Raw genomic sequence first — 115343 nt, forward strand, 5'->3', positions numbered from 1 at the left:
TATGGTATGCATATCTTTCAATCACCACAATTGCTCTTTAGAGAAAAGAAACAAGCTCGCTTAAAATTGACTTCGCATAAGCTTAGCTTAATAGAGATGTGGCGGTACCTCTCATATATCAAATTATATTTCTATATGCTACAGTAATTGTTGATGCTGTGTATAAAAAAGATCCTTAAAAGGTAATTGTAATTGAACTAGAGAAAACGGATGATGGTTGGAAAATTAGCAAATCATAATAAAAAAGTACAGGCCTTTAATTGATTAAGGACCTGTACTTTTTTTCATATTTGATATATTTTATTTCTCGTTTTCTTGCTTCTCAATAATAAATTTTGAAACTAATTCTGATAAAGCTTCTACTTTTTCTTTTATTTTGTTAGATTGATTCGATATCTCTTCAATTGAGGCTGTTTGTGATTGGATTGACTGTACAGTTTGAGTTGTTTCCTTTGCTACTTGCGTTGCAGTTTCAGAAACTATTGACAGAGAGGCATTCACTTCTTCTGTTCCAGCCGACATTTCTTCTGTTGCTGCAGATACTTCTTGAATTTGGCTGGTGATTTTATTAATATCTACCATAATAGATGAGAATGCTTGATCTGCTTTATAAGCAGCTTCTTTTCCCTCTGCAGCCTTTTGTTGGCCTTTTTGCATGACATCAACTGTATCTTGTTGAATAGATTTTATTAAATTATTGATTTCATTTGCGGATGCTTTAGACTGCTCAGCTAAATCCCTCACTTCTGCTGCCACCACTGCAAAACCTTTTCCATTTTCTCCAGCACGTGCAGCTTCAATCGCAGCGTTTAAGGCAAGAAGGTTTGTTTGTTCAGCAATATTAGTGATAGCATCTAGGGCTTTATCAATTTGCTGTGTACGTGTAACAAGCCTGTCTATTACTTTGGATGTTTCTTCAACAACATCATGAACACTATTCATTTGAAGTATAGATTGTTTTATTACTTCACTACCAGAATTGACTTGTTCTGTTGTTGTGACAGCTACTTCAGTAACCATTGCTGAAGATTCAGCTACTGTTTGAACTCCAGTCGCAATTTCTTCCATTGATGATGAACTTTCTTTAATGCTAGTAACTTGTCCTTCTATTTTTTTATCTACCTCAGAAATAGTTTGAACAACCTCACTTGATATATGAGATGCTCGTTTTGTATCTTGCAACATACCATCGGTAGAAGAAATAACCTCTTGTGTTGTGATTTTCACTTCTCCAATTAATTGTTGTAAGTTATCCAACATACTATTAAAAGACTGTACAATACTTCCCAATTCATTATTTGATTTATAAGAAGTTCGTATCGTTAAATCACCTGCAGATACTCGCTCCATATCCCTTTGTAATAATACAATTGGTTGATTAATAGCACTTTTAATGATATATCCAATAAAAATAACGATTACAATTGCTATAACGGAGATACTAACAAACAGTATCATTGTGTTTGTTGCACTGTTGATATTAGTTTTCTGTAATTGTTCTGCATTATTATTATTATTATTATGTATGATAAGTTCACGAAGTACCTGAATTTCCTTTTTCATATTAGGGTCAACCTCTTTTAGATAATAAGCATATGCTTCTTCATTGTTAGATTGTCCTAAACCTTGTACTTTCTTCATCTGTATTCTTAATTCATTAAATATTTCATGAAATGTTGTAAACAATTCTTTTTCTTTATTAGAACTAACTCTAGCCTCAAACTGCTTTAATAACTGATCAGTTTCTGTACGAGCTTTATCTATTTCTGTCATAAGCTCTTTCATTCTTTTTTCATCTTTTGATATCATAATTTCCATTACATTCATATTAACATGATAAAAATTAGACTCTACAGTTCCTATCCACTGAATTGGTAATAAACTATCTTCATACATAGTTGAAGAAGCATACTCACTTTTCTTAAGGCCACTAAATCCTAGTATAGATAATAGTATACAAGCGATACTTGATATAACTACCAATACGTTTAATGTTGTGCCAATTTTACTGTTTTTTAAAAACGACAATTAAATCCATATAATTGTTATATATTGATTAAGTAATAAATTATATAACAATGACTGACAAAATGCGACATTTAGTTATTTGTATTTATTAAAAAAGTTATATATAGTTTGCTAAAATAACATAACTATTTATTTTATGTTCGATAAATGCTTTAAATTTAATCAATTGCTGTAGTGATAATTTATTCGTTAATTGAGAATTTAACGAACACTTTAGATTTTTTAGTTCATCCTCTCTCCCCCTCTGTAGAAAGACATGAAAGTGGATACTTTTTAGACACGAAAGTAGATACTTCTTGAATATCTTTCGCTACTAATATAAATTCCAAATGAATTTTCAGTTCACATTTAATTAGGTTTTGCTGAAATGCAAAAAAAGAGAGCAAAACTCTCTTTTTCATTTAATCAATACTATTTTTTAAATTTATATAATAAAAAATAGCCAGTTAAAATAGTGTGTTGTTATATGTTTTGCTAAACACGCTCTTACAAATATTTAAACCCTGCATTAATTTCTTATTCCATTCATTTAACTAATAAATAATTTTTTATATTCGGTTATCATGCCAGAAGTTTATTGGAAAATGATTATTCTGGTTATAAGCTTCAAGTTCATAACCTTTTTCTTTTAACCCTTTTATAATTTGTGGAGCTGCTACCATCCTGCACTTGCATTCATACCAGAACCCATAAAAGTAATAAATAACGGCCATAATAACGGCCATAACGTAAGAAGTATATTTACAAGTATAAGTATACTATATACCCCAGGGAAATTATGATTTTTACAATTTACCAATACTAAAATCATTAATAATATTATGGGTATTAAATATAAAAATAGCATTATAAACCAATACCATGTCATTAAAGTAAGGCTCAATGGTCCTAATATCATGTGTACAACTCCGAATGATATTCCTAATGCTCCAAAACTAAAGGTTGTAATTATTGTTTTTAGAAGCACTTTAGCCAATTTTGAGTCGTACGATTTTCTACTATATAGACCTATCACGATATACAACGATAGATATGCCATTAATACACCTATCCAAGTCAATAGCCAGTCTGCATCTAACATAAAGATGTCAAACAGCGCCCAACACACCCCTACTATTGAAAAAACAAGGGAAATAATTATATATTTTAAAACTGGTTTCATATTCATTTCACGTCCTTTAAAAACTTAAGAATACATTATTAGCTTGTATTCTTCTTTTTCTACCGCTTTACTATAGTCTGTTGTATATTCAATAACAGTAATCTCTTTACTTCTAAGTAGATTCTTTTTCCACGTTTTCGCATCAGTTGACAGTATGAGTTATTCTCTCCTAATTTAGATGGATCACTGGAATTGGCTTTAATATGAATCTGCTACCTCAAACCGCTTCATCTCAAGTAAAACTATATCTAAATGATGAGGTTTTACTTGAGATCCAGGTGATAGCGATAAAATACATCACCATTTGCTAGTATTCTTCCATTACTTCTTTTTGAATTATACTCCCTCCTGTTCTCCATACAATATACCTACCTAGATTCAATTTATGTTTTAAATTTTTATTTTTTATCCACCTCAATCAAGCTAGCAAAACTAAATATCATTTTACTTTTTTATTATATAGACTATACTAATTTCTCTTCCCACTTATAGGTTTCGTTTAAGCTAAAAAATATAGCCTCAAGAACGGGATCCTGAGACTCTATTTTTATTTTAGAAAGGACAGCATAATTTTCTCTGTTTCTTCTTTACTTAAATCACCTGCAAGAATTATGACTTGATAAGCGCTATTCTTTCCTTTTGCAGGAACAATCATTTGCATGAATTTATAGTGTTCCTCTGTATCGAGACTTTCTTTTAAGCTTATTTTTGCACCTTCTAATTCATAATTTGTTACCTTTTCATTATACTCCGCTACTTTGTTCGACAAATTTTCTCCCTGATCAGTATCTGCAGTTTGGTACACTAAATACACATTATCTTCATTTTGATATTGAGAAACAATAGTGGGATTCATTTTTTCAGTAGTCATCGGTGTTTGAACATCTTGTCCAGTTAATTTATACCCTTTTACCACATAACTTGGGGTCTTAATTGGAAAATCAAGATATTTCTGTGCTTCCTTTTTAGTTAATCTAAAATGCGAATAAATTTTATCTCTAAATGGTCCAATTTCTTCACTGTTTTTCTCATATTTTTTTTCCTCTTCTGGGTCTAACTTTTCTTTTCTACCTAAAGTAGATGCCACTGTTTCTAAATCAATAAATCGTTCAAATTCTTCTTTCGTAAACAGATTTCGTGCCACCCCAAGTTCTGTAAGTAAAGTATTATAATCTCCCTCTGAAATAAAAAATTCTGCTTCTGCTTGTTCTTTTGTACCAATCATTTTTTCTACAATTTGCTGTATAGGAATATCGGATTGTGATTTTAATTCCTTTATATTATTTTTCACTTCTATTTGTTGTTTCTCAGGGCTAGTCGGCTTATCAGCACGGGCGTTTAATAAGGATACAGATGAAACGACAATAATTGCCACAGCCCCTATCGCAGACCAACGATATGATTTTTTTTGGAATTTTTTAATCATTAGAATTCTCCTTTTTAACGCTCTCTTGTTTTTACTGAAATTTGCCATACTTGGTACTTGATAATAACTTGAGTAGTGTTCCAATAGACTAATAATAGTATGTCCATACGCAATTTGTTCCTCTGCATCTATACATGTAAGAGCTAATGCATCGCATGCTAGTTCTTGATCTTCCCGCATACATGAGTAGGCATACCATAGAATTGGATTAAACCAATTTAAAATGAGTAAGCCATGCATAAGCCAGTTCACACCAACATCTCTTCGCTTGATATGAGCCAATTCATGATAAAAAATATATCGTAACTGTTGCTCATCTAATATTTTCATATGTACAGTTGACAATAGCAACTTGGGACGAATAAATCCAAACACTGTTGGACTGGAAACCTTTCCAGATACAAATAGAGGGATATTCCGTTGAATAGACATAGATTGCTTACACTTTTCAAAAATCTGGACAATCTTCTCGTCTGTAATAACAGGTTGTTTTTTTATGTAAAGTAATACACGCCTGTTCATTATAAAAGTAGCAACACTTAGAAGGATAACGCCAGTAAGCCAAATGCATATAAAGACTGTATAAAACGAAATCGTCTCATCAGCATGCTTTTCATTATTGTGTGTTTGTGTCTTGTTTGCCTGATTAGTTTTTGTTGAACTTGAGGTATAAGTACCTTCTTTTGTGAGAATCTTTGTATCGTCTTTACCTTTCAATTCTTGCATGCGTTCTTTTGAAAGAAAACTAGCTACAGGGTTTTGGCTAGAAATGAATGCATCATCACTCTTGTAAGTAAGAACAGAATAGATACTATAGGAACTATCTGGCGACCAAGGTAATACAAGTCTTATAATTAATATGATCCACAGCATATATTGCCAACGTGGAGTTAACTTATTTCTAAACAAGACCTTAATACATAAGATTAGGCCCACTAATATACTAGCCATAATAGTGGTCTCAATCATCCAATCAAAAAAAGCAGGTAGATAGATATTTATAAATTTTTCTATCACTATAATCTATCCTTCCTCTGATTTTCCTCAGTTTTCTCATCCAGAATACGTTTAAGTTCGTTAATATCTTCTGAAGACAGCTTTTCTTCTTTTAAGAAATTTACAAGTAAAGGTTTAAATGCTGCACCATAGAAACGTTTAAGTAAAGATTTCGTTTCTACTTGTAAATAACTATCTTGCGATACTAAAGGATAATAAGAGTACAAACGCCCTTTATCTTGATGGTAAGCTACTGCTTCTTTGTGAACTAATCGATTAATCAGCGTTCGAATCGTTTTGGGTTTCCAATCCATTTTCACCTCTAACGCTACAATCACCTCATTTGCCGTTTGTGGAGATTTTGACCATAATACTTTCATAACTTCTAACTCAGCTTCTGAAATTTTTGGTAATTCATTCATTGTTTATAATTACACCTCTTTGTATTACATTTGTAATCCACAACTGAATATTACACTTGTAATCTCGTGTTGTCAATTTTATTATAATTAAGCCTATATTAATACGTCAACATTATATTAATTTTTATTTAATAAAATTAATATATACTTATTATTTATGTAAATTTCAAGCATTTATGTAAATGTTATTCATTGACACTTGTGCATACAAGTAACTATAATCGTTACACCGAATTGAATAGATGTCTATTTAATATCAGCATCATCACAAACATATAAATATAAAAATAAAAAATCTCAATTTGGTAATACAATAGATTGGTAGAGGTGTATATTTTTATGAAGCGCAAATTAATCACAACAGGTCTTCTCGCAGGGGCTATATTATCCTATTCTTCTAGTATTTTTGCGGATACTCGAAAGTTTCCTGATGTTCCAAAGTGGGCAGAGCAATCTGTCAATTACTTAGTGGATAAACAAGTCTTAATTGGTTATCCAGATGGCACTTTTGGCTCAAACGTTACGTTAGATCGAGCTTCCGCTGCAACAATTATAACAAAAGCTTTAGGAATAGAAATTGAACCAAAAGCCAAACCTTCTTTTACAGACTCTCAAGACCACTGGGGCGCTCCGTATATTGCTGCAGCTGAAAAAGCTGGCATTATTAAAGGAGAAGGGAATGGCCTCTTCAATCCATCTGGTAAAGTAACTCGCGCTGCCATAGCAACGATGCTTGTAAATGCTTATAAACTACAAAGTACAACAAATGATAATGGCCAAAGTAAATTTGAGGATTTAAAGGGGCATTGGGGAGAAAAGTATGCCAATATTTTAATTGACTTAAAAATTTCAAATGGTACTGATAACGGCTGGCAACCAAATAGATTCATCACACGAGCTGAAGCCGCTCAACTTACTGCTAAAACCGATATACTGTCTAGAGAGTTGAATAGTGAATTAAAAGAAAAAGACTATACCAATACTAATATTCTTCTAAATCAGCATCAAAAACGTTCAGGTAAAGTAATTGAAAAAACAGAAGAAGGTTTAGTGGTTTCTGATGAAAACTCAAGTGTATACGCTATCGTTTCTTCCCCTGAGATCCTTAGAGACATTCAGATTGGGGATACCGTTACCATTTATGCTCCTATGTTTATAGGCTCAATACCAGGTGATCCAGCTACCGCTAAATATGCTATTGTTCAAAAAGAAAATGAAGAAAACGTTTTAAAAAAGCAATATAAAATGCACACTGGAAGTGTAATCAATAAAACAAAGGACACTATTGAAATTTCTAGTGAAGGTTCGACGGTTAGCGCTACCGTTTCTTCTGAAGTCTTACAAAATATAAATATTGGAGATACAGTTACTATTTATGGGGCATCTTTTATGAGTAATATGGCAACTGGTGAATTATCTGCTAAAGCTCCAATCATTGAAAAGTTGGCAAAATAAATATTAGGTTTCCAATGGGAAAATCCCTATACTAATAAGTATATAGATCCTAGTTCTCTAATATCTATGGTTGTGTTAGTTATTTAAAATTGATATAAATTTGCTTTGTCTAAAGCAAAAAACAAGAGGCTTCTTACAATTAAGAAGCTTCTTGTCTTTTTTATAAATCTATTTATTTAGAATACTTTCATGGATATTTTATTATAAGCTAAGTAGTTTAAGGTTTCTTGTCCCTAGTTCAAAAAGTTTAGACTTTCATGTCTCTTTTCTGGGACATGAAAGTACCTACAAAATTCATAAAAGTAGCTACTTCACCCTGCTTGTTAATGCGATTTTAGTTTAGAGATTCATGTCCTTCTACAACAAGGACATGAACATGGATACTTTTTAGACAAGAAAGTGGATACTTCTGTTTTTATTATTGTTTTTGGACAAGAAAACAAGTATTAAACGAATCTTCTTTATTGGTAATTAGATATTTTACGTTATTAATTAGTATCCAGTTTCATTTCCTTCTGCATAAAAACATGTTTTACGATAAAGAAAAAGAATCCATTTTGAAAAAAGATTAATCAAAATAGATTCTCGTGTTAGTCATATAAAATTATTTATTATACAAGGGTTTAATCTAAGACTCCCCCAAAAACGTCTTAAATCAATATTTCATTAAATTTAACGAAGGTTTTTAATTTAAACTTCATTTTAAAGCTATAACTATATTTGTGGCCACCCTTATAGTACTATTCTATTGTAATGCTCCAATCTCCATCTGCTTTTACTCCAAAACTATACATCCCTGAATCTTTGAAAACGTGAGAAGAAGAACCTTCATAAGAACCAATTTTATTCACTAATAAATTCTGATCATTCACTTTAATAATAAAGTTTCTTGAACCTGTATGCTTTAACTTAACAATATGATTTCCGCTTGGGATATTAATGAATACTACATCATCACCATGCCCGTTAATTGTCCCTGGAACCGATTCTGATACAAGTGGTGTTTCTTGCGTTATTGCTACATTCCAATCGCCACTCGATTTCACTTCTAAATAATATTCTCCACTAGCCGGAATTGTAGTTGATACTTTTCCTTTATAGCTACCAATTGTATTTACTAATAATCCAGCGTCATTGCCACTAGCATTTTTTAAATGTACAATAAAGTTTCTTGAACCTGTATTATTAAAATCAAAAAATGCCAAACCTGACTTTAGATTGACTTTATTTGTGACAGAATCACCAGATCCTTCTAATTTTTGTTTGTTATTTTCGTATGCTTCTTTTAGTTTTTTATCAGCTTCTTCTTTAGCAATTCTTTTTTCTTCGTTCATTCTATTTTCTTCTTCTTTAATGAAATTTCCTAAAGAAGCTTCGTCAGTTAATGTTTCTACTTTAGTAACTTCTTTTGCATTTAATACCACTACTACAATTTGCCCATCTTTAGTATCAAATGAGTATAATCCGGCTGGATTGTAATTGTTATAGTTTCGAACTTTTATCTTACTGTCTTCTTTTTTTTCTTCAAATTCCTTTATACTCATCCCGATAGTAAACATTGATTTAATTTCTTCCGTACTATACTGTTTGTGAGTAGGTTCTCTAGATTCTTCTTTTGTATCTACTTTCCCCACATCTACAGCAGGTTTCTTTTGACTTGTAACATTTCTATCGCTACTTTCAACACTTGTACTATATGGAATTACAATGTCTAGTATGGTATATGTGGTAAATGCAATAAGAACCACAATGAAAGTTTTTAATTTTCCCGACTGTTTTTTTACAAATTGTATAATTAGTTTTACTGTAGCGCATGCTCCAATAATAAACGTTATTGCGGCAAATCCACCTCTTACTCCAATAGAAAATCCAGATACCATTAAAGCAAGACCGAATGGTATAGCAGCAATTTTAAGCCATATGATAGCTGGTTTTTTTCTTAGTTTCTGTATTAGTGAGTATACTAATAAACCGATTGAAGCAAATACTAAAATTGTTATTAAAATGTCCATACTATTAAATTCTCTCCCTACAATAATTAACTTAGTAAATATTAATACTCCATTTATTATAATAATCTTATATACCGTAATAAGGAAGTCGTGATATTTTTTTATGAAATAAAAATAGGAATTCTATTTAGATAAATATATTTTTAACAATAAAAGAAATAACTGTACAAGAACATGAAAATTGATACTTTTTAGACAAAAAAGTATATCCTTCATGATCGTCTTTTGTTACTTATGTAGAATTAAATTTTAGTTGAACTTCACATTTAATTAGGTTTTTCTGAGAACCAAAAAAGAGAGCATGGCTCTCTTTTTATACTATTTACTATTTAGTTTTGTTTCAAATTCAGTTAAATGAGTTGAAGCGTTATTAAACTTTTGTTCGGAAATTTTAATGGATTTTCTTGCTTCTTTCATTCTGTCTTCCATTGGAGCTAAACCTCGTATTCCTTCCAATATAGCATTTGCTGCATTTCCTCTATAATTTGCCGCAGCACCAAACTCTTCTCTAAATTTATTTATTTTCTCTTTTAAAGTTGGGTCATTTATTTTATCAGAGGAATTAAAGTTAATATTCTTATTTGACAATTCCCTGTATTTAGTAGATACAAGCTCCATCTGTTCTTGTAAAGTATTTTGGTTTATAGTTGCCAAAGTTTCCCCCTCTTTGTTGAAAATTGATTTTACTTCTTGATTCCATATATCATTAAACTCTTTTATCATGGAATCAATTTTAGGTTTAATTTCATTTTTGTATGTAACATCATCCGTATTTGAAGAAGTTTGAGGCTGTTCTTGTTTAGTTGTAGTTCCTCCATAATGTTGATCTATATTGAATCGAATTTTATATTTTTGTGTCTTCGCAATTGTTATTTCAGGACTTTGTTTATTTATTTCAAAAGTGAAATCAACCCATTGTATAGATTCTAAATCTTTTGTTCCGTAATCATTAAATACAATTTTATTATCCTGTGTATCATCTATTTTTTTAGTAGGATTTATAAAATTTTGTTTAATAAATGTGGATGGTTCAAATAGTTCGCCCTGATCAGTAGTAGCACGCATCCTATTAAAGCTAAAAGAGAAAGTAGAATTTGTTGTATTTTCAATTGTAAATGCAATTCGGAGGGAACCCACGTCTTTTCCATTTGAAGTCCTTTCTTTATTAGTTAAAGATAGTTGGTTCATATAAACTTTAAGCCCATCAAAGTTATCTTCGAATTTCGCATTATCATAAATTATGAAATGCTCATTATTTGTACCATTAGGACTATATTTATATGGACCTGCATTAATAGTTGTATATATTTCTTTTACTGGTACATCTTCTTTTGTATCTTTTTTCTGTTTATCATTTGTTTTTTGTGTGTTCTCTTGCTTTAATTTTTCCGCTTTGCTAGCAGTATCATTAGATTCACACGCTGTCATCCCCATAAATAAAGTACTACATGTTAAAGCTACTAATAATTTCTTATTCAAAATTCAATTCCTCCAAATATTCAAATGTAATGTTTATTATAACAAATTTAGTTACCTGTATTGCTATTTTTAAAAAGTATTCACTTTGGTGTCTTAGTTTAAAAAAGTACCCATTTTCTTGTCTTGATGTGAGGACAAGAAAATGGGTACTAAATGAACTGTATCCGTTAATAATTCAGCATTTTATACTATAAAATTAGTTGCTACTTTCATGTCTTTTTACAATTATGCAACTAGTATTTTCCCATACATTTTGTAATTCGTAAAACTTTATTAAACCAAATATCATAGTTTAAGCTCGAAATCCCCTGTATCTTTATTAAGAATAGTAAACCCGTTTTTTTCATAAAGCGCCATTAATCTGGAAGGACACATATTCGGATCAGAAATATTTAAAGGTCTTGCAGCACCAGATATTTTTTTTACTTGTAAGTCGTTTCCCAATTCTAAAATAAAACGAAGTATCCAAGTACCAATCCCCATATTTCGCTTACTATTTTCTAGTATTTCAATAGTACAAATGCGGAGCTCTTCTGAATCCCCATAATATCCAATCATAAACTCTGCTATCTTCTCGTTCTTAGTATGTATTTCATACCTTAAATAAGTAAGTAAGTCATAGGATCCATTTTGTTCAATTAATACTTCTCTTATTTTCCCTTTAAATAAATCTTGTGTCTTTAATGGAATTTCAGAGGATTCTACCTTTTTTTGTAGTGAATTAGTAAATTTAGCTAAGGAATGCATGCTCTCTAATTTCGCTAATGATTCATTGCTTGCTAATAGCCAGTATTTCGTATTATTAATAATCCCTTTTTTAATAGTTGTATAAATGCACTTAGATTCATCTAGATGAATCTTGTTTTCTTTTAATCCATTTAATTCAGAAGTTAAAGACAAAGTTTCTTTTTCAAGATTTTTAGTTCGGTTTATTTTATTAAAAAAGATGTCTATCCCTCCTTTTTTATTAAACTCAAATGAAGCAAGCCTATATCTCGATGAAGAAATAATTTTAGGATATGTTTACTTTATGGTAAGCACATATAAACCTTATAAATCGTTTATTTTATAATCCATTTCTTTTATTTCTTTATTAATATCTTTCGGCACAGTAGTAAAACATACTGATATATTTCTATTTCCTATAATTTTGTTAGCATAAGGCAAGAGTTTTTGTGTTTTTGCGTAATTTTCTAGACTACGTTTCTCCCCTCTTTTATCATTATCCCTAAAACTGAGAAAATAAATTTTTTCATGTTCATTATCTTTGCTTGTAGGATATGAGTATGAGCAAGCCCTTCTATCCAGGTTGTCTTGACTAGCTTTTGTTGGTATGGCAGCATTTAAGGCTTTAAAAAAGTGCCATGGATGAAAATCCCCATGTTTTGACTGTTCAATTTCTAAAAAAATTTTAAGTTCATTGTACAAATTATTATCAAGTTTTAGTGGCAATTCAAATGATTCAAATTTCTCCGTTTTTTTATGTTTTAGTGGTAATTCTATATACTCTCTGGTCCCTTTCTTAAATAATCCTAATATATATTCTTTGTCTGAGGATTCATTGTACTTCTTTTTCTTTAAATCTATGTAATCATATTTAAATATGGCGCATATTTGCAGATCATTTTTGTACTGAATTCCATTTATAACTTGGTAATCAAGCTGCTGTTTTAACATTGAATGTGACAATGAAAAAAGTCTCGTTAGGTTAATTGTTTTTGACATATAATAAGCCCCTTTAATTACTTACATTTCACATTTGGTTAGTATATTGCTAATCCATTTGGTAGTAAATTATTTATTGATGGAATGCTTGACCTATATTCTTCTGCTGCTGAAAGTTTTTTTACATTTTCTAATTCTTCTAAACTCTCAACCCCTAATAATTTTTTTATTTCATTAAAGTGCTCTCTTGATTTTAATCTTTGAAGTATAGGTAATATAGGATCTGAAAACTGGAAATAAGCATATGTTACAGGGTACCACCGTTTACTATATTCTTGCTTCTTTCCTAATAATCGTTGAATATCTTTTATGCAATATAATATACAGTCGGCTTCTATTAGATTCTCCCATGAGTATCCAGAAGAAAAAGATTGCTCTTTGATTAAATCAGCATGTACACTTGTGCGGTTTAATTTCAGTCTACTATTTCGAGTGTCTATTAGGCTATGTAAATAAAAATAGAAAAAGCCATAACTACCATCTAGTAATTCATCGTAATTATTATTTTTTACAAAATATCTATGCTTACAAATTGCATTAAGCTTGTCATACATTTTTCTAGAAATTAATATTGTTGTAGTATATAGAAACAGCTCATGGATAAAATATCTATAATGTTCAAATTCAACAGGTCCTGTTGTTCCATATGGACCAGCATAAACATACAGAATTTCAAAAAAATCGGTTAGTACCTTAGTATCAAATAATGTATGATCGCTACATAATAACTCTACAAATTTTATATAGTTGTTTCTCAAGGGAATCATTTCATGAATTAGATTATAAATTTGCTCATCATATGGTGCTGTTAATTCCATTATTCTATATGTTTCTAAATCCTCTAAAAAAGCTCTTTTATAGTCATGAGATAAGGATGCTATTCTTCCAGGTCGGTGAATAATAGCATCCTGCATAGAGGATAAAATTCCATCTACCCTAAATCTCGTTTTTTTTTCCTCAAATAAATAGCTTGGGGCCGTTCCTAATTCTGGTTTTCGTAATAGTGGCTTGTTATATAATAAACGAAGTAATTCTTCAAATCCCTTTTCAAAATTCCTATCTAAATCAATATAAATTAAACCATTCATGTGAACAGGTATATACTCTGTATCTAATTCTTCTCTTTCTAGAATGATAGGAATAAACTTTTCTTGTCGCACTTTATTATATATATGAGGTCCTATTATTTGTGTTTCTGTACCGACCCCGCCAGTATAAGCAGCAGCTTTATCAGCATATATTTTGTTGCATAAGACTAATACTTTATCAATTGTAGGATCTGTTACCATACTTTCCATAAAAGCAAATAGACTATTACCAGGATTTAAATCCCAAAAATCTGCCACAACATCAATACCACTTTCCCTTAGACGCTGTGCAAATTTAAAGACCTTTTCTTGATAATCTTCGGATGTCCAAGCATATGATATAAATATTTTTGGTGTTCTTGGATTAGAACGTATCTTATTTTCCATATGGATATTCACTCCTTAATTTAATGTATTTATACGTAATTCACACATACCCCCTCTTCAAATCGTAACACATTTAGATATTCATATTAATAAATTTGAACGTCGTTAATTGAAATTTCGAAAACATATAATCAATAGCTTTAAGATTACAAGTCGAACTACACTTAATTTTTTGGGAATTATTTAAAAACCTGAAAATATGTGCCTTAAATAAGAGTGTATTCCCAGGTTTTCACTTTAAATGATATACGACTATTATTTTTAGTGGGTAATGCTTAATCTGCCGTCTTCGAAAATCAAAATTGATTGGTATGATTCTATGAATCCTTCAGTTTCTGGGTCTCCAGCGTCTATAAGACGTGTATTATGCTTTTCCATATAATTTTGCATTTCATTAAATTTCTTCTTATCTACGATATACATGTAGGAATATACTTGTTCACCATCTATCCTGAAAGGTTCAGAAAGTTGGAATGCATCTCCATACTTTTCTTTAAAATAATTTCTTGCTTCTTCGTGGCTTTTAAAATCAGGAATTTCTGCTTCTTCTTCACGACTAATCCATAGCTTTAATGGCATTTTATTCACCTCAGTCTAGTTATTTTTAGAAATTTATCTAATGTATCGCATAGTATCATTATAGGTTATTGTTCTAGTAATTCCTATAATGATTATGAATATTCTGTTTTTTGTTAATTGTAATTTTATATAAATCGTTTTTTTCTCGAACAACACCTGCAGATACAAACTACATAACTATTACTATATTTCTGCTTATGTATATGCTGTACTCTTCAAGCAAAGATAAAAGCCCTCCTAATTAAAGAAGGGCTTTCGTCTTTCATATAAGTGAATCCGATTTTATGATTTAAAGAATGAATGTCGTCTGTTATACCCCTATAACGCTGACTGTTCAGAGCATGATCTGACTTTATTATGTTTAATTTCATTCTTCTAATATCTTACTAGCTGTGCTTAGTGTCTTCATTGTGATAATCCCTCCAGTTGTCGTTTCATCTCATCAGCGTTCTCTTCATTGCGCTTCTGAAGTTCCTTCCGTTCCTTTTCTTGTTTATGATTGTCGAGACGTTCCTGGCGGTTCTTATACTTTAGAGCATCTTCTTCAGTTTTCTTCTTGTCATCTACTTTCTTCTGTTCTTGCTTCTTTAGAAACTTCTCCCGGCGTTCTTCCCGTTGTTTGTTAAGTTCTTTCAACTCTTCAGAGTTTAAGTCCTTCTCAAGAATTTTTTTAGCCTTCTCATAGCTATCTGCTTGCTTTTCGGTCATTTCCTCTTTCGTGATAGCTCCATGCTGATAATCTACATAAATGCTTCTCTCCTTGTAAGGTACTTTTGAGTAATCCATTTTAGAATTCATTGATACTTTCGGATCAACTTCCTTTTCTTTCGGGATTCCGCAAGCTCCTACTCCTATTGATAAGGCTAGGGTAAAAGCGATAGTTTTCTTGTTGAGTTTCATTGTGATTTTCTCCTTAGATAGTCAATTTTTAAAGGTAATAATACCATTATATTATGAATAAGCAATAAAGATAAATACATATCGTGCCTTCCGGAACCACACCTGCAGGTACATAATACATAACTATTACTACATTTCCGCTCATGAATATGCTGTACTCTTCAAGCAAAGATAAAAGCCCTCCTAATTAAAGAAGGGCTTTTATCTTTCATATAAGTGAATCCGATTTTATGATTTTAAAAATGAACGTCGTCTGTTATACCCCTATAACGCTGACATTATTATTATACTAATGTATATAATGGAAATCAATATTATAGTAATTGGTAGATTCCCCCTGCTGCCCTTCTTTTTAATAACAACAATATCATAAAAATTATATTTAAATATATATAGTTTTAAAGTTTTAATTATTATATACTTATACAAATGATTTAGCTCTTTCTAAAAGTTGAAATTATATTATATATAAGGAGTGGTTTGAATGAAAAACAAATTTATGCGTATGATCATGTTAATGGTGGTAATGACATTATCAATTTCAGCACTTGCAGCATGTGGAGATAATCGTGATCCTGAAGAAGTTGCTACAGCTTATTTTGAAGATGCAAAAGATGGAAATGCAAAAGATTTTGGAGAGTTATTTACTCCAGAAGCAAAAAAAATAGTTGGTTTTATTGGCGGAAATGCAGAATTAATGAAATCAATTAATGAAGATCTTAAAAGCTATAAGATTAGAAAAGTTAAAGAGAAAAATGAAATCGCTACAGTAACTGTTGATGCTGTGTATAAAAAAGATTCTAAAAACGATTATAAAAAAGTAATCGAAATTGAATTAGAGAAAACTGACGAAGGTTGGAAAATTAGTAAATCATAAAAAAACGGTCTAGAATTCTAGGCCGTTTTTTAGTACTCTCAATCTTCTTCATCTTCGAAATCACGTAGACTAGCAAGCAATTCTGTAAATGTTGAGCAAACAGGATATATTGCTTCCTCTATGTTTTCCTCCTCATGCTCCCAAAATACTACTGTTGGTGATTCAGGATTGCTACGGTAATCAAAACACAGATGATTCCCAAATGAATCCTTACCAAAGGGATATACTTTATTTGCTAATCTATCTTTTATATCATCATAAACTTGAATGATTGAATTTCTACTTTCTAAATCAAAAGTTAAAAGCTTACTAAATACATTCTCATCCTGTCCAGGTACATCAAATATTTTTGGTCTTGGATAACCACTATCATATTTTTTTACACATTCTACAAAATCCATAGGGAACTTAATATTGAAATATTGTTCTACTTTCTGAATGTTTTCATCTGTAATTTCTTTTTTATTTACTCCAATCCAAGTAACGTTGCTCATATATACTCCTCCTTACTTATCGCTGTCTTTTCCCCCAATTTTATATCCACCAGTGTGACCTGTTTTCCTATACGTTTCATAGTCAACAAGTTGCATTCGTCCTGCTTCTTGATGATGATGCCATGTATAATTTTCTGGTACCTCGCCTAGCTTAAATAACTCTATTTCTTCTTCTGTGAATTTTGCAGCTAACTTAGGGTCCTTCATTATTTGTTCGTATAATGCTTTACTACATATTCTATCATGTGTTGGTCTAGATTTTTTAAAATCAGCTTCTTTTAATTTAACTTCAGAAACAGCTTTAAAAATAGGGAAACCATCTAAATCATACCGAATGCCTGTAACAGGATGTTTGTCCCCCGCTAACTCACCCATTCTTAACCGTATTGTTTTCGGGCCATTTGGACCTTCATAAGTATATGGAGCTGCTTTCCGCAAATACTTTTGAATACTTCCGACTCCCTCATATTTCCAAACGTTGACCAAAAAATAAAAATATGGTATGTTTACTTTAGATTAGTTATATATTGAATGCATATTCAGTATATATAAAGTATAGTACTTAACTGAATTGCATAAACTAAAAAAGACGAGATGCTGTCAACATCCCGTCTCATAACTGCTACTGTCAAGGTGGCTGTTATTATGCATTATCTTTTTCTTTTAGACCCACGCTTGTACTTTGGTCGGTGAAGCGCGGGTTTTTTGTTGTCTTTTTTTTCGAATTGCTTTTTCAGTGCGTATGCTGAAACCTCACGCACAATTGCTCTTGCAATTTCTTTTAAAAGTTCAAACAAAAATTCCATGTTATATCATCCCCTTTCCTTCCAAATGGAAAGAAGGGATAATAACAAGCCCACCTTCACACGATATACAGTTATACTTCTATTTTACCATACTTCAACACCCTAAAATAGAAAATCTGTCCAATTTTAGTTTGTATATAATCTTTTAGTTAAAGAGTTTTATAAGATTTTAGTTTACTATAATCTAAATATGTATACTATATTTCTTGGATTTTTCATAATTGATCTTAGTTTCATATGCTATTTTTTGAGAATATAAATTTGAAATAAAACTAATATATTTTTTGATGTATTCCGCGATGTATATCTGCCCAAATTCTCTAGCTTACTCATAGGCCCAATAAGTTCCATATGAAGTCTTTATATTTATTATCCTGGTATCATTACCTCTCATATCTTTCTTTTCACTTTTTTCATTTTAAATAAAACGCCCTTGTAATTATTAATTGCCCTTTCCTCTATTTTCTAATTTATATATATTAACCCTTTTTTTGTAATTACAGTGATTTTTTAAGGAATGCACCCGAAAAACGACCCCTCAAAATCGTCTGTAATCGTTTTTCGGTCATTAGGTAATGCAATTACACTTGAAAGTTAAAAGTTTAATTAAAAATAAAGATAGACCCCTTATAACGTTTTTTCGTTTTTTAGGGATCTATTCTCTCTGGGATTTCTATTCTTCTATGTCTTCTTTTACTTCTGCAGATAAAATGTCTTCAGCAAACTTCTTGTAGCCATTATATCCTTTCTTTTCAGCCTTTTTCTTTATTGCTTCTAACACCTTTTCATCAAGGTATAGACTTAAATGCTGCTTTTTTTCTTTCGATTCCTCTTTTGATTTGTTTTCAATTCTTTCTTTGAAAATTTCCAAATCCTTTTTTAAGTACAACCGTTCAGTAGATTTCCCTTTAGCAATCTCTTTAAAAGGCAATATCCCATCTTTAGCTGCATTATGAACGTATGTCTTAGATTTATTTAGAAATTCAGCAGCTTCTTTTAATGTTAAACAATCTTTGTATAATTCCTCTAGCTTTTTTACATCCTCCTTCTCAAAGCAATATCCCCCATCTGCTTTCCAGGTATCTAGATTGATAGGTTCGATGTGTTTATACTTAATTAAATAACCTAATTGATTTTTTGTTAAACCTACCCGATCGCATACCTCTTCTAAAGATAAATAGTCCATTTCTCACCTCATCCGAAACTTTCATTCTAGCTGTTCTTTAAATTTTCTTAGTTGATATTTTGTTAAACCTGTTTCTTTTACTACATCTGTGATTGAGTACTCCTTATACTGAAGATACTTAAATGGATTTTCCATATAACGTTCTCGTACCTTATTAAATGTACTCTTTTTCGACAAAGAATTCAATTCCTCTCCTTTCTCTCGGATGGAATCGAAAATGGGACAACCTTTACAATGTTTGTAGTTTCTCTGTTTTGCCTGTTCTTGCTCATCTGTACAATTCACTGATAGGTTGTTCAGAGGGCAAATTGAACAATGGGTATCTTCTAAATTATGGATTTCTTGTAAAATTTTCAGACGAAGATGAGTCAAAAAAATCTCCTCCTACCGCATTTGGATTGAAATGTACAAAAAAATCAATTAAACATTTCCATTATACATCATCTAAACAGAAACGTTAAATTATAAAGAAAATAAATCTATTTAATCATTTCATTCTATACCACAATAAATAATCTTTTATTTATTGTGGTATAATTAGAATCATAAAAACTTATTTAAAAATATTTGTTTAATATTTCATTCTACAAAAGGTTGTGTTTATATTTGAATATTATAAATTACGAACATAATAACCAAATTGTAAAATCAAAATCAGATTTTTTTGATAGCAGTCATTTTGAAAACATTATGGGTTTTGGTATCCGTAATATTGACTACTCCCAATTAAGTGAAGAATCATTGGTTTATTTATTTTTACACGATGAGCCTTCTTTAACGAAAAAAAGAAGTGAGCGAACCAAACAACAGTATCTGCACGATCTTTCTCATTTTCTTCGTTACATAAAAGAAACAATTGGCACCATTCAAGAGTTATCTCATAATGAGATGGAAATCTATTTCTATGAATTAAGCAAAAAATATGCTTCCACTACATTACGTAAAAAGAAAACAGTAGTTCAGCAGTTTTTAAAATATGTGTATGATAACAACGGACTCTCAGACAACTTTAGTAGTCGCCTTAAAAAAGTATCCGTAAAAAAAGAAGAGCTAGTCAATCGTGACCTTTATCCAGAAGAAGTTACACAGATACTAGATGAACTGAAAAAATCCAACTATTTTGTTTACACTGCATTTTTCCTGTTAACTACAACAGGACTACGAATCGAAGAAATCGCAACTGCAAAATGGGCAGACTTGGTCTTTCATTCATCTTTAAATGCCTATCTACTTCGTGTTGTTGGTAAAGGAAATAAAATTAGGGAAGTTCGTATCTTTGAAGATACATTGGATGCGATATGTCATGTTCGACGTTTACGTAAACAAACAACAGAACTGGATGCATCGAGTTCCTCTGCCTTTCTCCCTAAAGCTGATGGATCAAATTATCGAGCGGACTATCTATCTTCTCTCGTAGCAAAAAAAATAGAAGAAACAAATTTAGCTTTTCTGCGTTACCGACAGGATAGAATTACTCCTCACACCTGTAGGCATTTCATGGCTAATTACTTAATGGAAAAGGGTGTTGAACTTAAAAAAATAAGGGACTATTTAGGGCATGAATCTATCATGACTACAGAACGTTATTTAAGAGAACGTACAAGACGTCAAAACTTGGCCACAATAGATATAGGAAATTCATTATTTTAGTAAGTATATATAATAGGAAGAAACTCGATTGATGTATCGTTTGACTTCCTATTTTTCTGCTCATAGAACGCTAAATATTTCTCTTTCATCATAACATTTAAACTAATTATTACAAGTTTTTTTAAATTATGACTTATTATTAGTCATAGGGACACAATTTTCCTTTTCTGTTTTAAACTAACGTTATAAATCAGAAAGGAATAGATAAAGATATGTCCCATTTAAGCAAACGACTTGCTGAATTGCGAAAAAAACGAGGATATACGCAAGCCGATATATCACATTGCCTAAACATCGCCCGTACTACTTATGCAAATTGGGAATATGGAAAAGCTGATCCTGATGCAGATTCGATAATGAGGATTGCAGAGCTACACAATATCTCCATAGATGAATTGTTCGGAAGAAATAATCCTCTAGAAAGTAAATTAGAATCCATTAAAGTAGCATTAGCAGATATACCTGCTGAAAAGCAACAAGAAGCGCTAGATGTTCTTATTGATTATACATATTTCATTAAGAAGCACTTTCTATCATAAGGTAAAAAAATTAAGTTTGAAATTCATGAAAAGGTATGTGTTTGGATTATCCATCCATACCTTTTTGATATTTGTGAATAATAAACTCTACATTACGATCTAAATACTCTGAATTGTTAAAACTAAATACATCAGTAGCAACTAATGTCTTATTTAATGCATCAAACTTATTATACTAACAAGCCTATATAGTATAATTACATCTTTATAATGCCAAAGATCTTTTTCTTCTTTTGTCTGCATAACTCATATTAACAATTAATTTTGTATTGCTTGGAAAAATAAACAGCCATACAGTGCATTAAACTCAAAAACAAGAACGTTTGTTCTTATTATATTCCTACTTAACTTAAATAATCAAGTCGTTTCACGAAAATACGTTCGTTTTCTAAAATGGAATTATGTATTTTTCTTGAATTTATATTTATATATAGGGAATAATGGATGTTTTTGTGCTAAAATGAATGTGATATGAAATATTGCTGATATTTTTGCCATTGTAAAAGTAGTGTTTTTAGAATCATGTTGGTTTAAGTCAAAGAAGAATATTCTTATTTAACTAATTGTTGCTGGATTTCCTTAATTAAAAGTTCAGCCCCTTCTGGACTAAGAACAATTTTACCATGTGCTAATGATATATTTTTTTCTGAAATATCACCAGTTATTGCACAAGCATCATAAGATTTATATTTTTGTAAAATAATCTTCTCATCTTCTACAAATATTTCTATAGGATCTTTTTCTGCAATTCCTAACGTTGTTCTTAACTCTTTCGGAAGAACAATTCGCCCTAATTCATCTACTTTTCTTGTAACACCTGTTGATTTCATGTTTATACCACCTTTTATTTTTAATATTTCTAGCTACTTTCTGCATTTCTTACCACAATTATATATCTAAATTCCTTTAGCGTCTTTTACCTCGTTTCCCCTTTTAAAGGATAATATGTAACTGATTAGGAATAATAGAGAAACCAATGGGACTGTTCCTTTGATATTACTAGTGCTTGCACTCATTTTTTAGTTATAATCCATAAAAATAAATAACCTTATATAAAGATTGTATAATCATAATAAAAGTCGCACAATAATAAACTCCATGAGGTTTATTGTTGTTCAAGTGAACTACTCACCACTTAACGTCCTTACGGACTGTTTGAAGTGGGGGCTTCTTGGGAAGTAGATACTTTTATTAGCTATCTATATTTACCAAGCTATAAGGGTAGTACCTACCCCTAAAGAAAATACCAATTACATGGCTAATTTTAGTAAGTTTATACTTGCGTTTACATCTCTATCATGATGGCTATTGCATTCAGGGCAAGTCCACTCTCTAAGGCTTAGATTCTTGACTTCCTTATTTTTATAACCACAGCAAGAACACAATTGGCTACTCGCATAATTCTTAGGTGCGATTATCAAATCGCGACCTTTCCATATTGCTTTATAGTCAAGGTGCTCTCTGAATTTAGTCCAAGATACTTCACTGATTGCTTTTGCTAATTTGTGATTCTTTTGCATGTTCTTCACTTTCAAGTCCTCAATCACAATTACTTGGTTTTCGTTTGTGATTTCATTGCTTATCTTGTGAAGAAAATCATTGCGTTGATTCGCAATCTTCTCATGTAGTCTTGCAACTTGTAACCTGGCCTTGTTTCTATTGTTTGAACCTTTCTTTTTACGCGACAAAGAGCGCTGCAGAAGAACTAATCTTCTTTCGGCTTTTCTTAACCATTTAGGGTTCTCATATTTCTTGCCATTAGACAATATTGCAAAGTCTTTTAGCCCAACATCAATACCAACTTTTGCATCAACTTTAGGAAACAATTGCTCATTTTCTTCTACTAAAATCGATACAAAGTATTTACCAGTAGGTGTTTGAGACACTGTAGTAGATTTAATTAATCCAAAGAATTGTCTGTGCTGTTTAATCTTTACCAAGGTCTTTAGTTTGGGCAGTTTGATATAACCACTCTCAATGTAAACCGTGCCTTTTTGGTTATTTGTTGTATAACTACGATGGTTATCTTTCTTACTTTTGAATTTTGGAAACCCAACAGATTTATCACGGAAAAAGTTAGCGTATGCTTTATTTAAATTCATTTGAGCATTCGCCAACGCAAGACTATCAACTTCCTTTAGGAATGGAAATTCAGCCTTATATTGTGCAGGCGTAGGATATTTAACAGATTTATCAAGTTTATCCTGTGATTCTTGATAAGATTTGATTCTATCTGCAAGCATCTTGTTGTATACAAATCGAACACACCCAAATGTTTTTGAGAAAAACATTTGTTGTTCTTTATTTGGATAGATACGATATTTGTATGATTTTAACATTTCCTACACCTCACTTTTCCCTTGATTTTCAATATATTTCTTTACTACATCTATCGGTGAACCACCCGTAGTAATCAAGCAAAAGCTTCTTGACCAAAACATTTCTTTCCAAAGTGTTTTTCTCACATGGGGAAAGTCTCTCTTGATTAGTCGAGAACTTGCACTTTTATAAGCATTAATGAACTTTGTCATTTCTGTATTCGGATGTGCCTTGAATAAGATATGCACATGGTCTACATCATGATTCCATTCAACTAATGTGATGTTATAGCTTTCAGATAGTCGGACAAACATGTCTTTTGCATAGTCCGACATATCATCATCAAATACATTTCTTCTGTATTTCACGACCAATACAAGGTGACAATACAACAAGAACACTGAATGATTATTGGTATCTAACTTCATTGATATACCAATCTTAACCCTTTATAGAACTGATTATATCGGAGGTGAAAATAAAAGACAAAGCCTTTTGGCTGCGCCAAACGGAAATTCATCTCCCACCTATGGTTAGGCTATGCCCTTCACACGCTTGAGGAAGGAGAATTCTTTCGGGGAATTTGTTAAATTGCTAGAAATTCCATAGCAATGCTATTATATATCTATGAATAAGTAAAAGGATATTCAATATGACTAGGTGTAGCTACTTCCATTTTAATTGAAATTTCAACTATATACAGTAACACTTTTAATATAAGTAAGGGAGCGATTACTGTTGAAAATGACAAAAGGTGATGCAATACTCCGTTTGCTGACAGAAATTAAATTAGAGCTGAAGGAAACAAAAGAGGCTATTGAAAAATTAGATGAGAGATTAGATAAAATAGAAAAGCAAACACTTTCTACAAATTCATCTAAACCTACTCTAAATAATCGAAAAGAAAAAGATTGAAAATATCCTTCTAAGATGAAATGAATTAGAGGGATATTTTTTATTTTAGAATATGTGGAAACAAGTAGAACATCTAGAATAAGTACCTTTCATCATTTAATATAGATGTTACAATATAGATTGTACGATGAACATGATTTTCTTTCTTACTACCACACAGAAATTGTCACCTAGCTCTTGCTAGGGCTTTTTCTATGCACAATATTAATTGCATCATAAGTATACACACGTTATAATAGTCACCTAATTACATATGAAGAGGTGCAAAAAATGAATAAGACAGAATTAACAAAAGTAATAGCAGAAAAAGCAGAACTTACACAAAAAGATGCAGCTGCAGCAACACAAGCTGTTTTAGATACAATAACAACTGCGCTAGCAAATGGGGAGAAAGTACAGATTCTTGGATTTGGTACATTTGAAGTACGCGAAAGATCTGCACGTACAGGACGTAACCCACAAACAGGTGAAGAAATGCAAATCGCCGCTTCAAAGGCACCTGCTTTTAAAGCTGGAAAAGAATTAAAAGAAGCAGTGAAATAATTATATATAGTCAAAAGGGTTTGATATTTATCTCAAACCCTTTTTTAATAGATTTTTTTCATAAAACAAAAAAAATCATCCAAAGTTTATATAAATAATATAGATTCCCCAAAGAATGTAACTAACTTGTGTTATGATATACATTGTAAATTCGAAACCAGTGAGCTTTCTTTCTCTTTTTATTTTTCGTAAATACAGATAAAAACAAAAAGTAGATAAAAGCATTAAGAATACAGAAACATTAAATATATTCTCTATACTAGTAATAACCGATCAACTCCTTACCTGAAAATTAGTTAGTATAGAATAAGCATATCATATGAAAGTTTAACTTACTTCAAATCTACTTTTTTTCAACAGAATATACTTAATATTTTCATATTTAACAGAAATACTTGTTTAAAAAGATAAAAGAATCTCTTTTGCATCAATAGATTCACAAAAGAGATTCTAATTTTAGTTCATTTACTTATAAGATATCAGGCTTATTATTCATGAGGGTTAGGTGCAATATAAGCTGGAGCTGGCCCGCAAGTTACTGGAAAAGCAAATAACAACGCAGGCTTATATGGTAGCCCAAGCAACGAAAGCATTCCTAATGCTCCCCAGTAATCCTCTTTCTTAAGATACGATTTTATTTGATTAAAATATGATTTACTAATACCTAATGCATCCTGCCAACATCTTTCCCAAACGTTACTAGAGTACATATTAGATGGAATTTCTTCATCATTCATTACATAAACACCAGCTATAATAGCTGCTTTTTCTTCATTGTTATATGAAGATTTCGCTAATTCTTCTTTATTAAGAACATATTTACCTGTTTTATCATCCTTTACCATAAGTACCGAAAAAATATATTCTAATTCTTTAACTTGAGCTTCTAATTCCTCCTGTGTTGCGTTGTATTTCTTTCCATCCTCTATAGTTGCAGCTGAAGCGAGAGTTGGTACAAAAACTAGAGTAAGAGCCATTAACATAAACATCATTTTCTTTAACATAGTGAATTAACCCCATGCCCATCAACTTAAGAACATAGGCAAAATGAACTTTCGTTCATTAGGACTAAAAAATTCTTAAAGTAGAGGTACACTCTTAAAAATGTGCATGCCAAATAAACCTAGATAGGCATTATTTTCAAAAAATTATGCAGCTTTCTTTTGTCTTCTCAAACCACTATACTCATATACAATGCCCAGAATATCAAAGACTGTCTTCTTCTCATACCGGTGGGATTTCCGTCCGTTTTTTTGTAAGAGATTAAAAAGATGGAGAAAAACCTTTGTTATTTCTTGAGTACTTTTTTGTAGAGCTTCATATGCCAAATACAGATGATCTTGAATCATGTAAATAGCTTTATATTCACTTAATTCTTTTTTCTTTTTTTGTAGTAGCAGTTGTCTCATTTTGAACATAGTTGAAGAACAAAGTAAAATAGCGATTAATTGGCCATAAAGATGACATTCTAGACGTTCCCGCTTAACATTATGACAACGATTGATACCAAAAAGAGATTTCCATGTTTTAAATACAATCTCTATTTGCCAACGTAGCGAGTAGATATCGTGAATATGTTCCATCGGAACAACTTCCCATGGGATGTTGGTAATATAAACATTGATTTCTGTTAAACGTTTACTTTTTTCAGAGTATGTAACTCCTTTTTTCTTCTCAACATAAGTTTGTTGTTTCCTACGTTTATGAATTTGAGTTGATGTGAGTCTATATATTACAACTCGTGAGGGTAATTTTTGTTGCCCAATATAGGCATTCTGAATTTCATAAGTATCTTCTGGTTTTATCTGATGCATAATATCTTCAAGGTTAAGCAAAACATATAAAGATTGCTTTTTTACTGTCCCATTCCGAAAGAATTCTGGAGATTCATTTTTTACATATACTCTATTATTTAATTTCAAACGTGAAACATAGAATACTCCCCGTTGATCCGTCTGGTCTAAATCTTTTAGAGAAAAATATCCTAAATCTCGAATACATAAATCTCCTGGGCGTAAGGTATCTAAACACTGTGTACCAAAGGTTTTATCATTATTTTTACCTGGTTCCATTTGAAAGTTGAGGAATTTCCCACTATGTAAATCATACTCTAGCTGAATCTTAATACCGGCTGTTTGTGCACATCCTCCTGAACCAGGATAAATAGGAGCCAAATGATTGGGTACTTGAAAAATAGTAGCATCTAAAATACGTATACGTTGAAAATAAGAGGTGTATTGGTTTGAGATTTGAGACGAATCGTTTAGTTTGCTTTTGATTAAAAGGGAAAATACACGCTGTAGAAATAAAACAGCGCATCGGTTAAAACGTTGATTAAGTCCTTCTGGACTCATAAGTGTAGCTGTATTTGCATAAAGCTGACTACATAATCGAGTTAGAGAATCGCTTGCTACCTGTTGACTAATCCAGATACATAAAGCAGCCAAATCTCGTGCACCATACTTACTTTTACGTTTTACAAAACCTGTCTCTTGTGCAAGTTGTTGAAGAATATGTGGAGATAGATATCGCTGTAGTTCTTTAGCGAACAAATGAAACTCATCCTGAATCGATAGATTCATACAAAACGCCATCCTTTCTGTATATTTCTACAAAAAGAATAACGTCTATTTTACATAATGGATAGTGTAAAACTTTAGCTTTATGGCGATGCGTCAGCACTCCATAACCATCTATTTAACCGATAGATGGTTAATTTATTTCTACGTTCGAAATTATATGATTTTATTATCTCTACACATCAACACATATTACTTTTTGTGTTTATCTCGCCAAATGAACTAATTTTTATATTTTTCTATTATGATATTTAGTACAATATCAATAGGAGTGATAAATTGTGAAGTTTAAAAAAACAAAGATAATTCTAGGGGTCTTATTACTACTGATTCTCTCTACATTCTTAATGACGAAAGAGTCAAAAATTAAAGATTTTCCTGTGTTTATTTTTTCTAACCATGTTGAAGATGATAAGCCAGCAGATTATCAATATACTTTTGGATATTTACCTTTAATGTCTATAAGAGCTAAAGGGTGGAAAAAAACGCATGAAGAAGGAGCTACTACTGTATTTGAAAAGGAAAATAGAAAAGTTATTGTTATAAAGTTTCCTGGAGAAGACAATTTTTACTTATATGAACCGAAAAATAAATATTAATCAAAAGACCTTCAGGTTTACTGAAGGTTTTTTGATTAATGTTTATTAGGGGTACCGCCACATCGCTATCAAGCTAATATTTTAGAGTATCCCCAAAACGAAAATTGTATCTCTCCATAGTTGTTTATGAAAATTCAGTTCATTTTTTTCATTTTGGGGAACAATTAGTCTCTTAAGTTGATGGGCATGTGAATTAACCCCCAGAATTTAATTTTTTCTTTTTCTTTTCTTCTCCCAAAACTATAAACTTACTATTTGAAGTTCTGATCTTCATCTAAAACATTTACATTTAACACCCTCTTTTTCCAATATTTATAATAATGGTAATATAACCAACTATAAATGTATATATTTTACAAACAATTCACCTATTACGATCATTTGAATTTCAATATATAACTATAAAAAAAGCTATCATTCTACATAATAGCTTCTTTTCACCAATCTACTAACATAGTTCTAAATATAGAAAAATATCCTAATAATATTTGAGGAAATTAAATTCATATAATTTTATTTTTATATATTAAAATTATATATTAATGTTATACTAAGATGAATCAAGAAGCATCCAAGATTCCTTGATTAATCACTACATTTTCCTTAAAGCGAACTCAACAAGAAAAGACACTGTATAGTGTCTTTTCTTGTTGAGTTTGCACCTTTAATCAATAGTAAGAGGATATATATCTATGCCCTCTTATTGTTGATTGGTGTTAGAATTGCTGCTCCCACAAACAGAATATCTGAAAGACACTCATATAAGAGTGTCTTTTCTTTATGCAAAAAATTATTTTTAAACAAAAACTCTTTATAAAAGAACGCAAGTTCGTATATAATAAGAACAAACGTTCTTATTATATACGAAGGAATAACAGTGTATGACTATTCTATCTTACCGAATAGAATCATCTTATGTGTTGATTTACGTAGCTTTTACGCTTCAGTAAGTTGCATCAAAATGGGGTTAGATCTTATGTATACAAAATTGGCAGTAGTCGGTGATGTAAGTAGAAACGGTTCAATCGTTCTAGCTGCCACGCCACCATTAAAAGCATTGGGTGTAAAGAAGATGGCCAGATTATACGAGATTCCTCGCAGAAAAGACATTCTTGTTGTAAATCCGATTATGGGAACTTACATAAAATGCTCTAATTACATAACAAAGCTAGCTTTGCAGTACGTTCCTATTGAGGATTTTCACCAATACAGCATCGATGAATTTTTTATGGATATTACGGATAGTATTCATTTATTTGCTAACGATCCCTATGAATTTGCGTTGAAATTTAAACGTGAAATTTATACGAAAACACGGATTGAATGCACAATAGGAATTGGCCCTAACCCTTTAATGAGCAAAGTGGCTTTAGATGTGGAAGCGAAGAAAACTAAAGATTGTATAGCATACTGGAAGTACGAAGATGTACCCATAAAATTATGGCCAATACGACCACTTAGTAAGTTTTGGGGGATTTCAGGTAAGACAGAAGCGAAGTTAAACCGAAAGGGAATTCATTCAATTGGAGATTTAGCACAATATCCCCTTAAATACTTAAAACAAAGCTTCGGCGTTATTGGCGAAGAATTACACTTACATAGCAACGGCATTGATTTTAGCCGTATATCAGAAAAATACGTTCCAACAACGACTTCTATTGGTAAAAGCCAAATACTTATGCGTGATTACACTATAGAAGAGTTTCCAATTATTCTACTGGAGCATATAGAAGAAGTTTGTTATCGAATGCGAAGGCAAAACAAACTAGCTCAAACTGTCCATTTTTCCATTGGTTATAGCAAAAGTTCCGCTGGTGGCTTCAGAAAAACTCACACTATGAACCGACCGACCAATTTAACAATGGATATATATAAGATTTGTACATATTTTTTACACGAGTTTTACACTGGAGAACCCATTAGATCCATAAATGTTTCTTTAACTAACTTAATCAATGCAGGCGAAGAACAAATCTCACTATTCGATAATGTAATACAACGAGAAAAAGAAATGAAACTAACGAAAGTAATGGACGAAATACGCACTAAATTTGGTAAGAACAGCATATTAAGAGGAATTTCGTATACAAATAGCGCCACAGCTAGATACAGAAATACACTAATAGGAGGACACAAATTATGAACAACGCTAATATGCCAAAAGGGCGCGGAATGGTGAAATGGGCTCCATTCGCAGCATTAACACCCCAATTTGATGGGATACGTGAAATCATTAGGGAACAACACAAAGTCACCCGTCCGATTTTAACAACTGACGAAAAAGAACGAATTGAAAATATGCTATTATGTTCCTTAGTATCAGAAGAAGAAATAATGATTACATATTATGAGGACGGTTATTTACTCACTAATTATATGACCGTTGTTGAAATTGATCCTTCAAATAGCGCTGTTATATGTACGGATGCTTTTTATAATAAGATGAAACTACAATTTTCTAATATAATAGATGTTAAATAGAATGAATTAATGTAATCACGTTTGGATTATTAAAAAGGAGTGTAAAAATGCAAGGAAATCAGTTAAGAAAGAACGCCGCAGGAGCAATTATTCATAATAATATTAATAGCTATCCCATTCTAAATATACCTATGATTATTAATAAGGAAGATGGGATCATTTATGAGGTGTTAAACACTGGTTTTCAAGCTAATGATGCAGTAGCAATGATAACAACGGATGGTTTTGCTACAACCAGGGTAAATGCACCGATCTTAACAGCAAAAAACAACGATGGTAGTCTTCAAATATACCGCTTACCGTTAGAATTGGAATATTGGGTGCTTTCTTGTATGCATGCTGCTTCAGAAGGAAAAAATCCATTCCCCTGTAAAGTCGCTTTTGGAATTATAGACACAAAATTTTTGGTTCTGGTGCAAATAAAGGATACATACCATGGAAAAATGAGGATTCCTGCCAGAATCGTTCTTTACACTGTTAATCCAAATAATTGGTGAATGAATTGTTTTTGATTTTGAACAGACTGATCCCGTAAATCAACCTGTTCTTTTTTGATCATATGCATAGCTTCTACTCCTGCAAGAATAGATATAGCTGTATGAGTCCTAACATAGAGCGTATACGTTTTTTATAATAAAACGATGGTCCTGCTCTACGATGTTATTTCAATATTTTACCCTTCGGATTTTGGTGCGTATTGGTATCCTTTTTTCTTTCTTCAACTGTTCGATAGCAATTGGATAAGCAGGATTCTTATCGACTGTTATAACACGAGGCTTTGAAACATGAAAAAACTGCAAAGCTTTCTTGAAAAAGTGCTTTGCAGTCTTATGATTTCTAGATTTACTCAAATAAAAGTCAATCGTGTTTCCTTCAGAATCAACGGCACGATATAAATACATCCATTGTCCTTTTACTTTTATATATGTTTCGTCCACCCTCCATGAGTTATTCGTTTATTTGAGATGACGTCGAATTCGGTTATCAAACTCCGGTCCATATTGATGTACCTATCGCATAATAGTTGTATGAGCCAGAAATAATCCTCGTTCCTCCATCATTTCCACCAAATCACGAAAGCTTAAGTTGTACCGTAGGTACCAACGTACAGTTAACAAGATGATGTCTGGTTGATAATGTTTCCACTTAAATAAATTCTCTTTTTCCATACTAATCACACACCTTTTATAGAGTAGTACTATCAGTATGTCCAAGATTTATAGACTCGTTGCAATTTGCTTGGAGTTTTTGCACCAGAACCATATATAATCACTTCTGTTATTATTCCATTTACCAGATGCTTATTTACGGTTCTCCACTATTTCTATTACGGTTAATGGAATGTCTTGACCCTCGTGTTTAAGGACTTACGCACATAAAAGTGAGCAAGGACATTTAATCTCTGCTTTAACAGTGTTTTGTGTTCTTTGTAGAATATGTTATCTCTGTAACACATAAAAATATTGAATTTAGGAAATAATAATTCTTGTTATTAGCACATGGCCCGAAGGACATCTGATCCATCTGAATATGCGCGAAGTAATACATTGGAAAAGGAGGAAAAATATGAGAATCCGAAAAAATGTTCGTTCACTTAGCTCCGAAGAAAAAAAAGCGTTTGTAGAAGCATTGTTGTCTCTTAAAAAGAATGGGAGGTACGACGAATATGTCCACTGGCACCACGCAGTTATGGACCCAGCAGTACTGCCAAACGAACCTAGGGATGCACGATACAGAAATGGGGCACACCGTGGACCAGCGTTCTTACCTTGGCATCGTGAATTCTTAATGCAAGTTGAAGCGGACTTGCAAAAAATTGATTCGGCAATAACAATACCCTATTGGAATTGGACAGAGGACGCTGAACTTCCTGATCCAACCAAAGCACCTATATGGTCTGATGATTTTATGGGCGGTAATGGAGTAGAATCCGAGGGTTGGAGAGTTCAAAGTGGTCCATTTGCATTCAAAAATGGTAACTGGCCTATTCCTGAAGGTCATGATGGTCCGGCACTTATGCGTCAGTTCGGTGGTGGAATCCAAAACTTTAATCTTCCCACTAAAGAGGATTTATCCAAGGCTTTGAATGAAGTCTTCTATGACACTCCGCCCTATAACGTCAGTCCATTTACATTAGGCTTTCGTAATCGTATAGAAGGCTGGGTAACAAAGCGTGGGGATAATCAAGTGAAGACGGATGGGACACAGTTACATAATCGTGTTCATGTCTGGGTAGGAGGATCAATGGTTCCAATGACTTCACCTAATGACCCTGTTTTTCTTCTACATCATTGTTTCGTGGACAAGGTTTGGGCTGATTGGCAGGAACTGCGTGCGAAAGACGGAATGTCACCTAAACCAAATTACGCTCCTGAAAAAGATGGTCCATCGGGTCATAACCTGGATGATGAAATGAAGCCATGGAATCGAAAAATCCGAGATGTTCTTGATATTTCCAAGTTAGGCTATTCGTACGAACAACCAGTGGCTGAACCAGAAATTAGCCGTCCTTTTTCTCCATTCGAAGCTATATAACTTCACAGGGTATACCTTTGCCTTGTATCCGGATCTGCGCAATTCGGTGAACTTAGTAGGCTCTAGAAAAGAAGTTGTGGTATTAATATATAAGGGGGAGGCGTTACTATATTTAGTCCTTACTCGGTGATACAGTCCCTCCTTCTTACTTAACTTTAATTACTAATAAGAATATAAATTATATTTTTATTGTTATTGTGATTCTTGTACAGCTTTAAGAGCGTTAATGCGATCGTAACCATGAAATTCTCTTTAGGAAAGCTACCTCGGTTAAACGGGGAACAACAAGAACAACTAAAGCAAGTCATTATCACTCATGTGCCTCATGAGGTAGGATTTACAGCGAAATTTAATTGGACTTTGGAAATCATTGCAGCCTATATTCAACGTGAATACGACTATTCCTACTCTCTTCGTGGAGTATCTAAAAGATGCTCTTAAACCTGTTGCAAGTGATACAAGTTGGGAAGATGCAAGACTTATGGCTGGTGTAGGAGATCACCTCTATATTGTTAGAGGAGAGGACTTAATTAGGATGAGAGAAAGTGACCTTAGACCTGACCTACATTTTCCAGGTCAATCAGGTTGGCGGAATGCTACACTGTTAGCAGGTACTGGGTGAAGGATCTATCTTGCCCAGAACGGTAAATTAATCAGTGTGAAAGGAAATACTCTTGAACGTGCTACAAGTGAACCAGGTTGGCAGGATACGACTCTGTTGTCCACTTTTATAAATTACATCTATCATGTTGGCATAACTTCAGAATAAAGATTTATTAAAAAGTTTCCTTTAATCGGTATTTAACGGCAAATGCAAAAAAACATTTAATACCAAGAATACCTTATTATTATCAAGTTACTATCCATATTGCTCATATTACTTCAAAATTTAAATAATACTAAAATAACACCATTACACAAAGATTTATGTGTAGTGTTGTTATTTTGTTTTACTTTTGCTATTTCCATTGTTACCAGATTAATAAAATTTTATACATGCCCCCCTTCCCTACCTCATATATATAAATTAAGTCTAGGACACTAGGACACTAGGACACTAGGACACGCATTAGATGTCACAAAATCAAAAGCTACAGCATTGCTATTAGAAGTATGTGTGCAACATACGAATGTAGTAAATGAATATATCAAAACATACCTACAAAATCATTTAGATAAAAATAGAATGAAAGAATTAAAGAAAATAATTCGCTATATCAATGTCCATAATCCATATGAAGAAGAATTTTCTTTTACCGAATTAATGGCATATTTATTTGATGAAATTAAGGGTAATAGTAAAAATATCAAGACAAGAATTACGGAATGGATAGACCAGTATAAATAATGGATTATTAATTACTTGTAAAAATATTATGTTCACTAAAAACTAGTTAATAAATTAATTTGTTAATCATTTGATTATTTGAATTGAATAGATAATAAATCATAGATAGAACTTCTATAGAATGGAGTGAAATTATGAAATTGTGCTTAATATGTAATGAACAAATAGAGTTTGTTAATCAGATTCAACTAAAAAAGAAGCTTCCTTCCTCAAAAATGTGAAGGGGTGAATCACCAATTTTAGGTGGGAGATGAATGTCGGTAGGCGAAAGCCTACGTTTTTTAGTTGCTTATTAGTTTCGGTGTACAAGGTAGAACAACCCCAAATAACAGCAAATAAAAAAGAATTGAGTCAAAGAGCTTCCAACGTTCTAACTTTAAAGCTTAACTTCTTTAAGATTCATTCAAGAAGGGAGGATAATATTAAAAAGAAAAGTGCCCTAATTACCTTTTGATAAAGAATTACAACGACTTAAAAATAATAATGCTATTGCAAATGGGCCACTCACAAACATAAAATATCAGGGACAGTACTGTTCCCACTTTAAAGTGCATGTTGCACTACCGGCTGAGGCAATTTCCTGTCGAGTCCATCGTCCCCCTTTATACCAAGAGGCGTTTTGCATGGAATCATCCTTCCCAATCCACCATATTTCCATGCTCCCTGGGATTCTTGATAAAGCTGTGATACTTCCTAAGAGAAAACTGTATACACCAGCATAAATGGGTCCTTCCGTTGAAAAGCATTTCCCGGTGTGTTCTATATGACGGAAGATAATTATAATAATACATAAAATCGAATCTTTCTAAGACGTTTACAACAATTTAATTAACTTTATCAAATTTTATTTCTTACTAGTATATTTTGATATACTCACTTTAGATGATTATCTCTGCATAATTGGGTGAGTGTCTAAGATGCATAGCTTCGGTTATAATCCTTAACAATGTTTATTTTTGGAGGCGTCTTGGTCAAACAAAGTTATTAACTAACCTTGAAAGACGATTTATTATTATCTCCCAATCAGATGATTAAGTAAAAAAACATCTAGCCTGTAATTTGACTAGGCGAATATCCGAATAACGTATTAATTAAGGAAATAAAGCGGTTGTTGCAATAGAAGCGACTTATAAACTTAACGTAAACATTCACCTGTAGAATTATCTGTTGTTAAGCATTGCGTAGCGAATCTTAAGAAAATAGCGGACCATTTATCTTCATGTTTAAAATGAATTATCAATGCTCCATCTTGAAACACACCATTATCTTCTATCCACTCTTCTGTGCCAGTGTTCCCTTGATTCATATGAACATCATGCATCCCTTTAAGCCCGTTTCTGTCTAAAAACTCCAGTTTGATCCTTCTTTCTTCTTCATTGGAAATATTTCTTGGATATCTAAAATTTCTGGGTATCGTGGATATGCATCTCCAAAAAAATATATATCAGCATCGCTTTTTTTGGCCTTTCTAATTCGATCATGTATGTACTCATTTAAATCATTGTATTCCCCTTAAATACACCATATATGGGAAGTGACCTATACCCATCCACCTTCTTTTCTTTAATAATATTTACTGTCCCATTCCGTAATTAATCTAATTTTATAAAATAATACATATTTTCCATTTAAACTTTCAGATTAATACTATTTTCTAGTATATATGAAGAACGACACTAACCTTAGTCAATATTTAATGAATAAGGTTAGTGAGCTTCACACATACACGCTATGCTTTGTAAGAAGCAACTTGATTTCCTTAAATTTTCAAAAATTATATATGTTTCTAAGTTACTTGTGAACAGGAACCTCAGTAAAGAGTTCAATCCCGAGGGCCTCTTCAACATCACTAAAATGATTGGCGAAAGTTCTTGACCCATCTATAGTTCCACCAAACAATAATCCTATGACGCGATTTTGCTCATCGACAATGACTGAACCTGAGTCCCCTCGATCAGAAAATGTAGGATTTCTGGTAGTATCCGGTTCAATGGTAATTTGATTTGTTAATGTCACTACACCAATACTTGGCCCATAAGGAATTGGAACAGTACGATCAAGTCCAGTTACAGTTCCAAAGGTCAATTCAGTCGTACGGCCTTGCTTACGAACAGCTGTACCGAGAGCTGGCAAGGTTTTCCCTTTTACCTTACCAATATTTAGAATTTCTGGTGACACTGACCTGTTTTCAATAGTAGAAATAGCGGCATCAACTTGCTTGTTTTGACAATTGAATTTATTACTAAGACATGCTTTATCTAATTTGCCAATTAAATCATTTGAACATCTGCCACCGTCAGGTCTACCTGGTTGTGTCATTTCATCCCCTCGGGAAAATGAACTGTCAACGCACATGACGTGGAAATTACTTAATGCGTAAAACTTATTATCTTCTTTCTGAACAATAGCTCCAAGTGTACCGACATAGGTAACTTGATTGCCTTCTGCATTAGTAAAGGTTCTACAAGGACCTACGCTAGTTCCGCCGATTAAAGGTTCAAACCTGTCTCTTTCAACTTCAAGAACGGGTGTATCCACTGGAACCTCTAACACTTGTAATACTACCTCTTTCTCTTCAATAACATCTGTTTTTATCCCATCAATTGTACGAGGAACTTCATCTACTGGATTCACGTTTTCCTTCTTTTTTACAAATGTACGTATGGCAATCTCATCAGTTCGCTTTCCCTCCACATATTTAAATCCTACATCGACACCTATGACATTGGGCTTGCTTAGTAGTACATTTTCGTTAGCTCTTTTAATATCTATAAGTTTTTTTATCTTTTGATCCATATAATTCTTTCCTTTGTAAGAGATTTTAGAAAACACAGCCTTATTAAGAGTAGTGAGATCTAATTATGCCTATCATTTGTTATACAACAAGCTAATATAAGTGCTAGTTCTTACCACAATGATTATGTATAAAAAATGCAAGTAACAAAAAAATTAATTTTTTAAATTATAAATTTGTAAGTTGTTTTACTACACTATTGTAAAATTATTGGCCCTAAGCATACTTAAGATTGACTTGGGTTACTCAAATATATCTAGTTCCTCTTTGATCAAGTCAGTCCCAATTGAGGAACTGCACCTTCATTGTATAATGAGTAGGTGACGAGGTAGAAGGCTGTAATAATTAAGAAAGAGAAGAATCCCCGATTGTGAGGATTTTTCTTTTTTATAAAATAATGAGGTGCGCAATTTTGAGCAAAAAGGAGTATATAAACATGTCTCACACTAAGCTCATTGATGAATATTCTTTATATATGAGTGGATTGGGCCGAAAACAATCTACTATCACTACCTACTGTTATGAACTTGCTCTATTTTTAAAATGGCTAGAGAAACACCAGGATGTCGCATCTGAAAGCCTAAATGCATTAACTAGCAATGACATACAAAAATATTTAGAATCCCTTACAAGTAAATCTAAATATGCTGCTTCTTCTTTAAAACAAAAATACATATGTATTAAGAGTTTTCTTAAATACTTTAATGCTCAGATAGATATAAATAAAAAAATAGGCTCAAAATTGAAAGAAAGTAACTTTCCTATAGACCAGGATATTAAATGCCTATTATCAACTATGCGAAGCTTAGAAGGGCTTTCTACAAACGATATAGTAACCCTTTCAATGAATGATATTAACTTTGATACTGGTATCATTAGACCTGGTAAAGAAACTGCCATTCCACGACAAGTAGAACTATCTAAAGAAGACCAAAAGCTCTTACTTGATTATTATAAGGAAATTCCTAAAGTGCTAAGACCAAGGCAGTACACTAACGATGCTTTATTTGTAGCTTTTGACTTTGCACGTTTAACATTCCATTGGGACTATAAAACAAATTCCCTCAGCCTTTAAGCAAGCAATCTATTCAAGAAATGCTTAAAAAAGAATCTAAAAGGACTAATATTAATGTTACTCCCTCTAAACTTCGAAATCGCTTTATACTTAATTCTTTACGTGATGGCATCCAACCGCAAGAAATTAATTCAATGTTAGGGCTAAAAAGCACTAAGACTTTATACCCTATCAAAAACAGTATATAAGAGAGTACACATTAAGAGATAAAAGTACAAAATCTATTACTGTTCAGCCCTGGAGGTCTTTTAAAGAAGAAATGTGGGTTATAGACACAAGATACTCTGACATTTTTCAAGTATAGTTAGTAGAAAAACGAGAGCAAAATTCTTGATGATAATAGGAAAATTAAAAAATTGACCCAATAATCGCTCATAGGAATTGATATGAGTCAGGTTTAATATTCTTTCTTCTATTTTCGTTATATAGGTAAAGACACAATTGTATATAGACAATCTACAAGAACATAAAATTTCAAATACAATCATAGTAATGAAGAATAAGATAAGGAGGGATAGGCTTGTTTTATCGTCAATATTCTATAAATCCCTATTATTATCCTATAAATCCAAATCCTCGCCCTATGAGACCATATTATTATTTTTTTAATCCTTACCGTCCATGCCCCATAGCTCCTCCTCCCTGCCAATATTACAAGGATGATGAAGGTTATTGTATATTATGGTGTCCAGAGTAACTATAGGTGGCTTAGCTTGATTATGTGTAATTAGAATAAATTTGTTTAATTTTAAAATCCTGATCATGCATTAAACCGTTCCAATTTTTGAGCAGTTTTTAAATTACTAAGCAACAGTGGGGAGGGAATGACGACGATGGCAGTCTTCTTTTTAAACAATAGCGGTTTACACGTAAAAGTTGCCTTTGGTCATCCGGATGACAACTGTGGGATGAATGGATGGAGAGTGCTTGGCTGGCGTTTCGTACCACGGTTTACACGAGTGCAATTGTGGGAACATTCGGCTAAAAATAGAGGTTTCGTTTATTACGCTGAGGTGCCAAATACTAATACAAATTGGGGTGGAACAGATACATCCAACTACATCCCGTCTAGTGACTTTAATCGGTGTTGGAGTGAAACTCCTGGTCCAGATGATAGACGTGTAGGGTTTAAATTCCTTACAAGCAGAGAGGATGACTTTGAAATAAAAATAGAATAAAGCAATGGTAAATTGCTATCCTTTTAGTCAAGTTGACTGGGGTAAGCGTTGTTATAGATAATGTCTAAGAGACGGAAGAAATTCAGCAAATTTTGTGATTTATGCTAACCAACATGTTTAGAGAAAAAAAGTAAGAAATCTATCTTTTATCAAAGTGAATGTCAAGTAACTTATATACATGTAAGGTTAACATAACGGCCTGTTATTGGTATAAAAAAGGATCTTCGATTGGAAGATCCTTTTAGTTGAATTAAAAAAAAGACTGTCGTAACATTCTTTTATCTTAAATTAAATTGTCTATAGTTTAAGTAGACATTTTCAAAAAAATTCTACAATTAACCACAAATATTAGTAGCTCTACTAATTAAGCTCCAAATCCGTGGAATAATTTCGTTTGTTATCTTATTATAATCTGGACCAGTAACAACTACAATTTCGTAAAATCGATATTGATCAATTCTTAAATGCATAATAACAACTGTATGATCATCATTGGTTGTGCAGACAACTGCGCGGCTATGCTTAATTACATTTGAATAGTAATACCTTAACTCATTTGCTATGCACTCCTTGTGTCGTTCAATGTCTGAATAACTGTTTATAAGTGCTCTATAATTGATCGATGGATGAGCCAATAATTTTCCTCCTCAGAAATATTTTTTAGATTACTAAGATTGTATTGAATTGTTTATGTTTGTGTATATTGTCTATACATAATTGTGCTATTACCTATAAAAAATGACACTAAAATACAGCCCTTTTGGAGCTGTTAGTTTTAATATAAGATATCGATGATATAGGAAGTTAAATGAACTTTTCCTCTTTTTAGTACACTATATAATTTAATAAAATTGTATCATGCATAATAAATGATTCATTATAAAAAATAGATTTACAGAATACTTATGGTAGGATTACATAAATCGTAATATACATTTTAAAAAAGTAATAAAATAAATATTTAATTAGCTCTTCTTATTAGTAGAAAGTACGTGTAATTTATGAAAATGATTGGTCAAAAGAAGGATTATTTAAGTAATGGTTGGGATCAATATTATTAGTGAAGTTACTAATATCTGGGCTGATATAATGGAAGGGCTTTTCTAAATGTTGCATACGGTTCTGTTGTAAAGTTTTCTACATGAAGCTACACTCTAGAAAATAGGATCTAGGAGAATCAGGCATGAGATATTTTAAAGGAAAACAATGTAAGAAAGAGATTATTTTAGTAGTTGTCGGCTACTACTGCCGTTTTTCTTTAAGTTATCGCGAGGTCTCTGAAATCCTAAAGGAACGTGGTATTTCAGTTCACCCAACACCCATCATGCGATGGGTTCATGAATATGGCAATCTCATCTATCAAATTTGGAAAGTGAAAAATAAATCTGCACGATTATCTGGGCATTTGGATGAGACTTATATCAAAATTTAGGGCAAGTGGTGTTATCTCTATCCTGCAATTGATAAAGATGGCCATACATTGGATATTCAACTTCCTAAAAAACGGGATCATCAAGCTGCTTATGCCTTCATGAAAAGATTAGTAAAACATTTTGGATAACCAACGGTTCTCACTACAGACAAAGCACCAGCATTACTTTGTGCATTTAACAAAGTAAGAAAACAAGGATTTTATCAAAAGACAATCCATTGTATAATCAAACATTTAAACAATCTTATTGAACAGAATCATAGGCATGTAAAGAGACGTTTTGCCAAATCCGCAGGATTTCAAAATCTTCGTCATGCTTCACGTACGATAAAAGGTATCGAGATTATTCATGCCCTATGTAAACAAAGGCGAAGTCTTCAAAGAGACTCCGCCTTTTCAACGTACAATGAACTTCAACAATTACTAGCTACTTTCTAAACATTGTACCTCATTTACCAACCTGTTTATACTTTTTTCAAACTTTGCAACAGAACCGTTTCAACCACAAATCTATCGCTCTAAACGAGCTGCGGTTATTATTGCTCATGCCTATTGTGCATTTCTTATTATCTCTTAACACGAAAAGAAATGTACGTAAACTTAGGTGAAGATTACTTCGATAAACAGAGAGAACAATTCATTGTTCGACATTCTTTACGAAGACTTGAAAGCTTAGGCGACATCGTTTCGTTGTTAGAAACCGAAGCTTTTTGCTCCAGCCTAAATTAATGCTTTCTAATGGCCTATGAATTAGGCGCTCTCCTCAGCATTTTTATTAACTAAGATAAATGTATGAATATTATTTTCACATGTCCCCCTGATATATCAGGTTTTCTAATTGGGGATTTTATAGCTAATACTATAAAGTTCTTGCACATCACCAGCACTAGACCAATTTATTTCTCCTGACTCAAAAACTCCATCATGTATTTGTAATTTCCCCCTATTCTTCAATGTTGCTTCTTGCCTCAAAAATTTTTTTTATTGCTAATGCGTGAGATGTAGCTAATCCTTCAATGAAAGTATCATCCTGAAGTAATTCCGAGTCTTTTGGGTGATCAATAAATAGATTTTCTGTTAGCATTGCTAATGACCCGAATTCTCTAAGAACAACTAATTTATCGCTTTTTCTTACTCCCCTATCTCTTAACCCAACTTGTTTAATAAACTTTACAAATTCTTGATGATAAACATCATACAAATAATGGAATCTTTTTAAACCTGAATTAATCCAATATTCATATCCACTAGCTTTTTCTGGTCCTTCGACCGAATTAATATGTACAGACAAAAAAAGTCTGCAAAATGATCTATTGCAAATCTTGCTCTATCTTTTTTTCGATTTCAATATCTTCTCTTCTAGTCTGATAGTCTTAATATCAGATGAAATTTTTTTAGTTGCTTCTCGATTTCTAATGCTATTTTTAAAGTAAGATCTTTCTCAATCAATGTTAAAGTTTCTGTACCCTTATCTTACCCACCGTGACCGGCATCAATTATTAGTACTCACTTTACCATAAAGAATAATCCTCCAGTTTCATTTTCTATTTGCCAATTATCAATCCGAAAAATTAACCATTAATTGGATAATGCAATACATCGTTCTATATTTTTAACACTAGAATCAGTCTTTCTTTATCTTAATAGTTCATTTAAAAACGCACTACCATGTTCAAATTTTGGTTCTGATAGTGATGTAAGGCGAAAAGTATTCTCTTTATCAATAAGTATATAATTTAAAAATTGACATAAGTGAATAGCGTGTAATCTTTGCGTATTATATCTTTTTCAAAATCTAATATATTTTTTTATGTATTTTTGAATTAGCTAAAAAAGAAAAGAAACACGTGATGTATCTAAGAAAAAAAGAGATAGCCTAATTCAATACAATATGGTTTGTGGTGAATTCATTAGTGGGCATAAAGAGAATAAAAAGGTTATTATAGTTGAATACTTAATGTGAAAATTGCAAATGATACTTTATGTTATGTCAAAATTAATAAATGAGGTGTAAAAAATAATGGTTCAAGATGAAAAATCTAAAATCGTAGATAAAACAGGAGAAGCAAGTGCCGAAAGCTATTCAACTGAAGGAAGCATTGGAGGTCTAAATTCGCAAACTAATTCAAATTCAACATATGTAGAAAATAGTAGAATAACGAATTGGGATGAGATAGTTGATTTACCTACCATTGAAGAGGTTGAGGGTATGATGTTAAGTAATAATTCTGGTATAAGTGAGAAATTACCTACTATTGAGGCTCTTGAGAACCTGATACCAGAAACCACTTGTGGTGCAGATGAGCGTTCGCAAGCACTAAATACAAAAATATACCCATGGAGAGCTGTATGTGACTTAATTATTACACTTGAAGATGGGCGCCGAGCGCGAGGGACTGGTTGGTTAAATGGAAGGGGTACCGTTATAACTGCGGGACATTGTGTATTTAGTCCAACATTAAAGAAATGGCATAAGTCTATTACTGTTATACCAGGTAGAAATGGTAATGAAAAACCTTATGGAGAAATAACTAGTACACAATTGTCTTCTGTGAAAGGGTGGACAGAAAATCAAGATCAAAATTATGACTATGGAGCGATAATATTACCAAGTCATATTGGAGACACTACAGGATACCTAGGTATTAAGGTTTATCAAGATTCTGAGTTAAATGGTGTAAAGGCTAACATATCTGGTTATCCAGGAGATAAACCTCATACACAATGGTTTATGTATGATAAAATCACAAATGTTGATGAAAGAAAAATTTATTATAATATTGATACTGAGCCTGGACATAGTGGTAGCCCGCTTTGGATAGATGAACCAAATGGAAAATATTTTGCTGTAGGGGTTCATGCATATGGTGGCTGTCCAAATTCAGCAACTCGCATTAATCACGCAGTTTATAATAATTTATTAACTTGGAAACAGCGAGGCGATCAATAATTTTTAAGTTAGAGAAAGGATATCTTATTGAATCTTAGAGATTTAAGATATCCTTTTTTATGCAAAAATGTGCGTAGACATTGAATTTAGGTAAAAGGTCTGATTATTTTGTTAACAAAACTAAAAGGTGTTGAATTTAAATTGAATTCAAAAGATAAATCAAAAATTATAAATAAATTTGAAGAGAAAAGTATAGATAATGATTATCTAAAGGAAGAATCTTTGCGACCAGTTCCAAGTTACATTAATAAAGAAAAAGGTAAGGTTATGAAATCAGAAGAATTTTCTAGATTAAATACTTTTAAGCATCCCGGTAATGCGTTGTGGGAAACTGTTTGTGGTACCGATGAACGTTCACAGGTCTTAAACACAGAATTATATCCATGGGGAGCTGTATGTCAATTAATTATTACAAGTGATGATGGAAGGAAATCTCTTTCAACTGGTTGGTTAAATGGAAAGGGTACTGTTATAACTGCAGGACATTGTGTTTACAGTCCGACATTAAAGAAATGGAGTAAGTCTATTACTGTTATACCAGGTAGAAATGGTAATGGAAAACCCTATGGAGAAATAACTAGTGAGAATTTTTCCTCTGTTAAAGGATGGATAGAAAATCAAGACCATAATTATAATTATGGTGCAATAATATTACCGGATCAGATTGGAGATATAACAGGATATTTTGGTTTTAAGGTTTATCAAGATTCTGATTTAATAGGTGTAAAAGCTAACGTATCTGGTTATCCAGGAGAAAAATATCATACACAATGGTTTATGTATGATAATATAACAACTGTTGATGAGAGAAGAATTTATCATAATATTGACACTACAGCCGGACAAAGCGGTAGTCCACTTTGGATAGATACATCTAATAATCAATATTATGTTATAGGAATTCAATCAAGTGGAGGTTGTCCAAATTCAACAATTAGAATTAATGAATATGTTTATAATAATTTGTTGACATGGAGGCGACGTGGTAATAAATATACGATATAAAATTATAAGATAAAAGCTACTTTATAAAATGTTATTTGTGAACTATTCACGGAGGATTAACGAACTATTTACGGACGAAATTTGGTTTTAGGCATGTTATATTTGTATTGTGAGAAGTAGCGGAAAACACAACTCACAAGGATAACTTTATTATTTTAAACGGTTCCATATCGACGGCACATTAAAAAATCCAGTACTCGACCATCATTTAAAATGTGATGATATTGAAAATAAAACACAATCTGATTATGCCCAAGTTGTTGCAACTATAGAATTCAAAGAAAATATAAAATAAAGAAAATGAGCCGAATTTTTCTTAAAGTAAGAATGAAAAGTAATACGTTTTATAAATGAGTTAAGGAATATGAATATACCTTACAAAAAAGTACCCATTCTTAAAAATGGGTACTTTTCTTATTCCCCCTTTTCGAGGGGGTGGGCAAAAACACCCAACAATTGGATACAACACAGAGAATCCCTTGTTGGTGTGTTTATAATTTTTTGTATACAGTCTGGTACATGAAATTATATAAACTAAATTATTCCTTTTCATATAAAATTATTATAGCATTCTATATAAATCTTATGGTATTATATAGATAGAAAATTTGTTTCCATTGTTTATACTCTATTGTACGTAGCGTGAAGGACAAACCTTACGCCCAGTTAACTCGGGCGAGGTTTGTCCTTTTTTACTTTAAGGAGGAATTTACTATGAAAAAATTCTACAAAATCGGAGCAGTTCTTACAACTTTATGCGTTGCTTGTATCGCGATCTTTACTTTAACTAAAAATGAATCAGTCAACACAGAAACTATAACACCAGAAAAAACAATTGTATCTGCTGCAGATGTAAAAGGATTACCTGAAAATATAAAAGATATTTCAAAAGAAGAATTAAAGGAAAAAATACAATCCCATGAAGAGTTCATTGCGTATTACTATCAACCTACCTGTCATTTTTGTAAAAAAGCTGCACCAGATATCAATCGTATGTCAAAAAAGCATGATAGAACCATTTATCGAATTGATATCTCTACACCAGAAAATCAAAGTGCCTTCCAAGAGTTCGACATTCCAGGTACTCCAGTTGTTTTAGCTTATAACAGAGGTGAGGAAGTTGAACGTTTAGAAGGAGCTGTTTCAGCTGCTACATATGATGGATTCTTTGCAAGACGTAATTCGAGTGCTAACTAGTATAGTGCTCGTTTTTCTTTGTAAGAAAGGAGAATTAACATGCAACAAAACGCCCGTATTCATTCTTTAGACATAATAAGAGGTATCGCCATACTATGTATCCTATTTGCGAATCTACCCACTATGACGGGACTAGATCCCTTTAATCAGGCAGGTTACACCAGTACAGATAAAACGATTCGTTTTTTAGTAGATTTGTTTATACAAGCAAAGTTCTACACTATTTTCGCATTCTTATTTGGAGTAGGATTTTATATCTTTATGAAAAATACAGAAGCAAAAGGATATCATATGTATAAACTATTTACCCGGAGACTATGTATTTTACTAGTCTTCGGTTTACTCCACTTCACCTTTCTATGGTATGGAGATATTCTACATGCGTATGCTATAGCTGGATTTATTCTATTGTTCTTTTATAAGCGATCTACTAAGCTTATTTTTATAGCTGGTTGTAGTTTCCTAACGGTTAGCTATGTATTACATATTATTGTATTTTTACGAGCAAGTTCTTCTATTCCTGAAGTACCAAATTACTATCAATATATGTTTACAGGTAACACTACCAATCACACTGTAAATCTATTTATACATTATTCTCATCAAGTAAAAGCACGTTTTTTCTTTCTAATGACTCAGGAATTCCAGCAACTACTAATAGGAATTCCGGAATATATAGGCTTATTTTTAATAGGGTTATGGGCTGGTAAGAAAAATATTTTTAAAAGGGTACCGGAATTAATACAGAAAATTAGATTTTTACAGTGGAGTTCGTTATGTATCTCATGTCTTCTCTCTTATCCTATTATCTACTACTTTATAAAAACAGATGTCTATTACTCTCAGGATGTACAACTATGGATTCTATTTGGAGGGAAAACGCTAGCTATATTCTATATTTGTACTCTACTGAGAGTTTGTGAGAATAAAAAATATATAGAATGTCTGCACCCCTTTATGAACGTTGGTCAGTATGCTTTAACGAATTACATCACTCAAAGCATACTTACGCTTGTCATTCTTTCGTGGTGCTTTAAAGATGTCTCACACGTATATTACTGGCAACTATGTATCTTCGGGCTTTTAATTATTTTTGTACAAATTATATTCAGCAAGATTTGGAGTAAATATTTCCGTTATGGTCCTATTGAGTGGGTATGGAGAAAAGGAGTTTACAAGAAATAGGGGCACTATATCATTCTGATCCTATTAAACATTAAAAAAAAGTGCAAAATCTATCAACAGATTTCGCACCAAAAACAGATAAAAGATACAGTCACTAGAAACATAGGAGAGTGTTTCATCACATATTATAAACCATATCTTTACATTTTTGTGTTGTAATTTAAAAATATGTAAAGATTCATCATTTTGTTTTTGAATTTTCTTTTTATTTAAGTTATACGAAACTACAAAGAAACAAATCTCCTTTAGGCCGTCAATAATTATGCTAACAACACACACCAAAAAACCAATTCCCGTGTAATGGAATTGGTTTTTTTTGGTGCAATTCAGTCAATACAGCAACTTGAACCCACATTTTCAAATGTAGTCTTATTAATCTTACCATAATTTTAGAATTCATAAACATCAAAAAACTAAATCACTAGTAAGATGCGCGAATCCGCTGCTTTTTCATCAAGAAATCTGGAGTATAACAACAATTAAGTTCATACTAGCATGAACAACAAATGATACTAGTAACCTATTAGTACGCACATATACTACAGCAAGTACAAGCCCAATTAGAAAATATCCAATTATAAATGGAAAGTCAAAATGCATAATAGAAAAGAACAATGAGCTTATTAGTATGCTCCAAGTTTGCTTAAACTTGGACATTAAAATGTTTATGGCCGCATAACGAAAAACAAACTCTTCTACTAACGGTGCAAGAAAAACAATTGAAACAAGTGCCACAGGAGATATTGCAGCAGCAGCGACTGTACTAGACGTATTTGCTGATTGCGTAGTTAGCTGGAATACAATCTTATCTAACACACTACCAACCATCTGAGCAAGAAATACGAATATGATCCCAACTAAAGTCCATATGAATGAATTTCTTGATAATTTAATCGATAACTTTGGATCATTTATTATTTCTTTACTATATATAAGAAAAATGATTATCAGCATAAGTGAAAACCCAATTAGTTCCCAATGCACAAGAAGTTGTTGGATTGCTTGCTGTTGGTTTCCCTGAATATCATACCAGCCCGTCTTCGCTAGCAATTGTACACCTATAATCCCAACAAATTGAGTCATTACAAAATAAATGAGTATGATATAACCTGATTTATGTATATTACTATTATTCATGTTAATTTATTCGCCTTTCACTTTTTTATTTAATTAACGATTTTGTTTTTAATAACGAACTTTCATTGGATCCAGTGATGTTTATCGTTCGTCTTTTTTATAAAATTTTCATGTTATTTTTGTAAGGCCATTTCATTTTCTTTTTTAATACGTTTTCTATTACACCAGTAGCAAAGATTGGGACCTTTATGATTCATTGATGGTCTATATAAAGTTTTAACTGGCTTGCTGCATTTTGGGCACTTTTGTTTATCATATTTCATGATTTCATTCCCCTCTCAAATAAAAATTTTGTTTAATTCTTGCAGTCAGCTTTTTGCTAACTTCCTTTTTATTTACGATCGAAGAAAGATAAAAATTCGCTGTAGCTAAAAAGTTCAAATTCTCCCGTGTCACTTTTAACAGCTATACCTACATCCTCTGGTGTTCTAAACATCTTGAAATCTTCATAGTTAAACCAATATTCTTTATCAATACTGAATCCTCTTAAATTGGCTTTTGGTACGACGTACATCCAATCTCTAAGATTTATTAGTAAATCAATTGAATCCTGTAAAAGATCTAGAGTATCATCCATATATATTCCCCTTTTCTCTTAAATAATTATTTTGTTTTATTTCATCGATTTTAAATATCAGATAAATTATAAATTGAAGCATCTATATGCTTAATAATAAAAATTTCTTTTTTAGAGTAACTACTATGGTTGCTAAAGCTATGAACCTCAAGAGAAGGAAAACGCTCTGTAAGCATCTTTATAAGTAATGAACGATTTTGATGATTGTCGATTAAATCCAATTTTTCACTCCGTCCTTTTTCAAAGTCGGCAAATTCAAATCCCATTTTACGTAAATATTGAATGTGTTCCTCTCGGCTCCTTTTATCTGTTACAGGAGTTTTACTGAAAGAACGACAATGCTCTAACATAAAGCTAAGTTTCACTCTCATTCCACCATAGGGATAATAGTTCGTATCATGCACATGATTAAAACCTTCTGTATTCCACCATTCACTAACAACTTCAGAAAGATGTTTCAACTGTTCTTTTAAACCGTCAACTGGTTTATCGGAACCTAATATACCCTGTAATTCATGTATCTTTTGATTCGCCTTTTTAATCTCCGCATAACGTTTTTCTTTTTCTTCCAACAGATATGATTCGTAATTTAGTACTTTTGCTGCTTCACTAAAATAGCTTTCTATCAATGATGGAAGTGTTTTTGACATTTCGATTGAAAGTAAATCTTTACTCACCCATTCACGTAATTGAGCATTAGCAAAGTGCATATCCTTTAACACCTTCAGTAATACAGACTTTTGATCTTCATTCAATTCCAATTTCTTTTCGTCCATTTCCCCAGCTCCTTTATTTTCAAACAACGCTTTGGTTAATTATGATAATGATTCTTTTGCTATTCGATTCACATCTTTAACAATGGCATTATCTACTCCATTTGTTATTCCTTTTATTAGTTTTAACGATTCTTGGTATTTTTCGTTACGCATTTTGTACTCTTTATATGCCTTTGATGTTTGCTCTAAATTCCACAAAGCATTTAAACGATAATTATTAATGTCATAAGCCAAGCTCAGTAATTCATTTAATTCAGATAAACTAACCTCTACCACGGTCTTACCATTCTCAAAACGAGATTTTCCATTAGAGAGTTTATTTTTAATTGAATCAATCTTTTCTTTCATAAACCCACCTACTTCTCTACAAAATTCATATTTTATTTCATTAAGTAATTACAAATAAAGACTAAAAATTATATATATTAATTATATAATTATGTACCCATACAGTTATCTCAGACTACCTACTAAAATCAAGCCGCTTGCAGATGCTTTAATCCCATTTCAAGCGCACCAGTTCCACCAAATCCCGGATTAAATAATAGTGGGACATCATACTTCTTTGCGTACTCTTTTGCTACATCAATAGATACATGGCCACATGCACCTTTTTGAATGACAATAACATCGCATTTTTTTATAACACTACGAAACGTTTTCTTTACGCCTCCGTGATTTTCCCCATCATGGAAAATAACCTGGCAGTCTCTTTTTTTGGCCAACTTCTCTAACGTTCTTCCATTTGATCCACCTAAAACTAGAATTGTACTCATTCCCACTCATTCTCCTTATCTTTCTTCTTTATATATGTACTTGGTGATGTTAATAACACAAGTGTACAAGCAACAATATTCATCAAAACAAAACAAACTATTATTAAAATAATAAAAATCGGTGACAACAAGATGAGAATAAAGCCACTTACTACCAAACAGATAAAAATAAAGCCATTACTCATGTCTTCGTAACCATCTAATCCTCGTACAATATTCAAACTATGCATCCATGCTGTGATGCTATCCCAATTTTCTATTAACAGATAGCCACCACCCAACAAAAAAGCCCATCCAAACAACGTTCCTAATAACCCAGAATTTCTTCCTATATAATATCCCGAAACAAAATTCGCAGCTGTTCCAATTAACATTCTCATTTGTATTCCTCCATATCCATCTCATTTTAGCGTTATATACAAATTTCTTTTAACCATGGTTTTATTATATCAGAAAATTATGAATATTCAATAAATAATTTCAGGTACTCTTTATTTTTTTATAAAAGGGTTGTGTTTTTTCTTCCACAACCCTCATTTCCTTCTTAATCCACAGGTACTTCTTCTTGTCCATGTGGAATTTGTGCAATTGGTGTTACAATTTGTGCATATTTGTTTACCTGCACTTTAAATTGTCGTGGTTCTAAGAAGTTTACCTGTTGAATTAAAACTTCAATATGAAACGTATCTACTTTTTTCCCACGGTCAATTTTGGTAATTCGCGCATTGTAAAACTTATCCCCATTTAGGAAATATCGTTGTACAGCTTCTGTAGCAAGCATACGTTCATTACTTGTCATTTTCATTGGTTCAATACCAAATCCAGCCTTTGTAAACAAATACGGGACATCATAACTACTATTAGAAATTTTTCGTAGTAAATCCTCTACTGTTTTTGTCTTTGCGATATATTCTTCCTCTTTTGTATCAAATCCCTTTGGCTTATCACCAAGCATCTCGATTTCATCTTGATTTACCTGCTCTTCCTCTTGTACTTGAGATTTCATCATGTAACGATGAATCGTATTATAGGTAGCAACGCCTACTACTAACACAATAATCCCCAATATAACTAAGTACTTACGAGGCAGATTCGCTAACACATTCATGACTTTCTTCATTTCTTCACATCCCAAATCAGTCTATAACATTACGAATTTGCGTCATATGTTGACCTCTTGCCGTATAGTTTAGACCTGTAATTTGTACACCTTTATTATCACCAATATGAATCATTCTTTGATTCCCCATATAAATTGCAACGTGCCCTGGGTTTTCATAGAAAATAAGATCCCCTGGCTGTGCATGATTGATATCTGGTACTTGTTTACCTTGTCCGACTTGAGCACCTGTCCAATCTCCAAGTTGTACACCTATGCTTGTTCTAAAGACATACTGCGTAAATCCTGAGCAATCTGAAGAGCCACCTGGTGGATTACGGTCTCCTAATACATATCTGACTTTTCCTTGCCCTAGCCATTTTTTCGCTTTTTCCAGTACCTTTTGTCGTTTAGCATTTGTCATGGTAGGAGAACCACCAGATGATAACCCTGGATCATCATTTTTCTTAAAGAACTTCATTGGATCCGTCGGTTGATCGTTTATACGAATTTGGAAATCTAAATGGACAGCGTATCCAAGCATGTTCAGAACACCACCAACATAGTTAGAACCACCCATTTCCCCTATAATTTGTCCTTTTGTTACCATAGTTCCTGGTGTAACTGAAATCTTACTCAAATGTAAATAACGGGATACAATGCCATTTCCATGGTCAATATAGACACCTAGACTACCATAGTTTACATATCCTGTTTGAGCTGTAACTATTCCTGCTTCCATCGACCATACAGGGTCTCCTGGTTTTCCAGCGGTCATGGCTCCAATATCTACAGCATTATGCGGTTTGTTATTATGAATTTCATCAAATGTACCTGTAATACGCCCTGATTTCGTTGGCCATTTCCAACCTTTATCAGAAATCCATTCTCCATCTCCATTTGCTACACAACCTAAATCTTTGTAATATTTTAAAACTTTGGAAACATATGTAAAATCCCCATAACACGCATTTACCTTGGTTCGGAAGTTATTCGGATCGGAGCAACCATCTGGATTTAAATGATTCTTACTTCTTGAGAACTCAATAGCTGTTTCTTCTGAATAGCCACCCTTTGCTAAAGCATAACTAATAAAACCCTCACCAAAATTGTAAGACTGCAAGGCGAGAGCAATGTCACCATTGGCCTTTCCTAGTACATCTTTAAATTCCCGTACACCTGCTTCTATAGAAATATTGGGATCTTTAATACACCCTACACGAGCATTTCCCTTTACACCAATACAAGATGAGCTCATGTCTCCATATTGCCCCTCTGAAGCCTGCATCGGGTCATTTCCTGCTCCACCTGATTCCTGCATCATTTGGGCAGCCAAAATACCAACATATTGAGCAACACCATGTTTTTCTGCCATTTCTTTAATCTTTGGAAGATATCCTGTAACTTTTGCATTAAGATTGACAGGCTCCCCGCCAGGACTCACATTACCTACACACATACCACCAACAAAATTACTAGAAGGTGCTAGATGTCCATACATACCTTCTAACATCCCGGCCTCTAATATCTCACGCGCACGCTCTTTTTGACTTTTACTAAACTTTGCGAGTTCCATAGCTTTCTCTAGCCCATGAGAAGATGTTGTCACTTTTTTGCTTCCACTTGCATTAATCTCATCTATTTTTTTCTTAAAATCTGTATCTCCTAATATCTTTTTTACATCTGGTCCGGAGTAACTTTCAGATTTTGTTTTTTGCATCTCTTTTTTCTTTTTTTCACAAGGACCATTCGGTCCCGCCTCACATACCTCTTTTTCCGTATATTCTTCATATTGGATATCCAAGAAATATGATATAGCATCATGCGGATCTTTACCAGTTAAATCATTATCATATCGCGCCATGTCAAAGGCGACAACCTCTTTCCAATCCACATTCAGAGCCATTGAGACTTCCATATATTTTTTTACTTGTTCCTCTGTCTTACCTTCATCATCGGTAAAAGGTACAAAAGAGACTAAAATCACACACACAGCAATAATTACTCCCATAATTAAAGCGGCAGGTACTCCAACCGCTGCTATAACAGCACCCACAATTTTTAGTATACCTGCTTTTAGCATTTTGGCAGCAGCTTTCGCTGCCGCCTTTCCTGCTTTTCCTGCCAACTTTGCCATCTTCCCGCGCGCTTGCATCCCTTTTTTCTTAATAAAGTGGGAAGCTACATCTTTTAAAGGATTACTTTTTTTCTGCTCATTTGGATCGTTAGGATTTTGACTCATAGACTTATCACACCATATTTTCCATTTTGAGAATTTCTTCCTCTTCGCTGCGCTAAGCGAGGATTTGGCGCAAATGGAATCAGATTTTGTGGGTCATGTTCTGATAAATTCAAATGCGTCTCTGTACGGACTACTTCGTCCTGTGTTTGTGTTACTAAGATTTCTTCTCTTGGCTTAATACTACTGTCTTTCACTTCACAAGCTCTTTCAATCCTTTGGTTTGCTTGTAAACGCGTATCTCCTTTTCCGAATGGCGAAATACGTGACACTGTACCGTCTGTTGTTGTCGCAACCATGTAACTACGATCTCTTTCTACCACCATTTGTACATTCTTATAGCCACCTTGGTCTAAATCAGACATATAGAAGTGACCATTGTCTACCTTGTGATTGACTGTAAGTGGTGGTTCATTAAATACCGGTTTCTGTTGTAACGGTCTTTGACTTTGGTTTCCTACTAATTGATTTGGATTTACATTAATCGAGCGATTGATATTGATTTTGCCACCACTTGAATCTTGTATATAGGCTGGAGATGCTTTCGCACCATTACGATACTGCGTTAATTGTCCATCTGAAATATTTAAGTCCTGATATACGACTTGTCCAGAACGTATACTGCTATCCCCACTACCATAGCGAGATACAACTTGCGTCATACCACTAGCGTCTTTTGCTTCAATCCAGGATTTATTATTTGTCGTCACAAGACGTACTGCACCTTTTACAACCGATTGCGCGCCTGTATGATCTGTTGTTGTCGGTACCATCTGTTGAATTTCCTGAATCTCTTTTGCTTCTGTACGAACTGCACTGTTATACGGATTATGTTTACTTACCATACGTGCAGTTGCTTGATAAGCACCCGCACCACCAATCACACCTGCGGCGTAACTTAAGCCTTTTGTCACATTATAGTGGCGCTCTGCTGCATTCCCACCTAATGATGTATTAACTGCAGCAGTAGTCCCACTTATCACTCTTTGTACTGCATTCCCTCCGGATTGTTGAACAGCACTCGCTGCACTAAAGTATGCATTTGATACCGTATCAATGCGATCCGCAAGCATAAGGTGTTTCGCACCTTCCATTACACTCATGCCAAGTTTTGTACTTTGCTGTGTCATACGTCCCACTGCAGAAGTTGGGATAGACATTTTACCAGCACTTTGTGCAATATTTGCTACACTTGTTGATGCATCTGCATAAGAGCGTTCAATTTCCGCAACAGAAAGATCTCCTGCACGTGCGATACTCGCTTGCGTTTGTGTCGCAGCATATACAGCTTTATTGATTGCGCCACCTGTTGCAACGCCATGTGAACGAACACCTTGAATCGCACTAGTAATTCCAGAACCGACTTGTTGACTCACCGTTCCAAGACTTGCATGGCTTTGTAATCCTTTCGTTAATTGCGAAGCAAAGGCATCTTTATTAATATACGATTGATTATGTAGACTCTTACCACTCGTACCTTTCGCCAGTACGGGCATCGCTCCCGCTTGTACTGCCGCTTGTTGTGCCACTGCTTTAAATTCATTTCCTTTTTCATTCAAGTGCGACTGCCAAGCTTGCTCTTTTTGTGGTTGAGACATTGTTGGAGACAAGTTCTTCATAAAGCTTGCCTGTTGTTCTGCTGCATAGCCCTGTTTAAAGGATTCTGTAGAGGCTTGTACCAGGTTCCCAACATTACTTACTTGTTTCGCTTTCTGGCTTCCTGTTCCACTTGTCAAACCGTGCGTTTTCACACCGTTTACAGCCTTCTGAATGCCTGCTGCGCTAGATACACCCATCGCATTTAAGCCAGGATTTTTTTGTAACTGTTGTGATAAATGAGAAGCGAAAGCTTCTTTATTCGCATAGTTTGTACCGTCTTTTTGCTGTACAATACCAGCTGATTCTGCCGCTTTTTGCGCATGATTTTGAAATCCTTGTACTTTTTGATCCAAATGCTTATTCCATGCTGCTTCTTTTTCTTGTTGCGGCATATCTGCAGGGAATTGTTTCATGAATCCAGCCTTATGATCTGCACTATACGCTTTCTTAAATGCAGCAGTAGAAGCACCGACAAGAGCACCTACTTGTCCCATATTTTGATGGCCACTTTCTAACGTTTCTCCTTTTACATCCTCGACTGCTTTTCCGACTTTTCCTAATGCAAGTCGAGAAGCAAACGCATCTTTATTCACATAGGACTTATCAAACAGATTATTTCCTTGCTTATCCTTCGCATCAACCGGCATGGCTCCTGCTTTTGTTGCCGCCTGTTCTGCGTGGTTTCTAAATCCTTGTACTTTTGTGTTCAGATGGTCGTTCCAGTGTTTCTCTTTCTCTTCCGCTGACATATTTTCTGGTAACTGACTCATAAACGTATCTTTATGGTCTGCCTCATACCCCTTTTGGAATGCATTCGTTGCAGCGTTTACTAAATCTCTAGCATTTCCATATGGTGTAGCGGTTTTCTTCATATTTTGTAAATCTTGTTTCCGCTGATTTGAGAAACGAGACATTTGATCACTATTTGTTTTCGCTACTTTTTTAGCAATCTCTGCATCAGATGCACCAGGGAATGCTTGTTTTAAACGACTTGCGACTGCAGAATCCGGATTATCCGCTTTCCAATTTTCAAAGTCTTTTGTAGCTAAATCCTGTGCGATATCTTCATCGGTTAGTTCCGGATACGATTCGCCATTTAGATTTGAATACGTGTCCGCGCCCTTCTTTACACTGGAACCAATATGTTTTCCTAAAGCTACAGCTCCTTCGCCGACTGCAGCAACACTTCTACCAGCTACTGCACCAGGAGCACTACCTAATGCACTTCCAACTTGCGAGCCTGCTACCATCGCTCCCGGTCCAAGACCAGCTCCCGCTGCCATACCGGCAAGTCCTGTTGCTGCTTTACCAATTGAACTTCCAATTTGACCAGCTTTTAACATACGAGCTGCACGAGATGTTGTACCAACATCTGTCCCTAAATTCGCTCCTAATGCATCTTTCGGGTTATCTGCATCTTCTTTATTATCTTTCTCTCCATCTTTCTTTTCTTTCCCTTTATCTTTTGCACTACGGTAGTCGTCACGAACACCTTTAACCAGTCCAGCCACACTCGCTAAAGCACCCATTCCAAGCATCGTACCCGCTCTATGAATACCCGCGGATGCATTCGTGCTAAGGCCAATAAAACTTTTCACAATTTCACCAACTGGGATAAACATCGCAAGCAATATTAATTTTATGATAGGATTTTGCGCACCCCCAATAAGTGTAATAACTAACCATAGGGTAATTGCGTGAATCGCTTGAATTAATACGGCTCCCATAAACTCACGAATCCAATATAACGTCTGTTGTTTCTTTTGTGGGAACAACCACATTCCTACCATTACAGGGCCTAGTAACATTAATACGTATAGTGTCACAGCACGCATTAAATAATAAAAGTTTGCCCAAATCATTAATCCAGCTTCAATAAATAGGCCAAATATGATAAACATATAATCATTTTTATGGTCTTTCATTGAAAGTTCTGTAATCGTCTTATTGTCAGACAGTCCATTCTTCAATAGAGGTATTTGCTGATCTGGGTTAAAATTCCCTAACGCCTCTTTAAACTCTAATATTATCCAAGAATTTAGATCAAAAATAAAATTATAAAAGAAATCTAAATGCCAGAGGCAAATCGAGATAATCATTAAGTCTTTTGCATATTCAATTAATGCCGTGCGATTATTTGGATTCAGAGTCGTTGCTGAATATTTTGCTGCTGTAATCACTACACTGACGAGGACACAAAAAGCAACAAACTTAAACATGACAGGCATACCGGTATCTAATACATTCGTAACTGCATTCTTCGCATATAAAAAATCTAGATTAGATTTATCTCCACCAAAGACTATAACTGGAATAGTATCCATAAATCCATAAATAGGCGCTAGTAGGGCCTTTACCATATGGATAATAAGGCCACCGACCCAATCTATTATTTTCTCAAGCATAATTTCACCTTCCTTTATAAAGGTACGCTACTATCCTGCGTACCCTTGTACTTTCTTCATATTGTTTAGAAGCTCTTGAAGTACCGCTTCATTCGATTCAATAAACATCATTTCTTTATCTGATGGATCTGTTTGAATCCAAACCGAACTATCTCCGACACGGAAAATCCCTTCTCCTTTTCCTGGATTGTTGAGAATAATATCAAGCTCCCCAGCAGTTAAGTTAAAGTTCTCTTGAATTTTTTTCTTATCAATCTTATTTTGTTCTAAGAAGAAATAAGAGAAAGTAGATTGCAAGATACCACGAGCTTTTACATTTTCTAAAATACGAACGAAGTCCTGACTCGCCCAACACATACCAGCATTTCTTTTACGTGAACGACGTGCTACTTTCTCCAAGAAGTTAACCGTTTGTTCATAGTCGATAAACTGCCACATCTCATCCACATATAATACTTTTCGCTTGATAGCGTGTTCTGGACTCTTAATCCAATGCTCCCAAATATAGTTCAAGATAACGTGGAAAGCGATTGGTTTTAAGAATCCTTCTTCTAAATGACTAATATTAAAATTAACAACACGAGATTCATTTAACTGTGTTTCTACACCACGGCCAAAATGACTTTGTCCATCAAATAATGGTTTTGAACCATCGCGTAAGAATGGACGAATCGCAGCAATTAACTCTTCTGCTTTCACATCGTCTCCATGATGCTCTACTATGACATCGTAGATTTCTTTTAATTCTGGTTCTGGCTTTCTCACTTGAGACTGAATTAATTGTCCATCCACCTTCTTCACTTCATCTGTATATAAAGATGAAGGGTGTGAGGTAATATCATGTTTATCAAACACTTCACGAATTGCATCTTCTAGCATTGTACGTTGGAATACATTTAATCCTGGTTGATCAAAGTCTTGTCCGCGAATAATAATGTCAAAGAATCCGAGTATTTCATTGATTTTCTCTAAAATGGGTACAAATCTTACATACTTCACGCCATCACGTTCTACGAGTTCTTTCTTATCGTATTGTTCTAGCGCTTCTAGTTCTTCATCTTTATCCGTAATCTGAAGCTCTGTTACAGCAATTGCACAAGGGTTAATAATGATATTACTTTCAGGTGAAATGTTTAAATTAATACCACCTAAACGTTTTGTAATTTTTACGAATTCACCTTCTGGATCGATAATCATTGCATGCGTATCTGCAAGTGACGTTTCACGAGCTAACTTCATCTTTAAAAGTAAACTTTTTCCAGAACCCGAGATCCCTGTTACCCCAATGTTATAGTTTGGCGGGCGATAATCTGCATTCCCGAATGAATTTAAAAATTCTACTTGCCCAGTTATTTTGTTCTTTCCTATTGGTATCCCACCATTAAACCTTCCGGAACCTGACACAAAAGGTGCAAATGTACATAACGCACGTCTATCGATATTTCGATAGGTATCTTGCAGTGTATTTGGTGCCCCTAGTGGCATAGTAGCTTTCAAACCACTTTTCACACGGTTCCAAGTACTTGCAATCTTAAAGTGAGATGCTTGCATTTCATCTTCAATATACTCACATAAAACGTCCAATTCTTTCTTTGATTCTGCGTAAGCAACACCCATTGTACTCACCATATACGAGTCATTTTCATTGAACTGGATTTCATCCATTAAATTGTTTGTATCTTGAATTTTTGCATCTAAGTCTTTTTCTTGGTCAATGTTTCCTCGTGTACGTTGGAAAGAAAGATTGGAACGTAACATCGTCAGCTGCATATCTAATGATCGCATTGCCTTAGCTTTTGGTTCTTTATGAATATCGATCATGACATCCACTTCCCCAGCCGAAGTTAACATGTTGAGCCAATTGGTTTGCATCATACGCGGGTACCCATCACGTGGAATATAAAACGGACGGAAGAACGTATTACTTCCTAAAGATTGTTTAATTACTCCATAATCTTCTGCATCAATTTTCATTCCTTCTGGAGCAATAACATCAAACACTGTTGTTTGATTGTCTAATTGCGTCGGTACTTCCTCTTCTTCCGACTCTTCCTCCTCTAGCTCCAATTCATCCTTCTCTTCTGCTTCTATTTTTTTCTTTTCTTTTTTCTTTTCCTTTTTCTTTTTTCCGAATAACCTCATGTTTACGCCACCCCGTTATTTGATTTTTCTGCTTTTTCTCCCGCTAACACTTTCTTCATTAACTCTAGTTTTCTTTCATTTGTTTCCCCTGTTGAATAGAGGGAGAAATTCTCATTTTCAATTAAGTCCTGGAAACGAGCTTTTACAGCTTTACGACGGTTAAATGCTACATATAAAAGTTCTATTAATTTATCTTTCGTTAACATTTCTACATTAATTTTTGCTTTCGATAGTAGATTTCGAGAAGCATTATAACGGCGATATAATTCGTTAAACGCCTTATCCACAATCTTTTCTTCCAACTCTTCCTCTGTATCAGCAGTAATCGTACTAATATCAACCTTGTATGGGTAAATTAAATAACGTTTTTGTTCATATCGAGGTTGCGAACGTTGCCAGTACTCTAAGTTATCGATAACTTCTTGCCCATATAGAACTGTCTCTGGTGTAAGGTCCTTCGCACCTTTCATTGTTTCTGTCATTTTTCGTACAGGATCTGTTAAATCTACAAACTTACTTTGAATATATACTTTCGTATTAAACTCTAATGTGGTTAACCATGATTCAATTTTTATATCAATCGCTTCTTGTTCCATGTTGGAAAGTAAGTAATAGTTAACTGGATGTGCTTCCGCAATCAGGACAAATGTGTCATCATGATACCGAATCATATGATTATCGATTTCCTTAATGTCTTCTACAAAAGCACGAAAGAAGTCAACATTATCCTCATCAATTTCCGATTCAGCAGACATATTTTTTTTATTTTTCTTTTCAGCTTTTTCAGTAGTGTGTTTCTCTACTCCACCTTGCTTTTTCCCTTTTTTCTTAGAACCAAACAGCGGTTTTCCATTCATTTTCCGATAAAAGAAAAATCCTACAATGGCTATCGCCGCAAAATATATCATTTCTAACATTTACAGATTCTCCTTTGCCCATGTAGTTGGCTCGTACCCTTTTCTCCACTTACCTTTTTCAGAGCGGCTACGCATTTTAATAAGTAAATACTTATCTAGATACATGTGTTGTTTTTCTTTATATATAAACGCAAAGGCTATTACACTTACTACCGTTGGTAGTGCTAAAATTAAGCAAATAAAAAATGCTACTACCGCATCAATAGGTGCAAATAACCGCCATAAGAATGGTACATATAAATAAAGGGATGCTCCGCCACCCAATAGATAAATCAATTGGCGTTTGCTCAGCACACCTAATAGTGTTTTTTGCTCCGAAGTCATATCAACAGGAACAGTTACTTTTCTCATTCTTTTTCCTCCCTTATATAAGAGAAGCTCTCCCCAAATCGAGGAGAGCTTGTACAAACTCTTATGTTAGATTGTTGTAACCCAAGCAGCGATGTCGTACGCTTTGATCATGACAAAGCCTCCAATTGCCGCACAAGCTAAACCAATCATAGCTTGTGTACGGTTTTCAGGGTTCTTCCCTTGAGCACCAGAAAGTTTAATACTTGCGAATACAACACAAGCGACTACCCAAATACCACCAAAACCAATTAATGTTTTTACAAGGGTATTCATACTATTTTGGACGGTTTGGGCATTTGCACCACTACCTTTCCCAATACCACTGGTAAAACTACTTTTTGCCAGTAGAAAATCTCCTACCGATGTTGTCATAAGTTTTGCAGACAACCAATTCAACATAATTCCTGCACCTCCGGGTGTTTTTGCTCGCAAAACGCAAAAAGACCCCAATACACGCACACGTCCCCTAAGGACATGGCGCATATTGAGGTCTTCTCTTATATGCGAACTGATTAATTTTATATTTTATTGTAAAATCTAATTACCTTTATATTATATCAATACGATTTTTAAAAAACAAGTCCTTGTTTACACCTTTATTTCTTTGTATCCTCTTTGTTAGGATCGTACCATACTCTTTGAATTTTAAAAATATCACTGTCTTTAAGACCTAAAACATTCTTAAACAGACTATAATTAGAAGCGGATACTATGTCCAATATTAGGGCATAAATCCGCTTTTTTCTTACATGATATATTCCATAATTAGAGGTTGAAAGTATGGTCTATTATGTATACAATAATAAAGGAACTTACGTTCGCTTTTGTATTAGGGAACATAGCCCACAACGTGAGGCGTAGCAAGGTCGAGAGACCGATCGTACAAAGGAGTTGCTTCATTCTCTAATTCTCTAGCTGTTGGCGTGCGCTGTAGCCATTTATAATAAGCAGCACGAGATACACCGGCAATTTCACATAAAAGGATTACTGCCAAATTTTCATTCGCATGTAAATCTTGAATCGCTCTATATTTATTTTGTAGACGAACGCTTGTTAACGACGCCTCCTTTCGAGTTCTTCTAACTTTTTTAAAAAAGCATTTTCTGCACGTAATCGTTCATTTTCTCGTTCTAAACGTTTCATTTCCAGTTTAAACTTTTCTTCAGCTGTTAATTCATATTCTTCTTTCTTTCGACCGCGTTTATCTTGTAGTGCTTCTTCACCATTCGCTTCAAACTTCTTGACCCATTGATATACTTGTTGATAAGAAACTTCATAACTTTCGGCAGTGAGCTGATAGTTTTTCTGATGTTGTATACAGTAATTCACAATTTGAATTCGTTCTTCTAACGTTGTTTTTCTTCTACTTGTCATAGAGTTTGTCATTCCTTTACTGGTATCATTTAGTTCTCTATGACTATTATACTTTTTAATCCATTTTCTCAAAACCGCAGTACTGGATATATTGTATTTTTGGATAATCTTGTTTAACGAATCGTGTCCTGATAGATAATCATTGACGGCTGCTAACTTTAGCTCTTTTGAGTAACGCTTCCAAGAAAGTGCTTCTTCTAGGCCGTCTTCACCATTCACTTCATACCTTCTTTTCCAATCTCTAATCGTCCCAGGATCAACAGAAAACTTTGCCGTAATGTCAGCTATTGAATGATGACAATCTTTATAAAGAGCTAAAATCGCCAATTTTTCAGCTTTAGAATATTTCATTCTAGCCATAAAAAATACTCCCCTTAGATAACAGATTTTTATTTTTTATCTGTCTACCTAATAGGGAGCATATCAAGAATTGATCAAAACGGATTCTTCTCTTGTGAATTAGTATAGATCTTTTATAAAAAAATTTGATTATTTTATGCCTGTGATCTTCCACAATCGCGCCCTTTAATGGAATAACTAAAATATTTATCAAATCCTATACTCATTAGTCATACTCTAATGAAAGTTTCCTTGTTCTCTTCTTCAATACAAAAGGCGTTAAATGCACAGCGAACTTGATATTCGATACGTTCGTTCTAATATACATTTCCTCTCCCTTCACAACTGCAAAGGTGGGTGATGATTTCCCCTTTCAAAACCTTCAACAAGTTTTTGAAATGCTGGTATTGGAGAGTATTTTTATCCTTAAAATTGGTTATTCTTCATAAAATTTCTATTTAAATAGAAAGAATATCTGATAAAAATAAGTGCAAGTATACCGAATAATCCTCCAATCCAGCTTAAATTCACTATATTTGTATACTGAATAATGATTCCTCCTAATGCAGAACCTAGCATCATTCCAACATTCATTAAGGCGGTATTAAAACTGAGTACTGTTTCAGAGGATTGTGGTTTTAGTGAAATCAGATAAAACTGCTTTGCTGGTGTCGTTGTCCAAGTTGCTACTCCCCAACAAGCTAGTGTGACAAATACACCGACTGCCCTATACTGTGTAAATGTTAGTACAAATAAAGAGATGATATGAACACATAAACTTAATGAAATCGTTCGATTAGGTCCCCATCTGTCTACCGCATATCCTCCAAAGCGTGAGCCAATAAAAGCAAAAGTGCCTAAAACAAATAAAGCGATACTTGTCATTTCTATAGAAAAACCAGCAGTATGACTTAATAATGGAGCAATGTAGGCGAACACCATCGTATATCCTAAAATCCAAAAGATCGTTGTCATTAAACCAGTAAGGACTCGTTTATCTTTCATAATTTGTAGCTGTTGTGTAAATGGCAGCGGTTGGTTTCCTTTTATTGATGGTAATAATTTGTAAAGTCCTATTATTAAAAAAACTGTACCAAGCGCAATAATTAAGAAAATATAGTGCCAATCAAAATGTCCAGCTAAAAATGTTCCGATAGGTACTCCAAGTACTAATGAAACAGTGAAACCTGTAATGACTGTTGCCATAGCACTACCTCTTTTTTCTGGAACTGCAATTTGCGCAGCATAATTGGTGGCAACAACAATGTATAACCCTCCACTCATCGCCATAATGACTCTAGATAACATAAGAAAGACAAAATTATAGCTAAAAAATGCAACTAGATTCCCTAGAATAAATATAGAGATAGCATATAAAAGTACTTTTTTACGATCCAATTTAGACGTTAGCATGACCAAGATCAAAGCTCCAATAGCATAAGATAAAGAATAAATCGTAATCAACTGACCAGCCATTGAAATTGAAATATCTAATTCAAAAGAAATCAGTTCTAAAATTCCAGAAACAACAAACTCTGCTGTTCCTGTTACAAAAGCCCCTAAAGCTAAAAGTATGATGATTAGTTGATTCATATTATTTTTCAATTTGTACATCTCCTTATATTTGAACTACTGTTTTTATTTTATGTTCCATGTTAACATAAGTAAAATTGATGTTTTTAATAAAGGAGATGAGTAATTACTCATGACTATTGTGCGCTACGAAATCATTGCAAAAGTGGTTGAGCTAGGAAGCTTTACAGAAACTGCTGAAACATTAAATATGACCCAATCTGCCGTGAGTCATGCAGTTGCGAGTTTAGAATCTGAATGGGGAGTTTCTTTATTAATTCGTGATCGAAAAAAAGGAATAACACTTACAGATATAGGACAAAAAATTCTGCCGCATATTAGAGAAATATTGAAAAGAGTGGAAGTCATTAATCAAGAAATTGCGCTTATGACAAGCTTGGAAACAGGTATTATTCGTATGGGCACTTTTGCAAGTGCTTCTTCCTGCTTATTGCCTAAATTACTTGCAAAATTCCGGAAAAAGCATCCTAAAATAGAATTTAAATTTTACGAAGGAACCTATGAAGAGATTACGGAATGGTTAGGTTCAGGCATTATTGACATTGGATTTGTAGTAAAAGGAAAATCAAACCCAAATTTCGATTTGGTTCCTTTGATTAAAGACAAGATGGTAGTCGCTTATCACCCTGATCATCAATTTCATTCTAAAGAAATAGTAGAAATGAATGATTTAATGTATGAATCCTTTATTATGCCAACAGGGATGTACCAATCACATGTTGAGGAATTATTTGCAGAAGCGCAAATTAAACCATCTATTCTTTTTGAAGTACACGACTGTACAACCATCGCTAATATGGTACAGGAAGGACTTGGCGTTACGATAGGTCCAGAATTATTTTTAAAGACACAGCAAAACATAAAAATCAGCAAACTAAATATTGAAAACAGCCGTGAAGTAGCACTTGCCTGTCAATCAATTGCAAATGCTTCTCCTGCGGTTAAGGAATTTCTTCATGTAGCAAAAAATAGAAATTATTAATAAAACACTAAACTACTCCCCATAGTAAGCCAATCCTATTCATGGTTTGCGAGGCTTTGAACGCCCAAACCATGGCAGGACTGGCCCTTTAGTCTAATAAGATATCCTACAATTCTTAAAAAATAGAAAACGAGAATACTGAGTACTAAAAAGATTTGAATGATAATTCCCACCACACTACAAATTAAACCGGAAGTAGCTAATCCACTACCACTTTGGTTTTTTTCTACAATTTCTTTTGTCGCTTTTCTAGCAACTACAATCCTAAACCACCAATAAAAACCGATAAATGGTATTAGGATCTAAATAATACCAAGGTTTAAAGAAATTACCGAATTACTGTTTGTTTGAGCATTTTCAACCATTTAGATTTCCCCCTTTACAACCCTTTAGTTTAAGGGGAAATCTTCACAATTTTTTTGCTCCATAATTATTTTCATTAAAGTGTTACTCAAGAAAATGGCCCGTTTGTGGAACAAGAAAAAACCCTGCATATCAACACAGGATTTTTAATCAAACTTTATTATAAATTATCGATCTTTATTATAAATAATCAGACTTTTTTCAAAAGCTACATGGTTTAAGTTATTGTGGAGCAGTAGTTTAAAAAGAAATAAGAGGTAAGTACATATTAAACATGACTAATATGTACTTACCTTTATTTTTTAAGGATTTTTAACTTTTTGGTCTTGATAAACATTCATTTCTTCTTTCAATGAGCGCGATGGTTTTATTTTTATTGATTTTGTACTTTTGTCTCTCAGTGTATACACATGTACATAATAACCTTCTTTTTTATTATGCATAATAACAATACCTCTTAACGTCTTTATAAATAATATTACGTCCCTTAAATATATAAAAATTACATATTAAGTATATGATTATTCTTTTTCTTCAAAAAATGAATCTAATGCATCCAACGAAACAACTTCAATTTTTTTTCGCTCTTCTTAATGCTGCCTCTCTAGGGTTAATTATAATTTCATTACTATTTAAAATAGATTGCAACACATCGTATATTTTATGCAATTCACTTTCATTTACCTTGTCTATCATTTCATGTAGCGTATCTCTAGTTACCTTCATATTTATTTCCTCTTCCTTCGCATATATTCTCTTAATTTCATTGTAGCTTATTAAATTTTTGATCACACATCGTTTTTTCTGAATGGTACAATGTAGAAAAAGGAGATTTATTCATGGGTGACTTAATTGGCGATATATTGGGAGGACTCCTTATGTCCATTCCTTCAAAAAAAGAAAAATTGACTCATAAAAACTTTAAACTATTGGAAAAAGAAGCATGGTTTAAAGAAATTGAACAAAGATACGGTAGATTAATGGTATTTAACCATTCCATTAGAGAATTTATTGAAAAAGATAATCTTGAGACAATCTTAAAGGATGTTGAGAAGACTAATAAATTTCGTTATGAATTAGAGGAAATCCTAAAGCAAGAAAAAATATAGTTGTAATCACAAAATGGGCATCAATCAAAAATAAAAAAACAGGTAATTGTTTGTAATCACAATTACCTGTTTTATATCATTTATATTTGCTCTTTATTTTTTAGAATTTCATTAACCTCTTCCACACTTAATTCAGTGGCTTCCGCTATCTTCTCTATAGGTACACCTACTTTAACTAAATTATGAATCATTTCTATTCTAGCTTCTTTTGCTGCTTTTTCTTCTGCTGTCTCTATTTCTGATATTCTATCTTTTATTGCCTTCTCTCTCGCTTCATATAAGCGTAAAAAGTCTTTATCACTACTTAAACGCTCCCAATCCTCTATTGCCTTTTTCAAAACTGGATCTTTTTCCATCGCGATTCCCTCCAGGATTGTAGTTAATTTCTCATCTTCATATGCAGGAAATAATAATAGCCAACGTGCTAATATATCCTCCCATGGATCCATTCGATCTTCTTGCCATTCTCGAATTACTTTTGGAATCTCAAGAAAGTGCAATTGCATATTCTCTGAAATTATGTGCTCCGATTTTTTGTTCATGACTACACCGACATTATGAAAGTCCTCTTCTCCTGGAAACAGAATGAAATCCACTATATTAATACAAATGGTTGGTCTTAATTCTGTATACTTCATCCCCTGAGTCATTTGAGAATAATACATGCCAGCCCAATAGAACAAAGATCGCTCGATCATGTCTTTTTTGTCGCGAACCTGTATCTCTATATTTAATTTTATACCACTATTAAGGGTAGCTCGCAAATCTAAAATAGACAATTTATCATCCTTTTGTTCCCTTGGAAGATGTGGATCATCTAAATGCAAAGAAATAATTTCCTCATCTAAAGAGGATTGTAATACCGCATTAAGAAAACCAATGAGTATATCCTCGTTTCCTTCTACCCCAAACAAGCGCTTGAAAGCAAAATCAACTCGTAAATTTACTAGATTTTTTTTCATAGATGTATTCATATTCTCTTCTACCTTTCTTTTAGTGAATTTAAATCCTCTGTAGTAATTGAATATAAGAAAAAGATAGAATTACAAACTCTATCTTTTTCAATCTACCTTTAGAAAGTTTACTTTTTTCTGCACGCTTAACCACTTCTAACACTCAATCATGATGCACAATCATTGCAAGATCATCTTTCTTAAAAAGACAATCTACATCTGCAGTTTTTACATGATAGCTGTGTAGAATGGGCATCCATTTCTAGAAAATCACGGATTGCAGTAAAGCGATAACTTTTCCCTCTAAAGCATCTCTCCAATAAAAAAGGAAATCTCGTATACATCCATTGAAATAGACATGATACAAATAGATTCCCCCTTTTTTATTTGTATACCTAAATCTAAAGACCTTTTTACAAATGATTCCTAACTTGAAGACAATACAAAAAGGGCTTCTTCAAGTCGATTAAAAATGTGCATAGCAAAATAAGCTATATATACACTAATCGGCTCAAAGAAGCCCTTTCATAAATGAAACAAGACGCAACTTGCTTCTACAACTCAACCACAAAACAATAAGGTGTGGGAATAAACGGAATCAATTAAACAATAAATATAATTCCATATTAATGAATTCATACAAAAATTTCAATAATTTTATGTTTTCTTAAGATATCCCGCTCATTTTTTTTAAAATTCATATGCTTTATCACTACCTTGTTTTCTTCATCAAATGATATAACTCCCTCCACAATAATATTTAATTTAATATTGAAATTCTCTAAAACTCGATGTATTATATTTTTGTGTTTTTCTCAGTTCCCAAGCCGAGAATACATCATCACTTCTGAAAGGACCCGAACTCCAGCGGGTTCTTTTTATTTACTTGAACTCATTTTCGAATTATTATATTATATTTTCGGGTCTTGCTCCATAAATCATTATCAGGAGAATCTGCAGGTTTGCAGGTTCTTTTTTTGTAAAATAAAAAAGCAGCTGTTAGGTTACTTAAAGTTTGTCTTATCACCAAATAAAATGATATATATATTCTCCCGTTATACTTTCATCAACTCCTGCAACTCTAGCAAATCTCACTATGTCCGCCCCATGAATGAAATACATTGTTAGCATGACTAGCACCCGCGACCACATAACACGATAAAGCTCATTCACTCTTTGCCTAGTCGTAACAATTAAATCATTTGCAGGTCCATTAATCCATGCAGTTGTTCTAACTGAAGTAAACGGAAGATCTATCCCATTAACAACTATTCTTGCAATACTTTGCGTTATATCCACATCGATCCCCTCATTCCAAGAATTAAATATGTTTCCCATATTTACATAAGTATTCTTAGTTATAAGAAATGTTTAAAGTGAATTCTTTATAAAATAAAAAAGAGTGCTATTAAGATATGCACTCCTTCAAAAGACTTTACCAATCTCGATGTTCACCATGATCATGATCACGATTGCGGTCATGATCACGTCTACGACGACACTCATCACAATCGCAATCGCGTCTACAATGACAGTCGTTAAAATCGTTTCTTCTACGTCTACGACCGCATCCGCAAAATACTAAATCATCCCAAAATCTATTACAATCTCGAGAATGTCCAAAATTATTATTCCATCCCATAGATATGATTCCCTCCTCTAAAAATAGAATTCATCATATTCTATGATTAAAAGGTGAAAACAGCTTGTTTATTAGTCTATATTTTATGTTTTAGACTAATAATATTTCAATTTGCAAGTCTATTTCATCCCTTATCTTTCCTTAACAACAAACAAGACGCTACCCAGATCACGGCAGCGCCTACGATAATTGCTATTGGTTTAATCATTAACAAGTATATCTGGTCCCTTCTTCAACATGTACGAGAAACCCGAAATAAATACAACACTAAATATAATAATAGAAGACCACATATTAAATTGATATTCTTTACCTGCAACTAAATTATATATGTTATGTACCAAGAAATTAGCACCTATGATAATCCCACCTAAAAATGCACTTATTAATATGCTCATTAAATAAAATTTAAGTTTCTGAAACATTTTTCCTCTACCCCTTTTCTAAAATAAACTTTATTTGAGTTTATTTAGAAAATTATACCATTTATTTTTCAGGTATTATTAAATCCATAGTTAAATTAAGGTTATTTTAAGGATATGTTTTCTATTCAAATGTCCATTTTGTTCAATAAAAAAAGAACACTATAAAGTGCCCTAAGCTTCTGAGTATAAAATATACGACAATGCCTTGCCCGTTCTAATGGCGCAACCTAAAAGAGCTTTATAGCGGAATATATATAGCTCTCGGAAAAGGAATAAGTTGGTTGGCATTGACTCAATATTGTATGATGAAAGCCTCCTTATGTGCAAGCGAAAGAGAGCACTCCCCCAATAAGTGCTCTCGCTTAAAAAAATATAGGGGAACATGTTAGACACCGTTCAGTATCATTATATGATCTCATTCCCAACTATGCCTAAGTCATGTATTAAAGGGGCTAATGTGTAATTTCTATATAACAAAGAAAAAAGCACCCGCATGGATGCTTAAATTAAACTTATTCATTATCAATATCTCTACTTTCATCATTAACTGATTTCGGGTCTAACATGATTCCTATATCCGGCGGCAAAATTAACTCTATACCAGCTACTGGTTGATTGTCCTTATTAAAATAATACTTCTTTATCTTATTCAATTCTTCATTTTTCTTATTTTCACTCATATTATCCCGCCTTTTATGTATGATATTAAAAACTTTTCCTAATATGTACATTGAGAAAGATAATATACTATTTTTCAACTCTCACACAACTTTTGAACTACCCCCACTTTCACTTCGTTTAGAAGTGAGGGATTCCTAAGTAAAGAGTTCTACTGAACTCTAATTGATTAGGCTAACCCCGCAGTCCTTGCGGTTAGAAGCCTTATCGCTTCATTCTTTAGATTGATACTTGCGTTAATATCCCTATCATGGTGTGTACGACAAGAAGGACAGTCCCATTCACGTAGGCTTAGATTTTTAACGTCTTTATTTTGATATCCACAACAAGAACATAATTGGCTGGAAGCAAATGTTTTCGATACGACAATGACTTGTTTGCCATACCATTTTGCTTTATATTCCAACATTGTTCGAAACTGTGACCAAGATACCTCACTAATTGCTTTTGCTAACTTATGATTCTTTAACATATTCGATACTTGCAAATCCTCTATACCGATAACATCGTGGTTTTTGATGATTTCAGTTGAGATTTTGTCCAAGTAATCTTTTCTAGCATTTGAGATGTATTCATGAATTCTAGATACCTTGACTCGTTGTTTATTCCAGCGAGAAGATCCTTTCATTCTTCTAGAAAGAACATGCTGTGCTTTCGCTAACTTATCTTCTAATGCTCGGAAAAACTTCGGATTTTTATAAGGTGTTCCATCTGACAAAATGGCGAAATCTTTTAGTCCTACATCTATTCCAATGTAAGAATGTGTTTTCGGAAATTCTTGTACTTCTGTTTCAACTAATAGTGACACAAAATATCTGCCAGAAGGGTTCCGTCTAACTGTAGCATTTACAATACGTCCCTCTACTTCACGACTTTTGGCAAATCGAACAAGGCCTAATTTCGGCAACTTTATTTTGTTCCCTACAACGGCAATGTTTTCATTTGTTTGTTTTGTGGTATAAGATTGTACGTTGTTCTTCTTAGATTTAAAGCGCGGTGCGCTGTTTTGTTTTTTAAAATAGCGCGTATAAGCATCGGCAAGGTTGCGAACAGACGACTGAATCGCAATACTATCCACTTCTTTTAGCCAAACAAACTCTTTCTTCATGGCAGGGAGTTTGGCAGAGCATGTACCATAGGTCAAGCCTTTTCCTGTCTCTTTGTATGCGTGATCCCATAAGGATAGGAAATGATTGAATACAAAGCGAGAACAACCAATCGTTTTGTTAATTAGAATTGCTTGTGCTTGATTTGGATAGACACGAAACTTATAGGCTTTATTAATCATCATTTGATTCACCTCCATTTCGGTATATGACTATTATACACAAAACGTATGTTCTATAGATAGTAGAGTAACACTTTCTGTATGCCGAACAATTAAGATGGTTTCCTGCCATCCCATGTTCGAAGCCAATCCATCTCCCACCTACTCACTAAGCTTTGGTCCTTCACGCTCCTTGAGGAAGAAGTCTTCTTGGCTAAAATGTTAAAATGTTTACATAATAAAAGAACACCCATAATTGATAGGTGCTCTGATATATAAATTGGTTTCCATCCAAACATTCCAATATATGCTCGTCCATCTCGAAAGATGCAAACAAAAAAGCACCTAAATAGGTGCCTTTTCGAAACGTATTAACGCGAGTAGCGAACACAATGAATTCTTCTCGGTGTCATTACCATCTTATGTCCGAGATTCTTAAATATGCCTAATCGTTAAAACCTTTATTATGAATTCACTACCTATCCACCCTTTATTTTTTTACTAGTTTTAACAATAGAAACTTTTTTTGCTGGTATGAAAGGATTTTCTAAAATAAATAATTGGGTTGCGATGCTTAGAAACATAGCAACCGTTCTACTAATACTTTTATTATCAGTGTTTTTAACACTAACTTTGACCGTTGGCTATGCATTAAGTTAAACGTAATTCTTCACGAATAAAAACCAATATTCTGTCAATACTGTAGACAACCCATTTCGAACCATATTCCATTACCTGAGCAGTTAGCTTTTGCTAGCTGCTCTTTATTTGTACAAGTTACTCAATTGACTGCGCACATATAATATTCTGAGTTCATTTCTTTATAAAATAGTCGTTATAAAATGAAGCTCGTCACGAGAGCACATTACTAAGTACTCTTTTTATATTCCAACTTAATACAAATTGAAATTTTTGTGATGTTTCTCTACAATCCAATACACTTTTTCCTATCTACTATCCTTAGTGAAAAACTTAAACCTCACTAACTATATTTGAAAGTGTTATAATTTAAACATTTCCAACATTTCGATTACGGAGGATTAGAGAATGAAAATTTCAATAGTCTGTTTCGATAACTTCACTGATATAGATGTTTTTTTACCATGGGATTTATTAAATCGTGTACGTCTAGTTGGTGGTATTTCTGATTGGGAGGTCCAACTATTAGGAACAGAAAAGACTCATGTATCCATGTCTGGTTTACGTATACCCATGACAGGAAGCATATCCGATATCCCTTCTGCTGACGCTGTAATATTTGCAAGTGGTAAGGGTGTACAAGATTTATATAAAAATCAACAATATCTTAATAAAATCCATGCAGATCCTCAAAGACAATTAATAGGCTCTATGTATTCTGGTTCACTACTACTAGGAGCTAAAAAATTGTTAACTGGCAAAAAAGCAACTACATATCCATCCGTAGTTGAACAACTTAAAGAGTTTGATGTAGACGTTATTGAAAAAAGTTTCGTAAACGAAGGCAATATTTCGACCGCTGCAGGTTGCTTTGCTGCACAAGACCTCTCAGCTTGGATTATAAGAACATTAATTAATGACGAAATGGTTGATACTGTGCTAGAAACTGTTCAGCCAGTAGGCAAAGGTTTATATTTTTAATTTCAAATCAAATCAGATATTTATTTCTGACTTGATTTTTTTATAAAATAGCGTTTTTCTTGCATTTTTATTGAGTTCACTTTGACCTTTTGTTGATTTTTTCTTCACATTTAAAGGAAACAAACATACGCTTTTGTATGTAGTCTCTCCGCTCATAGAGATCTACCTTTCTTATCGAAGAGCATACTTACATGTATGCTCTTTTTGCTTACTACGAGATAACGGTTTTGTCTAAACCTACACATATCTAAAAGACATACAATGGAATCCTGAGCATCTTTATCAATATAGTTATTGGCCATAAAGCGCCTTAAAAGCGCTCTTTTTGTTGAAAAACTACACAAAGAGAAAAAACACATACAATGTAAAATGTACCCTATAGAATAGACTTTTTTCGAGTGTCAATTCTATAGGGTACATTTTATTATTTTCTATCTTTTTTATTTACCTTAAAGTAATCCATTCATAGCTTGCCCACTCTTTTGGTTTCTTATCGTACTTAATACGACCAGTCGTACAAAATGAAGCAATCATCCATTGTATAAGGTTCATCTTGGCGTATGGATCAACACACTCCTCAATTTTTTTCAATTGATAACCGGTACTATTTTTCTGCCAAATTGTATATAAACGAAAATGAGTTGTCGTAACAAGTCTAGCTTTTGTTGTAACTTGCCATTTAGAAATTTTCGTTAAATCCTCTTTGACTTTTCTCTCATACTCTTGTTTTATCACTTTATAAGTCTTATCTTTTTTAATTAATCCATTAGAGATTGTAAAAGGCATTTGATGCACCTCATAAACTGTTCCTTCTTCATCTCCTAAAATATTTGATTCTACTAGAAACATATTTTTTAGTTTTAACTGTTCTGTTAATTCTTTTCCGCTCCGATAAAATGGCTTCTTTATCTTCTGCAACAAGATAACCTGCACAATTAATCCTATTAGTAAAGGATATGCTAATACAAACAATATATTAATAAACATGTTTAAAATAATAACGCCTATTAGAGCAAAAATTGTAAAGTAAATATAGGTTTCTCTTTGATGAATGATTCTACTGTTCAAGCCAAGATACCTCCATTTTGATAAATAGTGAAAGCAATATACACAATTGCTCCTAATAAAATAGAACAAGCCCCTGGAAAGCTCTGTATCAGCTGTATTTCTTTCTTTGGTAGTTTTGCCCCAAATATAGAAGCAGCATGCTCCAATTGGTCTTTAATCGCTCCTACAAACCCTAGAATTTTAATTAAACGATACACGCTAGCAATCCAAAAGAATAGTAAATGGAAAGCTGTTAATGTAATAGCGGTAAGCATAGCCGATTCTTCTACTACATTGCTAACATATAAACCTACCACCACAAGCATTTTCGTATCACCGGGTGAAGAAAATTTAAATGTCTCTAACAATAAGCCACATACTAAGGCCATAGTTAGTACAATTACAATCTCTTTTCCCGTTCGTATTCCAGCAAAATACGTGATACCTAAACCTACTATTAAAAAAATGAAATGCCATATATTTTTTGTTTTTCTATACTTTAAGTCGGTAAATACATTAAGTACCATATAACTTAGAAATAATCCCATGATATACAGGCTCATTTTCTTTACTCCCCTCTTAATTTCATATAAAAATACTGTGTAAAAAAGGGAACCACTTTTAGAGTAGCCCCCTCGTTTATTTTTATATTTATTTTTTGTTCCAAGAATCAACATCTGCATTGCTTGATGCTTTTGTGAATCGAGCTAGAATCGTATCATAACCACCTTGGATTGCTTTCCATACGAACGGGCCAATTACTAATACAATAATCACTGCTAACGCGATTAACATACCGTTTTCTGATGATAATTGTGAGTCTTCGTTTTTTAACCAACTTTTCATTTTTGCTAACATTTCATTTCGTCTCCTTTATATATCAATTTTAAGTATCTACTAAAATTAGAACTTATCTATTTAAATCTTTAATTACTTATTCCAAGAATTTACGTCTGCATTACTTGATGCTTTTGTGAATCTTGCCAGGATCGTATCATAACCACCTTGGATTGCTTTCCATACAAACGGGCCAATTACTAATACGATAATCACCGCCAAGGCAATTAACATACCGTTTTCTGATGATAACTGTGAATCCTCATTTTTTAACCAATTTTTCATTTTTGCTAACATGATTGAATCTCCCTTATCCATTTATTTGAGCTATACGTAAAAAACATCATTAATTTAAAACTTCTATTACTTGTTCCAAGAATTCACATCTGCATTGCTTGATGCTTTTGTGAATCGAGCTAGAATCGTATCATAAACACCTTGGATTGCTTTCCATACAAACGGGCCAATCACTAATACGATAATGACTGCCAAGGCGATTAACATACCGTTTTCTGATGATAATTGTGAGTCTTCGTTTTTTAACCAATTCTTCATTTTTGTTAACATGTGTATTACTCCTTTTCCTACTCCATTTTTAATAATGTCTTCTATAAACTTGCAAATCCTTGCATTAAAGATTGAATAACAATCACCATCGGATAAATCACAATACAACCAATAACAGCCACGTTAAATTTATTCATTTCCATTGGCTTATTTTGAATGAGACGGTTATAGTTCTCATGTTTTAACTCGCGCATCATTTTAATTTGTGCGTCCATAATGCGAAGACTCTGTACCTTGTCCGTTTTTTGCGCTTGTTGCAATGCAATCGTAAAGGTATTTACTTCTGGACTATTTAAAGCAGCAGCAAAGTTTCGAAATGGTTGATCCGATCCTGCATACATTTCTAATTCCGCAGTAAGTGTAGATACATACGGACGAAGATGTCTTCCGGCATATATTTGCGCCTTTTTTACTGCTTCTAATGTTGTATGTGTTTTTAACAACTGCAGCATAGGAATTAGATACTCTGGTAATTCGAACTTCCTAGCTTCTATCGCCTGCTTGATTCTTCTCTTTAATAGATAATCAGGATAGAAATAAAGCAGCGGTGAAATTAAAACACCCACTTTAAATAAGTAGTAATCATGGAACACCGTACATATCAAGAAAACAGAGGTAAAAATGATGGGATATGCAACCTTCATTTTTAAATATTCTTCTGGTTTCGTATCCAGGCCAGCTTCTTCTAATTTTTTCTGAATCTGCTCTTTCTTTTCTTCTGTCAGATACTTATGTGATAACGACTGGAAGGGAGCGAGCATCATTTGATTTAAATTCTTCTTTTCAATTCGTTTTGCATTTTCTACATAGTTCGTAAGTAAGCTACCGCTGTCTTTTTTACTTTGTAGAAAGGTCGAGAATATCCAATACATGACAACGAATACCACTACAGCTAAAATCGTAGCCACCTTATTCCCCTCTTTCTGTTGGGTTATAATTTGCAATCTTTTCTACACGGGTTGCTAAGAAAAAGACAATTAACATATTTACCGATAACGCGATTTTCCCCATCATAGAACCTGCTAAAAATCCATATGCTTCTTTTGACATCAGCATAATAACAATCGGCATAGCGATGACGATTAAGCAGTTCTGTACAAAAGCACGTTGTGCTTGCGACAAACTAGAACGCAATCTTGCCAGGTATAGTTTTTGTTTTTCAAAATCTTCTGCAATATCTAGTAAGACTTGTACTGAATTTGTTCCACCTTCTCGACTGCACACTTCCAACATTTCATGGAAGAAAACCAATTCTCTAAAGTTAAACGTTTCATTGAATTCTCTAAATGCACGATGCATTGTGGTTCCACCTTCTAATAAAAGAGAAACTTTTTCTATTTCTTCTTGAATGCTTTCATGCATCATTGGTTTCACCTGAACTAACACCCGTTTTGCATTGTTACTAATTTGAAGTGCATTTGCTACTGCCTTCATGTAAATAGAAAGACGGTCAATGACAATCAAGTAGTAACGTTTTTTTCTTCGATAAAGAAGAAACCTTGGAACTAAAAATCCAGATAAAACAGTAATCAGTGTAAAAGGATCTCTACCAAAGGAAAAATAGAATACTGCTGCAATACTCATTCCGGAAAGAATCGTATATACCCAGTACATACTTTTTGTCAATTTCCACTCGTACTTTTGGGCTTCTTGGATAACGGATTGTGGCAAATACATCCGTATCCCTTTAATATTCCTTAATTCCAAGCGCCTTTCTTCTTTCTCGTTTTCTTGTACAAATTGAGAGAGAGCAGAACCCTTAGATTTTGCAAAAAGTAAAACGAGCAATACTACACTAATAAATATCAAGAATATGCATCCATAGGCTAATAAACTACGCATATTGCACCTCCTGTTTTGAAAGGAATGGTGCATAAAGAGCTGGATTTACAGTAGAAGAACGGAATTTCTTCTCCATATCAGCTGATATTCTTCCTGTAATAATATGTTGGCCATGAATTTTCCCTATTCTTTCATTCATTTCATCTTGTTTCTCATATGTTGGCATAAACTGAGACAATGGATTAAACTGTATATCTTCCTGATAATCCAATAGTTCAATCATCTCTGTAATATAACGATTTCCATCATCTTTCTTTTCCAAAAAGACAATTACATCAAATGTCTGTGAAATCAATTCATATAAATACTGGGCATCAATATTCGCACCACTTTGCAGACACATAAGCATTAAACGCCTAACTGCTTCTTTTGCACTTCTTGCATGGACAGAGGTGAAACCAGGATGTCCTGTTTGGAAAAAGTTAATCATTTTTAACGCTTCTTTCCCCCTCGATTCCCCTACAATTAATCGCTTGGGCCCTTGACGTAAAGCATTTGTTAACAATCTATCAAAGTCGATTGCATTTTCTTCTACTTCCGATGCCCTACACTGCATCGGAACAAAATGATGTTCTGGAAAAATGCGATGCAAATATAATTCAGGGTTATCTTCTACTACAAGAGTACGTTCTTTTTTCTTTCCTTTCGGAATGTGAGAAGCAAGATATTTCATAAACTCTGATTTCCCTGTACCCGTAGCTCCAGCAACTAAAATATTCATTTTGGCTTTCACAGCTGCAGCCAAAAAGTTCAACATTTCTTTCGATGCTTGATTGGTAGATAACATCCGCTCTTCAGAAGCACGAAGGTGATCCGCATTCTTACGAATCGTTATCGTTGTTCCGAGTCCCCCAAGTTCATCTAACGCAATATTGATACGTATATACGGAAATACGCAGTCAACATATGGCTTTGCTGTATTTAATGACTCTGATGTACTGTTTACCATCTTATAAGCTAGGGCTTTCACTTCTTCTTCTGTCTCAAATCGGTAAGGAAATGTACATTCTCCCTCTCCGATTTTTTCGTAAATGATTTCTTTTGTGCCATTGATATAAATATCAGTTACATCCTTATCTTCTTTTAAAGGTTCTATAATCCCAAATCCAACAATTTCATCACACACCATATTTAGTAACTGTTCTGAAGGTACATCTGAAACGACGACTTGATTGCTTAGTAAAAAGCCTTTAATAATTTGCTCCACAGCTGTTCTCTTCTCTTTATTCATAAAGGATTCGCTTAAGATATCACGATGTTCTTTTACTAAAAATGCACGAATTTCATCTGTAATATCTTTAATTTGTTGAGCTGTAGTTGTTCCTAACTTTCGCACCGATTTAGAACGAATCCTATAACCAAAGTGATATAAATCTACTCGATTTCGCTTTAAGGATACTTGTTTTCCCTGTAAATAGCCCCACATACTACTTGCCACCTTTTTAATTTCGTAAACCAAAGAGACCCTTTTTCATAGAGGAGTGCTGGGATGGGATATTAAGACCAGCTGCTTCCATAATATGATGGACCTTTGCATTAATTTGCGGGGAACCAAATTGCATCCCCCATTCATAACTCGTACGATCTCTGTCATACGGAATTGTCACTGCAATGTTTTGGGAAGAAAGCTTTTCAATATCTTCTACATAGTCCTCGTCTCCCATATTCAAAACATGAATCATACGAGGCAATGTTAGCTTTGCTTCTTCTATTAGTTGTAATTCTCTTTTAATTGCTAACGCACCACGAGGGTTGCCATTTAGCACATGAACAACAAGGTCTGATTGGTATAGAATTGGGTAACTAAGCACCTCGGATAATTCAGTTGGTACCGATAGAATGATGTAGTCATATTCTGTATCTACAAGTGATTCGATAAATGTCGTTACAAACAATTCTTTGTTTTGAATCTCTGGGAATTGATTTAAGCTATAACCTGATGGAAACACCAGAAAATCCATCTTATCGTGTAATTTTTGCGTCAGCCTTGGATTCACTTTTTTTCTAGTAAATCTTGCTTGGTACAAATATATTGCAAGAGATTGTATTCATTTTCTTTTCTTACAAGCCCTAGCATGTTTTTACTCTCATGGCTAAGACCTGTTCCAACCGCGAAGTTTGGTCTTACTTGGTCCGCTTCTACATAAAGCACCTTTTTCCCTAAATGAGCTAACTCATTTGCCATCGCAATACTTAACGTACTTTTTCCTACGTTTTCGTTTGTCGCATAAAAGGCAACCATTCTTACTTGCCGGTCCATCTTAAAAGCCCCTTCCTTATTTGGATTCGTTCAGATACTGTGCAACATATTCTTTTACACTTTTAGATATGGGATTGGTTGAATGCTTCTCTACATAGTCTAAAATATTTTTCTGGTCAGATATTTGCGAGAATCCTTCTGCTGGTTCTAATTCTTTCCCTGTTTGTTCTACCTTTTGTCCAACTGCAACAGGAATTACATCTCCAAGTGTTTTCGCACGGTTTAGATATTGAAGTTGTTCTGGTGAAACAGCCAATGTATATAATCGCGTTACCTTTGGCTTTTGTTTTCCTTCTTGTTCCTCTTTTGATTCTTTCTTTTCTAGTAGAAATGCATCTTCTGTATTGCTATCCTTTGCAGCCGTAACACGTACACCTTGGAAAAGACCACCGAATACTACCTTCTCATTGTCCCCGTCCTTCACAACCTGCTTGAAATACAAGTCCACATAAGTGTTAGGGATGATACTATTACCTGAACTTGTTTCCAAATCAACGAGTAACGGGAATGCAACTTCTCCATCTTTCAAATTTAAAATTGCAGAGTCAGGTAACTCCTCTTTCTTTACTACTTTATTTTTAAAAAGATAGCTATTTTCGGTGATGGGGTGTCCATCATTTGTCCACTTACCTATAACCTCTTTTTTACTTACGCGTAATGCATTTGGAGGAATCCCATCACCAGGTAATGTTCGTTCCACTAGCATTTCTTCTTTAATCTCTGTATGCGCAGGTATATCCTTTGCAGCTACAACAACTTTTGTTGGTTTTACTGCATTTTCTACTGCAAAATGATTGTATCCATAGATACCCGCTACTGTTATAGCAGCTAAACCTACCGCTGTAATCTGCTTCTTTTGAAACTTAGACGGCTTCAATGTTTATATTCCTCCTTATGTAGCCTTTAAACGCAAAAAAGGACACACCTATGGCGTAAAACGCCTTAGGTGTGTCCTTTTAGCTAATCTAAAGTCTATATGAAAATGTTGGATTTATTTTCTTTAATATTACAATCTCAATATTATGATATATATAGTTTCATGTCAATCATTTCTAAAAAATATCTGTTTTTTCTATTTAAAAACATGTAATCGATAATTAACTTCGCTCCAAAAACCCTGTTATAACAAGGTTTCTAACCTATTAAGCATCCCAAAAATATGTTGTAATTAATCTAACACAACTGAATATTCCAAGGTGGTCGGTTGCTATCCTTTCTCTTTCATTTTATAGAGAAAAGAAGAGATCGCATGGAAATACTGTTTACAATAGTTGATGCAAGAAACAAAATTATTATTAAAACGAAATCAATTTTGTTCCTGTTTCAAAATACTTTGCAGGAGCATAACTTTTCCCATTCCGATCCTGAAATTCACTTCCAATATATAACGATGCAATCATTACGATAATTCCAATGAAAATTACACGTTTCATACGTTGTTTTTTCTTTTTATCCATCCAATATTCCCCTTTCTACAAAAAAAGACACATCCCATTACGGGATGTGCCTTTGGTTTATCCATTCAGCTACTAGTTTAAGAAGGATATCTTATTGTGTCGATTCATCTAATTATACTATATTTTATTCTCATTTCCTATTTCTCATGTAATACCAATCTGTTAATTTATAAAGTACGTCTTCCTTACCAACCCAATTCCAACCAACTCCACTTCCTCCAGGGAATGGATCGTCAGGAAATACTCTTCTTTTTATGAAATCATCATACGCAACACCTTTAATCTCTACTTGCTCAATTAAACATAGACTCATTTCATTGATACCTGCTGGAGCTGTTTCTATATTAAAGGTATATACACCATCTTTTGTCTTCATTGGGGTATACCATTTTTGCCCACCATCAATGATTTTCTCTTGTCCATCCCAGTATAAAGACTTCGTTGGTCTTTTATTATCGAAGACATGGCCCGTTTTCTCTGATAGATACATATTTTTTGGAGAAAAACTTGATATGGAACCTGTATTTTTCTTAGATTCTAAATCTTGTTTAGATTTTAATCCCTCATCAGCAAACGGATATTGTGCCGTTGCTTTTGCAAATACACCAGGATAATTTTCATTCCACTGATTTTTATATGTTCCGTTTACTTCATACGAAAACCCATAGCCAGAATGAAGCTTAGATGGTGCCAAATTATTTATACTACCACTTAAAATTTCATAGAACATTTCTCCCACCGTATCCTCTTTCGACACACGTTCACCTACTGTCTCTACTACACCTTTCACGCTCGTTACACCACACATTGCCTTTTCTTTTGAAGGCTCATAGATAGCGGTTTTAATAGGATTATTTTTATACGTAGTTTCCTCTATGTCTATACGATTACCATCTGGGTTAATTTCTGCCTGAATTGTTCCTTTCTCCCTCAGTTAATCTTACCTTTTGTGATGATACTTGTTGTCCGTTATGTTTTAACACAACTACTGTTTCAGAATTCATGTATTTTTCTTCTAATACATCTAACTTTTTAATTTTATTCTTCTCTTTTTCTAGTTTCTGTCTTTCATTATCTAGCTTACTTGCTGCACTATCTAATTTATTTTCTTCCCAAGAGCAGTCTCTATCATAATAGTGATCCTTTCCCTCGGCATCTACTTCATGAATTGGATTGCGACGACAATAACTTAAACTGGACTGCGCACTATCTCTATCAGATTCAGCGCTGTTTATTTCTTGTTGAGACTTATTAATATTGTTGTTTACCTTTTCTCTATATTGATTACGCTCTAGTTTAAATGTATCACGTGATACATCTACTCTTGTTTTGATATTCTTTCCTTCTCTTGCTGTTTCTCCTTCAATTCGATCAGCAGAAAAATCAATTTTATACTTAAAATCATCTTCATCTCCTGGATCTGGGTTAGGTGTTACTTCAGTACCACAGTTACCATCTATGGTGAAATCAACAGTTTTCTCGTTTGATTCCCTCTGAACAGCATCAAGGACTTTAATTTTCGCAGTATATCGGCCACACATTTGTGGCTGCCACTTTAGTTCTTCTGACTTAAATTGCCCTGCATCTCCTTCATTTGGTTTTTGGTTATCTTTTTGTGGAGTTGAACGTAAGTAATTTTCTTGATGATGAACAGTTTCGCCATCTTTTATAATATCAAGAATCCACTTGACTCGATTACGTTCACCTGCAGCTCTTTGATAAGGATTTACTGTTGTTCCATTGGGATCTCGATCGTTATATCCTTTATTTTTACTTACATATTCAAAACCGTTGAATATAAATTTAACAGGTACATCTTTTTTGCTACTAGAGGCTTTAATGTCTTTTATTTCAGGCTTACTTGTACGTACAAACCACAAATTATATTTATTAGCGTTTCCTCCGGATCCAGCATACCCTCCGGATAAATAGGCAATATCACGAATCCAGTAAAAATCGCCATATACTTTACTTCCTTGATACTGCGAAAGTCTATACTTCAGTATTTCTGCTAAAACAAATTCAGGATTCCCCCAATACTTACTAGCTATTATGTCATCATTAATTCTTTGTACTTCGGTTACCATACGATCTCCTGCAGGAACTGAATTGTTTAGGTATCCTTCATTAGCAATACGAACAAAAGGTTCTGAGAGTTCTTCATTTTGTACTTTGTTTTCATTTGAATTATCCCAACTAAAAGAACCATTATATACAGCTGGATAATGTAAGTCACTTAAATATAGTGATTCCTTTGCAGCATACCCACTTCCTGGACGATAAAACCTTCCTGGCATTTGCAGTTCTTTTGCTTTCATAAATTTTTCTTCATCCCCATCAAAGAAGGGTACATCACTATTCTTTGCATGTGCCAATGTAGGTAATAACAACAATGCAGACGTACAACTAATTAATAATTTCCTTTTTAATTTCATATCTTATCCCCCTAAAAAACAAAAAAGGACACACCTGTACCTTTAGTAGGTACGTAAGGTGTGTCCTTTACGTTATTATCGCAAAATTATTTTATTGTTATATTACGTGTATAATGATATCAAATTTCTCTGATAATAACAACTTTATTTCTTTTCCACTTCAACATACATCATATGTTCCGCAGTTGAGTGTGCAATACGGATTTTAAAATTATCTTTCTCAAATACTTTTGTTTTTTGTGTATCAATTGCTTCCTGTAACTCATTATCTAAGTTCAAACCACTTAATAATTTCGTCCACTCTTTAGTTAAAGATACTGTAGCTTTGTTGTTATCTAAAAATATAATTTTATAATTTCCTTCATTATCTGATTGCACAACAAATTGCGCTCCAATAGTACCTGCAGGAAGATACATATTTTTATCGAGTAAAGATACATCGTTACTAATTTCACTATACTTTAAATTTGTACCGAATCTTCCATTAACCTCTTTTATTATTCTTTGTGCTTCATTCGAAACTTGTTGCTTTACAACTGGCATTTTTTCAACTGCTTCAGGGTAATATTCAATATTCTCTGTGACTAGATTAGAATCCATACCTGCAGGCAATTGAACTTCAGGTTTCGGGTCTGGCTTCACTTCTGGTTTTTCCTCTGGTTTTGTTTCAGGCTTTGGATCTGGTTTCACTTCTGGTTTTGTTTCAGGCTTTGGATCTGGCTTCACTTCTGGTTTTGTTTCTTTTTCAACTGCATTAATAGAGTTATATAAGAATTGACTATACGCTTCACGTGTTACAAACATTTTTGGAGAATACATATTATCTCCTGTACCAATTGTAACCCCATTTTCCTCTAATGCACTAATTGCACCATAAGACCAAGAATTTTTATCAATATCTGCAAATTTTGTTGTTTTCGTTGCCTTAAATTTAAAAGCATTTGTAAGCACTTGTGCCATTTGTTCACGAGTTAAAATATCATCTGGACCATACTTCCCATCACCAAATCCATTTACAAGTCCTGCTTTAGCAAGTGCTAAGATTTCTTTTTCAAACAAATGTCCTTTAATATCAGTAAAAGGATTTTTGAAGCTAGCATCTGCATCTGCTGGTTTTACGTACATATAAATCATACGAGCAACTTGCCCACGAGTTACATTGTCACCAAAGCCAAAGATATTATTTCCGTACCCTTGCACTACTTTACGATTTGTTAAATTATAAATTGCTTTTGTAGACCAGTGATTTGCTGGAACATCATTGAATTTTAATGAGTCTGTGTTATCAGCCTTAGCAGTAAATGCTCCTGCTCCTAGTAATGATGTACCCATAATTGTTAGTGCTGTTGCTGTTTTTAAAAATTTGTTAGCCATTGATTGTTCCTCCAAATATATTAATTTTTCATAGATTCTTTTATTGTACCTAATTTAAACATAAAATCCAGATAATTTAACATACAAATTAATTAATTAACATTTTTTATAACTTCTGTTCTATATAGGTATATTTTCCTGGCAAAAAACTATACTTTTCAGCATAGTCTTTTATAGTACAAATCTTAGAATTTTCATTATTTAAAATATACTTGTCCCAATCCCTCTTTACTCGCCCATATCGGAGCTTTTATGTCATCTACACCAATCAGCTTAAATATGAAGAAATGGTGTTCTGCTTTCACCTTAAAAGAAAGGGATTGATTATGATCGATGCGTCCCTTTGTATACTCATACTTCCATCCATCCATCTTTTCTTCTTTCATTCTTTTCTCTATCCCAGGGACTAAATCCACCCTTTTTCCATTGTAATCATATTGAAATCCACCCTTATTTTCTGCGATTTCTACTATATCAGCAGCAAAGTTATGTGCTTTCACTAACTGTATTCCATACAAAACGCCTTCGGGTAAAAGGCTAATTAATAATAAAGAAAAGGTAAGGAATAGAGCCGTAGTTACTGTATTTTGCATTTTTAATGCACCTACTCTTTTTCTTTATTTTACGTTTCCACCTAATTGTTTTTCTTTTCCATTCGCATCATAAATAATAATACTTCTCGCTTTACTCTTTATCGTTTCTTTTTTTTCATCAAATTGCTTAAAATAACTAGCAGCTTCTGCATCACCTTCGACAGTAATCATTGCTGGTTTTTCCTGTACATCATGTACAGTGAAGTTACGTTTTGAAGCGGGATCTTTAAAATCCGCATTACCGTTATACGCCTTTTCAAACTCTTGTTTCGCTTTTTCTGGATCAATAGCTATTTCTTCTTCTGCACGCAGAGTACCTACTTTTACAGACTTAGCCACAGCTATCTCGCCTCCCCTTTCTAAAGACGATTTATTATCAGTATGTGTTGTATCTCCAATCACCATATCAGTTACAAAGAATAGACAACCTACAAATAACAGCAACATACTTGCTGCAACAATAAACTTTTGCATTCCTCTTCAGCCTCCTTAACTTTCAGACTTTCGAAATCGAAATCCACTTAAAATGGAACTTTTTTTGGAATTCAACAATTGATTTGGTAGCAATAACTCTGCTATTTCCTTCATTATTCCTTCTAACTCTTTATAATAGTTGCGACTTGATAGTAACGTACTACTATTCAATTGTGACTCGAACACATCTTCTATTTCATATGGTGGTAAAGCAGTTAATACCTTATCTCCAAAGCATTCTTCTACTATTTCATGCTTTAAAAGTACAGGAGAAAACTTATTCCCAATGATCCTCACTTTCTCTAAACCTAAGTAAGAAACGAGCTTTCTCTCTTTTTGTGTAAGAGGATGCGCTATCTTTAGCAATTGATGCAGATCTGGTTCCGCTACAAAGAATATGTAATCCGCCATTTCACATATCTCATGGTATAAATCTTTATCCCAATCGCTCCCTGCATCAATAATAGATATAGGTGCTTCTTGGTTGGCCAATAAAACCTTAATAAAATGGTCGAAGTCCTGCTCTGTTTCGTTTTGAAGCTCTTGGTCAACTATAGGATTCTTTACAATATAATTTATTCTTCCTTGCTTCCATTTTGGAATTAATAATATATCAGATTCCTTCTGTAGCATCTCTTTATATCTCTGCAACATAAATTCACTACGATAGTTTTCTGGCGCTTCTGTATATCCCTTTAATAACGGATACGTATAACCATCATCATATAGATTCTCTATATAATTCACATCAATCTGTAGTTCATTTAAGTAAGCGGCTAAAAGATGTGAAACAAAAGTGGCACCACTTCTCCTATTCATGTTGGCCACAACAATTGTTCTTCTTGGAATAGCAATACCAATTTGTTTCTCATATACTGGCTCAAAAGCCAATTTATACTGTTTTTTTATAATTGGAGCTTTTGGCGTTTCTTCCTGAATAGACTTACGCTTTTGTTTGTTTTTAAATAATTTTAAATTAGAGTGTGATTCACTGTTGTTACCTTCCTCTAATTCACTTGATACTTTCGCTTCTTCCTCATCAAAAGGCACTTCAGGCAATTTCGTATGTTGCGGTGCTTGACTTGCTCCTACAATTTCCACCACATTTTTAATATCCGATTCCTGTAGCAGCTGCGGGATGACTTTATTATCAATATCAATTTTACGAGAGTTAAAAATGTCATAGATACCTAGATAAATCAGCTTCGCTAAAAATTCATCATTATTTTCACGCTCTGTAAATACTACAATGCGAATATCCCGCTGAAAGCGAATGTCTCTTAACTTCTGTAAAATAATTAATTCTCGCTTATCTTCGTGTCCCGCATCAATATTTAATCGTTTGTCATTAATACATAGAATATCAGGTTGCTCCGTATTTAGAATTTCATCTAAATACTTTATGTGCATAACATCACTATCAGCTACTTCAAATCCTGCACCAACAAAATCCTCACGTAAATATGCCGTATATACAGTATCACTAATAGCTAATACAATCTTTTTCATTATGAAAAACTCCTCTTTGATAGAAAATCACTTTAAAGTAATAGCATGTTTTCAAAAGGCACTTTTGTTGCGTTTTGTATTTTTGTTAATAGTTCGGTGAGAAGTGATTCTATTTCAAATCCATCCAAATTACATGGCATATTATCAATAAGGTTATATTTGACTCTAACCTCTAAACGATCCTCTATTTCTTCTAACGGTATCGCACTAAATAAACTTTGTTCATATATAAATCCATCCCGAAGATTTTTTTGTATTTCTGTCTTGTCTTTGTAAACAATGGTTACTTGTGCTAATTCAATAAAAGGATTATCTAAAGTTAATTTTGTATTCCAGTTTAGACTCCAGATTTCACAGCGGCCGTCTGCATGCACAACATTAGCAGCTACAGATGGAGTAATTGTAAATAAACGATCTACTGGAACATTTGTAAAAGTAGTTGTTTTTCCTTCTACTACTTTCAGTCCTCTTTCCTCACGTTCATGCTCAAGCGAAATTTCCGCACCAAACAATGCAATTTCACAAAATACTTGCTCCATTATGGGTTTAATGCCTTCATACGTTCGAACAGCAAATACACTAAATTCTTGTGTTTCATCCGTTCGAACTAATTCATAAATGCTAAATTCCGCTGCATTTACAATTGCAAAAGGAATATCTTGTGCAAAATTAGGATTTATAAATAGGGAATCCGGAATCACTGTCTCTGGATGTTTGAAAAACTCTAAACCAAGCTGATATCCTTTTAGAAATGCATTCTTAGCAGCAGCTGGGAATAATGTTTCAAATCTTTTGAGACTGCTTTTAAATTGCTTCTCTTCGACCTCGTTATTAAATTCTCTATCTTGTAAAATGTTTACACGATCAGCAAGCAGTAAAAAATAGTAGTTAATAAGAGAATTAATTCTCTCCTCAAAAACTTGATTATCTTTACAATATTTATCAAATCTTCTTTTACTTTCACTAATAATTTCATTCATTCTTTAATACTCTCCTTATCATTTTCTAGTTATTAAATAAAAAAAGACACACCAATGGCAGGTATATGCCCTCGGTGTGTCCGTTTAGCAAGAATTAAACATCTCTCGATTCGTATATTAATTTTAAACAATAAAACTTATGTATAAGATTATCTATATAATATCTAAATGTCAATACTACTTCGCAATTATTAATTAAACTTACAAAAATAATGCTTCTAATTGATTAACCTTTTTCTTTTTTGCATATGTCATTTAATGACCTAATTCATGTAATACTATTGGTATATTTAAGTAAAGGATTTTCATACCAAAATTTCGATTTTTTATTTACAACTGAATTTCAAAAGTAAAAAACATTCATTTAATATATTCCATACCTTAGGGAACTTTAGATACAAAACAATCTTTATAGTACTCATAGCATAACTAACAGCAAACGACTAAAACATATTAATGTTATGTAAACAATCAAGTGACACAAACTCGTTCATTTGATATTAACATATCAACTGACATTGACATGAAATTTCATATTGAGGGATGAATACAAGTTAAACTAACCATCCAGTTCATACCTAAGCCAATTTATTAATTACATATTTTGCAAACAAAGATTATAAAATAGCTTTTAAGTTCCTATTTTAGTTATTAGACAAAAAAGCACGCTAATAATGAATATACATCCATAACATATTTTTCTCGTAACAATTAAAATGATTTTTAGTTTGCATATACTTACATTTGAATGATGCACAAAATCATTTCTTCTACTCAAATACTATAAAAACTACAATCTATAATTATAGATTGTAAAGATATTAACTGCACTTTTTTATCATAGAAAAGAATTCATACTTATAGTATGCCCAAATAAATAAGTCTTATACCTAAGCATTACAACTGCTATTTATAACTAAAATTCCCAATATGCTACACCGTTCTTTTTATAAACCTCCTTGGTCAAGAAGATTTCAAAGAAAGTCTATCTCCATTTGATTTTTAACACAATTTGAAGTGCACAACTCCAATTTGTTAATGTTATATAAACAATTAACCAACACTAATACCCTCGATTGAAATTGACATATTAATTAACATTGATATGAAATAAAACAAAAATGTGTAGATGTTAATTTCATATTGATATTTTACGTGTTATATCAATCCGATGATACTCAGATATAAATAACGTAAAACCATTTAGTAGATCTACATTTATCATCATTAGTTAATGGAATGTAACAACTAACAAACCAGCGTAAGTTATATTTTATTACTAATTATTTTCATTAACTTTTTAAGGGGGATTTAAGTCATAAACATCCATTAGAATAACTAGTATCTCTAAGTGTAAATGGTATTTTCTATCTCTGATCAACATGACATTGACAATTAGGATGATTCGTCCTTTGTTTGAATGGTTTTTGTTAATGTTATATTAATCTCATAACAATTCCTCATTTCATGTCAATGTTATCTTTATGGATATTCGAAGTATACTTATCTAATTTTCATTAACATATCAATCTCATCATCTTATTTATGATCTTATTAATATATGCAAACATACACTAGAGATCGGATATCTACAAAAATACATCACTTGGATTATTCTAGTATTCTAAGTCGAACCTTAGTATCTTAAAAACTTCCTCAAAATTATCTATAAAATCCTTCGTTTATGGTTCACATTTCATGTTAAAAGGTAATCTTTTTAAATCAACATGTATACAAAGGGTCGATCTATATCTATTATAGTCAACAAAACATTAACAATAGGTGTTCGTATGTTATTAGTAGGTGGTTGTAGTGTTGATTTCATGTCAATGTCATGTTTCATGTTAATGTCAACTCGCAGGCTCAATCTGTTCTTTAATGCTGATAAAGATCATTTTGTTGATACTGACTACATAAATTTCTATCATGACATGCAATATACAACTTAAATTGTACATCCTATACTAAATTAATATACATAAGTAGATCCTAACTTGTATGTAGCAAGTAAATAGGGAGTAGGACGAACCTCTTCGAAGTATTATGATTGTGCCCCCATATCCTTAAATACCGTTTTGTTTATTGAACAATACTAACTCTACATTAATATTATTTACTTTTTACTAGTTTTTATACGTGATAATTAGATTTCGGGCGTTACTTTGTGTATTTTTCCGTTATATACCCGGATTATATCCTTATAACTTATTTACAAAATAGCTTTATTTCCTTATCATTAATATTAAGTAGCCTAATTTGTTAATCTCATAGCAACTATCAGTAGCGCTACTACAATAATATATATATTCCCATTAACAAAACGTTACCAATTCGAAATATATAATTGGTAATAAACTTACTGATTCACCGAATTCTATACTAAACGTTAATGTTTTGTTAACAAGTATATGTTTACATGTTAATTCTATATTTCATGTAATCCACTGGATTGGTAGGGATTTTTACAAATATTATCGAAATACTAGCTAACATGTTAATCTCAGCTCACATGTTAATTATAATTAGTTATTTATGAGTTGATTTTTGAGGAGGTAGTTACAATGATTGAGCAAAAAAATGAAAAACAAGACCATCAAATTAACGATGATGATATATTAGATGATAATGTTTTCGAAAAAGCATGGCGGATAACAGAATTCTCAAAACTAGTAGGACGTCATCATAATACAGTTTATAATTGGTTCAATATCCTAGAAGAAAAGGGACTTCATGAAACTTTAAGAACTCAAAATACAAATGAAAAACTCTATAATGCTTTAGATCTTGAAATTGCTCTATTTATAAAGCAGAAAAGGGATGAGAAATGGTCTCTAGATGCAATTATTGACCTTTTACCACACCAATTTGATTTAAGACCAGTTTCACCAGAACATCAAACAAATGAGGTATCCACTGAATTAAACCTTCAAGCTACTGCTGAAATTATTGAAAAAATGGTAACTAAACAGTTAGAAGAAAAAATAAAACATATTGAATCTCATTATGAAGAGAGGGTAGAAAGTATATTAAAGCAGTTACCACAACCAGAAGATGTAGAAACGCTAAAATTACGCCAACGCCAAGATAGGCTTGATAACTTTATTATTGAGCATAGGGCACGTCAGGAATTAAGAAAACAAGCAGAGAGCTTATGGAATAATAAACCTGAGGAAGAGCGCACTAGAAAAGCAGGCTGGTTTAAAAAAGAGGAAGACTTGAGTAAAAAACAACTCTTCATAGAGCAGTACATACAAGATAATATTATTGAGTATATAAAATCTCTTATGGATTCAGTGGAATAATAAAAAAGTCTGGAACTTAGTCCAGACTTTTTTATTATTTTGTAGTACCAAACATCTTATCTGGATCTAGAAAATCTGCTAGATCTTCATCTTCATTTGCTCCAGCATTATTATTTTCTTCGTCACTACCCATATCAATAAAATCTCCAAATGCAAAACCTAAATCCTCATCCTCATCTATACTTTCAATCGTACTAATTTGAGACTTTTTATACTGAATTTGGCTTTGTCTTTCTTTAAATTCATTAAATTCTTCAACTAAACCTTTAGATAATCTCGATGGTAATGCATCGGTTTTATAGAAGGTATATACAGTTCCTAAGAAATCATTCTTACTTACCAAATATCCATTAAAAACTGTACCATTTATAGGTAAATTATTTGAAACTTCTACCTTAGCGTCATCCATAAAGGAATCATTAATATTCTTTTGCTCATCTAGGATAGCAAGCATACCAAAATGATGTACTTTTGATGCTTCAACAGAACCATCATCGTTCTTCTTCATCAAATCAATCGGGGGATGGAAAGAGCTTCCTCTCAATGATTCTTGGAACATTTCTATAATTGCATGGCTATTTTCTATTTGATTCATATTACGTGAAACCTTATTAATTACTAAACAGCCCGTTTTCTCAAGTAAAATACGTTTAAAATCTTGAGAATCCAGTATTACAGATGTACCAGATCCATTAGCAGCGGTATTTAACTCATGAATAATTTCACTAATACGTTGATTTGCATAATCTCGTGAATTAGCGATACCTTTTTTCTCATTTTCATTCAATTCCTTAAATTCATCGTAAAAATGCTGGTTATCAGCAAACACAACAAATGCTACACCTTTTGATTTATCATTTGCTAATTTCCAAATTTCCTGTGAAAATTTATTTACTTGTCGTAATACATCAGGCCCATCTGCTCGGACGGGAAGAGTTACAACAATCCCCATTTTAATAAAGTCTTTGCGCTCAATAGCATTTTCAAAGGCTATTCTCGCAAACTTCGCTTGATTCGCCTTGATTTCAGACATTGGATATAGCTGCGCAACTTTTTGTAATTCTTGTCTGATTACTGGCTTGTTATGAAAAGCCGAAAATTCTTCAATAGCCTTAATGATTGTAGAAGTTCCAGTTCCTCCACCTAAACCTGCAAAAAATAAAACAAGTTCATCCGAAGGTCTTACTCGTTCAGTAATAAATTCTTTTAGCTTTTCTTTTGCTTCCTCATTTGAATCAAGGACTTTTACTGCACGCTCAGGATTCTTACCTAAACCACCTAATTTCAGTGAAACTTGATTACTTTTGGGTACATTTTTTAATTCAGCTAGATCTCCATCATTACTATTTAGTGCTAAGCAATTATATACTGCTGTACCATCTGTATGTGTATATTCCGCAAATTTATCTACCATTCTAGTACCAGCTTGACCAAAACCGACCATCGTCATTTTAACTGCCACTTCATTCTTCAAGAAGTTTTTTGCCATTATTTTATCTCTCCTTATTTATCTTTTTTCTTTTCCCTAACTCAATCAGTACTTGTTGCCCTCTATAAGTTGAGATCAAAAATTTATATGGGTGCATGGTTTTTTCATAGATTAAAGACATTGATGATAGTGTACTCACACTTATTTCAGCTGAACGTCTAGATATATTCGTACGTTCAACCTCTAAAGAATAGGATTTCCCCTTTTTTTTCTTTACTCTCCTATCAATAACTACATTTTCCACTATTTCATTAATAGATATGCCCCTCATGTACTTCGTCTCTTGAAATTGTTTATTTACTATGTTTCCTATGTATAGAAATACACTATAGAGTATCTCATCTTGTTCAAGTATATCAGCAAACATGCTTACTACTTCATCTGCAAACTTGATTGTTTGATATTTTTCACTTAAAACTTCGTTCAAGTCGTCCCCCCCTTAAAACACTGGTTAATTATTCCTAGAAACATAGTACATCATTACACGTTGTATATCAAGTCATTATAAATAAAACTTATATACAGGACTTGTATATAAGACTTATAAAATTAAAAATAGAATTAATATATATATTATAAGGGTTTATGTATACGCCTTATATATAATGCGTATACATGTTATATCAATCTTAAATTTCATGTGATTGACATTTCAAAAAAGATTATTAAAAAAACCAAATTAAAATTCTAAAAAACAGATTAAAAACCACCAATTTTTTCAACATAAAAATCCCAGAAGTAATTATACGTTTTATATATAAGCTTTATATATAAAACGTATAAAATAACGCTTTTATATCTTAGTTAAATTAAAAAACAAATTATCTAGTTTACATACAAGTTTTATATAAGTCTCTTATATAAAACTTGTATGTAAACCGTATTTGTAAAGCTTATATAATTCAACTAAACTTTTTTAATATTCCAACAATAAATATTGTTCGAGTGTATTTATATTACTAGGGAGATTTCAAGACATTCTTATAGCAATTCACACTAAGGTTTTCTTTGTTACCTAGCTGTTTTAACGGGATTTATCACTTATAAGACCGCTCATTGTTAATGTTATGTTAATGTACTGTTCTTCACTTAGTACTTGTTAGTTCACATTATTATATATGTTATAAGAAAAATCATCCTCTTTTCCTCATTTGAATTCAATTCCTTGTCAATTTCATTCATTCCTCAAAAGCCAGTAGAAGAGGTTGTTAATTTCATATGAACAGCATCAATACCCTCAATATTCAACATATTAAAAAGGGAGTACTAGGATAAATCAACTTTGATATTCTAAAAGTAGTAGGCTAACAATCACATCTCTACTATAAAAAAGAAACATTTGTTCAAACTAGATTATTAAAAGGGAAATCTCATCTTATTAACATCAAAGTGATACTTACATGACAATAAAATTTTTTGTAATGCAGGAGGAATGATGATAGCAATTACATCCTCACATAAAATTAACAACTGTTCAATTTTATTATTTCAGTTAAGATAACTCCTTGTTTAACGAAGAAAAAGTGAAGGGAATTCAAGTGACTAAAACCAATATGTTAAGTATCTATAGACATATTGTTAACTTATTTATGATTTGGTAGAAACAATTAATATTATTTGTCTAAGTGAATTTATGATTCTATAAAAGAAAAAACATAAAAGAAAAAGTTGGAATTTTACATTGAGCAAATAGCAGAAGTTGAAAAGAGCGTTTCATCACAAATAAAAAGTTGAATTTCGAATTAAGGATAGAAAAAATTACTCTTTATTATCAATAAACCTTTTTATAAATCTTGAATAATTTTAATCAATTAAAATAGTAGTTTGGCTATCTAATAAATGTTAGGACGTCATAACATTATTTTATAAATAGAATTTCATTATAACTATTGTTAGGTGTCTAGTAGTAGCTCGTCCTAACAAAACAAACGATTTAATAGAGCCTTATAAATCAATAATTTATAAGAGATTTATAAGAGTAGTTTTCATCTCAACTTCAACGTACAAAATGAAGTACCTCTAAAAATTAAAATGTCTTATTTATTTTTTCAGGTTTTACAACCACCACATCAATGTAATAGTATATTAAAAATAATAAGTATTTAATTTAGTTGAATTCAATATAAGAGGTGTATGCATTGTCCGAAAAAGTGTATAAATATAGAAGATCAGGTACCCAAAAACATTTTCACTTAAAAGAAGCTGACATATTTGTCTTTACAGTTTTATATTACAAAAGAGCACTTACAACAAGGCAAATCACGCAGTTATATAGTGCATTTGAGGGAAGAGAATGTTCTGAAGCTAGCATATTTACAAAGCTTGACCGGTACTCACAATATGGAGCTATGTTAACTAAAAGAATAGATAAAAGGGCTGACAGTATTACGAAACGCGCTTTATTTTCCTTAAAAGAAAAGACAATTGAATTCTTATTGGAAATAGGAAGAATTCCCAAAAAAAGTTCAAAAAGACGGTACTCAAGAACAACTTCTCTTCACACTATGTGTTCACGTGAAGTCATGATCCGTACTCTTTTAGCGACTACAAAGAAGACACAAACCAATGAAGTATTATATGAATTGGATATTCGTTCTTTTTACCAGAAAAAAAATATAAAAATTGAGGACAACCAATTGGCCTTGATTCCTGATGAACATATTTCATACCAAGATAAAAATATCCATATTGAGATGGACATGTGCAAAGAGACAAATTCTATCTTAGTTGAAAAAGTAGAGAAGTACATAGAATATGCAAAAAAAACAAATGAGGATGTAACGGTTGTCTTTGTTATGTATGACAAATCAATGTTCCTTGCTGAAGATGCAGAACCGCCATACATACGTATGAAAAATCTATTATTTTCTATGCGGAAGCATCATGAATTATTAATGAATATACCAAATCTAAATGTACACATTTGCTCATTGAAAGATGCTGGGGATGTTATTTCAGATATCATTCTAGGAACAAATGATAATCAAAACTTGGAACAAGATATTCTTTTTCCTTTATCTCAACGTACAGTAGGAGATGTCAATTGGCGTTACACTTTTGTCGAAAAAATTCAAACGTTTAAAGAATCAATAGATGGTGGCCTTCGACGCACATACAAGAGAGATAAAGCTTCTATTCAAGATTTCTTTTTTATTTTTGGAAATGAAAATGATTACCGAATGATTGCAAGATTAGATGATGTCGTGTTTTCAAGAAGGGATGGAGATGAAGGCGTTCCGCTTGTAGTTATCTATCCTAAACGTGAAAATCCTAGAGATATTCTACTGATGGACACTTATGATAATGTACTACTTCTATCCATTCAAAATACAAATATAGCAACCGATGAACAGATCATGGTACATGCTGCAAATAACGTTAATCCGAAAAGACGTAAACTTGTAGAATTATATTAATCGTTTATTTTTTATATACTTTTATATAACTTTATTGATTTTTATTATTTAAGGTGATAGAATAACGTTTGAACTAAACACTCAAAACTACAATCAAATCAGAACATATGAAATTAAGGCAAGCGACACACGCTGTTTTTACAGTGGGTGTCGCTTGCCTTTTTTTGTATGGAGAAAGGTGGAAGTGGAAAATGACAATGAACTTACAATTTGCAACAACTACTGGGGGAGTGCTCTCAGCAAGAGAAGCATTTAAAACTCCAGAACTAGTCCTTAAACATATTACAGAAGGGGGAGCTAAATTTTGCGTTTCCCTACAAGATATCAAAATTCCAGGGAAACCTAATTATTATTGGTACGATGTAATAATTGAAACTGCGGCGAATAACAAACTAGAGATAAATATTGCAGTACTTTCTCAAGAAGAATATAACCAATTGTGTGAAGGAGATAGTATTGACTTATATTTAAAACAAACTGAAGATGCAGCGAAGTTCTTTCTAAAAAAATCAAAGGAACAATTCAAGCCAGAACTTCATAATCGTTTTACATTACACCATAAAGCTCAACTATGTCTTTAAAAAGTAGGTGAACCCTTATGGAGACATCTAAGCAAAGATTACCATTATACACTACAATCGCCTTAATTAGCGGATTTATCCTTTCATTTGGATTTGGTGTAGCAAACTACATCCAGTTACTCTACTATGCATTTGAACCACCGTCTTATCCTATAGAAATTACATATGTACCACTATTTTTAATGTTCTTCTCTTTGCTATTAGGAGAATTTAGTTTTAGGTTCTACAGCCGTATCCCAGCTTTACAATTTCAAAATGGCAAGTTATTAATTTTAATTGCTTCTCATATTGCAGTAGATATTCAGTTTTTATGGTTTGCAACTACTTCTATCCATGCGAAAGTTATTCCTTATCTTATGAATAAAGCAAAACATGTTAATTTTGGTGAATATCAAGCAATAGGGGATGTATTAACAGGAAATTTCCATACACTCACCATGATATTTGTATTCTTACCGACCGTATTTATGATTTTGTTTACTCTTTGGTATAGTGGCCATATTATCCGTTACAGAGAAGAAATCTTAAAGTGGGTACAAAAATACGAATATAAAAATCATAAGTTGCAAAAGTGGTTTAATAGCCAAGAGGAACAAATATATCCTGATGTTGATATAGGTCCTCATATTAAGCACAAAGAAATGATTCGAATCAAGGGGAAAGATAGAACCCTAAATGGAATTATTATTGGTCCTATTGGTTCTGGTAAGACATCTAGTTTAATTATTCCAATGATTAATCAAGATTTACACTGGATGGTACGTTTTATAAATAAGTTTGAAAATACGTATAAAAAGAATAATTATGATACAGAAGAAGTAAAAGGAACATTTTTAAATGGGATAACTGTTATTGAACCGAGTAATGATTTATGTCAAAAGGTATTTAAGTTAGTACAAGCACACAAGATTCCTGAAAGTTCAATTTATTATTTTGATCCCACAAACCCTGATACCAAAAACATTAATATTTTACGTGGACCAGTTGATAAAGTAGCCGAGGTTTTTGCAATGGTTATCCAGGGTCTGTCGGAATCTAATAATGCATTCTTTGAACAAGCACAACGGAACCACCTTAAGCAACATATTTATTTATTAAAACTACATAACCCACAAAAAGATGTGACCTTTGATGACTTAATAGATATGTACGACGATGTAGAACGTGTACACCGTATGCACAAACTATTAAAAGTACAGGTAGAAAAATTATATGATTTTGTTCAAAGTGGTGTTGCTTCACGTGATCAAAAAAACGAATATAAGATTATAAAAGGTATCGATGAATGGTTCGATAATACCATTCGTGAAAAAACGGGTTTCCAAGGGGAACCGGCCGTTTATAAATCTGGAAAATATCGTGGAAAACCAATGCATTATGACCGGGAAGAAGAATATGTAAAAGGTTTGCGTAACATCTTAAAAGATTTAGCCTCAAATGTTTTAATACGACGTGTTTTATTTGGAAAATCAGATTTTGATTTTGATGTTCACCTAGAGCAAGGTGGTATTTTACTAGTAAATACAGCCAAAGGAGAACTTGCAGATCTTTCTAATGTACTAGGAAAATTCGTATTACTAAGTATGCAAAATGCTGTATTCCGAAGAGAACCAAATATTTCACCATACCATCATATTATTGTGGATGAATTCCCTGATTATGTTGTGCGCCCGTTCAAAGAGTTCCCTGCACAATCTCGTAAATATAAAGTCATTCTGACAATTGCAAGTCAAACACTATCTCAATTAGCTTTGGATTTCACAGAGCAGTATATGTTTACTTTACTAGGTTCGTTCCGTAACAAGATGATATTTGGTGATGTAACACCATATGATGCGAAAATTTTCTCTGACATGTTTGGTGAAACAGAGGAATTTAAAGAATCCGAATCCGAACAAGGGATTTCTCCTATGCAAGAGAATCCCGTTAGTCGCTTAGGTTCGACATATCAAAAATTAAAAGAAGTCGTTATGTCACCAGGAGATATTATGGCACAAGGTGCCTTCATTTGTGCTGCGCGTATTGTACAAGACAATCATGTGCAACCTGTACAACAAATTACTAGTAACTTTGTACCCAAAGAGGCATTTGCTCAAGCAATCATTCAAGTAGAGATCAAGTCTGGACAATATTGGGAAACTGAACGTCTTCGACTCATTGAAGAATCTATCGCAAAATCAAATCCTATGAAACATGTAGATGCAAATAATAAAAAACAGATAGAATCATTTCCACCTATGCATGGTGATAAAATAGAACAAAATAATTCCATAGAAACAAACACTGTAGAAAATGTAACTTTTCCTGATTATTTTAAGGATGTCAGTCAACAGGGAAATGTTATTGAAGAAACTGAAAATAAGTTGTATGAAGAAATTAAGGCATTCGTTATTGAATCACAACAAATCTCACCATCTCTTTTGCAAAGAAAATTCAGAATCAGCCATATAAAGGCTGTAAAATTGATTGAGAAGTTAGAACACAATCACATTGTGAGCACTTACACCGGGAATAGCCCTCGTAAAGTTTTAATTTCAAACAATAATACGTTGATATTATCAAAGGATTCTCAAATCAATACTACTCCTTCATCTAATACAGATTTAGATAATACGACTTCACGAGAAAATAGCATTCCAAACGAAAAATCAGAAGCAAAGCAAGAGGAAACAGGCTTCTTTAAAGACATCCTATATGATGATGTAGTAGCCTTTGTTAAGGCATCAGGGAATTCTTCTATACATGCACTACAGAACGCATTTAAAATTGATTATACACGTGCTTCAAGATTACAAGATGCCCTACAACGGAATGGCGAGCTACCGAATATAACAAAAGAGACACATAGGGAAATAGTAGGTCCTAAAAAAAATATGGAGCTAGCAGAACGGAAGAAAGAGGTATCTAATACTATGCTGGAACCAAAAAGGGATATAGATTACCCAATTCATTTAGGAATTCCTGTAGAAACTGATCCATTGCAAAAAAAGCTTCTAACAGAGGGACTTATAACCACAGTATTAGAGGAAACAAAAACAGATATGAAAACTAATTTGAAACCAGCTACAAAAACAGTTAATCCCACTACAGAAAATAAACTTGATGAAGAGGTTGCAAAAGTTTACGAATCTATTAGCATTACTGTTCATCAAAACTTAGAAAAGAATATGGTAGAGAACACTAGAAATAATGAAGAGCAGCATGAAGATAAACATATCGACTATAAAGAACGCAAAAAAAACTTAAAAGCCAAACAAAAGAATACGTATAACAATACAAATTCACTACTTAATAAAAACCAGCAACAAAAGAAAAATACATCTAATGTAATGAGTAAGGAATTAGATGATTTTTTTGATTAATACCTATAGAAACCTAAAATAACTTTTTATTCAAGATTATATTTTTAGGGAAAATCTAACTTAAATTAGGAGGAAAGGTTAGATATAGTATTTTAACTTTTCCCTTTTCAAAAAATAATACTTGCACAAATTACATAAAAACGTTATATTTTAATTAATAATTATACAAATAAAACATGACTTACGTGAAGGACACACCTTACGTACCATTCCAACGGTACAGGTGTGTCCTTTTTTACGTTCTAGGAGGAAAATATAATGGTTGAAGATAAGGTAAATACTCATATTACAAAAGAACTAGGGATGGCATTTGAACCGGATAACACGCTAGAGGACATCTTTATAGAATCAACTTTCAATCAATTTGAAAGAATACGTGAACATGAATTAGAAGAATTAGCTCGTATGAAACGTGAACGTACTGTAGGGAAAGGCTTAATTACCATAGTATCTGAAAAATTATTCCCAACTAAAAACGGGACATCTGAGCGGATACAAGTGCTCACAATGCAAATTGGTACTCATACGACAGCATATTGTCCACTTACAGAGGCAGGTATAAATATTCCTAAAAATCCTCAATGGCTGATAGGTAAAACAAAACTCGTTATTATTGAGCATTTCCAAAGAACTGAGGAAGGGAACTTTGCTGTTGTATCTATCACTGCAGGAGAACTTGCACTGCAAAGAAAATTATATGAAGAAATAGTAGAGCAAGAGGGGAATAAAGTATACACAGGAACAGTTTCTGGACATATTCCATCTGCACAAACTATTCTGGTTGAAGTTCATGGTGTAACAGTAGGAGTAAGATACTCGCAATGGTCTCATTCATTCGTTCGTTCGGCGGATATTATTATTGGCGATGTTGTAGAGCTTATCATCGATAAAGTAGTGGAAAAGGATGGGCGCTATGAGTTTAGAGGAAATAAAAAGAAACTTGAAACGGATCCAATGGAAAAACTATTAGAATTAAACAAACGACGTGACCGCTTTGTAGGTAAAATTGTAGGTGTAGATGCTATTGCTGGGATTTTCGTAGAAGTTGCACCAGGTATTCAGTTTAAAGGGCTAAAGGGTCGTAATCTGGCAAATCCAACTGTGGATGACGCAGTAAACCAAACAATTGTTACATGTGAGCTGCTTAATATTGATGCTAAAAATAGAAGAGGAACTGTACGTATCCTAAATTATCCGCAAGGCCAAAGTAAAAAATCTTATTCGTCAATTTACCAATTTTAATGGATGATTATGCGTACAATAGAGAAACAAATGTCTACTTATATTCCTTCTATTCCTCATTTATCAAGTGAGGATATACAAGGACTTCAAATATATCGGATACATGATTTGGATAAAACCTATATATTCCACTCTTATGACGAATTAGTTAAGTTTAAGCAGCTTTTAACAGAGGAACAATATGCTATACTCAATTTTATTGGTGTTCATACATCCGTTCGGTTTAATCATTTATTATATCTATTCAAGAATAAATTTTCGCGGAAGAAAATTAACAATGCACTTCAAGGATTACTTTACTATCAATTTATCGAAAAATGGCAAGTAGAAATTTTTGATATGGAAATCTTTGAAGAAACATATACCTTATCCAATAATGGATTTAAACTACTAAAATACTGGCAAGGAAATATGTTCTTCTTTGCCCCAGAGCGTCTTGACAATCATGGTAAATATGTTCACCTGCGTTATTGGCATGACATAGACCTACTTTGTCATTTACGCTACGCTCCTTCATTTTTAGGTCATATTATGCATCCATCTATTAGTAAAGGGGTTTTTACCCCTTCTTTAAGTTTTATAATAAATGGAGGAAAAGAACGTAAATTTAACTTTGTTGTATACTCCACCTTATTATCTGATCAAAAGGATCGATTAAAACGAATAATTGCTAGATGGAAGACTTTTGTAGAGTCAGGAAAAGATGTTATTATGCAGGACTTAGGGAATAACCCTACAATCTTAGTTATTTATGTTTCTACTAAAAAACAAGCAAAGCAAATTAATAATGAACTATTACTTGATTTAATTCCTGGTAAAGTATTGTTATGCATAGGGGAATCTTTACATTTTCAAGGATTACAACACGCTTTTTATCAACCTCTTGCAGAAGGGGAGATCAAACAATTAGATACAAAGCTATTTATAGAAAACTAAGCCACCATACAAGCTTTCGCTTTAAGGGTGGCTTGTTTATTTTATAATTAGCTTGGAGTATTCAAAAAAACTTAACAAAATTAATAATCCTGTATCTACCTCTATACAAAGCACAGATTTTGCGAAATAATATTCTTTGACACCTGTTAATAAAATAACATTATATACAAATATAGTTATTTTATTGAAGGAATATACAAGAAAGGAGTACTATATTGCTACGTATACAAAGAGGGTACATGTACGATCCTGATGATAATGAGGTAATAGTAAATGAAATTTTCTATGATGGTACATCAGAAAAAAAGTTAGGCAGTAAAATGGGTGTATTTGATGCAGTTAAAGTACCTGTTGATATTTTTCAAAAGGTCCAGGAAAACGAAAGTATGACCTATATGGAAAGTGTTGAAGTAGAAGAAAAAAATATAAAGGAAATACTTTGTTATTTAGTTCAAAATCAAAAGCCAGAAAAGCTATATTTTGAAATACAGTACATGAAGTAACTCCAGGGACTGAATATAAGAGGGGATTTATAGCAGGGGATTCAGGGGCATTATTATACAATACATGTGGGATCTGCATATAAACTTCCTTCTTATCCCTGTTCTATTGAAAATAATTGAATATAATATAAAAATAGTTTAATATAAATCTATATTTATTGTTTAATTGATTCCGTTTATTCCCACACCCTATGTGTTGTGGTTGAGTTTTAGAAACAAGTTGTATTCTTGTTTCAATTATGAAAGGGCTTCTTTGAGCCGATTAGTGTATATATAGCTTATTTTGCTATGCACATTTTAATCGACTTGAAGAAGTCCTTTTTGTGTTGTCTTCGAGTTAGGAATCACTTATACATAAACTTTTAGGACTAAAAGTATGCTAAATGAGAAAACACATATTTTGTGCTTTTTGTTTAATTTAGAGGGGAGATTATATGAATTTTTACAGAGCATAGCATAAAAAAATATGGATAAACGCACATATTTCGTGCTTTTTATTTAGAAAAGAGGATATTTATGATGAAATATGAACATGCAATTACTTTAGATAAGCCAACATTATCAATAGGGGAAATCATTTAAAACTTTCAAAAGAAAAAAATTAATTACCGCGTTAAAAGTTATGAACTTACTATCTATAAAATCAAACCTTTATATTGTTGGAAATTCCAAAATTTTACGATGAAGTAAGATAATAAGTATCCATTCATAATGGCATTCGAAAGAGAAGAAAAAGGGAATCTAAATATGGAAAGTACTTGTTGCAATGCTAAAAGCACGAGGAATCAGAATATGAAACTTGAGAGGAGTTATATAATATGATTACAGTTAATCGAGGATACATGTATGATCCGGAAGATGATGAATTTTTAATTACCGAGATTTATTATGAAGCTGCTACAGATACTAAACTAGGAAGTAAAATGAATAACTTATCTTACTCAACCATTCCTAATGAGATTAAAGAAAAAATAGAAGCAACTGCTTCATTATCCTATGTGGAAAGCATTGAGATGTCTCAGCCATTAGCTGTCCTATATCAAAATGAAATTAACATGTATGGAAAACCAGAAAAATTATACTTTGAGTATACAAACATTTAAAAAGAAAAAAGACATTGAACGGTTTGTTTCAATGTCTTTTTTCTTTTTAAACTATAGAGGAACAAATGGTTAAGGCTTTGTTTGGCATCCTATAGTGTTTTAGGTGTGTTATACTTATATTTGCAAATTATAATATTCGGTAGAATGTCAGGTTTGTTTGCTACTATTCGATATATATAACTGGAGGAAAAATTATGGTTTTTTTTAACGAATTTCCGGAAAGAATTCTCCTTCCTCAAGCGTGTGAAGGGCGTAGCCCAACGGTAGGCGGGAGATGAATTTCGGTTTGGCGTAGCCAAAAGGTTTTCCTTTTTATTTTACCTCTGATATAATCAGTCTTATAAATTATAAGGGCTGGTATATAAATGAAATTAGATAGTAATAACCATTCAGTATTCTTGTTATATTATCACCTTGTGTTGGTCGTGAAATACAGAAGAAATGTGTTTGATGATGATATGTCAGACTATGCAAAAGATATGTTTGTTCGACTATCTGAAAACTATAACATCACGTTAGTTGAATGGAATCATGATGTAGACCACGTTCATATTTTGTTCAAGGCACACCCTAATACAGAAATGACAAAATTCATCAATGCTTATAAAAGTGCAAGTTCTCGACTTATTAAAAGAGACTTTCCACAAGTGAAAAAGAAACTTTGGAAAGAGATGTTTTGGTCAAGAAGTTTTTGCTTGCTAACTACTGGTGGTTCGCCAATAGACGTAGTAAAAACATATATTGAAAATCAAAGTGAAAAGTGAGGTGAAATGATATGACAAAGCAGAATAAAGCATATAAATTCCGTTTGTATCCAACAGAAGACCAAGCACATCTTATGCGTAAAACTTTCGGTTGTGTACGTTTCGTGTATAACAGAATGTTAGCTGAACGGAAAGAAGCGTATGAAAAACATAAAGATGATAAGAATCAACTAAAGAAACAAAAGCTTCCCACTCCTGCGAAATACAAAGCAGAATTTGAGTGGTTAAAAGAAGTGGATTCATTAGCTTTGGCAAATGCTCAACTAAACTTGCAAACTGCCTATAAAAATTTCTTTAGTGGTCAAAATGACTTCCCAACATTCAAAAGCAAAAAAGACAGAAAGTCTTATACAACGAATGTAGTGAACGGAAATATTATGTTGCTTAACGGTCATATCAAATTGCCAAAACTGAAAATGGTACGTATCAAACAGCATAGAGAAATACCACAAGGCCATATAATCAAGTCATGTACGATTTCTATGACACCTACTGGTAAATACTATGTGTCCATTTTGACTGAATACGAAAAAGAGATCGTACAAAAAGAAGTAGAAACAGTTGTTGGATTAGACTTTGCGATGGATCAATTATACGTCAGTTCTGAGGATGAGAGAGCCAATTATCCTAAGTTCTATCGTGAAATGTTAGACCGATTAGCAAAGGCTCAACGAGTATTATCAAGACGTACAAAAGGTTGAGGGCGTTGGAATAAACAACGTATCCGTGTAGCTAAGCTGCATGAAAAAGTAGCAAACCAACGTAAGAACTTCCTTCATCATAAGTCTAAAGAGTTAGCTACTCATTTTGATGTTGTAGCTATTGAAGATCTAAATATGAAGGGAATATCGCAAGCACTTCATTTTGGAAAAAGCGTCGCTGATAATGCTTGGGGTATGTTCACTTCTTTCTTAGCTTATAAACTACATGAACAAGGCAAACAGCTTGTGAAAATAGACAAATGGTTTCCTTCCACAAAAACATGTAGCAGTTGTGGAAATGTGAAAAATATGTCATTGTCTGAGCGAGTCTATTCTTGTATATGCGGTGTAAATCTCGATAGAGATTATAACGCAGCTATCAATATCAAAAATGAAGCAATACGCCTATTGGCGTTAGCATAGATAGCAATAAAATAACCCTTGGAACAAGGGAGTTAGCTCGGCTGTCTTAGGACGAATTCGTTAGCTACCAAAAGTAACGACTAACCGAGAAGCCCCCACTTCAAACAGTCCGTTAGGGCGTTAAGTGGCGGGTAGTTCACTGCTGCACAAATCTTGTCGTAAATTAGTTGAGGAGTTCTCATTGATTTTAGAACAATACGTGAAGCTGAATGGTTATGTTACAGACATTCGTTATCCGTATTTTGAAGCACTTACTGTCCAAGATGGATTAATGGCTCAACATGCTCAAAAAGTAATGAGTTTCTATAATGAAAAATTAAACAAGCTAAATATACATGAAATTGTGATTGATTAAAAATAGAGGATATACATAAGAGAGGGTTCCTATAGTAAGGGACTCTCTTTTTCTATGTAGAAAAGAAGAGGCATGTTTTATAATGATGAATACATATAGAGAAATTAAAGAGGAAATGAAAAAAGTCTATTTATCTCGAAATTGTTGTTTTGTAGGTTACAGTGGGGAAAAGATAGTCCGTTGACACTATTATGTAATACAATTGCTGAGATTCTGCTAGAGAACCGTACAAAACCTATTGATATCTTGGCTTCCTAGGTTGGAGTAGAAACACTTCTATGATGGCTGATATCTCACTGACATTACAAAATATCTAGGCTAATACAGATAAATAAGCAGCTAATCGCTTGTTTATACACTTCTAAACCTCTCATGATAACAGTAATTAAGAGCCTTGCTTAATAAGACGAACCATGAATTTATTTCGCATCTGCTGCGTCAAGATACGTTTATTCAACCCTGCTCGTTTCACTTCAAGTGGAATCATCTTTTGTGTAGCAACCTCATACAAAGCCTTTTGATCATCTTTTTCGTACACCCAACTATATGTTCCATGATTAAAATTAAATGCCACAAATAGGGATTATCTGTATACTTTCTAGCTCTTAAAGGTTCCGAAATAGTTTTATAGTACTTGTAGATAATTTTCGTATAATCCTTTTATAATGATATACCTATTTACGCCATTCTCACCACGAACCACTAAGGTATTTCTAACAAACTGTATATGGCTCATATTAGGCGATACAAGCTCTTGTAAGGACAACCCATAGTTTACTACTAAATCTATTATAAAAGCGTTTCTATCCATAATAAGAGGGCGATATTTAACTTGTCTTTCTGTTAATCCTTTTGTTGAAAGTATAGTTTGTTTTAATAGTTTTTTTCTGCTTCGATTATAAAATCCTAATCACTTAGTGATTGATCAGGAATTAAGGAGAGGTGAAAACCATATACTGAAGTTTAGACATGTTCAATTTATTTAAGAACCGCCATATTCTGTGTCTTGTTTTCTAGCTCCTAGAAATACTCCTAATAATTTTCTTTAGATAGTTCACTCCATGATTTGATATGTAGGAGTTTCTCATTTACTCTTAGTCACTTATAAAAACCTTTAATATCGTAATTATAACGTTCAACCCTAGATTGTTTACGTCCATTTTCTGCTAAATAAGCAGAAAATGCTTCTAATGCTACTTCTAAACTAATACCCTTGATCATTATAATCACCTAAATTCTTATTATATATTATAACAAAAAAATAAGTGAAAGACCTGCTACCGCCCTTTGCTACGCTCGGTTGCTGGCATATCAAAAAGGAAAACGGACAAACAACCCTTTTCCTTTTTGATATGTTGTTTTTTATTTTCAATGAAAAAAAGACAAATCTCGTCCTAATAAGGATTCGTAGATTTGTCCTTTTACATGGGAGTAATGATATGTTTAATTACCATTATTATAACGGATTTTACAAATATTTTCAATTAGGTCTGACATCTTATTAACAATCATATTAGTAATAATAAAATCTATTATAAATATATATCTTATATATTAAAAAGAAATAAAGACAAAACTTTTATAGGCTATCAAAAATGGGGAAGAGATCTACTCTCACAAAGAAAAATTTAATATTAGAACGTAAAAAATCATAAATAGTAGAAAATGTATCCCTAGATTTAATAATTATTAGAATTTCAATTCTACAAAAAAGCAGAAAGAAAATTATATATTTCTACATAAAATCGGAAAAAAATTGATACAAATCATATTATATTTATTCAACCTTTAAAATAGAGTGTTTTTTCTTTATTTTGGTAAATAGGGAAGTATCCGGGTTTTGTTTATCCACATTTTGTTCAGAGAATGTAGCTATTTGTTCACATTACACAGTATTTACACATAACTCACATTATTATTGATGATTTTTATTAGATAAATTCAATAGCACTAGTATTCCCAACAATATTAGTAAAATAGTATTCACATTTGATCATATTTGTCCTCATATCTACTATTTTTATTAATATCCTTCTGATTTTTTGTAGATATAAAATTGGATATTTTACTACACGTAAAGAATACTTAATGTGTAGTGTGGAGATTCTACTATAGGTAGAAGAGGATTTATATAGAAATGCATAAAAAAAGACTCCATTTTACATGAAGTCCTTCTAGTTATGTATTTATAAATAGATTAGTAAAAAAAGGGCGGAATAAACCAAACACGAATAGCCCTCCACTTTCGATTTTTTCAAAAATAGAGAGCTTGTTGCTATTATTTTATTTCCATTGCGTGTAGCACCTGATCTGGAGCTGTTATTGTTACACCGGCACGTACTAAACGTTCGAAGGTACGCATAAATTCTAGTAAATTAAACTGCTTTGGTAGCTCAATAACACGAAGTTTTTCTTGTGGCAGCTTATCAATTGCCTCGATAAACCATTCACGTACATCACTTGGAATCGTGCGTTCTTTATGGCCACGAACTTTTAGTTTTTCACGCATTTCAATTTCTAAAGCGATATATGCATGAAGATTAACGCCCTGATCATATGCATATTTTCTAAATAACGTTTCTTCCTGGTACTTTAAATAATTAAGGTGATAAGATTCTTCCGTCACTGGTACCGCAAACTTCTGCTTCAGTAGTGCATGTACATTTCTAAACATCTTCTTAATGTTATGAAGAGAGTACATAGAATAATGTAGACCAAAATTAAAGACAGCGTGCTCACGGTCACTATTTCTCTCTTTTGGTATGTGCTGCGCAATAAGAGGGTAGAGACCTTCTTTCGCTGCTGTATCAAGAATTTGATATTGAGATGTCTGATGCAATAATTTTTTCAATGTATATACAATTTTCGTTGGATATCCTTCTTTTCGATCAACCATATCACGAAGCCCACGAATGACACTGCGAATTTGACGATGACAAGTATGCTTTAAGACATGAATGAACTTATTCATGTCTGCAGACAGTTCACCGATATTCATTTCTTGTAGAAGTGATTCAATGAATTTCGCTTTACGAGCATAGGTAGCTCTTGGTGTAAACGGATCCCTGTATTGTTCTTCTCCAGATTCTTTCGTACATAAAAAGTCTGAATGGATAGACAGATATAATGTCGTATATCGTTTTGTATGCTTTACACCTTTTTGCATTTTGCAAATTTTGAATAGGGGACTACCCGTACATGGTAATGTAATTGTTAATTCATCGATAACCGCACGGATTTGATGCGGATATTTTTTATGTAAGAAACGATACATCCCGCCGAAGTGGGTTTTATTGCCTCTTTCGTCATACTTATCTAATGAACGCTTTAACGTTATTTCTGTATGTTGTTGCATTGCGATATCTAAGAATAGCTTCTTAGCCGCTACAGATAGCTTAAAGAAAGCCTTTGTAAATACAACAGGACTAATATATACATACGGATTAGCTTTTTCTGCTTCCTCATTCAGAAAATGAGTGAGTTTAATTGTGTAACGGCCATCAATTTCATTTTCAATGGAGATAATGTTATGTAAGCTTAACTTTTTCAAAGCGATATAGAATTGAGAGTGTTGGATATAAGCAAATTCTTCTTTATATTGTTTGTAATCTTCCCACATCATATGTATGGTTACATTGGGAATGACACCATTAGTAAAGCATTTCTTATGTATATATAAGAACACTTCGAGATCAGCATTCGTAATGCCGTATAATTTATGCTTTCTTCCCGTTTTTTCTGCAAGTGCAGACATTGCGCGACGTGAAAAAGATGGTTTGGCTCTTCCGACAAATCCATCCACATCAGCAATACGATCTTCGTATGTCATGTGCTGTAGAATATCTTCTAAATAAGTATCTTTATAACTGTAGTACTTCTCCTCAAATGCTTCTACAAGCTTTTGCCAAGATTTGAGTGTTACTAAAACTGCGTTTGTTGATGCACCATTTAAGCTACGTTGATTACGTACCACAAATGATTTCCCCATCTTTTTCACCTCCGTTCTACAAATTCAGAAATATATGTCAAAATACTATAAAATATACCAATTTTGATTATAGCAAATCGAAAAAAGTAAAAATGCCCCCCTTTAAGAAGAAATATGAAAAGATGAAAAGTGCCTTGAAGCTTAGAGCCCCAAGGTATTTCATAAATATGCAAAAAAAATAAAGGACATGATATCGCTGTGAATTTTCATCTTTCTAGAAAGTAAAGAATCAGGAATGAAAACCTTTGTTATACTTGATTTAATAATGATTATTATGAATTTATATTATAGAAAAAGGGACATGATACCGCTATAAGTTTTCATGTAGGGGAATAGAACTAATAAAATGAAAAAAGTAATAAAAACATTGATATATAGGTGTTTTTAAGCCTTTCAAGATAATTCTGAAAGGGACATGATATCGCTATAAGTTTTCATGTTTAATATTAAAATGATAGAGAAAATCCTTTTATATCAAGGATGAAGAGTTTTATGAAAGAATTTTTTCATTTATTATTTTCAATAAAAATATTGATACATTTTTCATCTTTATGTCGAAAGGGACATGATACCGCTATAGATTTTCATATTGATATAAACATAACCATATTTAACAGTGCTAATGTTATTAAAAAATAGACTTCACATGAGTGATGTTTTACAAATTGTTGTTGTTTTATATAATAAATAAAAGAAGAAACTTCAATGCTACGTGATGAAAAGTCATGAATAGTGAAAATGTAAGCGAGAAAATTCTGATAGTTTTTCAGTTTTTATATAAGGGAATTCATATAGCTATATTATTTCAACTTGAAATACAAAGAGTTTAAAATTTAATGAAGAAGGAGGGGAACATATGGATAATGTTCTACAATTGTTTCGTGATGCATTATTAATATCGGAACCACTTTATAAAGATGACGAGACATTATGGAATAAATGGAATGCTTATTATAAGGATGTGAAAGAAGATAACAGCAAGATAGTAACTTCTTCATATCTTTCTCCTTCCTTTTCAATGCTAGTACAATGGCTTGAAAAGCAGCAAAAAAGAGGAATTTCTTCATTACAAATATTCACAGAAATAGATCAATATAAAGAGGAAATACAAGAAGCAATAGATTTATTTATTCATCAGGAGTTTTTAAAGCCTATAAAGGGTACTAATGAAATGGAATCTATTCCGTTAGAAAATGATAATCAGGTAAAAACAAATGATTATTATGAGGTTAATAACTCTGCTGTTTATTATAAATTAAGAGATGGAATTGCGAAAAATCAATTTGAAGAGGATGAAGAAACGAAAATAAAGTCATACCCAATTGAAACAAAGGATAGTAATGGGCTAGCCCAACTTTCTTCACATAAAGATGAGGATTTAAGATTAACAAACATAGAGGAAGCAGCTCGGTGGAATACACTTGTGGATGGTGTTATGAGTAATATGGATGACTTAACAGCAGATTGTCTTGATTCTATCACTATTCAATGGTTGAATGAAGCCAAATCACCAGATGAGTTCATAGATTTTTCATATGAACAAGTTTTAGAAATGTGTAGTATTCCTAAGGCAAAAGCTAATGGAGTTGAATATTATCGAGCTGAAGATAAGATTAAAGTTGCTAAAAGAATTGCTGCTTTAGCAAGTATTTTTATATACCTTAATGATGAAAATGAGGTTGTAGTCTTAAATGATCGTGCAGAGCCCGGTAAACATTACGAAGTCAAGCGTGAGATCATAAAGAGACTATTTGTACTAGATTCAGTAGTTCTTTGGAGAGATAAAAATACAAATGAATACATGGGAATAGAGTCATGTCGAATTAAACCAGGTAGTTTCTTGTCAAGCTATTTATACGGTTCAAGTAGTACAACTTCATTACTTTCCAAAAAGGCACTCGAATACAATAGTTATCGACATAAATACCATAAAAGATTAATTCGATATTTGACATGGCAGTGGAGAATTCGACAAATGTTTTCTAGTTTAAGCAGGCCTTATTCTATAGGTGGGGATAAAGGGCTATTAGCAGTAATGGATATTAAACAGAATCAAAAACCTAATAGAATTAGAGACCAATTAGAAAATGTCTTAATGGATCTAGAACGTGAAAAGGTTATTTCTCATTGGGAGTATGAAAATGGCTTAGATGAAGAGCAATTAACAAAGAAGAATTGGTTTAAAAATTATTACTCGCAGTTAGGTATTAGGATATTACCACCTAAAGAGTTAATGAATTCAATGGAGAGTTTGGCCAAAAAGAAAAATATTAATATAATACAAGCAGAAACAATTGTTGCCAAGAAAGAAAGTAAGTCTATAAGTGTAGATGAAAGTGAACATTTCATCCGTGAAAAGATTGTATTTTTGCATACGAAGAAGAGTATTACAATGAGGGAGCTTTCAGAAGAGATAGGCATATCCCAACCTACTCTTTCAAGATTCTACAACCAAAAGACTAAGCGTCTTTCAGGTGTTGCTAAGGAGAAGCTGAATCGGTGGTATAAAAGACAGGTTATTATTGATAAGATGTAATAAATAGGCTGTATAAAAGTAAGTATATCTTCACTTTTATACAGCCTATTTAATTTTTCATTTCTAGTTAAATTTTAGAAATAACAACCTTTTTAAACCTGGGAGAGTAAAAACTCTTAAGTTGATAGGGAGGTATGGTGACTGCCTTGTATGTTATTCAAAGATAGTACTTTATATGAGTATGCAATTGTACATATTCATATAAAGTACATAATACATAAAATCCCATAAAGTTATATCGAAAACATTTTTTTGTGTAGAATTTATTAAGATTCAATAATACCAACAAATTTTATGTTTAATTATAGCAGTGAAATGGTATCAATTCCTGAAGTGATACTAATATGAAAACTTTTTGAATATAATTAGGAAAAAACAAAAGATTTAATGTCAGAAAAATCAAACATAAGATATACGATTTTCTAGTTTACTTATGAAAAATATAGTGATTAAAATGGGGGGGAAGTAAGGACCTTATATTCTATTAAAAATAAAGAAAAAAACGAGATGCACTTACTCTTTTGAAAAATTTTTCATCCTCAAGTGTGTGTGAAGAAATCCTAACGTTAGGTTGTACAACATTTACGATCAAAACTTGTAAAAAACAATAGTGAAGAGGTGTAAGGAATGAAGAATAAAATTATGACAGGATTTTTAATAACATCAATTGTTACCGGAGCGACTATTCCTATCAATACTCTCGCAACGCCAATCGTTCAAGCAGAAACAAAACAAGATAATATAAATATTTCCTCAGCATTACGAAAAATAGGTGCACACTCCAAATTAACACAAACCTTTATCGATGGAGCCTTAGCAAGTCCGAATGTACAACTTGAAGAAGTTCCATCTTTAAATACAACTCAATTTCTAATTAAACAAGATATGAAAGAGTGGTCATCCGAACTTTATCCTAAATTAATTCTATTAAATTCAAAAAGTAAAGGATTTGTAACTAAATTTAATAGTTATTATCCAACATTAAAAGGATTTATAGATAATGGGGAAGATAAAGAAGGGTTTACAGATAGACTGGAAGTCCTTCAAGACATGACCATAACAAACCAAGAAAGTGTGCAACGTCAAATTAATGAGTTAACAGATCTAAAACTACAGGTAGATAAGAAGTTGAAAAATCTTGATACTGATGTGGCAAAAGCACAGAGTGTCCTTAATTCAGAGGGAACAGGAAAAATAGATAAGTTAAAAAATGAAATGCTAGATACAAAAAAATCAATTCAAAATGATTTACAGCAAATAGCATTATTACCTGGGGCTTTAAATGAACAAGGGCTAAAGGTATTCCAAGAAATTTATAGTCTATCGAAAGATATCATTGAACCGGCTGCTCAAACAGCAGTAGTAGCGTATAACAAAGGAAAAGAAATAAACAATGCCATTGTAGACGCAGAGAAGAAAGCAGAACAAGAAGCAAAAGAAAAGGGAAAATCAGCTATAGAAATTGAAGCTGCCAAAAAAGAAGCACGTGAAGCGATAGAGAAAAGTAAAAAAGGCGAAATCGCTGCGGCTGCAGTTACAAAAACGAAAGAATATGACC

Annotated in this window: 99 protein-coding genes and 15 pseudogenes (1 of these 114 only partly in view); 40 read left to right on the forward strand and 74 right to left on the reverse strand. The window is 32.9% G+C overall.

Translation table 11 applies throughout. From position 1 onward, the window contains the following. Positions 1–137: 137 nt before the first annotated feature. Positions 138–239, forward strand: a pseudogene (locus tag CGQ22_RS18585) (DUF4878 domain-containing protein); the annotation flags it as partial. Between the two features lie 61 nt (positions 240–300). On the opposite strand, the gene CGQ22_RS18590 reads toward CGQ22_RS18585, so the two are convergent. The 5 genes and pseudogenes from CGQ22_RS18590 to CGQ22_RS18605 form a co-directional block, all read right to left on the reverse strand. Beyond that, complete coding sequence (locus CGQ22_RS18590; protein WP_089149096.1) at positions 301–2028, reverse strand: methyl-accepting chemotaxis protein; 1728 nt, start codon at positions 2026–2028, stop codon at positions 301–303. 548 nt (positions 2029–2576) lie between these two features. Further along, positions 2577–2684, reverse strand: a pseudogene (locus tag CGQ22_RS31505) (polysaccharide deacetylase); the annotation flags it as partial. Beyond that, positions 2684–3190: a DUF3902 family protein gene (locus CGQ22_RS18595; RefSeq protein WP_139032847.1), complete on the reverse strand. Its 507-nt coding sequence runs from the start codon at positions 3188–3190 to the stop codon at positions 2684–2686. The gene CGQ22_RS18595 and the pseudogene CGQ22_RS31505, both read right to left, overlap by 1 nt. 547 nt (positions 3191–3737) lie before the next feature. Next, positions 3738–5633, reverse strand: a complete 1896-nt coding sequence (locus tag CGQ22_RS18600) for a M56 family metallopeptidase (protein ID WP_089149098.1) — start codon at positions 5631–5633, stop codon at positions 3738–3740. Next, entirely contained in the window at positions 5633–6034 is a 402-nt protein-coding gene (locus CGQ22_RS18605) for a BlaI/MecI/CopY family transcriptional regulator (protein WP_089149099.1), read from the reverse strand. The genes CGQ22_RS18600 and CGQ22_RS18605 overlap by 1 nt, the downstream gene beginning before the upstream one ends. Before the next feature lie 339 nt (positions 6035–6373). Between CGQ22_RS18605 and CGQ22_RS18610 the strand changes: the two are divergent. Continuing rightward, positions 6374–7483, forward strand: a pseudogene (locus CGQ22_RS18610) (S-layer homology domain-containing protein); the annotation flags it as partial. A gap of 746 nt (positions 7484–8229) precedes the next feature. Here CGQ22_RS18610 and CGQ22_RS18615 read toward each other — a convergent pair. The 7 genes from CGQ22_RS18615 to CGQ22_RS18645 all read right to left on the reverse strand — a co-directional run bounded on the left by CGQ22_RS18615 (position 8230) and on the right by CGQ22_RS18645 (position 15659). Continuing rightward, positions 8230–9501, reverse strand: coding sequence for an O-antigen ligase family protein (locus tag CGQ22_RS18615; RefSeq protein ID WP_089149101.1), 1272 nt, complete (start codon positions 9499–9501; stop codon positions 8230–8232). Between the two features lie 318 nt (positions 9502–9819). After that, positions 9820–10980, reverse strand: coding sequence for a ribonuclease (locus tag CGQ22_RS18620; protein ID WP_089149102.1), 1161 nt, complete (start codon positions 10978–10980; stop codon positions 9820–9822). A 285-nt stretch (positions 10981–11265) separates the two neighbouring features. After that, complete coding sequence (locus tag CGQ22_RS18625; protein WP_089149103.1) at positions 11266–11880, reverse strand: GNAT family protein; 615 nt, start codon at positions 11878–11880, stop codon at positions 11266–11268. A gap of 150 nt (positions 11881–12030) precedes the next feature. Further along, a complete protein-coding gene (locus CGQ22_RS18630) occupies positions 12031–12705 on the reverse strand; it encodes a DUF6037 family protein (RefSeq protein ID WP_089149104.1) in 675 nt (224 codons plus the stop codon). A 38-nt stretch (positions 12706–12743) separates the two neighbouring features. Then, complete coding sequence (locus CGQ22_RS18635) at positions 12744–14180, reverse strand: toll/interleukin-1 receptor domain-containing protein (RefSeq protein ID WP_089149105.1); 1437 nt, start codon at positions 14178–14180, stop codon at positions 12744–12746. 261 nt (positions 14181–14441) lie between these two features. Next, a complete protein-coding gene (locus tag CGQ22_RS18640; RefSeq protein ID WP_089149106.1) occupies positions 14442–14759 on the reverse strand; it encodes a hypothetical protein in 318 nt (105 codons plus the stop codon). Between the two features lie 405 nt (positions 14760–15164). Beyond that, positions 15165–15659, reverse strand: a complete 495-nt coding sequence (locus tag CGQ22_RS18645) for a DNA ligase (protein ID WP_089149107.1) — start codon at positions 15657–15659, stop codon at positions 15165–15167. A gap of 484 nt (positions 15660–16143) precedes the next feature. Here CGQ22_RS18645 and CGQ22_RS18650 point away from each other — a divergent pair, with 484 nt between their 5' ends. Next, positions 16144–16536, forward strand: a complete 393-nt coding sequence (locus CGQ22_RS18650) for a nuclear transport factor 2 family protein (protein ID WP_089149108.1) — start codon at positions 16144–16146, stop codon at positions 16534–16536. Between the two features lie 38 nt (positions 16537–16574). Here CGQ22_RS18650 and CGQ22_RS18655 read toward each other — a convergent pair whose 3' ends face one another. The 5 genes and pseudogenes from CGQ22_RS18655 to CGQ22_RS18670 form a co-directional block, all read right to left on the reverse strand. Further along, positions 16575–17030, reverse strand: coding sequence for an SMI1/KNR4 family protein (locus tag CGQ22_RS18655; RefSeq protein ID WP_089149109.1), 456 nt, complete (start codon positions 17028–17030; stop codon positions 16575–16577). 12 nt (positions 17031–17042) lie between these two features. Continuing rightward, positions 17043–17510: pseudogene (locus CGQ22_RS18660) on the reverse strand (HNH endonuclease); the annotation flags it as partial. A 170-nt stretch (positions 17511–17680) separates the two neighbouring features. Then, on the reverse strand, positions 17681–17836 hold the full coding sequence (locus CGQ22_RS32045; protein ID WP_175423383.1) for a hypothetical protein: 156 nt from the start codon (positions 17834–17836) through the stop codon (positions 17681–17683). 673 nt (positions 17837–18509) lie between these two features. Beyond that, positions 18510–19022, reverse strand: a complete 513-nt coding sequence (locus tag CGQ22_RS18665) for a helix-turn-helix domain-containing protein (protein ID WP_089149111.1) — start codon at positions 19020–19022, stop codon at positions 18510–18512. A 21-nt stretch (positions 19023–19043) separates the two neighbouring features. Then, complete coding sequence (locus tag CGQ22_RS18670) at positions 19044–19394, reverse strand: zinc-finger domain-containing protein (protein ID WP_089149112.1); 351 nt, start codon at positions 19392–19394, stop codon at positions 19044–19046. A gap of 234 nt (positions 19395–19628) precedes the next feature. Here CGQ22_RS18670 and CGQ22_RS18675 point away from each other — a divergent pair, with 234 nt between their 5' ends. Then, a complete protein-coding gene (locus CGQ22_RS18675) occupies positions 19629–20672 on the forward strand; it encodes a tyrosine-type recombinase/integrase (protein ID WP_001021538.1) in 1044 nt (347 codons plus the stop codon). Positions 20673–20884: 212 nt separating this feature from the next. Then, a complete protein-coding gene (locus tag CGQ22_RS18680; protein ID WP_000019021.1) occupies positions 20885–21211 on the forward strand; it encodes a helix-turn-helix transcriptional regulator in 327 nt (108 codons plus the stop codon). Between the two features lie 551 nt (positions 21212–21762). On the opposite strand, the gene CGQ22_RS18685 is transcribed toward CGQ22_RS18680, so the two are convergent. The 3 genes from CGQ22_RS18685 to tnpA (CGQ22_RS18695) form a co-directional block, all read right to left on the reverse strand. Further along, positions 21763–22041, reverse strand: coding sequence for an AbrB/MazE/SpoVT family DNA-binding domain-containing protein (locus CGQ22_RS18685; RefSeq protein ID WP_000843058.1), 279 nt, complete (start codon positions 22039–22041; stop codon positions 21763–21765). A 420-nt stretch (positions 22042–22461) separates the two neighbouring features. After that, the gene (gene tnpB, locus CGQ22_RS18690; RefSeq protein ID WP_000920508.1) at positions 22462–23550 is read right to left on the reverse strand and encodes an IS200/IS605 family element RNA-guided endonuclease TnpB; all 1089 of its coding nucleotides are present in this window, start codon (positions 23548–23550) and stop codon (positions 22462–22464) included. A gap of 3 nt (positions 23551–23553) precedes the next feature. Beyond that, positions 23554–23958, reverse strand: coding sequence for an IS200/IS605 family transposase (gene tnpA, locus CGQ22_RS18695; RefSeq protein ID WP_000762772.1), 405 nt, complete (start codon positions 23956–23958; stop codon positions 23554–23556). A 310-nt stretch (positions 23959–24268) separates the two neighbouring features. On the opposite strand from tnpA (CGQ22_RS18695), the gene CGQ22_RS32050 reads away from it, so the two are divergent. Both CGQ22_RS32050 and CGQ22_RS18705 read left to right on the forward strand, forming a co-directional pair. Continuing rightward, positions 24269–24445, forward strand: coding sequence for a hypothetical protein (locus tag CGQ22_RS32050; RefSeq protein ID WP_175423377.1), 177 nt, complete (start codon positions 24269–24271; stop codon positions 24443–24445). Between the two features lie 270 nt (positions 24446–24715). Continuing rightward, positions 24716–24988: an HU family DNA-binding protein gene (locus CGQ22_RS18705; protein WP_089149113.1), complete on the forward strand. Its 273-nt coding sequence runs from the start codon at positions 24716–24718 to the stop codon at positions 24986–24988. Between the two features lie 488 nt (positions 24989–25476). Here CGQ22_RS18705 and CGQ22_RS18710 read toward each other — a convergent pair whose 3' ends face one another. Then, positions 25477–25992, reverse strand: coding sequence for a hypothetical protein (locus CGQ22_RS18710; protein WP_089149114.1), 516 nt, complete (start codon positions 25990–25992; stop codon positions 25477–25479). 144 nt (positions 25993–26136) lie between these two features. After that, positions 26137–27570 (reverse strand): IS4 family transposase, encoded by a 1434-nt coding sequence (locus tag CGQ22_RS18715; RefSeq protein ID WP_089149115.1) that lies wholly within the window; start codon positions 27568–27570, stop codon positions 26137–26139. A gap of 278 nt (positions 27571–27848) precedes the next feature. Here CGQ22_RS18715 and CGQ22_RS18720 point away from each other — a divergent pair, with 278 nt between their 5' ends. The 4 genes from CGQ22_RS18720 (at position 27849) to CGQ22_RS18735 (ending at position 31144) form a co-directional block, all read left to right on the forward strand. Next, complete coding sequence (locus tag CGQ22_RS18720) at positions 27849–28166, forward strand: hypothetical protein (protein ID WP_000669512.1); 318 nt, start codon at positions 27849–27851, stop codon at positions 28164–28166. 877 nt (positions 28167–29043) lie between these two features. Then, positions 29044–30309: a Y-family DNA polymerase gene (locus CGQ22_RS18725; RefSeq protein WP_089149116.1), complete on the forward strand. Its 1266-nt coding sequence runs from the start codon at positions 29044–29046 to the stop codon at positions 30307–30309. After that, positions 30306–30647, forward strand: coding sequence for a YolD-like family protein (locus CGQ22_RS18730; RefSeq protein WP_089149117.1), 342 nt, complete (start codon positions 30306–30308; stop codon positions 30645–30647). The genes CGQ22_RS18725 and CGQ22_RS18730 overlap by 4 nt, the downstream gene beginning before the upstream one ends. 47 nt (positions 30648–30694) lie before the next feature. Next, entirely contained in the window at positions 30695–31144 is a 450-nt protein-coding gene (locus tag CGQ22_RS18735) for a hypothetical protein (RefSeq protein WP_254704124.1), read from the forward strand. On the opposite strand, the pseudogene CGQ22_RS18740 reads toward CGQ22_RS18735, so the two are convergent. Further along, a pseudogene (locus CGQ22_RS18740) lies at positions 31117–31816 on the reverse strand (IS6 family transposase). The gene CGQ22_RS18735 and the pseudogene CGQ22_RS18740 overlap by 28 nt on opposite strands. Positions 31817–32213: 397 nt before the next feature. Between CGQ22_RS18740 and CGQ22_RS18745 the strand changes: the two are divergent. The 3 genes from CGQ22_RS18745 to CGQ22_RS18755 all read left to right on the forward strand — a co-directional run bounded on the left by CGQ22_RS18745 (position 32214) and on the right by CGQ22_RS18755 (position 34530). Then, positions 32214–33182, forward strand: coding sequence for a tyrosinase family protein (locus tag CGQ22_RS18745; RefSeq protein ID WP_089149118.1), 969 nt, complete (start codon positions 32214–32216; stop codon positions 33180–33182). A 388-nt stretch (positions 33183–33570) separates the two neighbouring features. Further along, positions 33571–33804, forward strand: a complete 234-nt coding sequence (locus tag CGQ22_RS18750) for a hypothetical protein (RefSeq protein ID WP_141106079.1) — start codon at positions 33571–33573, stop codon at positions 33802–33804. 495 nt (positions 33805–34299) lie between these two features. Continuing rightward, the gene (locus tag CGQ22_RS18755; protein WP_089149120.1) at positions 34300–34530 is read left to right on the forward strand and encodes a hypothetical protein; all 231 of its coding nucleotides are present in this window, start codon (positions 34300–34302) and stop codon (positions 34528–34530) included. Between the two features lie 1135 nt (positions 34531–35665). Here the strand turns inward: CGQ22_RS18755 and CGQ22_RS18765 are convergent. Together CGQ22_RS18765 and CGQ22_RS18770 are read right to left on the reverse strand one after the other, a co-directional pair. Next, the gene (locus CGQ22_RS18765; RefSeq protein ID WP_347361485.1) at positions 35666–35971 is read right to left on the reverse strand and encodes a DUF2278 family protein; all 306 of its coding nucleotides are present in this window, start codon (positions 35969–35971) and stop codon (positions 35666–35668) included. Between the two features lie 350 nt (positions 35972–36321). Continuing rightward, a complete protein-coding gene (locus CGQ22_RS18770) occupies positions 36322–37326 on the reverse strand; it encodes a chymotrypsin family serine protease (protein ID WP_089149123.1) in 1005 nt (334 codons plus the stop codon). Positions 37327–37760: 434 nt separating this feature from the next. Between CGQ22_RS18770 and CGQ22_RS18775 the strand changes: the two genes are divergently transcribed. Both CGQ22_RS18775 and CGQ22_RS18780 read left to right on the forward strand, forming a co-directional pair. After that, on the forward strand, positions 37761–38399 hold the full coding sequence (locus tag CGQ22_RS18775) for a tyrosine-type recombinase/integrase (protein WP_254704123.1): 639 nt from the start codon (positions 37761–37763) through the stop codon (positions 38397–38399). An 833-nt stretch (positions 38400–39232) separates the two neighbouring features. Then, positions 39233–39577: a hypothetical protein gene (locus tag CGQ22_RS18780; protein WP_089149124.1), complete on the forward strand. Its 345-nt coding sequence runs from the start codon at positions 39233–39235 to the stop codon at positions 39575–39577. A 335-nt stretch (positions 39578–39912) separates the two neighbouring features. On the opposite strand, the gene CGQ22_RS18785 is transcribed toward CGQ22_RS18780, so the two are convergent. Then, positions 39913–40212, reverse strand: coding sequence for a hypothetical protein (locus tag CGQ22_RS18785; RefSeq protein WP_089149125.1), 300 nt, complete (start codon positions 40210–40212; stop codon positions 39913–39915). A 548-nt stretch (positions 40213–40760) separates the two neighbouring features. Here CGQ22_RS18785 and CGQ22_RS18790 point away from each other — a divergent pair. Beyond that, positions 40761–41447: pseudogene (locus CGQ22_RS18790) on the forward strand (IS6 family transposase). A gap of 505 nt (positions 41448–41952) precedes the next feature. On the opposite strand, the gene CGQ22_RS18800 reads toward CGQ22_RS18790, so the two are convergent. Then, positions 41953–42330 (reverse strand): N-acetylmuramoyl-L-alanine amidase, encoded by a 378-nt coding sequence (locus CGQ22_RS18800; RefSeq protein ID WP_089149126.1) that lies wholly within the window; start codon positions 42328–42330, stop codon positions 41953–41955. A gap of 699 nt (positions 42331–43029) precedes the next feature. Here CGQ22_RS18800 and CGQ22_RS18805 point away from each other — a divergent pair. The 4 genes from CGQ22_RS18805 to CGQ22_RS18820 all read left to right on the forward strand — a co-directional run bounded on the left by CGQ22_RS18805 (position 43030) and on the right by CGQ22_RS18820 (position 47346). Continuing rightward, positions 43030–43959 (forward strand): trypsin-like serine peptidase, encoded by a 930-nt coding sequence (locus CGQ22_RS18805; RefSeq protein ID WP_089149127.1) that lies wholly within the window; start codon positions 43030–43032, stop codon positions 43957–43959. Between the two features lie 141 nt (positions 43960–44100). Beyond that, entirely contained in the window at positions 44101–44964 is an 864-nt protein-coding gene (locus CGQ22_RS18810; RefSeq protein WP_139032845.1) for a trypsin-like serine peptidase, read from the forward strand. A 714-nt stretch (positions 44965–45678) separates the two neighbouring features. Further along, positions 45679–46161: a thioredoxin family protein gene (locus CGQ22_RS18815; protein ID WP_089149129.1), complete on the forward strand. Its 483-nt coding sequence runs from the start codon at positions 45679–45681 to the stop codon at positions 46159–46161. A 39-nt stretch (positions 46162–46200) separates the two neighbouring features. Continuing rightward, entirely contained in the window at positions 46201–47346 is a 1146-nt protein-coding gene (locus tag CGQ22_RS18820; protein WP_089149130.1) for a DUF418 domain-containing protein, read from the forward strand. A gap of 453 nt (positions 47347–47799) precedes the next feature. Here CGQ22_RS18820 and CGQ22_RS18830 read toward each other — a convergent pair whose 3' ends face one another. The 18 genes from CGQ22_RS18830 to CGQ22_RS18900 form a co-directional block, all read right to left on the reverse strand. Continuing rightward, on the reverse strand, positions 47800–48483 hold the full coding sequence (locus tag CGQ22_RS18830) for a CPBP family intramembrane glutamic endopeptidase (RefSeq protein ID WP_089149132.1): 684 nt from the start codon (positions 48481–48483) through the stop codon (positions 47800–47802). A gap of 113 nt (positions 48484–48596) precedes the next feature. Beyond that, on the reverse strand, positions 48597–48746 hold the full coding sequence (locus CGQ22_RS32055; protein ID WP_175423381.1) for a hypothetical protein: 150 nt from the start codon (positions 48744–48746) through the stop codon (positions 48597–48599). Between the two features lie 68 nt (positions 48747–48814). After that, entirely contained in the window at positions 48815–49060 is a 246-nt protein-coding gene (locus tag CGQ22_RS18835; RefSeq protein ID WP_000342851.1) for a hypothetical protein, read from the reverse strand. 50 nt (positions 49061–49110) lie between these two features. Continuing rightward, complete coding sequence (locus CGQ22_RS18840; protein ID WP_089149133.1) at positions 49111–49836, reverse strand: hypothetical protein; 726 nt, start codon at positions 49834–49836, stop codon at positions 49111–49113. 39 nt (positions 49837–49875) lie between these two features. Beyond that, positions 49876–50184, reverse strand: coding sequence for a hypothetical protein (locus CGQ22_RS18845; RefSeq protein ID WP_089149134.1), 309 nt, complete (start codon positions 50182–50184; stop codon positions 49876–49878). A 128-nt stretch (positions 50185–50312) separates the two neighbouring features. Further along, complete coding sequence (locus CGQ22_RS18850) at positions 50313–50612, reverse strand: DUF2325 domain-containing protein (protein WP_089149135.1); 300 nt, start codon at positions 50610–50612, stop codon at positions 50313–50315. Next, positions 50609–50992, reverse strand: a complete 384-nt coding sequence (locus CGQ22_RS18855) for a hypothetical protein (protein WP_089149136.1) — start codon at positions 50990–50992, stop codon at positions 50609–50611. The genes CGQ22_RS18850 and CGQ22_RS18855 overlap by 4 nt, the downstream gene beginning before the upstream one ends. A 164-nt stretch (positions 50993–51156) precedes the next feature. Beyond that, a complete protein-coding gene (locus CGQ22_RS18860) occupies positions 51157–51732 on the reverse strand; it encodes a hypothetical protein (protein ID WP_000757467.1) in 576 nt (191 codons plus the stop codon). A gap of 16 nt (positions 51733–51748) precedes the next feature. Further along, positions 51749–53953 (reverse strand): lysozyme family protein, encoded by a 2205-nt coding sequence (locus tag CGQ22_RS18865; RefSeq protein ID WP_089149137.1) that lies wholly within the window; start codon positions 53951–53953, stop codon positions 51749–51751. Beyond that, a complete protein-coding gene (locus CGQ22_RS18870; RefSeq protein ID WP_089149138.1) occupies positions 53950–57954 on the reverse strand; it encodes a TrbL/VirB6 family protein in 4005 nt (1334 codons plus the stop codon). Before CGQ22_RS18870 ends, CGQ22_RS18865 begins: the two co-directional genes overlap by 4 nt. Positions 57955–57984: 30 nt before the next feature. Beyond that, on the reverse strand, positions 57985–60096 hold the full coding sequence (locus CGQ22_RS18875; RefSeq protein ID WP_089149139.1) for a VirB4 family type IV secretion system protein: 2112 nt from the start codon (positions 60094–60096) through the stop codon (positions 57985–57987). 2 nt (positions 60097–60098) lie between these two features. Beyond that, positions 60099–61013, reverse strand: coding sequence for a hypothetical protein (locus CGQ22_RS18880; RefSeq protein WP_089149140.1), 915 nt, complete (start codon positions 61011–61013; stop codon positions 60099–60101). Beyond that, on the reverse strand, positions 61014–61364 hold the full coding sequence (locus tag CGQ22_RS18885; RefSeq protein WP_089149141.1) for a PrgI family protein: 351 nt from the start codon (positions 61362–61364) through the stop codon (positions 61014–61016). A 66-nt stretch (positions 61365–61430) separates the two neighbouring features. Then, complete coding sequence (locus CGQ22_RS18890; RefSeq protein WP_089149142.1) at positions 61431–61847, reverse strand: hypothetical protein; 417 nt, start codon at positions 61845–61847, stop codon at positions 61431–61433. A 113-nt stretch (positions 61848–61960) separates the two neighbouring features. Further along, complete coding sequence (locus tag CGQ22_RS32940; RefSeq protein WP_431521031.1) at positions 61961–62146, reverse strand: hypothetical protein; 186 nt, start codon at positions 62144–62146, stop codon at positions 61961–61963. Positions 62147–62193: 47 nt separating this feature from the next. Continuing rightward, the gene (locus tag CGQ22_RS32060; RefSeq protein ID WP_175423380.1) at positions 62194–62358 is read right to left on the reverse strand and encodes a hypothetical protein; all 165 of its coding nucleotides are present in this window, start codon (positions 62356–62358) and stop codon (positions 62194–62196) included. 59 nt (positions 62359–62417) lie between these two features. Continuing rightward, positions 62418–63098, reverse strand: coding sequence for a helix-turn-helix domain-containing protein (locus CGQ22_RS18895; protein WP_089149143.1), 681 nt, complete (start codon positions 63096–63098; stop codon positions 62418–62420). Between the two features lie 405 nt (positions 63099–63503). Next, the gene (locus tag CGQ22_RS18900; protein ID WP_089149144.1) at positions 63504–64691 is read right to left on the reverse strand and encodes an MFS transporter; all 1188 of its coding nucleotides are present in this window, start codon (positions 64689–64691) and stop codon (positions 63504–63506) included. 91 nt (positions 64692–64782) lie between these two features. On the opposite strand from CGQ22_RS18900, the gene CGQ22_RS18905 reads away from it, so the two are divergent. Further along, a complete protein-coding gene (locus tag CGQ22_RS18905; RefSeq protein ID WP_089149145.1) occupies positions 64783–65652 on the forward strand; it encodes a LysR family transcriptional regulator in 870 nt (289 codons plus the stop codon). Positions 65653–66585: 933 nt separating this feature from the next. On the opposite strand, the gene CGQ22_RS18915 is transcribed toward CGQ22_RS18905, so the two are convergent. Then, positions 66586–66741 carry a hypothetical protein gene (locus tag CGQ22_RS18915; RefSeq protein ID WP_254704122.1) on the reverse strand — a complete coding sequence of 52 codons (156 nt, stop codon included), beginning with the start codon at positions 66739–66741 and terminating at the stop codon, positions 66586–66588. Positions 66742–66854: 113 nt separating this feature from the next. On the opposite strand from CGQ22_RS18915, the gene CGQ22_RS18920 reads away from it, so the two are divergent. Next, positions 66855–67124, forward strand: coding sequence for a hypothetical protein (locus CGQ22_RS18920; RefSeq protein WP_089149146.1), 270 nt, complete (start codon positions 66855–66857; stop codon positions 67122–67124). A gap of 80 nt (positions 67125–67204) precedes the next feature. On the opposite strand, the gene CGQ22_RS18925 is transcribed toward CGQ22_RS18920, so the two are convergent. From CGQ22_RS18925 to tnpB (CGQ22_RS18955), 7 genes and pseudogenes are all read right to left on the reverse strand, one after another. Beyond that, positions 67205–68098 (reverse strand): Rpn family recombination-promoting nuclease/putative transposase, encoded by an 894-nt coding sequence (locus CGQ22_RS18925; protein ID WP_089149147.1) that lies wholly within the window; start codon positions 68096–68098, stop codon positions 67205–67207. Positions 68099–68126: 28 nt separating this feature from the next. Continuing rightward, positions 68127–68474 (reverse strand): annotated as a pseudogene (locus tag CGQ22_RS32770) (hypothetical protein); the annotation flags it as partial. 626 nt (positions 68475–69100) lie between these two features. Then, positions 69101–69415: a hypothetical protein gene (locus CGQ22_RS18935; protein WP_139032844.1), complete on the reverse strand. Its 315-nt coding sequence runs from the start codon at positions 69413–69415 to the stop codon at positions 69101–69103. Positions 69416–69512: 97 nt separating this feature from the next. Then, a complete protein-coding gene (locus tag CGQ22_RS18940; protein ID WP_016090324.1) occupies positions 69513–69719 on the reverse strand; it encodes a hypothetical protein in 207 nt (68 codons plus the stop codon). 200 nt (positions 69720–69919) lie between these two features. Further along, entirely contained in the window at positions 69920–70144 is a 225-nt protein-coding gene (locus CGQ22_RS18945; RefSeq protein ID WP_000486797.1) for a hypothetical protein, read from the reverse strand. A gap of 512 nt (positions 70145–70656) precedes the next feature. Further along, positions 70657–70824 (reverse strand): hypothetical protein, encoded by a 168-nt coding sequence (locus CGQ22_RS32065; RefSeq protein WP_089149149.1) that lies wholly within the window; start codon positions 70822–70824, stop codon positions 70657–70659. A 167-nt stretch (positions 70825–70991) separates the two neighbouring features. Beyond that, the gene (tnpB, locus tag CGQ22_RS18955) at positions 70992–72113 is read right to left on the reverse strand and encodes an IS200/IS605 family element RNA-guided endonuclease TnpB (protein WP_089149150.1); all 1122 of its coding nucleotides are present in this window, start codon (positions 72111–72113) and stop codon (positions 70992–70994) included. 436 nt (positions 72114–72549) lie between these two features. Here tnpB (CGQ22_RS18955) and CGQ22_RS32775 point away from each other — a divergent pair. After that, positions 72550–72749, forward strand: a pseudogene (locus CGQ22_RS32775) (hypothetical protein); the annotation flags it as partial. A 387-nt stretch (positions 72750–73136) separates the two neighbouring features. Then, positions 73137–73709 (forward strand): DJ-1/PfpI family protein, encoded by a 573-nt coding sequence (locus CGQ22_RS18970; RefSeq protein ID WP_089149152.1) that lies wholly within the window; start codon positions 73137–73139, stop codon positions 73707–73709. A 444-nt stretch (positions 73710–74153) separates the two neighbouring features. Here CGQ22_RS18970 and CGQ22_RS18975 read toward each other — a convergent pair whose 3' ends face one another. From CGQ22_RS18975 to CGQ22_RS19050, 17 genes and pseudogenes are all read right to left on the reverse strand, one after another. Next, on the reverse strand, positions 74154–74777 hold the full coding sequence (locus tag CGQ22_RS18975) for a hypothetical protein (protein WP_001088462.1): 624 nt from the start codon (positions 74775–74777) through the stop codon (positions 74154–74156). Next, a complete protein-coding gene (locus tag CGQ22_RS18980) occupies positions 74774–75319 on the reverse strand; it encodes a hypothetical protein (protein WP_089149153.1) in 546 nt (181 codons plus the stop codon). The genes CGQ22_RS18975 and CGQ22_RS18980 overlap by 4 nt, the downstream gene beginning before the upstream one ends. Positions 75320–75407: 88 nt before the next feature. Next, a complete protein-coding gene (locus CGQ22_RS18985; RefSeq protein ID WP_000879960.1) occupies positions 75408–75614 on the reverse strand; it encodes a hypothetical protein in 207 nt (68 codons plus the stop codon). A 72-nt stretch (positions 75615–75686) separates the two neighbouring features. Beyond that, a complete protein-coding gene (locus CGQ22_RS18990; RefSeq protein WP_000879955.1) occupies positions 75687–75890 on the reverse strand; it encodes a hypothetical protein in 204 nt (67 codons plus the stop codon). Positions 75891–75956: 66 nt separating this feature from the next. After that, the gene (locus tag CGQ22_RS18995) at positions 75957–76160 is read right to left on the reverse strand and encodes a hypothetical protein (protein WP_000956358.1); all 204 of its coding nucleotides are present in this window, start codon (positions 76158–76160) and stop codon (positions 75957–75959) included. Positions 76161–76201: 41 nt separating this feature from the next. After that, complete coding sequence (locus tag CGQ22_RS19000; RefSeq protein WP_089149154.1) at positions 76202–77068, reverse strand: hypothetical protein; 867 nt, start codon at positions 77066–77068, stop codon at positions 76202–76204. A 1-nt stretch (position 77069) separates the two neighbouring features. Next, positions 77070–78002 carry a type II secretion system F family protein gene (locus CGQ22_RS19005; protein WP_089149155.1) on the reverse strand — a complete coding sequence of 311 codons (933 nt, stop codon included), beginning with the start codon at positions 78000–78002 and terminating at the stop codon, positions 77070–77072. Then, a complete protein-coding gene (locus tag CGQ22_RS19010; RefSeq protein ID WP_000264624.1) occupies positions 77995–79428 on the reverse strand; it encodes a TadA family conjugal transfer-associated ATPase in 1434 nt (477 codons plus the stop codon). The genes CGQ22_RS19005 and CGQ22_RS19010 overlap by 8 nt, the downstream gene beginning before the upstream one ends. 16 nt (positions 79429–79444) lie before the next feature. Further along, positions 79445–80262, reverse strand: a pseudogene (locus tag CGQ22_RS19015) (AAA family ATPase). Positions 80263–80278: 16 nt separating this feature from the next. Then, complete coding sequence (gene cpaB, locus CGQ22_RS19020; protein WP_089149156.1) at positions 80279–81139, reverse strand: Flp pilus assembly protein CpaB; 861 nt, start codon at positions 81137–81139, stop codon at positions 80279–80281. Between the two features lie 418 nt (positions 81140–81557). Then, entirely contained in the window at positions 81558–81719 is a 162-nt protein-coding gene (locus CGQ22_RS32070) for a hypothetical protein (RefSeq protein WP_000358416.1), read from the reverse strand. 130 nt (positions 81720–81849) lie between these two features. After that, positions 81850–84154: pseudogene (locus CGQ22_RS19025) on the reverse strand (hypothetical protein). A 144-nt stretch (positions 84155–84298) separates the two neighbouring features. Continuing rightward, entirely contained in the window at positions 84299–85528 is a 1230-nt protein-coding gene (locus CGQ22_RS19030; protein WP_089149157.1) for an S-layer homology domain-containing protein, read from the reverse strand. A gap of 197 nt (positions 85529–85725) precedes the next feature. Further along, positions 85726–86121 carry a DUF4320 family protein gene (locus tag CGQ22_RS19035; RefSeq protein WP_089149158.1) on the reverse strand — a complete coding sequence of 132 codons (396 nt, stop codon included), beginning with the start codon at positions 86119–86121 and terminating at the stop codon, positions 85726–85728. Positions 86122–86145: 24 nt separating this feature from the next. After that, positions 86146–86595 (reverse strand): hypothetical protein, encoded by a 450-nt coding sequence (locus CGQ22_RS19040; RefSeq protein ID WP_089149159.1) that lies wholly within the window; start codon positions 86593–86595, stop codon positions 86146–86148. Between the two features lie 15 nt (positions 86596–86610). After that, positions 86611–88104, reverse strand: coding sequence for a hypothetical protein (locus tag CGQ22_RS19045; RefSeq protein WP_089149160.1), 1494 nt, complete (start codon positions 88102–88104; stop codon positions 86611–86613). Between the two features lie 32 nt (positions 88105–88136). Then, the gene (locus CGQ22_RS19050) at positions 88137–89084 is read right to left on the reverse strand and encodes a hypothetical protein (RefSeq protein ID WP_089149161.1); all 948 of its coding nucleotides are present in this window, start codon (positions 89082–89084) and stop codon (positions 88137–88139) included. A 2561-nt stretch (positions 89085–91645) separates the two neighbouring features. Here CGQ22_RS19050 and CGQ22_RS19055 point away from each other — a divergent pair. After that, the gene (locus CGQ22_RS19055; protein WP_000572539.1) at positions 91646–92386 is read left to right on the forward strand and encodes a MerR family transcriptional regulator; all 741 of its coding nucleotides are present in this window, start codon (positions 91646–91648) and stop codon (positions 92384–92386) included. Between the two features lie 34 nt (positions 92387–92420). On the opposite strand, the gene CGQ22_RS19060 is transcribed toward CGQ22_RS19055, so the two are convergent. Together CGQ22_RS19060 and CGQ22_RS19065 are read right to left on the reverse strand one after the other, a co-directional pair. Then, entirely contained in the window at positions 92421–93875 is a 1455-nt protein-coding gene (locus tag CGQ22_RS19060; protein ID WP_001097031.1) for an FtsZ/tubulin family protein, read from the reverse strand. Between the two features lie 4 nt (positions 93876–93879). After that, positions 93880–94302 carry a hypothetical protein gene (locus tag CGQ22_RS19065; RefSeq protein ID WP_089149162.1) on the reverse strand — a complete coding sequence of 141 codons (423 nt, stop codon included), beginning with the start codon at positions 94300–94302 and terminating at the stop codon, positions 93880–93882. 1711 nt (positions 94303–96013) lie between these two features. Here CGQ22_RS19065 and CGQ22_RS19070 point away from each other — a divergent pair. The 11 genes and pseudogenes from CGQ22_RS19070 to CGQ22_RS32945 form a co-directional block, all read left to right on the forward strand. Further along, positions 96014–97291: a replication-relaxation family protein gene (locus CGQ22_RS19070; RefSeq protein WP_001291941.1), complete on the forward strand. Its 1278-nt coding sequence runs from the start codon at positions 96014–96016 to the stop codon at positions 97289–97291. A gap of 107 nt (positions 97292–97398) precedes the next feature. Beyond that, complete coding sequence (locus CGQ22_RS19075) at positions 97399–97872, forward strand: hypothetical protein (protein WP_002006391.1); 474 nt, start codon at positions 97399–97401, stop codon at positions 97870–97872. 17 nt (positions 97873–97889) lie between these two features. After that, complete coding sequence (locus tag CGQ22_RS19080) at positions 97890–101234, forward strand: DNA translocase FtsK (protein ID WP_089149163.1); 3345 nt, start codon at positions 97890–97892, stop codon at positions 101232–101234. 258 nt (positions 101235–101492) lie between these two features. Beyond that, entirely contained in the window at positions 101493–102476 is a 984-nt protein-coding gene (locus tag CGQ22_RS19085) for an RNA-binding protein (RefSeq protein ID WP_089149164.1), read from the forward strand. 9 nt (positions 102477–102485) lie between these two features. Then, positions 102486–103412 (forward strand): hypothetical protein, encoded by a 927-nt coding sequence (locus tag CGQ22_RS19090; RefSeq protein WP_001259114.1) that lies wholly within the window; start codon positions 102486–102488, stop codon positions 103410–103412. A 215-nt stretch (positions 103413–103627) separates the two neighbouring features. Continuing rightward, positions 103628–103915: a hypothetical protein gene (locus CGQ22_RS19095; RefSeq protein ID WP_089149165.1), complete on the forward strand. Its 288-nt coding sequence runs from the start codon at positions 103628–103630 to the stop codon at positions 103913–103915. Between the two features lie 818 nt (positions 103916–104733). Beyond that, on the forward strand, positions 104734–105018 hold the full coding sequence (locus CGQ22_RS19100; RefSeq protein ID WP_089149166.1) for a hypothetical protein: 285 nt from the start codon (positions 104734–104736) through the stop codon (positions 105016–105018). Positions 105019–105383: 365 nt separating this feature from the next. Then, positions 105384–105782, forward strand: a complete 399-nt coding sequence (tnpA, locus tag CGQ22_RS19110) for an IS200/IS605-like element ISBth16 family transposase (RefSeq protein WP_000762752.1) — start codon at positions 105384–105386, stop codon at positions 105780–105782. 11 nt (positions 105783–105793) lie between these two features. After that, positions 105794–106906 (forward strand): annotated as a pseudogene (locus CGQ22_RS19115) (RNA-guided endonuclease TnpB family protein). 139 nt (positions 106907–107045) lie between these two features. Continuing rightward, positions 107046–107261, forward strand: a pseudogene (locus CGQ22_RS19120) (HEPN domain-containing protein); the annotation flags it as partial. 82 nt (positions 107262–107343) lie between these two features. Further along, a pseudogene (locus CGQ22_RS32945) lies at positions 107344–107516 on the forward strand (phosphoadenosine phosphosulfate reductase family protein); the annotation flags it as partial. Between the two features lie 136 nt (positions 107517–107652). Here the strand turns inward: CGQ22_RS32945 and CGQ22_RS19130 are convergent. Both CGQ22_RS19130 and CGQ22_RS19150 read right to left on the reverse strand, forming a co-directional pair. Beyond that, positions 107653–108482, reverse strand: a pseudogene (locus CGQ22_RS19130) (integrase); the annotation flags it as partial. A gap of 1057 nt (positions 108483–109539) precedes the next feature. Beyond that, the gene (locus CGQ22_RS19150; protein WP_089149167.1) at positions 109540–111249 is read right to left on the reverse strand and encodes a hypothetical protein; all 1710 of its coding nucleotides are present in this window, start codon (positions 111247–111249) and stop codon (positions 109540–109542) included. An 856-nt stretch (positions 111250–112105) separates the two neighbouring features. Here CGQ22_RS19150 and CGQ22_RS32950 point away from each other — a divergent pair. The 3 genes and pseudogenes from CGQ22_RS32950 to hblC form a co-directional block, all read left to right on the forward strand. After that, positions 112106–112397 (forward strand): annotated as a pseudogene (locus CGQ22_RS32950) (XRE family transcriptional regulator); the annotation flags it as partial. Between the two features lie 23 nt (positions 112398–112420). Then, positions 112421–113785: a helix-turn-helix domain-containing protein gene (locus tag CGQ22_RS19160; protein WP_372584821.1), complete on the forward strand. Its 1365-nt coding sequence runs from the start codon at positions 112421–112423 to the stop codon at positions 113783–113785. A gap of 627 nt (positions 113786–114412) precedes the next feature. Next, positions 114413–115343 carry the 5' portion of a hemolysin BL lytic component L2 gene (gene hblC, locus CGQ22_RS19165; protein WP_089149168.1) on the forward strand. 386 nt of this gene lie beyond the right edge of the window, so only the first 931 of its 1317 coding nucleotides appear in the window; it begins with the start codon at positions 114413–114415; the stop codon falls past the right edge of the window.

The organism is Bacillus sp. M13(2017) (assembly GCF_002218325.1).
In the GTDB taxonomy this organism is placed as follows: domain Bacteria; phylum Bacillota; class Bacilli; order Bacillales; family Bacillaceae_G; genus Bacillus_A; species Bacillus_A thuringiensis_K.

Coding starts and splice junctions, on each gene's coding strand:
- CGQ22_RS18680 (WP_000019021.1), top strand. CDS start 20,885: ATGTCCCATTTAAGCAAACGACTTGCTGAATTGCGAAAAAAACGAGGA.
- CGQ22_RS18735 (WP_254704124.1), top strand. CDS start 30,695: ATGCAAGGAAATCAGTTAAGAAAGAACGCCGCAGGAGCAATTATTCAT.
- CGQ22_RS18935 (WP_139032844.1), bottom strand. CDS start 69,415: ATGGGAAACATATTTAATTCTTGGAATGAGGGGATCGATGTGGATATA.
- CGQ22_RS19045 (WP_089149160.1), bottom strand. CDS start 88,104: ATGAAAAAGATTGTATTAGCTATTAGTGATACTGTATATACGGCATAT.
- CGQ22_RS18885 (WP_089149141.1), bottom strand. CDS start 61,364: ATGAGAAAAGTAACTGTTCCTGTTGATATGACTTCGGAGCAAAAAACA.
- CGQ22_RS18830 (WP_089149132.1), bottom strand. CDS start 48,483: ATGAATAATAGTAATATACATAAATCAGGTTATATCATACTCATTTAT.
- CGQ22_RS18860 (WP_000757467.1), bottom strand. CDS start 51,732: ATGAAGAAAGTCATGAATGTGTTAGCGAATCTGCCTCGTAAGTACTTA.
- CGQ22_RS18815 (WP_089149129.1), top strand. CDS start 45,679: ATGAAAAAATTCTACAAAATCGGAGCAGTTCTTACAACTTTATGCGTT.
- CGQ22_RS18595 (WP_139032847.1), bottom strand. CDS start 3,190: ATGAAACCAGTTTTAAAATATATAATTATTTCCCTTGTTTTTTCAATA.
- CGQ22_RS18905 (WP_089149145.1), top strand. CDS start 64,783: ATGACTATTGTGCGCTACGAAATCATTGCAAAAGTGGTTGAGCTAGGA.
- CGQ22_RS19085 (WP_089149164.1), top strand. CDS start 101,493: ATGGTTGAAGATAAGGTAAATACTCATATTACAAAAGAACTAGGGATG.
- CGQ22_RS18990 (WP_000879955.1), bottom strand. CDS start 75,890: ATGTTAGCAAAAATGAAAAATTGGTTAAAAAATGAGGATTCACAGTTA.
- tnpB (WP_089149150.1), bottom strand. CDS start 72,113: ATGATGATTAATAAAGCCTATAAGTTTCGTGTCTATCCAAATCAAGCA.
- CGQ22_RS18900 (WP_089149144.1), bottom strand. CDS start 64,691: ATGTACAAATTGAAAAATAATATGAATCAACTAATCATCATACTTTTA.
- CGQ22_RS18875 (WP_089149139.1), bottom strand. CDS start 60,096: ATGAGGTTATTCGGAAAAAAGAAAAAGGAAAAGAAAAAAGAAAAGAAA.
- CGQ22_RS32055 (WP_175423381.1), bottom strand. CDS start 48,746: ATGAAATATGATAAACAAAAGTGCCCAAAATGCAGCAAGCCAGTTAAA.
- CGQ22_RS18840 (WP_089149133.1), bottom strand. CDS start 49,836: ATGGACGAAAAGAAATTGGAATTGAATGAAGATCAAAAGTCTGTATTA.
- CGQ22_RS19030 (WP_089149157.1), bottom strand. CDS start 85,528: ATGGCTAACAAATTTTTAAAAACAGCAACAGCACTAACAATTATGGGT.
- CGQ22_RS18605 (WP_089149099.1), bottom strand. CDS start 6,034: ATGAATGAATTACCAAAAATTTCAGAAGCTGAGTTAGAAGTTATGAAA.
- CGQ22_RS18685 (WP_000843058.1), bottom strand. CDS start 22,041: ATGAAATCAACAGGTGTTACAAGAAAAGTAGATGAATTAGGGCGAATT.
- CGQ22_RS18655 (WP_089149109.1), bottom strand. CDS start 17,030: ATGAGCAACGTTACTTGGATTGGAGTAAATAAAAAAGAAATTACAGAT.
- CGQ22_RS18870 (WP_089149138.1), bottom strand. CDS start 57,954: ATGCTTGAGAAAATAATAGATTGGGTCGGTGGCCTTATTATCCATATG.
- CGQ22_RS19160 (WP_372584821.1), top strand. CDS start 112,421: ATGGAATCTATTCCGTTAGAAAATGATAATCAGGTAAAAACAAATGAT.
- tnpB (WP_000920508.1), bottom strand. CDS start 23,550: ATGTTAAAATCATACAAATATCGTATCTATCCAAATAAAGAACAACAA.
- CGQ22_RS18850 (WP_089149135.1), bottom strand. CDS start 50,612: ATGAGTACAATTCTAGTTTTAGGTGGATCAAATGGAAGAACGTTAGAG.
- CGQ22_RS18615 (WP_089149101.1), bottom strand. CDS start 9,501: ATGGACATTTTAATAACAATTTTAGTATTTGCTTCAATCGGTTTATTA.
- CGQ22_RS19080 (WP_089149163.1), top strand. CDS start 97,890: ATGGAGACATCTAAGCAAAGATTACCATTATACACTACAATCGCCTTA.
- CGQ22_RS18865 (WP_089149137.1), bottom strand. CDS start 53,953: ATGAGTCAAAATCCTAACGATCCAAATGAGCAGAAAAAAAGTAATCCT.
- CGQ22_RS18710 (WP_089149114.1), bottom strand. CDS start 25,992: ATGTTAAAGAAAATGATGTTTATGTTAATGGCTCTTACTCTAGTTTTT.
- CGQ22_RS18835 (WP_000342851.1), bottom strand. CDS start 49,060: ATGGATGATACTCTAGATCTTTTACAGGATTCAATTGATTTACTAATA.
- CGQ22_RS18645 (WP_089149107.1), bottom strand. CDS start 15,659: ATGAAACTCAACAAGAAAACTATCGCTTTTACCCTAGCCTTATCAATA.
- CGQ22_RS19090 (WP_001259114.1), top strand. CDS start 102,486: ATGCGTACAATAGAGAAACAAATGTCTACTTATATTCCTTCTATTCCT.
- CGQ22_RS18845 (WP_089149134.1), bottom strand. CDS start 50,184: ATGAAAGAAAAGATTGATTCAATTAAAAATAAACTCTCTAATGGAAAA.
- CGQ22_RS18970 (WP_089149152.1), top strand. CDS start 73,137: ATGAAAATTTCAATAGTCTGTTTCGATAACTTCACTGATATAGATGTT.
- CGQ22_RS19055 (WP_000572539.1), top strand. CDS start 91,646: ATGATTGAGCAAAAAAATGAAAAACAAGACCATCAAATTAACGATGAT.
- CGQ22_RS18775 (WP_254704123.1), top strand. CDS start 37,761: ATGTCTCACACTAAGCTCATTGATGAATATTCTTTATATATGAGTGGA.
- CGQ22_RS32070 (WP_000358416.1), bottom strand. CDS start 81,719: ATGGATAAAAAGAAAAAACAACGTATGAAACGTGTAATTTTCATTGGA.
- CGQ22_RS18730 (WP_089149117.1), top strand. CDS start 30,306: ATGAACAACGCTAATATGCCAAAAGGGCGCGGAATGGTGAAATGGGCT.
- CGQ22_RS19040 (WP_089149159.1), bottom strand. CDS start 86,595: ATGCAAAAGTTTATTGTTGCAGCAAGTATGTTGCTGTTATTTGTAGGT.
- CGQ22_RS18770 (WP_089149123.1), bottom strand. CDS start 37,326: ATGGATCAAAAGATAAAAAAACTTATAGATATTAAAAGAGCTAACGAA.
- CGQ22_RS18925 (WP_089149147.1), bottom strand. CDS start 68,098: ATGAATACATCTATGAAAAAAAATCTAGTAAATTTACGAGTTGATTTT.
- CGQ22_RS18630 (WP_089149104.1), bottom strand. CDS start 12,705: ATGTCAAAAACAATTAACCTAACGAGACTTTTTTCATTGTCACATTCA.
- CGQ22_RS19100 (WP_089149166.1), top strand. CDS start 104,734: ATGATTACAGTTAATCGAGGATACATGTATGATCCGGAAGATGATGAA.
- CGQ22_RS19035 (WP_089149158.1), bottom strand. CDS start 86,121: ATGCAAAATACAGTAACTACGGCTCTATTCCTTACCTTTTCTTTATTA.
- CGQ22_RS18780 (WP_089149124.1), top strand. CDS start 39,233: ATGGCAGTCTTCTTTTTAAACAATAGCGGTTTACACGTAAAAGTTGCC.
- CGQ22_RS18995 (WP_000956358.1), bottom strand. CDS start 76,160: ATGTTAACAAAAATGAAGAATTGGTTAAAAAACGAAGACTCACAATTA.
- CGQ22_RS19150 (WP_089149167.1), bottom strand. CDS start 111,249: ATGGGGAAATCATTTGTGGTACGTAATCAACGTAGCTTAAATGGTGCA.
- CGQ22_RS18640 (WP_089149106.1), bottom strand. CDS start 14,759: ATGCCATTAAAGCTATGGATTAGTCGTGAAGAAGAAGCAGAAATTCCT.
- tnpA (WP_000762772.1), bottom strand. CDS start 23,958: ATGAAGTTAGATACCAATAATCATTCAGTGTTCTTGTTGTATTGTCAC.
- CGQ22_RS18920 (WP_089149146.1), top strand. CDS start 66,855: ATGGGTGACTTAATTGGCGATATATTGGGAGGACTCCTTATGTCCATT.
- CGQ22_RS18705 (WP_089149113.1), top strand. CDS start 24,716: ATGAATAAGACAGAATTAACAAAAGTAATAGCAGAAAAAGCAGAACTT.
- CGQ22_RS19010 (WP_000264624.1), bottom strand. CDS start 79,428: ATGTGGGGCTATTTACAGGGAAAACAAGTATCCTTAAAGCGAAATCGA.
- CGQ22_RS18880 (WP_089149140.1), bottom strand. CDS start 61,013: ATGTTAGAAATGATATATTTTGCGGCGATAGCCATTGTAGGATTTTTC.
- CGQ22_RS18915 (WP_254704122.1), bottom strand. CDS start 66,741: ATGAAGGTAACTAGAGATACGCTACATGAAATGATAGACAAGGTAAAT.
- tnpA (WP_000762752.1), top strand. CDS start 105,384: ATGAAATTAGATAGTAATAACCATTCAGTATTCTTGTTATATTATCAC.
- CGQ22_RS18715 (WP_089149115.1), bottom strand. CDS start 27,570: ATGAATCTATCGATTCAGGATGAGTTTCATTTGTTCGCTAAAGAACTA.
- CGQ22_RS18890 (WP_089149142.1), bottom strand. CDS start 61,847: ATGCGCCATGTCCTTAGGGGACGTGTGCGTGTATTGGGGTCTTTTTGC.
- CGQ22_RS18745 (WP_089149118.1), top strand. CDS start 32,214: ATGAGAATCCGAAAAAATGTTCGTTCACTTAGCTCCGAAGAAAAAAAA.
- CGQ22_RS18945 (WP_000486797.1), bottom strand. CDS start 70,144: ATGTTTCAGAAACTTAAATTTTATTTAATGAGCATATTAATAAGTGCA.
- CGQ22_RS18895 (WP_089149143.1), bottom strand. CDS start 63,098: ATGGCTAGAATGAAATATTCTAAAGCTGAAAAATTGGCGATTTTAGCT.
- CGQ22_RS18980 (WP_089149153.1), bottom strand. CDS start 75,319: ATGAGCCTGTATATCATGGGATTATTTCTAAGTTATATGGTACTTAAT.
- CGQ22_RS18805 (WP_089149127.1), top strand. CDS start 43,030: ATGGTTCAAGATGAAAAATCTAAAATCGTAGATAAAACAGGAGAAGCA.
- CGQ22_RS18820 (WP_089149130.1), top strand. CDS start 46,201: ATGCAACAAAACGCCCGTATTCATTCTTTAGACATAATAAGAGGTATC.
- CGQ22_RS18665 (WP_089149111.1), bottom strand. CDS start 19,022: ATGGACTATTTATCTTTAGAAGAGGTATGCGATCGGGTAGGTTTAACA.
- CGQ22_RS19005 (WP_089149155.1), bottom strand. CDS start 78,002: ATGCGTAGTTTATTAGCCTATGGATGCATATTCTTGATATTTATTAGT.
- CGQ22_RS18940 (WP_016090324.1), bottom strand. CDS start 69,719: ATGGGATGGAATAATAATTTTGGACATTCTCGAGATTGTAATAGATTT.
- CGQ22_RS18635 (WP_089149105.1), bottom strand. CDS start 14,180: ATGGAAAATAAGATACGTTCTAATCCAAGAACACCAAAAATATTTATA.
- CGQ22_RS19050 (WP_089149161.1), bottom strand. CDS start 89,084: ATGAATGAAATTATTAGTGAAAGTAAAAGAAGATTTGATAAATATTGT.
- CGQ22_RS18855 (WP_089149136.1), bottom strand. CDS start 50,992: ATGAGAATGTTAATTGGAACAGCTGCGAATTTTGTTTCGGGATATTAT.
- CGQ22_RS32065 (WP_089149149.1), bottom strand. CDS start 70,824: ATGAGTGAAAATAAGAAAAATGAAGAATTGAATAAGATAAAGAAGTAT.
- CGQ22_RS32045 (WP_175423383.1), bottom strand. CDS start 17,836: ATGGAATTTTTGTTTGAACTTTTAAAAGAAATTGCAAGAGCAATTGTG.
- CGQ22_RS18650 (WP_089149108.1), top strand. CDS start 16,144: ATGAAAAACAAATTTATGCGTATGATCATGTTAATGGTGGTAATGACA.
- CGQ22_RS19060 (WP_001097031.1), bottom strand. CDS start 93,875: ATGGCAAAAAACTTCTTGAAGAATGAAGTGGCAGTTAAAATGACGATG.
- CGQ22_RS19075 (WP_002006391.1), top strand. CDS start 97,399: ATGAAATTAAGGCAAGCGACACACGCTGTTTTTACAGTGGGTGTCGCT.
- CGQ22_RS18985 (WP_000879960.1), bottom strand. CDS start 75,614: ATGTTAGCAAAAATGAAAAGTTGGTTAAAAAACGAAGACTCACAATTA.